Annotated in this window: 73 protein-coding genes, 1 pseudogene and 2 riboswitches; of the genes and pseudogenes, 41 read left to right on the top strand and 33 right to left on the bottom strand. The window is 38.6% G+C overall.

From position 1 onward, the window contains the following. Window positions 1-665 precede the first annotated feature (665 nt). Window positions 666-1,250, top strand: coding sequence for a hypothetical protein (locus C9J41_RS17270; RefSeq protein WP_107262328.1), 585 nt, complete (start codon window positions 666-668; stop codon window positions 1,248-1,250). 93 nt (window positions 1,251-1,343) lie between these two features. On the opposite strand, the gene C9J41_RS17265 is transcribed toward C9J41_RS17270, so the two are convergent. Beyond that, complete coding sequence (locus C9J41_RS17265) at window positions 1,344-1,772, bottom strand: hypothetical protein (RefSeq protein WP_107294838.1); 429 nt, start codon at window positions 1,770-1,772, stop codon at window positions 1,344-1,346. Window positions 1,773-1,935: 163 nt separating this feature from the next. Then, entirely contained in the window at window positions 1,936-2,388 is a 453-nt protein-coding gene (locus C9J41_RS17260) for a hypothetical protein (RefSeq protein WP_146151678.1), read from the bottom strand. A gap of 1,769 nt (window positions 2,389-4,157) precedes the next feature. On the opposite strand from C9J41_RS17260, the gene C9J41_RS17250 reads away from it, so the two are divergent. Further along, complete coding sequence (locus tag C9J41_RS17250) at window positions 4,158-4,688, top strand: hypothetical protein (RefSeq protein ID WP_107294836.1); 531 nt, start codon at window positions 4,158-4,160, stop codon at window positions 4,686-4,688. A gap of 548 nt (window positions 4,689-5,236) precedes the next feature. Here C9J41_RS17250 and C9J41_RS17245 read toward each other — a convergent pair. Next, window positions 5,237-5,815 (bottom strand): hypothetical protein, encoded by a 579-nt coding sequence (locus C9J41_RS17245; protein ID WP_107294835.1) that lies wholly within the window; start codon window positions 5,813-5,815, stop codon window positions 5,237-5,239. A 748-nt stretch (window positions 5,816-6,563) separates the two neighbouring features. Here C9J41_RS17245 and C9J41_RS17240 point away from each other — a divergent pair. Further along, window positions 6,564-6,746 (top strand): annotated as a pseudogene (locus tag C9J41_RS17240) (AraC family transcriptional regulator); the annotation flags it as partial. Between the two features lie 143 nt (window positions 6,747-6,889). Here the strand turns inward: C9J41_RS17240 and C9J41_RS17235 are convergent. The 8 genes from C9J41_RS17235 to C9J41_RS17190 all read right to left on the bottom strand — a co-directional run bounded on the left by C9J41_RS17235 (window position 6,890) and on the right by C9J41_RS17190 (window position 19,109). After that, window positions 6,890-7,462, bottom strand: coding sequence for a protocatechuate 3,4-dioxygenase (locus C9J41_RS17235; protein ID WP_107294834.1), 573 nt, complete (start codon window positions 7,460-7,462; stop codon window positions 6,890-6,892). 221 nt (window positions 7,463-7,683) lie between these two features. Beyond that, window positions 7,684-8,157, bottom strand: a complete 474-nt coding sequence (locus C9J41_RS17230) for an ASCH domain-containing protein (protein ID WP_107294833.1) — start codon at window positions 8,155-8,157, stop codon at window positions 7,684-7,686. Between the two features lie 35 nt (window positions 8,158-8,192). Further along, complete coding sequence (locus tag C9J41_RS17225; RefSeq protein ID WP_107294832.1) at window positions 8,193-8,570, bottom strand: MmcQ/YjbR family DNA-binding protein; 378 nt, start codon at window positions 8,568-8,570, stop codon at window positions 8,193-8,195. Window positions 8,571-8,685: 115 nt separating this feature from the next. Then, window positions 8,686-9,174, bottom strand: coding sequence for a hypothetical protein (locus C9J41_RS17220; RefSeq protein ID WP_107294831.1), 489 nt, complete (start codon window positions 9,172-9,174; stop codon window positions 8,686-8,688). A gap of 808 nt (window positions 9,175-9,982) precedes the next feature. Continuing rightward, a complete protein-coding gene (locus C9J41_RS17215) occupies window positions 9,983-11,401 on the bottom strand; it encodes a disulfide bond formation protein B (protein WP_199194447.1) in 1,419 nt (472 codons plus the stop codon). Window positions 11,402-12,246: 845 nt separating this feature from the next. Continuing rightward, the gene (locus C9J41_RS17205; protein WP_107294830.1) at window positions 12,247-15,387 is read right to left on the bottom strand and encodes an ExeM/NucH family extracellular endonuclease; all 3,141 of its coding nucleotides are present in this window, start codon (window positions 15,385-15,387) and stop codon (window positions 12,247-12,249) included. A gap of 16 nt (window positions 15,388-15,403) precedes the next feature. Next, window positions 15,404-16,483: a TonB-dependent receptor gene (locus tag C9J41_RS17200; RefSeq protein WP_107294829.1), complete on the bottom strand. Its 1,080-nt coding sequence runs from the start codon at window positions 16,481-16,483 to the stop codon at window positions 15,404-15,406. Window positions 16,484-17,069: 586 nt separating this feature from the next. Further along, complete coding sequence (locus C9J41_RS17190; RefSeq protein WP_107294828.1) at window positions 17,070-19,109, bottom strand: TonB-dependent hemoglobin/transferrin/lactoferrin family receptor; 2,040 nt, start codon at window positions 19,107-19,109, stop codon at window positions 17,070-17,072. 378 nt (window positions 19,110-19,487) lie between these two features. Here C9J41_RS17190 and rplY point away from each other — a divergent pair, with 378 nt between their 5' ends. Continuing rightward, window positions 19,488-19,766: a 50S ribosomal protein L25 gene (rplY, locus tag C9J41_RS17185; RefSeq protein WP_045150345.1), complete on the top strand. Its 279-nt coding sequence runs from the start codon at window positions 19,488-19,490 to the stop codon at window positions 19,764-19,766. A 78-nt stretch (window positions 19,767-19,844) separates the two neighbouring features. On the opposite strand, the gene C9J41_RS17180 is transcribed toward rplY, so the two are convergent. After that, on the bottom strand, window positions 19,845-20,108 hold the full coding sequence (locus C9J41_RS17180; protein ID WP_080902005.1) for a DUF1289 domain-containing protein: 264 nt from the start codon (window positions 20,106-20,108) through the stop codon (window positions 19,845-19,847). Between the two features lie 258 nt (window positions 20,109-20,366). Between C9J41_RS17180 and C9J41_RS17175 the strand changes: the two genes are divergently transcribed. After that, entirely contained in the window at window positions 20,367-20,684 is a 318-nt protein-coding gene (locus tag C9J41_RS17175) for a hypothetical protein (RefSeq protein ID WP_107206440.1), read from the top strand. A 65-nt stretch (window positions 20,685-20,749) separates the two neighbouring features. Here the strand turns inward: C9J41_RS17175 and C9J41_RS17170 are convergent, their stop codons facing one another. The 3 genes from C9J41_RS17170 to C9J41_RS17160 all read right to left on the bottom strand — a co-directional run bounded on the left by C9J41_RS17170 (window position 20,750) and on the right by C9J41_RS17160 (window position 24,560). Next, window positions 20,750-21,280, bottom strand: coding sequence for a YqhA family protein (locus C9J41_RS17170; protein ID WP_107206439.1), 531 nt, complete (start codon window positions 21,278-21,280; stop codon window positions 20,750-20,752). 100 nt (window positions 21,281-21,380) lie between these two features. After that, window positions 21,381-23,765 carry a DNA polymerase II gene (locus C9J41_RS17165; protein ID WP_107294827.1) on the bottom strand — a complete coding sequence of 795 codons (2,385 nt, stop codon included), beginning with the start codon at window positions 23,763-23,765 and terminating at the stop codon, window positions 21,381-21,383. Window positions 23,766-23,789: 24 nt separating this feature from the next. Beyond that, window positions 23,790-24,560: a hypothetical protein gene (locus tag C9J41_RS17160; protein WP_107206437.1), complete on the bottom strand. Its 771-nt coding sequence runs from the start codon at window positions 24,558-24,560 to the stop codon at window positions 23,790-23,792. A 241-nt stretch (window positions 24,561-24,801) separates the two neighbouring features. Here C9J41_RS17160 and C9J41_RS17155 point away from each other — a divergent pair, with 241 nt between their 5' ends. Continuing rightward, window positions 24,802-25,128, top strand: coding sequence for an HI1450 family dsDNA-mimic protein (locus C9J41_RS17155; protein ID WP_005368211.1), 327 nt, complete (start codon window positions 24,802-24,804; stop codon window positions 25,126-25,128). A gap of 96 nt (window positions 25,129-25,224) precedes the next feature. On the opposite strand, the gene emrD is transcribed toward C9J41_RS17155, so the two are convergent. From emrD to C9J41_RS17140, 3 genes are all read right to left on the bottom strand, one after another. Beyond that, entirely contained in the window at window positions 25,225-26,439 is a 1,215-nt protein-coding gene (emrD, locus tag C9J41_RS17150; RefSeq protein ID WP_107206436.1) for a multidrug efflux MFS transporter EmrD, read from the bottom strand. A 329-nt stretch (window positions 26,440-26,768) separates the two neighbouring features. After that, window positions 26,769-27,368, bottom strand: coding sequence for a GTP cyclohydrolase II (gene ribA / locus C9J41_RS17145; RefSeq protein ID WP_199188082.1), 600 nt, complete (start codon window positions 27,366-27,368; stop codon window positions 26,769-26,771). A gap of 267 nt (window positions 27,369-27,635) precedes the next feature. Further along, a complete protein-coding gene (locus C9J41_RS17140) occupies window positions 27,636-28,913 on the bottom strand; it encodes an alpha/beta fold hydrolase (protein ID WP_107294826.1) in 1,278 nt (425 codons plus the stop codon). A gap of 188 nt (window positions 28,914-29,101) precedes the next feature. Here C9J41_RS17140 and C9J41_RS17135 point away from each other — a divergent pair, with 188 nt between their 5' ends. The 6 genes from C9J41_RS17135 (at window position 29,102) to C9J41_RS17110 (ending at window position 38,176) form a co-directional block, all read left to right on the top strand. Further along, window positions 29,102-30,685, top strand: a complete 1,584-nt coding sequence (locus tag C9J41_RS17135; RefSeq protein WP_107294825.1) for an EAL domain-containing protein — start codon at window positions 29,102-29,104, stop codon at window positions 30,683-30,685. A gap of 156 nt (window positions 30,686-30,841) precedes the next feature. Then, a riboswitch (Fluoride riboswitch) is annotated at window positions 30,842-30,909 on the top strand. 221 nt (window positions 30,910-31,130) lie between these two features. Further along, window positions 31,131-31,823: an iron-sulfur cluster assembly scaffold protein gene (locus C9J41_RS17130; protein WP_005368217.1), complete on the top strand. Its 693-nt coding sequence runs from the start codon at window positions 31,131-31,133 to the stop codon at window positions 31,821-31,823. A gap of 65 nt (window positions 31,824-31,888) precedes the next feature. Beyond that, window positions 31,889-32,893: a GGGtGRT protein gene (locus C9J41_RS17125; protein ID WP_107206433.1), complete on the top strand. Its 1,005-nt coding sequence runs from the start codon at window positions 31,889-31,891 to the stop codon at window positions 32,891-32,893. A 256-nt stretch (window positions 32,894-33,149) separates the two neighbouring features. Continuing rightward, window positions 33,150-34,055, top strand: coding sequence for a manganese-dependent inorganic pyrophosphatase (locus tag C9J41_RS17120; RefSeq protein ID WP_107206432.1), 906 nt, complete (start codon window positions 33,150-33,152; stop codon window positions 34,053-34,055). A gap of 407 nt (window positions 34,056-34,462) precedes the next feature. Next, complete coding sequence (locus C9J41_RS17115) at window positions 34,463-35,707, top strand: outer membrane protein transport protein (RefSeq protein WP_107294824.1); 1,245 nt, start codon at window positions 34,463-34,465, stop codon at window positions 35,705-35,707. 36 nt (window positions 35,708-35,743) lie between these two features. Then, a complete protein-coding gene (locus C9J41_RS17110; protein WP_107294823.1) occupies window positions 35,744-38,176 on the top strand; it encodes a VolA/Pla-1 family phospholipase in 2,433 nt (810 codons plus the stop codon). A gap of 45 nt (window positions 38,177-38,221) precedes the next feature. On the opposite strand, the gene C9J41_RS17105 is transcribed toward C9J41_RS17110, so the two are convergent. Both C9J41_RS17105 and C9J41_RS17100 read right to left on the bottom strand, forming a co-directional pair. After that, window positions 38,222-39,472 (bottom strand): patatin family protein, encoded by a 1,251-nt coding sequence (locus tag C9J41_RS17105; protein WP_107294822.1) that lies wholly within the window; start codon window positions 39,470-39,472, stop codon window positions 38,222-38,224. A gap of 126 nt (window positions 39,473-39,598) precedes the next feature. Further along, window positions 39,599-39,688, bottom strand: coding sequence for a YnhF family membrane protein (locus tag C9J41_RS17100; RefSeq protein WP_107206428.1), 90 nt, complete (start codon window positions 39,686-39,688; stop codon window positions 39,599-39,601). A gap of 658 nt (window positions 39,689-40,346) precedes the next feature. On the opposite strand from C9J41_RS17100, the gene C9J41_RS17095 reads away from it, so the two are divergent. Then, complete coding sequence (locus tag C9J41_RS17095) at window positions 40,347-41,318, top strand: DUF2860 domain-containing protein (protein ID WP_107294821.1); 972 nt, start codon at window positions 40,347-40,349, stop codon at window positions 41,316-41,318. A gap of 149 nt (window positions 41,319-41,467) precedes the next feature. Then, window positions 41,468-43,135 (top strand): pyridoxal-dependent aspartate 1-decarboxylase PanP, encoded by a 1,668-nt coding sequence (gene panP, locus C9J41_RS17090; protein WP_107246972.1) that lies wholly within the window; start codon window positions 41,468-41,470, stop codon window positions 43,133-43,135. Between the two features lie 572 nt (window positions 43,136-43,707). On the opposite strand, the gene torR is transcribed toward panP, so the two are convergent. Then, window positions 43,708-44,421 carry a two-component system response regulator TorR gene (torR, locus tag C9J41_RS17080; protein ID WP_107206424.1) on the bottom strand — a complete coding sequence of 238 codons (714 nt, stop codon included), beginning with the start codon at window positions 44,419-44,421 and terminating at the stop codon, window positions 43,708-43,710. 201 nt (window positions 44,422-44,622) lie between these two features. Between torR and torC the strand changes: the two genes are divergently transcribed. The 8 genes from torC to C9J41_RS17040 all read left to right on the top strand — a co-directional run bounded on the left by torC (window position 44,623) and on the right by C9J41_RS17040 (window position 55,520). Then, a complete protein-coding gene (torC, locus tag C9J41_RS17075; protein WP_107246971.1) occupies window positions 44,623-45,789 on the top strand; it encodes a pentaheme c-type cytochrome TorC in 1,167 nt (388 codons plus the stop codon). 92 nt (window positions 45,790-45,881) lie between these two features. After that, window positions 45,882-48,410 (top strand): trimethylamine-N-oxide reductase TorA, encoded by a 2,529-nt coding sequence (gene torA, locus C9J41_RS17070; RefSeq protein WP_107206422.1) that lies wholly within the window; start codon window positions 45,882-45,884, stop codon window positions 48,408-48,410. Between the two features lie 131 nt (window positions 48,411-48,541). Beyond that, a complete protein-coding gene (torD, locus tag C9J41_RS17065; protein WP_107206421.1) occupies window positions 48,542-49,189 on the top strand; it encodes a molecular chaperone TorD in 648 nt (215 codons plus the stop codon). Window positions 49,190-49,631: 442 nt separating this feature from the next. Continuing rightward, window positions 49,632-50,768, top strand: a complete 1,137-nt coding sequence (locus C9J41_RS17060) for a hydrogenase small subunit (RefSeq protein ID WP_107206420.1) — start codon at window positions 49,632-49,634, stop codon at window positions 50,766-50,768. 3 nt (window positions 50,769-50,771) lie between these two features. Continuing rightward, window positions 50,772-52,475 carry a nickel-dependent hydrogenase large subunit gene (locus tag C9J41_RS17055; protein WP_107206419.1) on the top strand — a complete coding sequence of 568 codons (1,704 nt, stop codon included), beginning with the start codon at window positions 50,772-50,774 and terminating at the stop codon, window positions 52,473-52,475. An 11-nt stretch (window positions 52,476-52,486) separates the two neighbouring features. After that, on the top strand, window positions 52,487-53,230 hold the full coding sequence (gene cybH / locus C9J41_RS17050) for a Ni/Fe-hydrogenase, b-type cytochrome subunit (RefSeq protein WP_107206418.1): 744 nt from the start codon (window positions 52,487-52,489) through the stop codon (window positions 53,228-53,230). 5 nt (window positions 53,231-53,235) lie between these two features. Further along, the gene (locus C9J41_RS17045) at window positions 53,236-53,781 is read left to right on the top strand and encodes a HyaD/HybD family hydrogenase maturation endopeptidase (protein ID WP_107206417.1); all 546 of its coding nucleotides are present in this window, start codon (window positions 53,236-53,238) and stop codon (window positions 53,779-53,781) included. Beyond that, window positions 53,778-55,520, top strand: coding sequence for a hypothetical protein (locus C9J41_RS17040; protein WP_107246967.1), 1,743 nt, complete (start codon window positions 53,778-53,780; stop codon window positions 55,518-55,520). The genes C9J41_RS17045 and C9J41_RS17040 overlap by 4 nt, the downstream gene beginning before the upstream one ends. Window positions 55,521-55,937: 417 nt before the next feature. On the opposite strand, the gene C9J41_RS17035 is transcribed toward C9J41_RS17040, so the two are convergent. Then, complete coding sequence (locus tag C9J41_RS17035; protein ID WP_107206415.1) at window positions 55,938-56,402, bottom strand: GNAT family N-acetyltransferase; 465 nt, start codon at window positions 56,400-56,402, stop codon at window positions 55,938-55,940. A 380-nt stretch (window positions 56,403-56,782) separates the two neighbouring features. Between C9J41_RS17035 and C9J41_RS17030 the strand changes: the two genes are divergently transcribed. From C9J41_RS17030 to C9J41_RS17020, 3 genes are all read left to right on the top strand, one after another. Then, on the top strand, window positions 56,783-58,465 hold the full coding sequence (locus C9J41_RS17030; protein WP_107294820.1) for a phosphoethanolamine transferase: 1,683 nt from the start codon (window positions 56,783-56,785) through the stop codon (window positions 58,463-58,465). A gap of 104 nt (window positions 58,466-58,569) precedes the next feature. Then, on the top strand, window positions 58,570-59,262 hold the full coding sequence (locus C9J41_RS17025; RefSeq protein WP_107294819.1) for a response regulator transcription factor: 693 nt from the start codon (window positions 58,570-58,572) through the stop codon (window positions 59,260-59,262). Then, entirely contained in the window at window positions 59,259-60,527 is a 1,269-nt protein-coding gene (locus C9J41_RS17020; protein ID WP_107294818.1) for a histidine kinase dimerization/phospho-acceptor domain-containing protein, read from the top strand. Before C9J41_RS17025 ends, C9J41_RS17020 begins: the two co-directional genes overlap by 4 nt. Before the next feature lie 77 nt (window positions 60,528-60,604). Here C9J41_RS17020 and C9J41_RS17015 read toward each other — a convergent pair whose 3' ends face one another. From C9J41_RS17015 to hypB, 5 genes are read right to left on the bottom strand one after another with little or no spacing between them, the layout of a single operon-like run. Further along, complete coding sequence (locus C9J41_RS17015) at window positions 60,605-60,946, bottom strand: hydrogenase maturation nickel metallochaperone HypA (protein ID WP_107294817.1); 342 nt, start codon at window positions 60,944-60,946, stop codon at window positions 60,605-60,607. Then, window positions 60,946-61,977 carry a hydrogenase expression/formation protein HypE gene (hypE, locus tag C9J41_RS17010; RefSeq protein ID WP_107206410.1) on the bottom strand — a complete coding sequence of 344 codons (1,032 nt, stop codon included), beginning with the start codon at window positions 61,975-61,977 and terminating at the stop codon, window positions 60,946-60,948. The genes C9J41_RS17015 and hypE overlap by 1 nt, the downstream gene beginning before the upstream one ends. A 2-nt stretch (window positions 61,978-61,979) precedes the next feature. Continuing rightward, on the bottom strand, window positions 61,980-63,098 hold the full coding sequence (hypD, locus tag C9J41_RS17005) for a hydrogenase formation protein HypD (protein WP_105060057.1): 1,119 nt from the start codon (window positions 63,096-63,098) through the stop codon (window positions 61,980-61,982). After that, window positions 63,095-63,337, bottom strand: a complete 243-nt coding sequence (locus C9J41_RS17000; RefSeq protein WP_005368247.1) for a HypC/HybG/HupF family hydrogenase formation chaperone — start codon at window positions 63,335-63,337, stop codon at window positions 63,095-63,097. Before C9J41_RS17000 ends, hypD begins: the two co-directional genes overlap by 4 nt. Window positions 63,338-63,342: 5 nt before the next feature. Beyond that, window positions 63,343-64,074 (bottom strand): hydrogenase nickel incorporation protein HypB, encoded by a 732-nt coding sequence (gene hypB / locus C9J41_RS16995; RefSeq protein WP_107294816.1) that lies wholly within the window; start codon window positions 64,072-64,074, stop codon window positions 63,343-63,345. 319 nt (window positions 64,075-64,393) lie between these two features. On the opposite strand from hypB, the gene C9J41_RS16990 reads away from it, so the two are divergent. Further along, window positions 64,394-64,963, top strand: coding sequence for a hypothetical protein (locus C9J41_RS16990; protein WP_107206408.1), 570 nt, complete (start codon window positions 64,394-64,396; stop codon window positions 64,961-64,963). 162 nt (window positions 64,964-65,125) lie between these two features. On the opposite strand, the gene C9J41_RS16985 is transcribed toward C9J41_RS16990, so the two are convergent. The 3 genes from C9J41_RS16985 to hutX all read right to left on the bottom strand — a co-directional run bounded on the left by C9J41_RS16985 (window position 65,126) and on the right by hutX (window position 66,866). Continuing rightward, window positions 65,126-65,533 (bottom strand): hypothetical protein, encoded by a 408-nt coding sequence (locus C9J41_RS16985; protein ID WP_107206407.1) that lies wholly within the window; start codon window positions 65,531-65,533, stop codon window positions 65,126-65,128. 204 nt (window positions 65,534-65,737) lie between these two features. After that, window positions 65,738-66,295: a heme utilization protein HutZ gene (gene hutZ, locus C9J41_RS16980; RefSeq protein WP_045130810.1), complete on the bottom strand. Its 558-nt coding sequence runs from the start codon at window positions 66,293-66,295 to the stop codon at window positions 65,738-65,740. Between the two features lie 55 nt (window positions 66,296-66,350). Further along, window positions 66,351-66,866, bottom strand: a complete 516-nt coding sequence (hutX, locus tag C9J41_RS16975) for a heme utilization cystosolic carrier protein HutX (RefSeq protein WP_107206406.1) — start codon at window positions 66,864-66,866, stop codon at window positions 66,351-66,353. A 381-nt stretch (window positions 66,867-67,247) separates the two neighbouring features. Between hutX and C9J41_RS16970 the strand changes: the two genes are divergently transcribed. From C9J41_RS16970 to C9J41_RS16920, 11 genes are all read left to right on the top strand, one after another. Continuing rightward, complete coding sequence (locus C9J41_RS16970; RefSeq protein ID WP_107294815.1) at window positions 67,248-68,063, top strand: energy transducer TonB; 816 nt, start codon at window positions 67,248-67,250, stop codon at window positions 68,061-68,063. Between the two features lie 3 nt (window positions 68,064-68,066). Continuing rightward, a complete protein-coding gene (locus tag C9J41_RS16965) occupies window positions 68,067-68,768 on the top strand; it encodes a MotA/TolQ/ExbB proton channel family protein (protein ID WP_005368267.1) in 702 nt (233 codons plus the stop codon). Then, the gene (locus tag C9J41_RS16960; protein WP_107206404.1) at window positions 68,765-69,190 is read left to right on the top strand and encodes a biopolymer transporter ExbD; all 426 of its coding nucleotides are present in this window, start codon (window positions 68,765-68,767) and stop codon (window positions 69,188-69,190) included. Before C9J41_RS16965 ends, C9J41_RS16960 begins: the two co-directional genes overlap by 4 nt. Next, window positions 69,183-70,052, top strand: a complete 870-nt coding sequence (locus C9J41_RS16955; RefSeq protein WP_107294814.1) for a hemin ABC transporter substrate-binding protein — start codon at window positions 69,183-69,185, stop codon at window positions 70,050-70,052. The genes C9J41_RS16960 and C9J41_RS16955 overlap by 8 nt, the downstream gene beginning before the upstream one ends. A 48-nt stretch (window positions 70,053-70,100) precedes the next feature. After that, on the top strand, window positions 70,101-71,138 hold the full coding sequence (locus C9J41_RS16950) for an iron ABC transporter permease (RefSeq protein ID WP_107246960.1): 1,038 nt from the start codon (window positions 70,101-70,103) through the stop codon (window positions 71,136-71,138). After that, window positions 71,135-71,974: a heme ABC transporter ATP-binding protein gene (locus tag C9J41_RS16945; RefSeq protein ID WP_107206401.1), complete on the top strand. Its 840-nt coding sequence runs from the start codon at window positions 71,135-71,137 to the stop codon at window positions 71,972-71,974. Before C9J41_RS16950 ends, C9J41_RS16945 begins: the two co-directional genes overlap by 4 nt. Before the next feature lie 405 nt (window positions 71,975-72,379). Continuing rightward, on the top strand, window positions 72,380-73,384 hold the full coding sequence (gene purR / locus C9J41_RS16940; protein ID WP_107294813.1) for an HTH-type transcriptional repressor PurR: 1,005 nt from the start codon (window positions 72,380-72,382) through the stop codon (window positions 73,382-73,384). A 198-nt stretch (window positions 73,385-73,582) separates the two neighbouring features. Further along, window positions 73,583-73,673, top strand: a riboswitch (cyclic di-GMP riboswitch). A gap of 134 nt (window positions 73,674-73,807) precedes the next feature. Further along, the gene (locus C9J41_RS16935; RefSeq protein WP_105060044.1) at window positions 73,808-74,398 is read left to right on the top strand and encodes a TfoX/Sxy family DNA transformation protein; all 591 of its coding nucleotides are present in this window, start codon (window positions 73,808-73,810) and stop codon (window positions 74,396-74,398) included. Window positions 74,399-74,856: 458 nt separating this feature from the next. Continuing rightward, the gene (locus C9J41_RS16930) at window positions 74,857-75,471 is read left to right on the top strand and encodes a carboxymuconolactone decarboxylase family protein (protein ID WP_107294812.1); all 615 of its coding nucleotides are present in this window, start codon (window positions 74,857-74,859) and stop codon (window positions 75,469-75,471) included. After that, complete coding sequence (locus C9J41_RS16925; RefSeq protein ID WP_107294811.1) at window positions 75,464-77,611, top strand: FAD-dependent oxidoreductase; 2,148 nt, start codon at window positions 75,464-75,466, stop codon at window positions 77,609-77,611. Before C9J41_RS16930 ends, C9J41_RS16925 begins: the two co-directional genes overlap by 8 nt. A gap of 38 nt (window positions 77,612-77,649) precedes the next feature. Then, window positions 77,650-78,867 carry an ABC transporter substrate-binding protein gene (locus tag C9J41_RS16920; protein ID WP_107287631.1) on the top strand — a complete coding sequence of 406 codons (1,218 nt, stop codon included), beginning with the start codon at window positions 77,650-77,652 and terminating at the stop codon, window positions 78,865-78,867. A 95-nt stretch (window positions 78,868-78,962) separates the two neighbouring features. Here the strand turns inward: C9J41_RS16920 and C9J41_RS16915 are convergent, their stop codons facing one another. From C9J41_RS16915 to punR, 3 genes are all read right to left on the bottom strand, one after another. Continuing rightward, on the bottom strand, window positions 78,963-80,063 hold the full coding sequence (locus C9J41_RS16915; RefSeq protein ID WP_107294810.1) for a YibE/F family protein: 1,101 nt from the start codon (window positions 80,061-80,063) through the stop codon (window positions 78,963-78,965). 71 nt (window positions 80,064-80,134) lie between these two features. Next, a complete protein-coding gene (locus C9J41_RS16910; RefSeq protein WP_107294839.1) occupies window positions 80,135-81,556 on the bottom strand; it encodes an alkaline phosphatase in 1,422 nt (473 codons plus the stop codon). Window positions 81,557-81,671: 115 nt separating this feature from the next. Then, entirely contained in the window at window positions 81,672-82,574 is a 903-nt protein-coding gene (gene punR, locus C9J41_RS16905) for a DNA-binding transcriptional activator PunR (protein ID WP_105060039.1), read from the bottom strand. A gap of 105 nt (window positions 82,575-82,679) precedes the next feature. On the opposite strand from punR, the gene punC reads away from it, so the two are divergent. The 4 genes from punC to C9J41_RS16885 all read left to right on the top strand — a co-directional run bounded on the left by punC (window position 82,680) and on the right by C9J41_RS16885 (window position 85,940). Then, window positions 82,680-83,900, top strand: coding sequence for a purine nucleoside transporter PunC (punC, locus tag C9J41_RS16900; RefSeq protein ID WP_107287632.1), 1,221 nt, complete (start codon window positions 82,680-82,682; stop codon window positions 83,898-83,900). Window positions 83,901-84,176: 276 nt separating this feature from the next. Further along, a complete protein-coding gene (locus tag C9J41_RS16895; protein WP_107246936.1) occupies window positions 84,177-84,407 on the top strand; it encodes a hypothetical protein in 231 nt (76 codons plus the stop codon). 537 nt (window positions 84,408-84,944) lie between these two features. Next, complete coding sequence (locus tag C9J41_RS16890) at window positions 84,945-85,538, top strand: LysE family translocator (protein ID WP_107294809.1); 594 nt, start codon at window positions 84,945-84,947, stop codon at window positions 85,536-85,538. Window positions 85,539-85,688: 150 nt separating this feature from the next. After that, window positions 85,689-85,940 carry a TIGR03643 family protein gene (locus tag C9J41_RS16885; protein WP_107246933.1) on the top strand — a complete coding sequence of 84 codons (252 nt, stop codon included), beginning with the start codon at window positions 85,689-85,691 and terminating at the stop codon, window positions 85,938-85,940. Window positions 85,941-86,409: the final 469 nt, after the last annotated feature.

Raw genomic sequence — 86,409 nt, 5'->3', positions numbered from 1 at the left:
ATATATTATTGGTTATTACAGCCAATTACGACCACATCAATATAATGGCGGATTAACACCGAATGAATCAGAACGATTATATTGGTTAACCTCTAAAACCGTGGCTAGTATTTGTTGACCACTACAGTTAGACTGTTTACCCTATTCTGGTGAGTAGGGATTAGGAAAAGTACGGGAAGCATAATAAAGGCTCATATTTAAAACTAGCTTATATATGAAAGTTACGACTAAATTTAACTAAAGCGATTTCCTTGAGGTAATAAATACTTTTTGCAATCAATCTATTTTTTTACCAGTAATGATAGGTGTATCAAATTAATCTATAAATAACTAAATGATATAGTCTAACTTACTGTATGCTTTAATAATGAATTATACAACAATATAAATAATATAATTTTTTCCTCTGTGTATGCTCTTCGACTTATAATAAAAATATAAAATATATAACTAATATATTTATAAAGTAAATCTATATTCAGTTAATAATTTAGGAGTATCTAAGACGGATGCTTACATGATCCATACCTATAAGACATGCTTATCACCTTCGTTTTAATCAAAATTTTGGCTTTATATAAGCTAAATGTTAAAATATAATTGGTTCTCAGGTTATAAATCATGCAGTATTCATTGCTCCCTATCTTTAAGTTATAAGGAATAGAATGGGTAGAAAGAATAAGTTTCAATCAGTTATGATCAAAGTATGTCTAGCGTGTTTTGTTTGGATGATTATTAATATCACAGGCGCAAGATTACCTTATATTTATACTGAATTCTCAACTATATGTCGAGCACTGATAATTTTTCCAATATTATTTAGTACTTCTTTTTACATCATATTCATTCATCGTTTTAAGGGGTATAAAGTTAGTCCACATAGGTTAAGTTTGGAGCGCTACTCTTCAACTAAAGAAAAGGTCAAAGACACATTATTTACACTATTTTCACTTGGTTGTATTGCTGCATTTTTTGCGTATTTTAGTATTAATATCTCTGTCTGGATAACAAAGTTAACAGCAACTGATACTTACAGTGAAAGTTTTATTATTGATGGAGTAAAAGATCGTGGTAGTACTGGCGTAGATCTTTTCCTATCAAAAACTGATAAATCTGAGAAAGTCATATTACATCTAAGTAACTCTCGATATAGAGAAAATAATTGGAGAAGATATGAAAGAATTTGTGTTAAAGGTCGTACATCGATGTTTGGTACTATCATCGACCATGAGAATAGATGTTCAAAATAAAAGACTGATTAAAATAGCTATAATTTCTATGTATTATTCCTAGTATTTCTAGACCTTACATTATTCATAAAGAATAACTAAAATTATGATTAGTTACTCTAATTTATTCAGCAACTCGATATCACAATTAACAGCGACCGATCTAGTTTCATATTCAAACTCACCTCTATGGTTATACTTTCTTAGAAAAGAATTAACTACTTCACCTTTAACAATACCTAATAACAATACATTCCCTTCAACCTTTATATAAATAGACCCCGACGGACCTACTTTGCCTTTGGTGTATCTTTTAATACTTGTCAAACGATATTTCGTTAAGCAATCATACATGGCACCTAACTTTCCGTGTAAAGCCACGCCATATTTTTCGGCATAAGGTGGCGCACTGTAGTTTGAATTAGCACTTAGAGATTCTATCTGTGAAAATCTGTCGTCATTCCATTTACCCCAGAATATGTAAAAATTAACTAAAACTAAAATAATTAAAAAAGTATAAAATACTTTATCACCTTTTTTCACTTCTATTTGCCTCCCTGTCAACTCATTCGTATAACTCTTTATATGTGAACTTTATACTTAGCTTTTTTACCCGTTCTCATCATTAAGTTTGAGCTGAATGTCTAAGTATCATTTCTTTGGACAAACACGTGTTAGGCAATTTGCTTATTTAGTCTGATAGTATTCAATCCCCAACATTAGTATTTAAGTAACTAATTGGACAATTAATTGCCATCATAGTAGACCTCCCATCAGAAACATAAAACATTTTGTAAGCTTCTCCTTTGATAGTTTGGAATTTGAGCGCCAATCTTCCTCCAATCTCTAACTCAAAACTACCTCTGTCTTGAATCGTTACTTTTGAAGAAGTATCGACCGTCGTTACTGTATGGCGGAATGTATTTCTAAATAAATCAAAGACAGAAATACAGCGATAAAAGCGCCCAAGCTTTCCTTTTTTCTTTAACTCTATGTTTTCATTCGATATAACCACATACTCAGATTCCGCATTTACGTCACTTCGAAAAAGAGAACGTAGCTCTTGAGAACCTTTGTCATCGTTGGTGTTGTGATTAGAAATACCAACCACTGACATTAGTAGAATAGGCACAAAAAAGTACTCTTTACGAAACTTCATTTCTCTAATCATCCATTCTTATTCGAGTTCCTCAAAATACTAAGAGCTGACATCATTCAATAGAGCAAGTGAACAATTAACAGCTCTACTATCGCCCTTCACAAGAGCCATCATCCTGATATTTTTCAGCATAAAATCTGATTGCTTCATTGTTATCTACAAAAATATCGAGGAGATAATTATCAATATATAAGCCTAACGGCCCAGAAACTCCATCTCTATCCGATGACCTCTTCGTTATCATACTCGATATAATCGTTACATATTATGAAGTTAACAGCAATTTTTTACACCCAACACTTTATTAGAGAATGTGAAAAGTAAGAAATGTATTTAATAAGTCTTATTAAAAACGGAACTCAAGCGATAAAATCAATACGTTTCATTGTAACTGTTGATATACACAGTCAATATAACTAATCCAAAATCACGTTAATAATATATAAATGAGTAAAAGGTCTAACGCATAAAGGGGCAATTTCTGAGCTAGCCGTGGAAGCTAGCTCGAATGGACAATTCTGAGCTAACTCTTCTGAAGTTCGAGAGCCATGGTCGATTGATATAGTGGCGCGGAAAGCCTACTATTAATAGATAATTACAAAATAATATCCAAAATTGTAACTAAGAAAATTGGAATTAATGCAACAAAATAGTAGATAAAACTTATAAAGAACATTGTCTCTCTTCGCTTTTCCGGCTCGATAGATTCAATGAACTTTTGGGCTCTAACTTTCACTTCCTCATTTTCACATACTGATTTAGTGTACAAATACGACAAGAAGTAAAATATACATGTAACCACTGTTACATATTCGAAATGTTCAACATATCCCCATATCCCAGGGATCTTAAAGATCCCTGACAAAATGAACACTCCTGCTAAGGCGACTACGAAAATTGCAGATCTACTAATATGCACAGGCTCTTCATACTTAAATGAGTTCGTAGCATTATAAAAATACAATACGCAAATTAGAGTCTGTAATTCAGACTTTAATCTTAGTCTACCCATTTCTCCATCCCCTCTCTAACCTGTTCTAGTTCTCCAGATAAGTCTGCTGCAGCCCATGTATTCTTTAAGCAAAAATAAACGCATAAAATACCTTTATCATACTAGATATAATCTATATATATCATTAAGTTGATAACAATTTTCACGCCTGACGCTCAATAAGAGGATGTGATAAGTAAGACATGTATTTAATCAGTCTTATTAGCATAGGAATATGCAAATAAAACTAATCTAAAAATCACGTTAATAAGATATGAATGAGTATTTGATCTAACACGTTTTGGGGCAAAAATGAGCCAGCTATGAAAGCTAGCTCGAAGTTGGACATTTCTGAGTTACGAATGCCATCAGTGTCTGCCTTGTTCGCATAAATAAAAATACGGGAAGACTCTTTAGGCTTCGAAGGTTTTCAACTTGGCTGGAATTTCGACCTTCCAACCAAAGGTAAGTTTGGAAAAGGTAATATTCCTTGGGGTAAGACGGCTGATATTGGAATAAGCAGTAGTATTAACTACCAAACATCAGAGCTGATGGGAGCATGGGAAGGAAATTCTATAAATGAATTCATGTATGGATTTTCAAATGGCTCAGTTAAAGTTCCTTTATGGCTTAAAGATAAAGTAACGAGTGCTTTAGACTAGAATCAATAGGCCATCAGTAATATGATGGCCTCTTATTCTACTGTTAGTTAAATTTTATTATGAACCTAATCTATTCTCCCGAAAGTAACTACAGTCTTTTATATATTCTCTGGGATATGCTGAGCTGGAGAGCGCTTGTTATCATTGCCATGTTGGCCATTGTGAACTGGCTCTATGATAACCGTTTCAAAATGGCGATACCAAAATCTCTTGTTTTGATGTTGGTTTTTTTATGTGGCACGCTTGGATTGTTTTACTCTTTCGGTGATGGTCTTAATGATTATCGTGAGCGACATGTTAACTATAAATCCTACGATAATTACGATCGTATTGAGCATATATCTGGAAGGTTAAAGAAAGTTGTACGTGTCGAGGAGGAGTGGCCTGGTAACGTATTTGAAACGAGTAAGCCAAAACGATTATGGACTGTGTTTTATGTCCATATCGGCGGTGATGTCATCAAGCTGAGAGACTTGAACTGGAAGGTAAATCGAGAATTTGGTATGCCTCCATGCTATAGAGGTGATTTTGGTGAATTATTACAACCACATGTTGGTGAAAATATTGATATAGGGTATTACAAGACTATAACGACTAGCCACAAGAGTGATAATGCGATTTGTTTAGTCGATGCTTATAAAATCTAGATCCGGCTGAGATGTTTATTCCAATATGGATTTATTATTAATTCTTAAAAAAGAGAGTGCTCCATGAGTACTCTCTTTTTTGACTGGCTTTCTACTCCGTCGATAGCCCATTATCAAACAAAATCCACAAACATCTTTCCTGACTTAATGCCGTGAATATCAATGAACGATTTCCTTTTCGAACTGACCATTGAGAACATAGGAATACTCCTCCCACGAACGCTCTATGAGAAGATATGATAGGTAAGAAATGTATTTAATCAGTCTTATTAGACTAAGAGCATGTGAATAAAATAAAACCAAAATCACGTCAATAAAATATGAATGAGTATTTGATCTAACACGTTTTGGGGCAATTATAAGCTTGCTGAATAGCAAACTCATTCGTGGACAGAAAAGTGTTAGTAGGTTTGTTCTATTTGGGCTGATAGGTATTAGGAAAAGTAAGGGTAAAGGCAGATGGGCAGCATCACCGTTTATGATATTCGCAATATTTAGTGGCTTGATCTTATTCAACACTTCAGATAGGTATCGGCCACCCTTTCACATTAAAATCGACAGTAATAAAACTCCCTTAAGTCACTTCCTGTCAGTTTTGGGTATAGCGGTGAAAGTGATTCTAGAGAAAACATTTCTTCCCCTAGCGGTTGGTACATCGCTTCCATTAATTCATGATTCCCTGCAGTTAGAACATAAACAGCCGTTGACATACCATATCCTTCAATATCTTGAAAAAGAAACTTTTTGTTCACTCTATTCATATTGGTGAACACTTCTTCTGTGTCAACGTCTACCCCCTGGTAACTCCAATATCTCGATAGTTCATATATCGCCGTTGGCATAAATAAATCATCTGAATATAAAGCTGGTTCTAGCTTCAGCTTTTCAACAATAGCTGTCTTGATTTCTAGAGTTCGTGCAGAAGTACTGGAACCATCTTCATAATCAAAATGGATATCGAGATGTGTCTTTATCCATTCATCCCGTTTCTGTCCTAACTCATAGAAATCTACAGCCTTCTTTTTTTTATCAACAAAGCTATTGTACAAATCACCACAATCTTCCATCCCATTCGCATTGATTGAATAAGATAGCAAAAGAGCCAGACATATTTTAAATCTAAGCATCTACTCATTAACCTCTACTGCTGGCGGTAACCATAAAGAGTGTATAGTAACATTTGTGCCATTACTGAAATGGACCTCAATTTATCGAGATGTTTGTTCATATCCTTTGTGACCTAACATTATATTAGTGCGCATGCGCATTAAAACTCTGGGGAGTGACAAGACAATCACAGCTAACTATTTGTATTAAAATTACTTTATCCAGAAAACTTAATGAATCTTAGCAGCAAAGTTCGTATGCATATTTAATGGCACACTATCTTTTTTTATAAATTCATATTCCATTGAATTTACTCGACTAAATTTTTATGCGCAATACGAAGTGAGCATAATTAATAGCATTAAAAGGTGATTTTAGAGCTATTTCTCATTATGGCTGTATAAAATACCAGCTTATTGGATATTGGGATAAATGACACGAAGTGAATTGTGGGTGGTTATTTAGATAAGTTTTATTAGGAGAAAAATCAACAAGAGATAAAAACTCTAAATCTTGGCTATAACATAAAGGGACACTTTTGTGTTACGAAGTGCCAACTTTGAAAATTCGGGACAAGAAATGGATAGAAGTAAGCACTGAGTACCATGTAGTTAAGATGTGCGTTATTAATTAATGATATGGCAACTAAGCAGACCTATTCGTCCTACACAAACTATATTCTATCCGTCATCCAGCAATTTCAATCAGGCGTAATTAAATCTTCCTAGGTATCATTTCTACGATTTTTGAGTTGGAGTATCAAAAACAATGAACTTGATGAAACGTCATGAACGACAGATCAAGAAAGTGTGCGATTTGATAGATAGCAACCTAGACGGCGAATTATCACTTGAGCAACTAAGTACTGTCGCTGCCAGTTCAAAGTACCACTTTCACCGTATCTTTAAGGCATTCATGGGGATCAGTGCTATGCAATATGTGCAATTAGCATTACAGACGCTCTTAATAACTTAGACAATATGCCATAGCAGTCTTCTGTGGATATCGTTCTAGTCACGGAAGCCGAACCTCATCCAATATTGAAAAAAGAACGCCTGGATCAATTGGTTAAGCTAATGCCTTAAACGGATTCGTTAGCCAATGACAAAGGTAAATTCACCAGTTAAACGCCCGTCGATTCGCATAGTTTCAAACTGTAGATAATCACGGGCTTTTCCACCCCACCATTCATTACCAGTATTACCTTTTAAGTACAATTGGGTGGTAAGTAGCTCTTGATTACCACGCCACAACTTAACATGGATATGTGGCGGACGAGAAGCGTAAGGTACAGGATATAATGTCTGGAATAAGTAGCGTCCATCCGATTGAGTTTCAACCGCGCCAAACCCTGCAAAGTGATCATCAAACATATCGTTATTTGGCTGGTTTGGGTGAGAATAGATACCTTGCCCATCACACTGCCAGATTTCTAGTTTGATGCCTGAAACAGGTTTTCCCGTTGTATCCACTACTTTCCCTTGCAATATGATGGGCTCTCCAATTAATCCTTCAGTCTGAAGTAATAAATTTGATCGAAGAGGAATACGATCGACCGGATAAAATGGTCCTTCTGCTTGTTCAGGTGTTAACTGTATCGGCGTTTTGGCTTTTAAACTTGTCGTAAAAATCAGACTCCAAAGCGCTAAAAAGTGTCGTCGTTCCATGGTTTCACCAATCGCTAGTTTTAGTTAAGTTTGGTTAAAATTGAACGATTTGCCAAGACTAGTGCTGTGGATAATATAGTTTTATCAGCATCAGAAACATTTGGATTTAAAACCTTGTTAAGATGTGAAGCAAGCAATACCGAAGTCTCAGCAAACTAACTTAAACACTAAAACCAGCACACAGTAAAATGCCCGTATGGTGAGTAACTCTAAACAATTTGTTATTTTTTCACTGGGTACACAGTTTTAAAATGCTCTAAGACAAGCACCATATCTTCTGATGGACTGATATTGAGTTCTTCGCACTCTTTTGAGAAGAAATTCCAATGAGCTTTTTTCCACCAGCCTAGTGTTTTGTCACCTTCACCTTCTAACGCAGCAAACTCAGCCGTAATTTCATTGTATTTGCACTTTGATACGGAAGTTATTTCTATAATACAAACGGGTTCACCAGACCAATTAGTTACAACCTGCAGATGTCCCACTTCAGGCATAAGTTCACCTTGCTCGCTATACCAAATCTCTAAACTGCATGAGGCTCGTTTTTCACCACGTAATATAAGATCAGCGCATAGGTTTGCATTGTATTTATCGGCACAAAAATAATCGGAACTAAATGAGGTGTACTTTGATGCATTCTCACAGGGTAGAGAACTAAGATATTGTTCTAGGTATAATTTACTTCTTTCATCCATGATCTTTACTCAAATTTCGTCTTGAACGCTTATTATTAGCGTGGTTCAGCTAGGCTCTCGATGCCCAACTCTCGTTGTTTTCGCTTACTTAAACTACTGGCTACGATGCGGTAAGACTCAGATAAATAATACTTTAAATCGTCGTCTAATTTACCCGAGGTCTCAATTTGCTGTATCCACTTCATTCCACGATTGGCAAAATATGGCGCAGGTTTATAACCATCACAATTTCTCAAAAACTCGAAATTTAAGTTAGACGTTTTAAACGTGAATGCAGCTTGGGAACCATCGCTCCAGCCTCCTATGGCAAAGACTTTACCACCGACTTTCCATACATCGGAATTTCCCCATTGAACGACGTGACTTGTTCCAGCAAAAGAGCCGCAAAAATGATTAAATTCTTCGTAATTCATCGCTTATAAATACCACGTTAAGTATTTCCAAAATTTACTTCTAAAAGTCGCTTGAGCTTGCCCAACACTTCGGATAAGTATCGACTGCGCTGCACATGTCCTTATCTTTTAAGCATTATTTGAGCGTAGACTTCATACTCTCATATGCCGACAAGGCTTGTTTAGTTTCAGCTTGAAGTCCCTTACTTTCCATAAACCAAAATGAATATATTTGTCTAGTTGATACTTTTTGAAAAACAAACCAATGAACTATACCTAACGGTGAATTCCTAATATACTCAACAGAATTATATTTATCGGTATGTCGCTCAGAAATAGTAATTTCATCAGAGTAACCGCCATTACTCTGATTTTGCTTTTCATTCTCTATAAAGTCATCTAAGGCCTTATTTTTCGACTCAATTCTAAATTGTACACTAATAGAGAATGGTGGTTCACCAGCTTGAAACACTAATGACAATGGTTCTTTACGTGAGCTTTTATCATTATATTTAAGTGAACCTACATCAAAACTTATATCACCTGCTTTGTACTCAAAAACTTTAGCCTTTACTTGAACTGTAGCTAGAGAAAAAACAACTATTACAAACATCCAAATTTTCATTAAAACTCCATTAATGCCGAATCACTTCTTGAACAATTTATTGAAAGATGCCGCTATGCCGCTAAGTGAAAAGCCACAATCTCAACTACAGTAAATACGTATTTTAAAAAGGAGTATTTATTATGAATAAAGAGCAGCAACATCGTTCAGATTATCTTTTTGAACAACACCTTACCATCACTTATTGTAAGGTAAACGTCCAACTACTATAGATACTTATAGTTGTGTATTGCTTCGCATTACCCAATAATGAAATACATTACTAGTCATATTAACCATTAAATACCTCAAATAGAATTTAGCATAACCGTTGAAAAAGAATTGATTAAATCACGTTAAGATTAATCGGTATTTAATGGTTATTTTTTATATTGATAATGCAGAGTGCGATTTAATTAATAAAGACTTCTCTTCCAGAAGAAAAGCGTTAAATAATAAACATAATGGTATTAACACTTAAAAATATTATTGACATTTACTTATATAAGGTCGCTTGAGCTTGCCCAACACTTCGGATAAGTATCGACTGCGCGAAAAACATCCTTATCTTACTGATAATTTATCAATTTTCCTAAGTAATAGTACTCTGACCGGATAGAAAAATACTGCTAACATAGACCACAAGATACTTTAATTTCACGAAAAAACCAAACTTATGCTTTTTAAGTAGATATAGAAAGTAAGACATTTTATTATAAAAAAAGGATTAAAGCGATAAATCTCTCAACTTTATTATAACTAGTTATGTATAGAGACAAAAAAAGGCTAAGTAATAACTTAACCTTTTATTCACCCTATTTTTGACAAGTTAAATTGGTAATAAGTATGTTTTCACTATCTTGTTACCAGAGTCTTCATCTGTAATTAAGACTTTATTAGAAATGATTGTCACCCCTTGCGGGTTATTAAGATCATCAATATCATAAACCTTTATTGGTTTGTTTGATTCTTTATCTAAAACTATCAGTTGCTTGCCTGAGTTGTTTAATAAGATAATTGTGTTATCTGTAACTTCCATACCGGTTATTACAGGAACCTCTTTCGTTTTCATTGATATAATCTGCTCAGCGTTTAACATCATATCTTTACGGCTAAATCTTGATAAAATAATAAAATCATTGACTTTATTAGGCAAAGATAAGGTTAGATATTCATTATCTAATAAAGATAATGCACTGCTACCTATATAGCTTTTATTCGCTCGAACTGTCTTTAAGTTCCCTCTATCCACTTCTTTCATGCGATATAAGTCATCAACGGATAGTTTTACATAGCTTTTATAAACAGACGTTACAATAACCTTTCCGTTTTTATCAAAAAAAACGCCAGAGATATTATTTACATCTTTATCAAACTTCGGATCAACTTTATAACTGCTTAATATCTTTGATGCTGTCTTATCCAGTAAATAAATCCAGTTTTTATTTGTCGCAATAACAACGACACTTCTTTTATCATCATAACTTATCGCTGTTACTCGACCGGTAACATTAGCTGGAAGAGCAGTATTTTCTATCTTCAGCAATTCGTTCGCATGTTCAAGTTTAGTGTTTTCATTAGCCGTCAATGTAGTAAATTCAGGTTGTTCAATGTAATTATTAGCTCTAAATGAAAAATGACTCCACGTAGGCCAATGTTTTGTTGTCCAAACCGTTTTACTTAAGTCATAACTAAAGTTTTGCGGGCTTGCTTGACCAATATATGGCGGTGGACCAACTTGAGTGAATGCCTGAATTACATTTAAAAACATAACAATAATAAAACTATACCCTGAGACTTTATGGAACGTCCCCCAGCGAACCCGCGTTGTATTTTTTAATGAGTCTTCATTAGAAAACCCGATTAATAAAGACATAATTAGTAAGTTAGCTATAAATAAGAACACACCCCATGTATAAGCATGAGCACCGAGTATTAAACCGCCAAACCCCTGCCCAATATCTTGTCCAAGATGTACAGAGCTATGCAATATACTTAACCATAACCCGTAAATACATATAATATAATAGGTACTAATATATTTTAATCTCAAACCATATCGAGACATATATAAAGCACAAAGAGAAAGAAGTATAATTGCAATTCTTTCCTGCCAACATAATATACAAGGATTATCACCCAGAATATAACCAAGTATCACAGTTGCAATACCAATAGGGATCAGGGTTAATCCCAAAGATAAAGCCGATAACAACAAGGATGTTTGAGAACTATTTAAACGTTTCAATTAGTAGTTCCCCATCGGTAATACCATATTCCAACAAACGACAAGAGATAATAAAACACTTAAAATGACAGAAAACAATAAAGAAACATCACTCAAGTTTTTTCTTTTTGGATAAAAGACAACTAATAATGATGATATTAAAATTATAAATAATAATAAAAATTCCAATTTCACACCTTACTTATTTAATTAATAGATATCATCTATACCTGATGATTTAGACACTATTTCTACCGGCTAAATTTATGACCGATGTCTTTGTTTATTCGTAAACCAATATGATATTAAGTAGTCTTTTTTAAACACATGGCTTTTGGAGTGCAATATGAGCGACAATCGCAATATTACGAATACTTTGAGCATCTAACATTTTTTATCCTCATATTGATGTGACGAATTGATCATACAGACTGTCAAACAATATCAATAACAACATTCAGACGATAAACATCACTAATAGGACAATTGAAGAACGACTAACGAAAAATATTCCATAGAACGCCCAAATTATTGATGCATCGTTTCAATTCACATTTCTGAATTGCCAGCTTTTGATGAAAATTTTAGCTTGATGAAAACATCTACTAGCATCTATGGTGTTTACCTAAAATCGCCAATAACTATATTCAGGTTTGTACATTTACTATCGATGGGAACTATGGCGGTGTATGTGTGCGTTCAGATGATTCATTGGTCATTAAAAAAGACAGCGATATCGAGCCTTTGATTGTATTGGAAGACAGTGCGTTCTTGAAAAATTGCTAATGCTAATCTTCAGATAATAAAAAAGAGGATGCGATTTGCATCCTCTTCTATTTTAAATACAGCTCTGATTATAACTGCCGTTATTTAAAACGACGTCGTAAGAAGCCTAAACCAAGTAGTGATAGTAATCCAACAATCCCCATTGAACCACCAGAACCATCATTAGGTGGCGTTACAACTTCAGCTTCAAAACCATCACGCTTTTTCACATTTACATTGATAGAAACACTTGCACTATCTACAGTTGCTGATTTAGCTTGTGCGCCTTTAGTTAAAGACATCGTAAAAGTATATGCTCCTGCTTTTAGGCCATTAACATCAAACATTATCGTTTGTGCGCCGTCTTCTTTAAGTGTGATCTTTGGCAACGTTAATTGAGCACTATCTTCAGGCGTTGGTGAAATCACAATTGAAGCAATATCTCCCGCCTTTGCAGTTTCAGGTAAAGTATAAGGAACGGCTAAACGACTCCCATCAAGTAGCATTTGAATAGGTACTTCACCCACTTGGTTATAACGGTACCCTAACGCTAAAATTGCAGGATCATGGTCAGATGAACGATACGCATCTTCACTATAAAGTAGATCTGCATTAGCCCCTTTATATTCTTCGTTGTAATCAAATAATGTAGATTCTGCGGCATTAATATGCCAATCAGTGGCATCAAGAACGCGATCTTTTAATGACGGACTAACTAGAATATGGTCAAGTGAGCCAATTTCATCATTATAAGAGTAGCTGTAACCGCTATATTCTTTATCTTTTCTCATCATTTCGACAGCATTAATATAACCGTAACTCTTAGTGATAATTGCGCCATTTTCGCCAAACTGAGGTATTTCACCGATAAAGGTATCACGTGCTGCTTTTAACGTTTTCCCCGTCGGGTTATTGGTTAATACCAATAATGGATCTTCGTGTGCATAAGAGTTTAAATCACCAATAATCACACGGTCACCACCCCATTTCTCCATTTGCTTACCGATCTCATCGGCTGCTGCAACGCGAAAATTCTCACAGGAACCTTGGAAGTCATCATCCTTAACTTTACCTTTAATAGGATCAAAGTTTTCCCATGTTTCCCAACCTTGCCAGTCTTCCCAACATGTCGAACCTTTTGATTTAAGGTGGTTAACACCGACAGTTAAACGCTTACCGGTGTAGTTAACAATAAAGGAGGCTGCAAGCATATCTCGTTGATAATTTTTACCGCTTTCACGTACCAAGCCTTTACTATCAACTAATGCGGCACCGTTTTCATCAGCGATAACAGGTGCTTTTTGTGATGGCATAAGCACTTGTTTTACTTTTTCAAGAGATACACGAGCAGGACGATATAGCATTCCCGAAGTAATTGCGTCTCCACCTAACGTATCGAGTTCATCAACAACTGTGTCACCATTGGAATCTATACCAATAAAAGCATAACGATTATCTATATGATCTGGTTTACCTTTATCGCTTGGATTTTCTCTGTCGTAATTAAGGTTAACCGTATTAACTAATCGTGAAATTGCACTAACTCGGCCATAGCCATTATTTTCAATTTCCATCAAACCGATAATATCAGCATCAAGCCCATAAATAGCTTCTACAATTTTAGCTTCTTGGCGTTCAAACTCAGACTCACTATCAGCACCACGGTTACTAGATAACGGATTATCATCACCACCAAATGGTGAATTGAAGTAATTGAGCACGTTCAGTGTTGCTATACGTACATCGAAACTATGGTGTTCTGTTTCATCATTAACACTTGGTTTATCTTCTCGATCTTGATGATGAATAATATTGGCGTCAGTGATCTCATTCATCGCTATTAAGCGAAAGTTATTAAAAGAATAGGTTAATACCCCATCTAAACCTACAATACTGTCATTAACACGTAGATAGTTATCACTTGGATTTAGTGCAAAATCAGGATAGAAAGGTATTTCACCATCAGCTGATTTTTTATCGGTTTCAACATACAAGCGACGATCATTATTTTCCTTCGCGTGTTGCTTTGACTCTTCACTACCAGCAACATGATGTTGGTTTGGTTGGAAATTAGGACGCTCGTAAGCCAATACCATATTGTTACGGAAACTGCTGTAATCAAAACTAAAAGTACGTGATATACGCATCGTTTGATCATTTTCTTGCTCTGGTGCAATATCAGCAGGTAAGCGCACTAACATACCTTCATGGCGCTCTAATGTTGCTTGAAAATTATCACCATCTTGTGGAATCTTAACTAAATCAACCGCCGTAGGTGCACCCGCATTAGCATCCAGTAATTCCCACTCATCATTCGCTGCAACAAGTTTTGTTAAACCATAATCTTCTTCAACAAAACCGCGCACACACACTTTTTGTCCAACAAGATCAGTATTTGGAATTTTAGCTGTTTCAATAAATAAGCCATCTGATGTTGTAATATCACCATCATCTGAATAAAGGTAGAAGCCTTGTTTCTCACCTATGGTTACTGCACTAACAACACCTGTGATTAGGTATTCTTGATCACTTTTGTATTTACCCGCTGCAATCAATGGTGAGCTGAAACCATTACCTTGCGCTTGACCTATGGTTTTTTCCTCAAATTGTGATGCACCATCGGTACAAGGCATAGGTTGACCTGGTGTCGGTGCTAATGTTGCATCTCCCAAGCCAGAAAAGTCATCTTTTGCAGAGCTAACCCAATCATCACTATTAAACGTTGCCTTTGGTACTGTTGAAGTATTAATTCGGCGAAAGGTAACATCCTTACCCCATTCACTCCCCGCAACACCAACAATATCGTGAATATCGGTTTTATTTAAACCTAAATAAACTGAGTCATCACCATTGAAATTAAGTGAATTAAATCTTACTTCATCATAGGTTCCAGCAATTACATGAGAAGCATTATTTGCTGAAATCGCATTTATTAATTCTTGGCTCGCCTCTCCATGAATAACGACAATCGACTCTCCAGCAGGAATAGTAACGCCATCAATTACTGATGAGCCATCAGCTTTACGAATGTCGTTCTGGTACTTACCACCATCATAATAAAGCTTAACACTATCTGTGAACGTATAATCAGTTGGTCCAACGTTTGTTAATTCGATGGCTTTATTATTTGATGAACCTTCAACATACTCAGAGATAATAATTTTATTAATATCTGCATAAGCTACAGAACTGAATGCTGCGCTAACCGCGACAGCTAATAAAGAGAGTGATTTATTTTTCATTTTATTAATCCCTTAATTAGAAATATAAACGCGCATAAGCATAAGCATCTTGTGCTGCATCACCAGCATTAGCTTCGAATGCAATAACAGTTGAAGACGTTGGACGATAATTCACTCCTACAGTTCCCCAAGTGCGTTCTTTACCCCATGAATTAATTTTCCCATCCCAATATGGGCTTTCTTCATCCCAGTGCTCATACCCTTCAATATTTGCAGAGCCTGTTATATCCCACTGTTTATTTATTTTATATTTAGCGGAAACCAAAGCACCATAGTGTTCAACCGTTTGGTAGTCGTTATACATGGTAATAATATTGTCAGGATCTGTAATATCAATATTAGTTTTATCTTGAGCTAAATCTTCTTGCTCTATAAAGCCATTAAAACCAAGCGATAAACGATTAGTTACATCGAAACGCATTCCTAAACCAATTAATTTTTGTTCGCCGTATTTAGATGTTCCATTTGATCCGCCACGTCCTTCAAAACCTAAAACTGTAGAAAAACCATCACCAAAATAGCCAACATAAGCATTAACAACATCACCTAGTTCAGCACCCGATGATGACTCTGCACCATATGAATAGGAAGCACCTACCTTAATGTGATTAAAATGTCCCTCATATTTAATTGTTGCATCTTGATCGCCAGCTTCACCCGTTTCTACTGTAGTATCAAAGGTATAATCACCCCAGCGGTCATAGTCATCAAAAGCAGTGTCTGTTAAACCAGCTTCAACATACCCAAACTGACCTAATTCATAACCTAGAAATAGCTTATCTAAGGTCATAACCATATCGCCAGAAGCATATTTCCAATTCTCACGTTCATAATCGACTTCTAGTCGAAAGTGCATTTTGTCTTTTTGACCTTTGACACCTAAAGTTGCAAATGAATCATCAATATATGATTTGTCTTCATAAAACTCACCATACTCATAATCCGCTCCAATATGACCACCCACTCCAACTTCACCATACAGACTAACGGTATCACCATTATCATTTTGATAAACTGTGACAGCCTGAGAAGTTGTTGAAAATAAACCTGCTAGCGCATATGCAATAAGTGTTTTTTTGTTTTTTAAAATATCCATATTTTACTTCTTAATAAGACATAACGACGAAAAATAAGAATAAGTTAATAAATAAAAACATCAATAACTGGTATGACCTTTCTGTGATGTGTGTTTTTTTATCATCTAAAACGGTGAGTTAAATCCCAAACAATAAATTATTACATTTTTATTTATTTCCAATAAGGAATTAAATATCAAAATATAATACCAATTAAATCTATATAATTAGTTTATAAGCGATAAAGTAAAACAAAGTTGCGACATTAAATTATGCATCATTTATCATTTTAACGATTCAATATTAGATACAACCGATGAGAAATTTAATAATCAGAAAAACATCTACTAGCATCTATGGTGTTTACCTAAAGTCGCCAATAACTATATTCAGGTTTGTACATTTACTATCGATGGGAACTATGGCGGTGTATGTGTGCGTTCAGATGATTCATTGGTCATTAAAAAAGACAGCGATATCGAGCCTTTGATTGTATTGGAGGAAAGTGCGTTCTTAAAATAGTCGCCTGCTTCTATATAGAATAAAAAAACGCACAGCTTACTTTACGTAAAACTGTGCGTTTTTATTTATATAAGTATTAAACGATTAAAACTTATATTCAGCAGAAATTTTGTATGAACGACCTGGCTCATAAACTTGCGTCCACGGTGTACGGTAGTTTTCATCAAACGCATTGGCAACAGTGAAATCAACCGTTAAGCCTTCCATGTTTGAGGTTGGCTCCCATGAAGCATAGAAATCAACAAGTTCATAAGACTTATAAGGACCTTCGCTATCACCTTTTGGACGGCGATCTTGAGTGCTGGCAAAAATAGCTCGAGTACCTACCTTGGTGTCAATTTCCCAAATACCGTAGTCAACTTGCGCCACCCATTTATCGGCAGGGATATTACTTAACCACTCACCTGTTTTTTCATCTTTACCACGTGTTTGGCCATACGATAGCAATGTATTTAATCTGTCATAACGGTACTGGGCAACCACTTCAAAACCTTTTAACTTAGCATTGTCGATGTTATCTGAAGTACTTGTACCACCACAACCAACACCAGAGCCACGGTTTGCCATCATACACGCTATCATTTCGCTACGGCTTGGTACTGTTACATCGAGATTGATAAAATCTTTAACTTTATTTTGGAAAACGCTAGCGGTGATCAGTAATTCATCATCACCAATAAGGTTATCAAAATTAAATGTACCTTTTAACTCGATATTATGTGCCTGCTCTGGCTTCAAATTCGGGTTAGGTACAAATACATTGGTAATAGGCCCCATTGCAAAGTGAGTACCGTCCATAAATAATTCAGACGTACTTGCCGCTCTGAATGCTTCGTCATATCTTAATGACCATGCCATCCAATCTGTCGCCTGCCAGTTCGCACCTACAGATGGAGACCAAGCATCTTGCTTATTATTTTCGAACCCTTCTGCTTTTGACTCAAACGTGTCGTAACGTAAGCCAGCATCTAGTTCAAGTGACTCTAATAAGGCGTAATTAACATGAGCAAAGCCACCTAAGGTTGTTGCTTTAGCACCATCAGGCGGTGTTGGACGACCTGAGGTTGTTACTGGACGTTTAGTATCTAACTTATCTTCATAGCCATCAGCACCAATAAAGACTTGAAAACGATCTAAATCAGATTTATTGGTAACAGAAAAACCTGTTGTGGTGATAGAGCTGATATCTTTTTCAGTACTGCCATTACCCAACTCTTTAATATCTGTGTCGTTACGATAAACTCTAAATGCACTATCAATGAAGTTACTTTCAGGGTTATAAGCGTACTTTAATGTAATGTTTTGATCCGTGGACGTACGATCAATCAGTTTATCTTCTGTACTTAATGGCTCAGTCGAGCCGACAACTGGTGGGTGCCCGTCATAATCAGAAATGCGATAATCTAAACCAATGCTTTGGCTATCGGTAAAGTGCCAATTAAATTTCGCTAACCCCGTCTTATTAATCGCTTCAGTACCATAGAGCTTATAGCCATTGCCTTGCTCCATCACACCACTGTCTTGGTAACTACCGGCTAGTAACCAATCAACATTATCTTGTTTGTTAGCAATCGCACCAACGGTGGTAACAACATTTCCGTTACTCTGATAGCCCGTCTTAACTTTGCCACCAAAGCCTGTATCTTCTACCAAATCATCTGCTGTGATTGTATTTTGAATAACCACACCACCAATTGCACCTGAGCCATATAAAGAACTCACAGGGCCTTTTACTACCTCAATGTCACTGATCAAAGTTGGGTCTAAGAAAAAGGATGGTCGGTGATCAAATTGGGCATTTTGGCGGTTACCATCAATAACCTGTAGGACTTTATTCCCTTCTAAGCCACGAATATTAATAGATTGATTACTCGCAACATTACCACCAGCAACAGACACGTTTGGTATGAATTTTACCGCTTCAGCGACTGAATTAACCTGCATTTCATCAAGTTCTTCGCTGCTAACTTTTGCAACCGTCCTTGTTTTATCTTGGTTAGTTTCATCAACTCTCGAAGCCGAAACAACAATCTCATCAAATTGAGAAACATCGTTGCTGGCATAAACGGATGGAGAAAGGACCGCGACTAAAGAGCTGGCGATCAGAGTTAATTGCTTGTTCATATATCCCTACTTCACAATTTTTTATTTGTAACAAAATTCGAAAACATTATTACAAACAAAAACGATAATTACTATCATTTAGATTAAGAAATGATATTTATTTAATTATCATTACCATAAGGAATATTCATTGCGATATAGGCTACGTATTATTGATTACCTAAAATAAGGAAAAGTGGTCACGGTATAATTAACGTGTATTTTTCACACAAAAAGATAGCAATTCGCTCATCTATTTATTTGTTATTTAATAAGTATTATTTTTCACTTTAATACGCTTGCTTAACAGCAATATGATTGTTAGTATGCGCGCTCGTTTTACGACGCTAAGTAAGGTCGCATTACTTAGTGAATCATTTATATCAAAGAGTATTGATTATGAAATTTAATGCAGTAGTACGTACTGACCTAGGTAAAGGTGCGAGCCGCCGCCTACGTCTTCAAGAGCAATTCCCAGGTATCATTTACGGTGGTGAAGCAGCACCAGTTGCTATCGCTCTTAAGCACAGCGATGTTATCAACCAAATGGACAAGCCTGAGTTCTACGAAGGTTTCGTACTAGTAATCGACGGTCAAGAAGTTAAAGTTAAACCTCAAGACATTCAACGTCACCCGTTCAAGCCTAAAGTTGAACACATGGACTTCAAACGCATCTAATTGCGAGTTCATAAACGTTTTATTAAGCACTCTTCGGAGTGCTTTTTTTATATCTAAATAACTGTATCGATATATTTACTAAAACAACGACTGTTGCGGATCATCCTCTTGCTCAATATTCTTATCTAACTCTTGCTGCAATTTAGCTCGGTGACGCCTTAGTACTTGCTGTTTGCGGCGACGACATATATCAAGTACTAGATGTTTTTCATCATCGGTCATTTTAAGCCAATACAAACGCTCTTCCCTACTACGGAAGCATCCTTTGCAATACCCCTTATTATTCACTTCACATATGCGCTTACAGGGACTTGGAATATCAAAAAAGTCTTTCTGTTCCATGCCTATTAAATTTCATCATCATACCTTTAATGAGAATAATAGATTTTTATAACTCGTGCTGTTATTAAGTGAAAAACACTAACAAAATTTTGCTAATTCGTTAATTCTGTATTGATTTTATGAAAAAATAGTCAGTTATGTTAGTTGCTTTCATCACCTCAACTCTGATAAGGTTATTCGAGTTGTCATGGCTGATAACTAATTTTTACATTATATATCTAGTCATGTCCCCGAATAGATATATCAAAGGAGGGAACCATGGATTTTTTTGTACCATCGGCTAAAGACCTTGAACAAGCGGAATCTGTTTATTCCTCGATTGCTGCACATGTCTCAGCACCTATTCCGAGCGACAGTAAACGCGTAAGTAAGTTAGTTTGGTCACATGAAGGAACGGTATGTATTGGTGAAGTAGGTAAACTTCCGCCAGAAATATTCCGTGCACCTGAAGAAATTTTAGCTATTTTTGAATGTGGTGATGTGTACAAGATCTGTACTCAAAACCGTGGTGTGATCAATTTCGATCCTATTCTTGCCAATACTAAAGACGTATCTAAAGTTGAATTCTTTAAATAGTTTTTATTTATTAGCAACAAAAAAACGCGCTTATATAGCGCGTTTTTTTATATCATTTCCGAATATTAGTCATTTTCTTCAACGCGATCATCCGATTCTTCAGCTAAGTTTAAAAACTTCAATCCTAGGCTAAGTAATAAAATAGAAACGGGTAAAATAAGTATCTTCCAATCAAGATTATTGAAATTGACCAATACCGCCTCTAAGAACTTAACAAAAAGAATGATCACAATGACTTCTGCTAATACATTTTTTAAATGCCCAATATTAGGTGTTTTGATCCAACCTAAAACATTTGTTTTATCTGCGTCTGGCGATTTTTTATTTGATATAAATAGTGTGAATACACCGTGTGCAAAAATAAACAATACAAAAGCGATTAAAAAAATATCGAGTGACTTGATTAAATAATACGTCGCTATATCTGCAGTATCTAAATGCACTAGGCTGTTATGCGGTACTGCATTAAAAAACACCACAGTAAACGCGGTATACGTTTTCATTGAGCCAACAATAAACAGCAACAATGAGCCAAGAGTAGAGCAAATGATAGCTAACCAGCCTACATATCGAAAAGCATTAAATGTTTTTTTCATAATGGGATAATCTAAAAGTTTTTCACATTATAAAGAATAAACCATAAACTACTAGTAACAGTGAATGTGAAAAAAGAATAAATAACCATTATGATAATCGTTAAAACAACCCTAACTGCGGCGCAGTAATCTCATCAAAGTATTTACCTATAAACGGCAAGATACCATCAGCAACTGGCTTTAATTGCTTATCAATATAATGGTTATAGTCGATAGGGCTTTGACGATACTCGCTTGGCTCAGCACCTGATACTGTAAATACATATTCAATCGTCCCTTTATTTTGATATTGACGAGGACGACCTAATTTTAGGTTCATTTCATCAGCTAAACGGGCTGCACGCACCTGCGGTGGTATATTTTTCTGATAATCCGCTAAATTTCGTCTTAATCGCTTACGGTAAATAAGCAAATCATCAAACTCCCCTGCTAACGTTCGCTGCGTATAATCACGAACATAATCATCAACATCCTGATCATGGAAAACCATTTGATACAGTGACTGCTGAAAATGTTGAGCGAGTGGTGTCCAGTCTGTTCGTACCGTCTCTAACCCTTTAAATACGATTTCTTCTTTATCCCCTCGCCACACTAATCCGGCATACCGTTTTTTACTGCCTGTTTCTTGTCCCCGAATAGTGGGCATTAAAAACTTGTGGTAATGAGTTTCATATTCAATTTCAAGAGCCGATGTTAAGCCATATTCATCACGTAGATGTGTTGTCCACCACTGATTAATATAAGAGACTAAGTCATGACCAATCGCATTTGCATCATCTTGTGAATGGGCTTTTTTAAGTGATACAAAAGTTGAGTCGGTATCACCATAAATCACTTCATAGCCTTTAGCTTCAATTAACTCTCGAGTCAATTTCATGATTTCATGGCCACGCATGGTAATCGATGAAGCTAAACGGTGATCAAAGAAACGACAGCCTGACGATCCTAATACACCATAAAATGAGTTCATGATGATTTTAATTGCTTGGGAAAACGCTTTTTCGCCATCACGTTTGGCTTGATCACGTGCAGCCCATAAATCTTCAATCATCTTCGGCAAGAAATGCTTGGTCCGATGAAAGCGTCCGCCACGAAACCCATTAATAGCTTGGTGTTCCGCTTTACCTTCTTCTTGGTTTAACCCTTCGACTAGCCCCATAGGATCAATCCGAAAAGATCGGATAATCGAAGGATATAGTGATTTAAAATCGAGGACTAATACAGAATCATATAATCCGGGTTTAGAGTCCATAACATAACCACCCGGGCTTGCGATCCAATTATCACTGACAAGGTTTGGTGCGATATAGCCTGCTCTGTGTAATTGCGGCATATAAAGATTGGTAAAGGCGGCAACTGAGCCCCCTACACGATCCAATTCCACGCCCGTTAAACGGCACCGTTCAATAGCAAAATCGAGTAAATGAGTATGCTCAAAAATGCGAGTCACCAACTCACAATCTTGTAAGTTATATTTAGCAAGAGAGAGCTTATCATGGCGAAACATATGATTAATTTCCGCCATCCGATCGTGTACGTTATGAATCGCTTTACCTTCACCCAATAATTCTTGTGAAACCGACTCTAGCGACCATGAACGGAAGTTATAGGTCGCGGTTTTAAGCGTATCAATACCATCCATGACGACTCGTCCGGGAACAGTAATAAACCCTTGATTAGGATTTTGCGAAGATGGTCGATAATGCGGCGTTTGTCGTCCACGACCAATACGTAAATTAACTTTATTCCACTCCGCACGATGCAATAATAAACGAAAATCAAAGTCGATCACGTTCCATCCGATGATCACATCAGGATCAAAAGCCATAAACCACAACTCTAACGATTGCAATAACGCCTTTTCATTTTCAACCCACTCGATCAACAAGTCACTAGACTCGCTATAACCGTCAGGTGCTTGCCCTACCATGATCACTCGGCTATCAGCATCGCTGTGTAAACCAATAGAATACAATACGCCTTTTTCAGAACACTCAATATCTAACGACACGACACTCAGCGTTGGTACATAATCAATAGGTTTTACTTTAGTTTTTGTGACTTCAATGTAGCCAGAACGCTGACGTTGATCACCGGTAAAAACCAAGCCGCCACGAACAAAACGTTCCATTAAATAGCGATCTGCTAAACGAATATCCGATTCAAAAACATCAATTAGCTCCGCAGAAAGTGCTTTTACCGCAGAGAAGCCATCGCGAATAGTGTGGCAATAACAGGCAGAAACAACATGATGCTGAAACGTTTTAAGTGGCAGATCTTTCCACTCTGTTGTGATATTCGCACTCGTTAATACCTGTTGGGCTTGCGCTTTTTGCTCTGTACGAACAAAGAAAACAGGCTTATCGCCTATAATAGACAAACGATATGGACCATTTTCTGTTTTAACCCAGAGAATGATTTCTGTTTGTCCATTAATGTCACGACTTTGGCGAGTTAAAACAAAACCCGTTGTTAACGACTGCAAATAAAACCTCTGCTGTTGATATGATCACCCGATCTTTTTTTCTATTTTTTCAAACTCCGCCACAATCCAATTCCCGACATGTTCAACTAAAAACAAAGCGGCACGTTTGGGTACTTGTGGACCATTGATAAGAATTTGAATACGTTCAATATCGACTGTTTTGTCAGGATAAAAATGAAGAAAGAAGTCAGCACATTGCTGCTCACTATAAGCTAAACTCGATGTGCGATGTGCCACCAGCATAAAACAGCTTCGTAGCATCTTCTTACCCACCTTTCGGCACAATGCGTTATATTCTGTCACACTTTTCGTTGCCATAATTTTACTACGACAATCCGCAAGTACCGTTTTTATATCACTATTAAAGGCTTTTGCTATCTCCCAACTCGGTTCAAACAAACCAAATTGTGTTGCCAAACTATCGCCATAGAGGCATACGCTACAGTGCTTAAACCAAAAACCCCATTTAAAAATCGATGCCAGTGTCATCACTTCATCTCGCGTAACCACTGTCAGATCAACCTGAGTGATAACGTTATAACGATAGGCTATTTGTTGACATAGTGAATCTAATACGCGGTGTTCTGATGCCGATAATGATCTATTAACAACCAGTGTTATATTAAGATCTGAACGTTCTGTTATCGCGCAACGAGCGGCAACACTGCCATTAAGGTATATGCTGTGTATTTGCTCTGAAAACTCAGCCTGTAATTGTTTTACCAAAGCTAATAACACTGGCATATAAGGTGCTTGAAATGGGGTTAATTCATCAAGAACAGGTAGTGTTTTCATTACAAATACAACTCATAGACAGCTTCAATCCGTAAAAAACAGCAATAACAAATCGTAATAAAAATGTAGATTTATATGCTTTATTCTCTTTATATACTACCAAATTCAACCTATCGAAAGTAAATACTCAAAATCGTTGTTTTTCTGCTTAAATTTTCATTCAAACCATTATAGGCATCGCTTCTTAGCGAGGTTTTAGTATAATCACCACTCTTACACACAAAGAGACAGATCTTAATCTATGGAAACTCAAAACCTGATTTCTTACGATGACGTTATCGATGCGGCATACGATATTTTCTTAGAAATGGCACAAGATAACTTAGAGCCAGCAGACGTATTACTCTTCACTGCACAATTTGAAGATCGTGGTGCAGCTGAAATCGTTGAAACACGTGATGACTGGGCAGAGCACGCTGGTTTTGATGTGGATAAAGAGCTTTTTGCTGAGGTTATCATTGGTCTTGTTAATGAAGAAAACGATGAACTCGATGACGTATTTGCGCGTATGCTAATTAGCCGTGATCCTGAAAACAAAGGCTGCCATATTTTATGGAAACGCGATTAATCATCGTATTCCTAATAGAAAAAAGGCGATATCAACATCTTTTTAATGGATGTGATGTCGCCTTTTTTACTTTCACAACACAATAATCGAGCTTAATTAACTTGCCAGTATTGTGATGTCATGTTTCTCACTGCGTCGGATCCACACCAAACTCAACACGACAAGAATTGCCATTACTGCAAGTACTGCACCTAAATTAAATTGGCTTTGTGCACTCATTGCTGATGCTGCTAATGTAGCTAAACCTGCGCCTAAATTCTGAAGACCACCAAGTACGGCTCCAGCTGTACCTGCATGTTGCGGAAACGGCTGAATTGCTAATGTGGTAGCAGCAGGAAATAAAACCCCAGCGCCCATAAAATAAATAAACGCACCACCAATTAAACTCGTCACCGTTACCAGCCCCTCCATGCCTGGAATAATTATCGTAATAGCACCTGCAAGTAAGGCAAACATACCCAAGAATAAAACGCGGTTGGTACCCAATCGCTTCATCAATTTATTTGAGCCCCAAGAACCCAATAAATAACCCGGCAAAGGCAGAATGAATAACCAACTTACGGTACTTGGATCCAGTTTTAACACACTACCCAGTAATACCCCTGCTGATGCTTCAAACGTAGCGACACCTGCAAATGTGGCAATTAAACACACCACATAACCTTGGAAACGACGATTAGATAACACATAACGGTAACTTACCCATACTCGCTCCGCTCGGCGATTTTCAACGGGTAATGTTTCACCAAAAGAACGCATTAGGGCAAGTGTTACAAGTGAACCAAAACCTAAAAGGTAAATATAAATAGATTCCCAGCCTAGATGCTCTGATAAATAGCCACCTAATACAGGTGCGATCAATGGAGAAAATATCACCCCCATACTGACTAAACTATTTACTTTATGTAAGTCATCACCGTCATAACAATCGCGTGTAACTGTTCGGCTCATTGCACCACTGGTACCAGTACCCATACCTTGGATAAAACTAGCAAGGAGTAGTACTTCAAAACTTGGGGCTACTAACGCAATAACAGTACCGATCAAGAAAATGACCATACCGCTGATCATTACGGGACGTCGGCCAATACGATCAGATAACGGCCCATAAACAAACTGCGATAAACCATAAGGAATTAAATACGCGGCCATCACTGCCTGTAAAGAAGCAGCTCTAACACCAAAGAACGTCGCCATTTCTGGAATTGCTGGCACGTACATTGTTTGGGTCATTTGCCCTACAGCAATAAATATAATAAGCAAGAATAGGAACTTGCCCATATTCGAAGACGATTGCTTAACCACAACCATTACCCTCAGACAGAATAATATTTTGCAAAGAACCCGATAAAATAAAAACGAGCCCTTCAAACAGGATAAAACTCTAACCTAACAATAAATATTGAATTCAACATTCAATAAATATTCTTATATTAGAACCTATGACTAAATTTAAGACGAGATGTTAATCTTGATGCTGGATTATGACAAGAAGATATTGCTTGATTTAGCACGAATAAATTTTGAATTTGGATTACATTTTCTAATGTGTAAGTGTGGGGAATCTTGTTCAGAAAAATTGTACAGAAACAAAAAAGCCCTGCGAGCAATACAGGGCTTCTTTTTACAGATAATACAACTTAACTTTCGAAATATAAGCGATGATGACCATGACTTGCTTTGGTTTTAAGATAACTTTCATTACCATCTTTTACATGCGCTTTAGTACCAACAACTTCAACAATATTGATACCATTTTCGCTTAATTCACGAATCTTTTTAGGGTTATTAGTAACAAGTCGAATCTCAGTTAAACCCAGTGCTTTCAACATATATGCCGCTTCACTGAAATCACGTAAATCGTCACCAAAACCTAGATGATTGTTTGCTTCATATGTGTTCATACCTTCACTTTGAAGCTTATAAGCATCAATTTTATTGTACAAACCTATACCACGCCCTTCTTGACGAAGATAAAGAATAATACCGCCTAACTCCCCCATCTTTTCAATAGTTTCATCTAACTGTTCACCACAGTCACATCGAGATGAGTGGAAAACATCACCAGTTAAACATTCAGAATGCATACGCACCAAAGGTGCTGTCGTTTTATCTGCATCTTTAAAAATAACGGCAACGTGTTCTTTACCAGACTCAAGCCCGTTGAACGAAAGCAAATCTGCAGGAATATTGCTTTTTAAACCAACTTTAAAAGGCACTCTCGCCCTAACATTTACCATATTCTTCCTAAGCATTTTCTAATACTCGATCATAAGGAATGCTATTGCTTATGATGACTATCGACTTAATTTCAACTTGTGAATAATAGCGAAAATTACCACATGACAACAGTACTGCGCTTTAAACAAAGATAATACGTGATTAATCGTTTAAAAAGATCACCAACAGGTTAAATTTATCGTACTGTGCAGCAGGAACTCACGTGTACCATTATCAATATGTTATATTATAACACAAATAATACCTAAGCAATTTGCTCAACTATTTTATAGGTTATCGGCTAACGTCATTAATTTAGATAAAATAACTTCTCCAGCAACACCTAACCCATTATGTTCATATTCATTTGTTACCCACACTTTAGCCTGATTTAACCCTGCTAGTGTTTGGCAACTTAAATCATAATCAACATACATATCATCAACATAGACAGCAGCAGCAACGGGAACGGTATTGTTCGCTAATTGCTGAGCATCATATAAGCAAGACCAATCATCTTTCACTGCAAGTAATTCTGCCGCAATCTTTAGTGGTTGTAAGCAATGCAGTTGATCGAACATCCACGGATAGACCATCTCCCCTGTGAAGAAGAAATCCCCTCCCTTTACGTAATTAAATTGCGGGTATTCACTCCGTACACGTTGCGCTGACCAGCTCGACGCTTCATGTTGGCAATATATAGATTCATGCAAAATAGCGTAGATAGGATTTGTCTGATAGCTTTGCTCTAATAACATTTGGTTTAAAAAGCTGTAGCTCAACTCAGGTTGACCACCAACCTCAACAAAAGCTTCATCAAGCATGTAGTACATCGCTAAATCACCACCACCTCGACCTAAATTAATCCCCCACAGTTGGAATTGTTCAACAGTAAATCGTTGACCATTAGGTAACCGAACATCATTGTCCAATAAGAAATTAGCAATATCGACACATTGCTGTTGTGCATTAGGAAAGCGAGAAAAGAAACTATTATTTTTACCGAGTACACGTTTATAAGTTGCACGGTAAACGTTATCAGCATGCCCTGTTATCGGTGGAATACCACCCGTTAAATAAGCACGTGTTAATGACTCAGGGTAATAAGATAAATAATGCAATGCACAGAACCCACCAAAGCTTTGCCCCAAAATAGCCCATTGTTTAATATTTAATGCTTCACGAATAAATTCAGCATCTTTAACAATATTATTAGCGCGAAAATAACTTAAATAGTTTGTTTGCTGCTCTGGTGTTTTATCAGACAAAGTTTGATGAGAAACCGGAGTACTTTTCCCTGTACCTCGTTGATCAAGCAGTAATACGCGGTATTTTGTTAATGCCTGCTTAAGCCAACCTGAATTGCCCGTCGGGCGTGGCGATGGAAATCCAGGTCCTCCTTGTAAATAAACTAACCACGGTAAATCATCATTTTCGTGGCCTTGCTTCACCACTTCTCGAGCATAAACAGTAATTTTTTCTTGATGTGAATCTCTATAATTCAGCGGAACAGTAAACCAATGTGATTTAAATAGTAAACCATCACTTTTATATATTTTTTGCATTTACTGCAACTCCATTATTAGGTCAATTAATAATACAATATTTAACATAAGGTTATATAACCGTTAAAATATATAACCACAAGTGCTAATTTTCTAGTCATTTATTCAATAATTGTATTTATATTTGAAACAAACAGCTAAAGAATAATAGAATATACCTAGTTAGAATCGATGCTAATTTAAATATCATGAATAACAATTTATTACTTCGTTGGAAGCAACCTTTTATAATTCTTATTATAGGTTTAGGCTCTATCTTTTTAATGCAGTATTTTATAAAAGTTAGTTTATTCCAATATGGGCTGTATAATCGTGTCAATTTAAAAAATAAAACCAATGAGCCGGATACCATGGTATTTGACTCAGGCATAGACGCGTTAGTGCCTACATTGTACCTTTCTGATAATGAGGGGGTTGCTCTATCTACAGGTATAGAAAAGTTAATACCAAAGCTAACTTTTACATGTTCAAAACATGATATTAAAGAAATGCGATTAGCAAATGATTTGTCGAGTAACATTCATTATCTTGGACTGTTCACTCCTCACAGTAGTTGTTCAAATTACGGGATAAATTCACCTATAAGTGATAACTACAATAAAGAAAATGCAATCACGCTTGAAGACTATGTGGTTACTTCATATTTAGGCAGTCGCTTGAAAATAATTCGTAATTTGCCTAATGATACCCATTTAATCACAATTACCGACCCATTAAATCGTCAACTTTATTTTAATAACACAAATGATAATAATGTTGTTATTAATATTATTTATAAGGATAAAAAAATTCAAATCCAGTCGAAGATTAAAAAAAATATCTTTTATCATGAATTTAAAAAAAAGCTGACAAAAAACATTTATCTTGAAGTTTTTGTAACTAAAAAAGGATTAACGGATATTGTTCATTCAGAACTTTTAATGGTTAATGTTTTTTTATGCATTCTACTTGTTATTACATGTATATTTTTAGGCCTTCGCCCTCAACAACGAACAGTTAAAATGGCTATTGAACGGGGTATTAAACGCAAAGAGTTTATCCCTTTTTACCAGCCTATTATTAATTCAATGACAGGCTCAATTATCGGTTGTGAGAGCTTAATTAGATGGTGTAAAGCAAATGGTGAAATTATTTCTCCTGCTAACTTTATTGATATTGCCGAACAGAATAAACAAATTTACGAGATAACAGATCTTTTAATATCACAAGTAGCTGAGGATCTTTCAAAACTAAATAACATCCATGACGACTTTTATATCAGTATTAATGTCATACCGCGTCAACTTCAAAATCAAACGTTTGCAACAAAATTACTCAACACATTATCTTCAGCGCAAGTGTCTAATCACCGTGTTGCGATAGAAGTAACCGAGAGAACTCAGTTCACAAACGTAACCTCAGCCAAAGAAGTGATGCAGCGATTAATTGACCATGGTATTTCCATTAAGCTCGATGATGCAGGAACGGGGTTCGGTGGCTTTAGCTACTTTCAAGAGTTACCCATCAGCACCTTAAAAATTGACAAAATGTTTATTGATACAATCGGTACTTGTGACGTTAAAGCCAATATATTAAACGCTATTATCAGCTTTGGAAAAGAAGCAAAATTGACCATGATTGCTGAAGGTGTGGAAACACAAGAACAAGTCAATTATTTAAGAGACCAAGGCGTATTTTTAATTCAAGGTTTTTATTACGCAAAACCAATGCCCTTTTCTGATTTAGAGAAATATATTAATAACAATTTAAAAAAGATAATCATTAGAGACTAATGAGAATATAATGATATTTATTCTCATTCAGTTTTTTCATATTTGAAATCTTTATTCTTTTTTTTAAATTACACGGCATTAGAATAAAAGCGTATATTTATCTTATCAGAGAAAGAGATATTTATATCTCTATATCGTATGCCATAAATAATAGGTTTTATGGCGGGAGATGATGTTCCTCCTTTAACCGCCTTTCAATAAAGGATAATGACGTCTAACAACATTCGACTTTAAATCGTCGAGGACCGTGTATTTGTTTAAATGGATATTTATAATTTTAATTAATTATATTAATTTTTGCATTCGTCGCGTTGTTATTTCATTTTTGTCCTCTTCTATTTTCTGCTCGATAAAGAATTATCAATTCAACACGGCTGAGCGTTATACAACTCTTTCCTACTCTGAGTTTTATAATTAGTAACGCGGTGTCTAGTGAGGCAGAGCAATGCAATACTCAACTGAAGTACAAAATATGTGTCCTATCTCTCGTGGTCCACATCACGAGTCTGCACCCATTCCTGTTGAAGGTCGCTGGGTACAACCTAAAGATGTTATTGCAATTTCTGGTGTTAGCCACGGTTGTGGTACTTGTGCACCACAACAAGGTGCTGCAAAACTAACTTTAAACGTGAAAAACGGTATCATTGAAGAAGCATTAATCGAAACTATCGGTTGCTCAGGTATGACTCACTCTGCAGCAATGGCTTCAGAAATCATCACTGGTAAAACTATCCTTGAAGCACTAAATACTGACCTAGTATGTGATGCTATCAACGTTGCAATGCGTGAAATTTTCCTTCAATACGTTTACGGTCGTACACAAACGGCTTTCTCTTTAGACGGTCTACCAATTGGTGCTGGTCTAGAAGACCTTGGTAAAGGTTTACGTAGCCAAGTAGGTACGCATTACGGTACTCGTGAAAAAGGCCCTCGTTACATGGAGATGGCTGAAGGTTACGTTACTAAAATCGCACTTGATGACAACGACGAAATCATCGGCTACCGCTTCGTTAATATCGGTAAGATGATGGAATCTATCGGTAAAGGTGTTCCAGCAGATCAAGCAATGGAACAAGCAACAGGTCAATATGGTCGTTTTGACGAAGCGGTTCGCACAATCGATCCTCGTCACGAATAATCAGCCAAGCTGTTATCCATATATTCAATTACACCTAATTTGCTAAATTTATTGAGGATTTTATCATGGCTGCATTATTTGAAAGCTTTGATCGTCGTATTAACCAAATCACACCCGTTCTAGAACAATATGGTTTTTCTTCACTTGAAGAAGCGCGTCAATACATCGAAGATAAAGGTGTTAACGCTTACGATATCGTAAAAGAAACCCAACCAATTGCGTTTGAAAACGCATCATGGGCATATGTTCTAGGCGCTGCAATCGCACTAAAAGAAGGCGCAAAAACAGCGGCTGAAGCGGCTGAGTTTTTAGGCCAAGGTCTACAAGCATTCTGTATCCCAGGCTCTGTTGCTGACCAACGTAAAGTGGGTTTAGGTCATGGTCGTCTAGGTGCGCGTCTTCTAAGCAATGAAACTCAGTGTTTTGCATTCCTAGCAGGTCACGAATCCTATGCTGCGGCTGAAGGTGCAATCAAAATCGCGCTAAACGCAAACAAGGTACGTACTAACCCACTGCGCGTTATTCTTAACGGTTTGGGTAAAGATGCAGCTTACCTTATTGCGCGTATTAACGGCTTTAACTATGTACAAACTCAGTTCAACTACACGACTGGTGAACTTGAAATCGTTAATGAACGTCGCTTCTCTCAAACACAACGTGGCGAAATTAACTGTTACGGTGCTGATGATGTGCGTGAAGGTGTAGCGATTATGCACCGCGAGAATGTTGATATCTCTATTACAGGTAACTCGACTAACCCTACTCGCTTCCAACACCCAGTGGCTGGTACATACAAAAAAGAACGTCTAGAAGCAGGCCAAGATTACTTCTCAGTTGCATCAGGCGGCGGTACTGGTCGTACTCTTCACCCAGATAACGTAGCGGCAGGTCCTGCATCTTACGGCCTGACTGACACCATGGGTCGTATGCACTCTGACGCTCAATTTGCTGGTTCTTCATCTGTACCTGCTCACGTAGAAATGATGGGCTTAATTGGTATGGGTAATAATCCAATGGTTGGTGCAACAGTGGCTGTTGCAGTAGCAATTGAGCAAGCGCAAACCGCGTAAGCAGAAATTTAAAATCTTTATCTTCAAATAACGATAAAAGGCATGGTTTTAATTAACCATGCCTTTATTTTTTCAGCTAGTTGTTAATTTTGTTGAATATAAGAAAAAAATCTCTAAAATCCTCGGTACTCAATAAACTTGATAACACTTATACCTATAAAAAAGCAGGCTTATAGGTATAATCGGCTGTAATTAAGTTAAATCGTATTACGTCATTCAGTTAAATATTATTGCATGACTTAGTTAAGGAAACATCATGATCCAAGTAGTAGGTCACAAAAACCCTGATAGTGATAGCATTTGCTCAGCACTAGTTTGTACAGCGTTTCTTAAAGCACGTGGTCTTGAAGCGACAGCAATTCGTCAAGGCGAAATGAACCGTGAAACTCAACACATCCTTGAACTTGCTGGCGTTGCAGCTCCTGAGCTACGTACAAGTGTTGCTGGCGAGAAAGTATGGTTAGTTGACTACTCTGATCTTGCTCAAGCACCTGACGACCTAGCAGACGCTGAAGTTGTAGGTATTGTTGACCACCACCGTCTAGGTGATGTAATGACAATCAATCCAATGGAAGCATGGATCTGGCCTGTAGGTTGTACTTGTACTGTTCTATTTAACCTATTTAAGATTGAAGGCCACGAAATCACACGTGAACTTGCTGTTCTTATGATGTCTGCAATCCTATCTGACACTGTTGGCTTCGCATCGCCAACATGTACACAAAAAGATAAAGACGCAGTGCACGAGCTTGCTCAAATTGCTGATGTTCAAGATCTTGAAGCATTCATTAAAGCACTACTAATTGCAAAGACTGACATTGAAGGTCTTACTGCTGCGCAATTAGTTGATAAAGATCTTAAAGGCTACCCTTTCAACGACCGTGACGTTGTTGTTGGTCAAATTGAACTTGCAACACTAGAGCAAGTTGACAGCATGATTGAAGAGCTTCAGGCAGATCTACAACGTCGTTGTGACGAAGAAGGTTTAGCGATGGCTGCACTAATGCTAACAGACATTACAACAAGTACGACTCGCCTACTTTACACTGGTGATTGGAACAACATTTTAGACGCGCATGCAAAAGATGGCGTTCTAATGATGGAAAATACGCTAAGCCGTAAGAAACAAGGCTGGCCTTGGCTACAAACAGTACTTGCTTAATCATTAGGTTTTAGTACTAGCCACCAAATATGACGCGATAGGAGCTCTCTCTTATCGCGTTTTTTATTCCAACACATTCTATAGTTATCGATATAAACTATCGTTATTAGCTGTCATTTTTTTCTGAAGCCAATACAGTGACCTTCTTTATTTTTGTCCTTTTTTTAAACAATTTATAATTTACACGACTGATATTAGAGCAAATACTTTAATTTTAAGCTCATTTTATTTGTATAAAAAAACAACGTGAAGAATAAAACACAGCCAAACAAACGCTATTTATGTGACAATTGTCAAATTTACTTAGTATTCTTTTTAGGTATACATATACTTCTCTCTCTAAAAATAATGCCGCCATTTAGCACCCCAATGGAAGAGCAAGAAGCTAATAAAAAGAGAGACAGTTAATGTCCATTAAAAAACGTTATATTACATGTGTTATTGGTCTAGCCATTTCGAGTCAAAGCTATGCTGCTGGCTACCAAGTATCAGAACATTCAGCTGCGGGTTTAGGTCGTGCCTACGCAGGCGATGCTGCCTTTGCTGATTCTGCCGCCGTGTTAGCTCGCAACCCTGCCGCGATGACCTTATTTAAACACGCAGAAGTTTCTACCGTAGCAAGTGTTGTCATACCTTCTGTTGATATTTACGATCATAGCTTTGATCAAGGCGCAAAAAATATCGCCCCCGTTAGCTTTGTTCCTGCGGGCTATTATATTCAACCAATCAATAACAAAGTCGCGGTTGGTCTTGCACTTTTCAGTAATTACGGTGTAACAACAAAGTACCCTAACGATTTCAACGCAGGGTTATTGGCAGGCAAAACGTCCCTTGAAACATTCAACTTTAATCCAAATATTGCCTACCGTTTAAATCCACACTTCAGCATTGGCGGCGGTGTTAGCCTTGTTTATGCTAATGCCGAGTTTGATCGCCGTTTAGGTGCACTTTCATTGGCGGTTCCTAATAGTCAACCAAGTGACAATGCAATCAACTTAAAAGGCACAAGTTGGGGCTGGGGTTGGAATATTGGCGCACTTTATGAATTAGATCAGAATAACCGTTTTGGCCTAAGTTACCGCTCACAAGTTAATCTTAACTTTGATGGTGATTTTACCGATTATTTAGGCTCAATAACCGGTAAACCACATAACACTGTTTCTGCTAACCTTTCGTTACCGCTCCCCGCTATCGCAGAGTTTTCTGGTTTCCATCAACTAAATTCACAATGGGCGATCAGCTATAGCTTACAGTGGACACAATACAACAAGTTTAAAGAAATTCGTGCCACTAGCTCACAATGTAAGCCAGGCTTTAATGGTCAAGTTGGTACCTGTTTACTGAAAAAAGAAAATTACAAAGATACCTATCGTTGGGCTGTCGGTACGACTTACACAATGAATGATGAATGGACACTTCGTTACGGTTTTGCCCTTGACCAAAATGCAGGCCAAGCAACACTAAGTATTCCAGATACTGATCGTTACTGGTATTCAGCAGGTGCGACTTACCACTTCAACCCAGATCTTTCTGTCGATATGGGTCTTTCATACATTCACAGTAAGAAAGCCACCTTCGTTGAAGATAACAGTACGTTTACCTCTCGTGGTAAAGCGTATCTTGTCGCTGCACAGCTTAACTATCGCTTTTAATGCGTTGTAACTAATTAATTATTTGGAATAAATAAAATGAAATTTAATTCAATCGCATTAATCGTCGCGTCTGCATTAAGCATGGTTGGTTGTGGTGGCGGTAGTCAAACGACCGTTAAACCAACCATTGATCCTGATATTGCAGACAGCTTAAAAGCAGAAACAAAAATTGATTTTGATTTACTGTCAGCTAATAAAACCATTGTGATCCCTAGCTATCTAGGTATGGATGCACAAGATGGCACATTAGCGACACGTGAAGGCGCAACTGCACCTGAAATCGCAATGGGACAAACCGATGGTTGGAGTACAACTCAGCCTATTACGATTAATTTTAAAGGTAAGGCACTTGATCCTGCAACAGCAGCGAATAGCTTTTACTTAATTAAATCAGGCGATCCTACCAACCCTGACGATACCACACAGCCTACACAATTATCCCAGCAAAACGGGGACTTTATGGTGACGGTTTCTGGCAATAGCTTAATTGTAATGCTGCTTAAGCCTCTGGATCCATCAAGTAACTATATGTTTGCATTAACAAATGATCTTAAAGATGTAAATGGTAAAGCGGTAGGTATGAGTAACTCTTACGCTTTACTAAAAGCTGATAGCACGCCACCAGCCAAAGCATTAATTCCAGCTCAAAAGATCACCCATGCAACAGAGGAAGCATTCCATAATATCGTTAAAAAACGGGATATCATTTTCTCTTCATGGTTTACCACATTATCTGTTGGCGATGTATTGTATGCTGCAAAAATGGCGACTCTACAGACAATTTCAAAACAAATTGAAACAGATGAGCCTGTGATTGCTAGTGACGACATAGCAAACCAAGATAATCTCTATAAAATAACACGACCGCAACTTGGTGGAGCAGATGGAGCAACAACACCTGCTGGTAATGAGATTTATACTGGAACCGTTTTTCTTCCTTATTATTTATCTACAGACAGCCATAAAATATCCTCAGCCCCTAACGCACCAGAGAAATATTTAGTCAGCCCTTGGAAAAGTGATATGCCAAGCCTTGCGAAAATTAAATATATTCTGACTAACGGTAGTGAAGCTGATAAACGCGCGATTGCTTCTCAACTTTCAGATCTACATATCTCTGACATAGATCTTGCAAAAGTAGCAACAGATAAAGCGACACAAATTAAAGTACTAACAGCACTGAAAGGTCAAAAGTTAACGCTAGCTAATGGTAAGCAACTCGATCCAGAAAGATTGATCACTCGTTATAGTCCTGTTCCCCAACTACAATCAGTTGCGGCAGTACAATATAATTTAATCATGCCGAAGTTGGACAAAGAAAACCAAGAAAAATGTAAGCAGTCAGGTTACAGCGTGACGATTTTCCAACACGGTGTAACATCAAATAAAGAGCAATTTGTTTATTCGAATCCAAGCTTACCTGACAAAATTATTGGTAATCAATGTCGAGCTATTTTTGCTATTGATTTACCTCTTCATGGTACTCGAGGTGTCGGTGGTAAGAACGCTTCAGAAGATCCAAAGATGTTTCTAAACTTTATAGATCTTGCTGTAGCTAGAGATAATTTACGTCAAAGTGTTATTGATGTTGTTAACTTGCGTGCAATCATAGGCAAAGTAATAACAGACTCTGATCCTAGTGAATTAGGGGAACAACTGTCAGCATTATCTCTTAATAATGGTGTAAGTTTTGCTGGTCACTCTCTTGGCGCTATTACCGGTGTTGATGTCGCAGACATCGCGAACAGAACTGTATTTAATGACCAGTATAATAAAACGTTATTTAATATTGATACCGTTGCACTCGCAAACCCAGGTGCTGAAATACCATACTTACTACTAAACTCGCCAAGTTTTAGTGATCTCATTAAAGGTGGAATAGTTGACGCGACTAACCCATCATTCTCTAAACAATGTGGTAACACAAATCTTGCATTGTGTTTTAAGAGCTATATTGCACAGCTAAATACAAGTAAAGATTCAGGGAACTCACTGGCCCAAATAACACTCGATACTTTAAATGACAATTTTAATAAGTTTGCCTATGCCGCGCAAACCGTCATGGACCCAGCAGATCCAATAAATCACGCTTCATTTATTCCAAAAACAACCGCTGTTTTATTAGAAGAAATGAAAAATGATATGGTGATTCCAAATAAATCAACACAAGGCACGGATCCAATTTATTCACCATTTACAGGAACTACGCCACTTCTAAAGCCGTTACAATTGACTCAAACACTCAAGTCTGTAACAGGGTCACCTCTGAAAACAGCGGTGAGATTTGAGGGTGGATATCACAGTTCAGTGCTTACACCTCTGAATCCATCCGAGCTATCACAGCCCGCAACAGAACAAAGTATTGCTGCAACAAATGAAATGCAGAGTGTTATCGCCTCATTTATTAATAGTAAAGGAACATCGCTTACTATTAATAATGGCAGTGTTATTACTTCATTTTATGATTAATAGATAACAAAGAGACAATAGCCGAGTAAGCAATTCTTACTCGGTTTACTCATTTCGCATGTACTGCATTAAACTGCTTTTTTCATTTAAAATATTTGAAAAACAATCTACAAACTTACGTCCAATTATCTTTCCTTCTCGATAATCCATTTCTAAATCATCTTTACTACTCAATAGGGCTCGGCTCTTCAATGACTTTTCAGGCGCTATTTGGATAACTTGTAACCCATCGGGTGGATTCACTAAAAAATCATTCATATCTTGGTGAGTTTTGTAATATTGAAGTAACATTTCAATTACGTCGGAATTATTACTCTGCCTCGCTAATTTTAATAAACGTTCAATATTCATATGTGATAGCCAACTTTTATTACCAAAAATAGGCTGCTTCAATGCCTCTTTACTTTTACTATCCAAATATGAAAGTTCTTTCTGTATATCATCTTTATCTTTAATATCGATAGTGTCGTTACGGTATTGTTCTCGCCACTGTTCAAAACGGTGACTTAATTCATGATGAACCGTTTTAATTCTATCTACCGATTCATTAAGGCTAAGCTTATTAATATAATAGGGTAAGTAAGTTTCAACACTTTCACGCCAGTCATCAAAGATCCCCTTATCGGCATGATTGTCATGATCAAGAGGCTCAGTTCGAATCACAATAACCAGATCAGCCCCTCGACGCCATGCTTCTTTAGCCGGTATCGCAGCGCTCACACCACCATCAACCCATTCCAGCTCATTCATATTAACAGGTAAATTGTATAAAACAGGAATAGCACAACTCGCACGCAAAACTTCATACCAATCATCTTGGTACATCGGCATATAGATATCTTTAAGGGTATCTTTACGTGTTGCGCAGGCGAATGCCTGTCGATGTTGTAGGGTTCTTTTCGCGGTATGAAAGTCGAGGGCTAATTCGCCAGTGGGAGAAACGACTTGCAGCGCCCAATCAAGGTTCATTGGCTGTTGTTTGCTTAAGTACTTATATAAGCTAAAAAATTTATCTGTTGTCGTATAGTTTTGAATAAACTGATAGCCGAAACGTGGCTGACGGCTAATAAATGAAGATAAATTGAGAGCACCTGCAGATGTGCCTATATACAAAGCAAAAGGATCAAACTCGTGTGCTAAGAAACTGTCTAAAACACCAGCCGAAAAAATACCTCGCTGTCCCCCACCCTGAACAACTAATGCTATTTTCTTATTATGTGCATCAAAAAGCCGTGATGAAAAATGTGATATCGATTCTTCATCAAAAGCACTCAAACTAAACGGCAGATAATTCATTTCTCCCCCAAAGGTTAGAAAACACTCTGACGTAATATACGTATTTAATTTAAGAGTTGGAATCGCTTATAAAAAACAAGTTAAAGAAATTAAAGCTCTATCTTATCTTTTTAACTTGCCATTGTATTACGCTAATAAGGCTACTGCTGCGTAACTAAAGATTGTCGTTAGCGTCATTGTTGCTGTAACTACAGCAAGTTTCAAATTACTATCCATACTTCGCCCCTTAAAACCTTTCAAATGTAACATTTTGTTAACCACAGTATAGTTATGTTACAGCTTTGTTATCAATTAAATTGTACAGAATTTAAGATAATTATCACATTAATATCAATACTGTATATTGCATTAAATTTTCCACTGTCATCACGGACTATCGTTTGATGACATAGTAGAAGTGAGCGCATTATTTTCTTGGGTTGGAACGCCATTGAAATCATTACATTTTGCTTTCAACAAGTGTTAGCAGGGACATCAAATGAAACTTGCGACAGCACTGCTTATTATGGTTTTAGTGCTAACAGCGGAATTTGCAAAGTGATTAACGCCGCCTATCGATATCAAACAGTCGTTAGATAGCTATAATGAAAAAGCAGAAATTAGTTGCAGTAACATGCAAATAGCCCTTTAAAATATTGCTCTTATTTTCACACCTTCCTATAAAATAAGAGCAATTATCAACGTAGTGCGGTGGCATTTCATCCCAATTTCCATTGAATAAATAAATCTATTATCAAATAAACAACAAAATACTGTATTTCGATTTAATAACATCCATCGCTATTATAAAATTAATCTATATTTAAACTTTATTTTTATTCCTTACGTTAACCATTATCACAGTAATGAATAATTGAAGAAAAGGATGCTTAAAATGAAACCGATTTATATTGGTTTAGTTACCGTAGTTGCCAGTTTTAATACCGTTGCAAAACCGGTGGATTGGACACCAGGTATCAGTGGTGATATCTCGCTCTTGGCTGCATACACTAAAACAAATTCACAGTTTGATTCTGATAATGCCACCACCTCAAATTTGAATTCATCAGGTGATGATCAAGGTCACACACGTATCGCCCCACTTGGTACACTTTCATATACTTTCAGCAATGCTAAACAGCAATTATTATTTGGTACTGATCGTTCTGATGTCGCTTTAGGGCGTTTCCATACTGAGCTTGGCTTTCGCCAACAACTTCAAGGAAACGGCACTGTTTCGTTAAGTTACATTCCTGGATTATTAGAATTAAAAACATGGCAAAACCCCTATTTAACAGGGGAGCCACGTGTAAAAACAGGAAGTAATGTAAAAGCGGTACGTGCGCAGTGGGACAATATTGCTGGCTCTATGTACTCATTAGATACTGCATATGGTCGTTATGAAGTAGATCAAGAAAAAAGTGGAGAAGGCTTAGCTATCGATCAAAATCTACTAGATAGAAACGCAAAACTCTTTTTTGTAGAAGGAAGCCACCTACTTCCACTGAGTCGAACACAAATGCTTCGTACCGCATTAAACTACAGTGGTATTGATGCTGACGGTAAAGCAATGTCTGCCGATATTTTTGGGGGTTCAGCCACTTTTATTCAACTCTTCCAGCGTTCAAGCCTAGCTTTTACTTTAAGTTATAAGAAAGCTTTGTTTGATGCAGAAAACCCTATTTTTGATAAGAAACAAGAAGAAGACCGTTTAGGTGCCTTCCTAGCTTATGAATACAAACAACCATTTGGTTGGAAGAATTGGGGCGTTGTTTCATTAGTGGGCTACAACACCACACAATCAAATATCAACTTCTATGATGCAGATACTATGCTTGTTAGCTTAGGTATGAACTACACCTTCTAACAACAATAAATGCCATCCCTTCTTCATTGTAAGCGATGAAAATTATGGCTCTGTTATGATACAGAGCCATAAATTTTACGAGACATAACACTACTTTTCTATTAGATTAACAGCACTTTACCAAAGTTAAAGAAACGTTACTGAGTATTATGGCTGTTAATAATCGCACTGCCGATGCATCACAAGAATCTCTGCATCGAATTTTTACAGTACCGGAAGCCCCAGATTCAACACTGGGTATGATCGAAAAAGAGCTATCAGAAAACTTAAATGAATTTCTGCGTACTCACATTGCTGCAACAGAAAAACCACTACTCGAAATAGAGAAAGACTTCTCCGATCCAGCAATCCCTGAAATACCGAGCTTTGTCTCCGAGCATACCCAATTTCTATTAAATAAGCTGGTTTCGCAATCAGTCCACACCTCAGCGCCAAGCTTTATCGGTCACATGACTTCTGCCCTGCCTTACTTCATGATGCCGCTCTCTAAAATCATGATCGCGCTGAATCAAAATCTCGTAAAAATCGAAACCTCTAAAGCTTTCACTCCTCTTGAGCGACAAGTTTTAGGAATGCTTCATAAGCTCATCTTCAATGAAAATGAAAGCTTCTATCAGCAATGGATGCATAGTGCTGACCATTCCTTAGGTGCTTTTTGCTCTGGTGGCACAATTGCTAATATCACAGCATTATGGGTAGCAAGAAATACAGTCCTAAAACCTGACGGGGATTTTAAAGGTATTGCCCAAGAAGGATTATTTCGTGCGATGAAGCACTACGGTTATGATGATTTAGCGATCTTAGTGTCTGAACGTGGCCATTACTCGTTAAAGAAATCAGCAGATGTATTAGGCATTGGTAGAGATAGCCTCATTTCAATTAAAACTGATGATGATAACCGTATCAACATCGACCACCTACAGTCGACGTTAGCTGATCTGAAACAGCGTAACATTAAACCCTTCGCCATTATTGGTATTGCAGGCACAACAGAAACAGGCAATGTTGATCCTTTAGATCAATTAGCAGATATTGCCACTGAGCACGATTGTCATTTCCATGTTGATGCAGCTTGGGGTGGCGCGACATTAATGTCTAATAAGTACCGTCATTTATTGAAAGGGATTGAACGCGCCGACTCTATTACAATCGACGCTCATAAGCAGTTGTATATTCCTATGGGTGCGGGCATGGTGATCTTTAAAAACCCAGAGCTCATGACAGCAATTGAACATCATGCTGAATATATTTTGCGTAAAGGATCGAAAGATTTAGGTAGTCACACCTTAGAAGGGTCACGAAGCGGTATGGCTATGTTGCTATACGCTAGCATGAATATAATTAGTCGCCCTGGCTATGAATTGTTGATTAACAATAGTATTGAAAATGCACGTTATTTTGCTGATTTAATTAAACAACAAATAGATTTTGAGTTAGTTACTGAGCCTGAACTGTGCTTGCTGACTTACCGTTATGTTCCGGAAGCGACGCAAGAAGCATTGTTAATCGCTACAGATGAAGAGCGCGAAACATTACTGGAGTTACTTAATGACTTAACCAAGTTCATCCAAAAACGTCAGCGTGAATCCGGTAAATCATTTGTATCTCGTACCCGCATTACACCGGAAAAATGGCAGCATAAGATAACAACTGTGTTCCGTGTCGTATTAGCAAACCCACTCACAACAGAGACCATCTTACAAAACGTGCTAAGCGAACAACGTCAATTAGCAAAAGAAAGTACCATTAGTCTGCCAAAAATAGAAAACTTAACCGCAGAAATAATGAGAAAAAAGACCGCAAATCGATATAAATAAGCTGTTTATCTATATTATTTTTTTTATTATTTAGTGTTAACGCCCAGTTTTACTGGGCTTTTTGCATTTTATAACCATTAACAATCAAAAAATTCTATGTCTATCTTATGAATAATCTGCAAATCAACTATGAACAGCACATTATTGTAGTATGAATAGCTTCAATAATTGGCCAAATATCTACTTTCATCTCTCGCATACTGTTTCTTATTTCTAAGATAAGTATTCATTGCTCTATTTTGAGCACTGTTCAATAAATTGCCTTATTCACATTCTGTCATTATTTTTTTGTGTTGTTAACGATATGATCTCAATGTTGTTCTTTATTCTCATTACTAATGTTAATGAAAAGTTTAAATAAATGTATGCATTTGAGAATGGTTAACAATTACAGTTTTTGGTTAAAAAACAAGCAAAAAGACACCTCTTCATTGATTGATTTATATCAAGAAATTAGCTCATTTTTTTCTAGAAAAAAGGCCATATCACCGAATGATATGGCCTTTTTATTTCAAAATGTTTCACTGCAATATGCAATTTTTGATATCAGTTATATCTAGTATTGAAGGAAATTAATCCCCTGCAAACATATATCCTTCACCGTGAACGGTAACAAAAATCTGTGGGTTCTTTGGATCTAGCTCCATTTTAGAGCGCATACGACGAATTAAAACATCAATAGTTCTATCGTTTGGCGCTTCGACTCTATGGCTTAACATATTTAAAATACGTTCACGACTCAACACTACATTTGGGTGTGAAGAGAAGGCGACTAATAACTCATATTCCGCTTTAGTTAGCTTCACCGGAAGACCATTATGAGTCAGCGCTCGTTTGTTAATATCGAACTGCCATTCGCCAAAACGAATGATGTTATCTTCTTGCATTTCGACCAACGTTTCGTCACGTGCTTTTTCCACTAAGGTTATGCGCCACAACAAGTTTTTCACTCGAACAAGGAGTTCGCGAAGCTCAAAAGGCTTAGTGACATAGTCATCTGCACCCATCTCTAAACCCACAATTCGATCGATACTATCAGTACGTCCTGTGACCAAAATAATACCCACTTCAGAGCGACTACGAAGCTCACGTGTAAGCATCAAACCATCTTCGCCAGGAAGGTTAATATCAAGCATGACGAGGTCGATTTTTTCAGTCGCCATGATCTCTCGCATCTGTGCGCCACTATCCGCTTGGCTAACCTTATATCCTTCATTCTCAAAATACCCGACCAGCTTAGTACGGGTAACAATTTCATCTTCCACAACAAGTACGTGATGAGTCATGTTTGTCTCTTTTAGTTTTTTAGGTGTTCTTACGAAACGTTAGCACAAACCGTAGTTATTCACAATTTGTCATAAACATGAGTTTGCTATTCATTCGTACCGTTAACCTTATTCACATCGTGGACATAAGATTACCCCATAAAATTTATAACGTCACCGTAGCTTACGGTGGGCATTCATTCTTAAATGGAATCATTCAACATGAAAAAACTTTGGCAGATGTTGACAAAACCAAGTAGCAAGTATTCGATTCTTGCTCTTGTATTTGTTGGTATTGTTATCACCCTTGTTGGTATCTTTGCTGCACATAAAGGTTTTGAGCACGCATCAACCAATGAATTCTGTATCGGTTGTCATACCATGCAGCAAAACTTCGATGAGTATAAAGAATCTGTTCACTTTAAAAACGCTTCTGGTGTTCGTGCTGATTGTGTTGACTGTCATCAACCTAAAGATTTAGTTGGTATGGTTCAAACTAAGCTGATGGCATCAAAAGACGTATATAACCAATTTATTACTAAAAAGATTGATACGCCTGAAAAGTTTGAAGAGCACCGTTTAGAATTAGCTCAAATGGTATGGGATCGAATGAAAAAGCAAAATTCGAGTACCTGTAAGAGCTGTCACAATTACTCTGCAATGGATCACGCTAAACAATCACCTGAAGCTGCTGCTGCAATGACAGACGCTGCTGCAAAAGACATGAACTGTATCGAGTGTCACAAAGGTATTGCACACGAACTACCAAACATGGCTGGCGGCTTCCAGAAAGACTTCCAAGGCCTACAAGCAGAAGCAACTGCACAAGGTGCAACCGCTGACAAGCTTTACTCTCTTGGTGAGAAAGATATGTTCGCCACTGACGATGCTAACGCTAAATCAGAAGGTAAATTACTACCAGCGTCTGAAGTAACGGTACTTGAACGTAAAGGCGACATGCTAAAAGTTGAAGTAAACGGCTGGCTAGAGAAAGCGGGTAAAGGTCGCGTTATGACAGAATACATGGGTAAGCGCGTATTTAAAGCGACTATCCGTGGTGACATTAAAGCTAACGAGAAAATTATTAAGGAAGAAACTGATCCAGCAACTGACATCGTATGGCAGAACGTAACAGTACAAGCATGGATTACTAAAGCTGACATGATCGATAGCATCCAGCCTATCTGGAACTATGCAGAAGAAATGTACGGCTCTACTTGTAACGCTTGTCACGCGGCGCCAGCACCAGGCCATTTTACTGCAAATGGCTGGATCGCAAGTCTGAAAGCCATGAGCTCTTACTACCGTCTGTCTAAGACAGAAGAACGTACGCTACTGAAATATCTTCAGAACCACGGTAGCGATACAGGCGGTGCAGGTGCGCACTAATCCTGCAGCCTAATAACAAATAAATGATAGGCGGGTGATATCACTATCCCCGCCCCATCGATAAAAATTAAAGTTTAAGGATTCTCCAACATATGGCGACTCAAACTCATAAAACTGGCATCTCACGCCGCCGCTTCCTATCTGGCCTTGCAATGGCAAGTGCTGCATCGGTTGTAGGTCCTAGCCTTCTTGCTCCTCGTAAAGCAATGGCTGCAGAAGAAGCAAAAGCAGCGTTTTCTGGCGAAGTGTTATCTGGCTCTCACTGGGGTGCATTCCGCGCTAAAGTTGTTGACGGTGTTTGGACTGAAACAACGCCATTTGAAAAAGACAAGAACCCAACAGATATGATCCAGGCGGTACGTGAAGTGGTTTATAACCCTGCACGTGTTAAATACCCAATGGTACGTATTGATTGGCTAAAGCAAGGCTACAAGTCAGATACAACACAGCGTGGTAATAACCGTTTTGTACGTGTGCCATGGTCTCAAGCGTTAGACTTCTTCTACCATGAGATGGAGCGTGTTCAGAACAACTTCGGTCCAAGTGCACTGTACTCTGGTCACACAGGCTGGCAATCAGTGGGTAAACTGCATAACGCAGGTACCATGATGAAGCGTGGTGTTGGCCTTCACGGTACCAGCCTAGGTAAGATGGGTGACTACTCAACAGGTGCTGCTCAGGTAATTCTTCCTTACGTTGCTGGCGCAATGGAAGTTTACGAGCAACAAACATCATGGCCACTAGTACTTGAGCACACTGACACTATCGTTATTTGGGCATCTGACCCAATTAAAAACCTGCAAGTGGGTTGGTTAGTACCAGACCACAGCCCATACCAGTACTATGATCAACTTGCAGAGAAAGTGAAGAATAAAGAAATCAAAGTGATCTACGTCGATCCTGTGGTTTCTAGCACACAAAAAGTGGTTGGTGGTGAGCAGATCCGTGTTAACCCACAGACTGATGTTCCATTAATGCTTGCTATTGCACATACGCTATACACTGAAAACTTATACAACAAAGACTTCATTGCTGATTACACAACTGGCCTTGATAAGTTCATGCCTTACGTTCTTGGTAAGACTGACGGTGTTGTTAAGAACCCTGAGTGGGCTGAAAAGATCTGTGGTATCAAAGCTGATGATATCCGTGCTCTTGCGCGCACAATGGCAAGTGGCCGTACGCAAATCATCGGTGGCTGGTGTCTACAACGTATGCAGCACGGCGAACAGTACGCGTGGATGCTCGTTGTACTTGCAGCAATGCTAGGTCAAATCGGTTTACCTGGTGGTGGTTTCGGTTTCGGCTGGCACTACAATGATGCAGGTTCAATCACCTCGAATGGTCCACTAATGTCAGGCTTTAGTGGTGTTACAGGTGTTGCTCCAATTCATAACGGTTCATTTAACGGTTACTCTACTTTCATTCCAGTTGCTCGCTTTGTTGATTGTATCGACAACCCAGGCAAGACCATTAACTACAATGGTCAGAAGATTAAGTACCCTATTATGAAGATGGCGATCTTCAGTGGTAACAACCCATTTGGTCACCACCAAGATCGTAATAAGATGATCAAGGCTTGGACTAAGTTAGAAACTGTTGTATCGATTGAGCACCAGTGGACAGCAACTTGTCGTTTTGCAGATATCGTATTACCTGCAACAACAACTTACGAGCGTAACGATATCGAACAGTACGGTAACCACTCTAACGCAGGTATTATTGCCCTTCGTAAGATTGTTGAGCCAATGTACGAATCGAAAGATGACTTTGAGATTTTCCGTGAGCTATGTTCTCGCTTTAACCGCGAAGAAGCATTCACTGGCGGTAAGACGCAAATGGAAATCATTGAAGAGATCTACAACGGTGCGCGTCTGCAAGGCCGTGGTCTAGGCGTTCGTATGCCTAACTTCAAGAAGTTCTGGGAAGGTGAAGGTTTCATCGAGTTCCCTGCGGGTAAAGAGTGGGTTCGCCACGAATCATTCCGTAAAGAACCTGACCTTGAGCCACTAGGTACGTCTTCAGGTATGATCGAAATCTACTGTAAGACTATCGCAGATATGGGTTACAAAGACTGTCAAGGTCACCCAATGTGGTTTGAAAAGACTGAACGTAGCCACGGTGGTCCTCGCTCTGATCGCTTCCCGATCAACATGCAGAGTACGCACCCGAAAGATCGTCTACACTCACAGTTATGTTCGTCAACGGATTTCCGTGCGACTTACGCTGTTGCTGAGCGTGAGCCTATCTTTATGAACACTGAAGATGCTGCTGCTCGTGGTATCAAATCTGGCGATATCGTACGTGTATACAACGACCGTGGTCAGGTATTAGCAGGTGCTGTTGTAACAGATGATTACCTACCAGGTGTTTGTCGTCTACAAGAAGGCGCATGGTACAGCCCATTAGAAGGCGGTAAAGTAGGTACTATCTGTACTTACGGTGATCCAAACGTATTAACAGAAGACATCGGTACTTCTAGCCTAGCGCAAGCAACATCTGCAGCTGCTGCCCTAGTTCAGATCGAGAAGTACACAGGTGTTGTTCCTGCAGTAACAGGCTTTAACGGTCCTATCTATGAAGAAGGTATCGACCCACTGTTCCCTGCTATGGATAAGTAATTTTACTTAGCTAGTTGATTAAAATAAGGCGATGAACGAAAATTCATCGCCTTTATTTCACCTTTTTAAAATAGATTCCAATATAATGTCTTAAGTTATATTTGAATGTGTTTTATCTGTCTGGAGTGACAATGCAAGAATTTATTGCTTTCAACGAACAACGTGCAGAGATCTACTGGTGGATGTCATCACTTTTCGCTCGCGAACTCACTGATGCAGATCTACATGAATACCACGGTGGTGAAATGTACACATTCCTTTCAGGCTTAGGCATGACCGAGGAATTAAAAGCCCCCGTTGAAGCTTTTCGCGAAGTAATTAATCAATCAAACACACGTCCTGATGAACAACTTGAGCTAGCGGCAGATTTCTGTGGTTTATTCTTAAGTACACCAAAAACAGGCGCGCTACCTTACGCATCTATGTATGTAGGTACTTCTGGTTTACTTAACGATAAGCCAGCACAAGATATGAATGTACTAATGAATGATTACGCGATTGCACAGCGTAAAGAATTCAATGAGCCTGCCGATCACCTTGCGGTTGAATTGGATTTCATGGGTAACCTTATCATCATGGCAAACCAGCAAGAAACTGAAGAAAAGCGTGAAGAGCTAATGCAAGCACAGCTTTCTTTTATTAACACTATGCTGCTTAACTGGTTACCACTGTTTGTGAAAGAGTGTCAAAACCGAGATCAATTTGGCTTCTATGCTGCAGCGGCTAATTTATTATTGGCATTCTGTAAACTTGATGCGGCTTTCCTTGCCGGTGAATAATCAAGCAACATGTTAATAATTAAACCTCAGTATCGACTGAGGTTTTTTCTATCTGCATTTAAAATACACAAAAAAAACTAAATACTTCTAATTTTCTATTTTTTCCTCTCTCGGTTAAATATTATTTATTTTTTATCCGAAAATTAAATTGCATATTCAAGCATATTATTCGCATTTGAAATCAATACCACTTATTACGTTGATATTTTTAATCTTTAAATTTCAAAATCTTAAGCTCACCATTGACACCGCGAATTAATGAAAAGAATTCTCATTAAGAATATCAATGAGTTATTTATGCATCCCGCCATTTTTGATTTTTTATATTGTCATACAAAAATCAAAAATCTGATATAGATCAATCATCTCTCATCATTACAAGCATAAGATCTGCACGCTATTCCCTTAGCGTATAAGTATTCATAATAAACAAGGTTGATAGATGGACTCGCATGCAGCCCTTTTCGAACTAGGCAAGAAGCGTCTTGCAGAGTTACGAGCAATGAAACCTCTTCGTGAGGAATCATTCAAAGATAAATTAGAACAAAATGGCATTACCCGTCGTGACTTCATGATTTGGAGTGCCACTATTACATCCCTACTGGCTTTACCTTTACCGTTTAGCACCATGGTTGCAGAAGCTGCAGAGCTTTCCGATCGCGTGCCTCTTATCTGGTTAAGTCTTGCAGAATGTACTGGCTGTTCTGAATCACTAACACGTACAACCACGCCAGATATTAGTACCCTTTTATTTGAACATGTTTCTCTTGAATACCAAGAAGTATTAATGGCAGCGGCTGGTCAACAAGCTGAAGAAAACCTCGAAAACGCAATGAAAGCGTACAAAGGCAAATACCTATTAGCAGCAGAAGGCGCGGTTCCTACTGCTAATAACGGTATTTATCTTACGCTTGGCAGCAAAGCTGAAACCGGTATGTCACTGATAAAGCGTGTGGCTAACGATGCAGCAGCCGTTATTTGTGTGGGTACTTGTTCTTCTTTCGGTGGTGTACAGGCAGCTCGTCCTAACCCAACGGGTGCGAAAAGCGTAGGTGCCGTGATTGATCGTCCAGTGATTAATGTTGCAGGTTGCCCACCAAACCCAGCCAACATCACGGGTACATTGATGTACTACATTATGTTTGGTCGTCTTCCTGCTCTTGATATGTTTAACCGTCCTAAGTGGGCATATGGCGCACGTGTGCATGATAACTGTGAGCGTCGTGGTCACTTTGATGCCGGTGAATTTGTCACTGAATTTGGTGATGACAACGCAAAGCAAGGGTACTGCTTATTTAAAATGGGTTGTAAAGGTCCATACACGTACAACAACTGCCCTACTGAGCGTTTCAACGCGCACACAAGTTGGCCTGTTCTTGCCGGTCATGGCTGTATTGGATGTTCTGAACCAGATTTTTGGGATGAAATGGCGTATTTCGAAAAACCATTAAGCCGTCAACCTTTACATGGTTTAGATGCCACTGCCGATACCATTGGCGCTGTGACATTAGGCGTTACTGCTATAGGTATTGGTGCTCACGCAGTGAGTAGTATTTTTGCAAAGAAAGTCGAGGAATAATTCATGAGCAAGCGTGTCGTAATCGATCCCATTACTCGTATCGAAGGCCACTTACGCATCGAAGTTGAACTTGATGCTAACAATGTTATTGAAAAAGCTTATGCCTCTTCTACCCTGTTCCGTGGTTTAGAGATCATCATGAAAGGCCGTACACCTTATGATGTAGGCCTATTAATGCAGCGTATTTGTGGTGTATGTACATCATCACACTACCTATGTGGCACATTAGCGGTTGAAAATGCCATTAATGCCCAAGTGCCTATTAACGCGAAATACATTCGTAGCTTGATTTTAACGTCACTTGAAATGCACGACCACATTGTTCATTTCTACCTGCTACACGGCCTTGACTGGGTGGATGTGGTTTCTGCATTAAGTGCCGATCCTGCAAAAGCGGCACAAGAAGCAATGAAGTGGTCAAAAATACCAATGGCCGCGGGTGAAGGTGAACTACGCGCAGTACAAGAAAAAGTACAAGGCTTAGTAAACACAGGTAAGTTAGGCCCATTTGCTAACGCATACTGGGGCAACAAAACATATGCATTTACACCAGAGCAAAACCTAATTGGTTTATCTCACTACCTTAAAGCACTTGAAGTTCAACGTATTGGCGCTGAAATGATGGCAATTTGGGGTGGCAAAAACCCGCACCCACAATCTATTGTTGTTGGTGGTGTAACTTGTGTTCGTGACATGTTAGATCCTGCTCGCCTACAAGAGTTTAAACAAAAGTTTGTTCATGTCGCTGAATTTATTGAACGTGCCTACCAAGCGGACATTTTGATGGCGGCAGCGGCATTTGGCAAAGAGCCAAGTGTATTAGGCGGCTGTAACGTTAGCACTTTCATGTGTAGTGAATCTATTCAACTAAACGAAGAAGATCAGCTATTTACTGGCGGTGTTATTCGTAATAAAGATCTAACCAAAGCAGAAAATGTTGATCTTAGCCTGATTGCTGAAGACGTGACCCACTCATGGTACAACGCTGATAAACCACAGCACCCATTTGATGGTACAACGATTCCTGAGCACACTCCGTTTATTGAACGTGACACCTTAGAAGGTAAACGTCCAACAATTAACGAAGCCGGTAAATATTCTTGGGTTAAATCGCCACGCTATAACGGCGAACCTGTTGAAGTAGGCCCACTAGCGACTATTGCTGTGAACTACGCAAAAGGTAATCCATACGTTGTACCAGTTGTTAACGAGTTCTTAAAAACAACAGGACTTCCAGCAGGTGCCCTATTCACTACATTAGGTCGTACAGCAGCACGTATGCTTCATACCTTGATCATTGCACGTAATGGTTTAACTACCTTTGAATCTATGGTCGCCAACCTAAATTCAGATCAAACTACGTACATTGAACCAACCATTGATCCTAAAAAAGAATACAAAGGTGTAGGTGTGATTGAAGCGCCTCGTGGTTTATTAAGTCACTGGTTACGTATTAAAGACGGTTTAGTTGAAAACTATCAAGCGGTTGTTCCTACCACATGGAACGCAAGCCCAATTGATGGCAACGGCAAAATTGCACCTTATGAAGCTTCTTTAGTCGGCTTAAAGTTAGAAGATCCAACTAAGCCTCTTGAAGTTCTTCGTGTGATCCACTCATTTGACCCATGCATGGCGTGTTCAGTACACGTGATGGATTACAAAGGCCAATCTTTGAGTGAATTCCGTATTCCAGCACAAGCAGTGTAAGGAAGGAATTTATGTCAACAGATACAGTGTTGTACAAACGATCCTATGTTTTCTCTTTTATTATACGTCTATGTCACTGGCTCCGTGCTTTTGCCATATTTGGTTTGGTGATCACAGGCTTTTATATTGCTTGGCCATTTTTGGTTGCGCCAGATAACACCAACGTATTAGAGCAAGGCTGGGTACGTTTTGTCCATGAAGTACTGGGGTTTGTCCTTATCGCTGTCACGTTAATTCGTGCTTATTTGTTCTTCTTTAGCCGCAGTAATGTCGAAAGACGTTCAGTAAAAGATGCTGTAAGTCCGAATAGCTGGGTAAAACAAATCAAAGCCTATTTTTGGGTTGGACAACCACCCCATCATGGTGCTTACGGCCCGTTACAGTTAGTGGTTTATGCGGGTATTTCTATCGCCGCTATTTTCATGTGTGTAACAGGTTTAACCTTGTATGCCAACGTGTATCACCTCGGTATGGGAGGCCTATTCTGGCAGCCTGCTGAGTGGGTAACCTATGCGATGGGCGGATTAGCTAACGTTCGTGAATGGCACCACATTGTAACTTGGGCGTTCATCGTGTTTGTCTTAATTCACGTTTACATGGTGATTTGGACAGGTATTCGATTCCGCAATGGCTCCGCTGACGCCATTATGTCGGGTTTTGATTACCACCCAGTGCACATTAAAGATAAGAACAAGGGTAACGACCCTGTTCAGCATCAAACTCACCAAACAAACACTGACCATAAAGGCCACTAGCACTAATGAAGATATTGCTACTTGGTATTGGCAATGTCTTGTACGCCGACGAAGGAGTCGGCGTACATTTCGTCAATTACCTCACCGAAAACTACCGCTTTTCACACCCAGAACATCAGATTGATCTCGTGGATGGCGGTACCCTTGCGCATAGTTTGATCCCAACCTTAACCCAATACGATCACCTTATAGTGATTGATACCGTTAATGCTGCTGGTGTAGATGCTGGCGAAGTGTACTTTTTCGATTTTGATAAAGCACCACCTGAGATCGACTGGCAAGGCAGTGCCCATGAAGTAGAAATGCTGCAAACATTGATCATGATGGAATTGGTCGGCGATCGCCCTAAAACATTCGTATTAGGTGTTACCCCTACTGTACTCGAGCCGATGCATTTAGGACTAACACCTAAAATTTATGCTGCTATTCCTACCATGGAATCAGCCATTCTGAATCATTTAACGGATCTGGGCATTAGCTGCGAACGTGTGAACAATATTGAGATTAATAGCTTGATCCCAACCGCTTATAAACGAGGAGTAGAGGCATGAAATTAATTCAATTTTCTTTTAAATGCTCACGCCAAGTGCCGTTTTATGCGCAATTATGTAATGACTATCTAGCCAATGAGCCTTATGAAATTACCGTTGGTTTTGTTAAAAATCGTTATCTAATTGAAGCGGTCGGTGAACAAGCACAACTTGAAGCATTAGCTGAAAAAATTGCCAATGATTTCCTGCTTTCCATTTGGTTAGTTGAATCTAAAGTGGAAGAAATCATCCATCGTGAAGGCAGTGTTGTTCCTCTGGTTAATACTCAGCACCACTTACCTTTTTGCCAACATTGCGAACCATTGTTAGGCGATAACCAATCGCCACGATTTGGTGAGCTAGCATTACCTTGTGCATGTTGTCATGGTGAGCAGCGTTTACATCAAGCAATTAGCATCAACCAAGTAAAAGTTTGGGCTAATGATATTCTTACCACTGGCAATGTGTTATTTACCTTAACCACAGAGCAAGGTAAACATCAGGTATTCCAACTCAGTACAACACCGGTTTTAACCTCATCGCAGGAACGCCCACAAATTCTGATCTGTAATCCTAATAATGTACCTTCGCATTTCTTTACTCCATCAGAGCACGTACTCGCGTTATCAAGCCTTGAGAAACCGCGCGTGACTGTACAACCCAGAACACAGCATCGACAGTTACAAGCCCCCTTGTATGATTTGTGTTTTAGCTATAATCGCGTGCTCACTGTACTTACTGAAATTTTACGTCAACAAGGCGTTGATTTCGTATTTATTGATACCAACCATTGGCAACCCTTAATTACATGGATTGAAAAAGGTTGGAGCCAAGTCGATAGCGATCCTGAACTTGATCTTCCTGTGTCAATCAAAGCACTTGAACCCTTACACGATCAAGCCTGTATCAATGGCTTAAATGCCTATTGGCATAAACGTCGTATTCATTTCGATTATAAGCCGAATCATCCAAACGATGTCCCCTCTCATGCACTGCCTATTTGTGCGCTGCATGGCGGTAATATTGAATCAGGAAATGGACGAAATACCGCGGTTATTTATTTTGGTCGATACGCCGCAGGTGAGATTGTTTGCCAAGATAAATTTACCCGTACAGATAGCTTTTTAGTTTTACCTAGCTTGCCACAAACAGGTCATGAAATTATTCGCCTAATGGCAGCAGGAGAACAAGCAGCGATTCTTGCCAAATTTAAAGAATCGCTACCTTATAGCTATCAAGCCCTAAGCCAAATTAACCTTGCTGATAGTCATAATCAGCTATCAGGTTTATTTGCTGTTGCTGCCACCATTCTTGGCTTATCAACATCGAGTACTAATAGTATTCAATACTTAAACGATGCACTGATCGCTAAAGCATTACAAAATAGTGGTCAAAAAGGTCATCGTGTTGATTATTCATTAGATATGGTGAATGGCAAACGCACGATTGAATGGGCAAAAACACTGGGCAGCCTAATGAGTTTTTGCTTAGTTGTTGATGATTCAGAGCTTGATAAACTTGCTTTTGGTATCATGGATTCACTGGCTGACTATATTGCTAACTGGCTAGAGCGTATAGATGAAACCACGGGGTTAAATGCTGTTGTTTTAGCTGGCAGTGATTTTGCCAATGAAGTGTTGACTGAACGCCTATCACTCCGTGTGGGTAAAAACTTTGCAATTACTGTTAACCGTCAATTAGAACTCGATGGTAGCAACCTAAGTGCTGGCGCGTTATACCTAAAAATGCGTCGACGTTAATTCAATTAAAGCTCTATTTAGCTTTCGATAAATAGAGCTTTAATGGTCAATTCACATAACAACGTTCTCATTAATACATGAGTTATTAATTCGTGCTTATTCTTGCTATATGAGAACATAACATTGCAAATGATTATCATTAATGTTTGATAGCCAATTTTTTGACGCCCTGTAAAGAAAAATGAATATATGCAATAGATATAACATAATATATTAGGCATATGGGCACTAAGATCTCAATCTGAATATCGTGTTATTCAAATTATCTTCAGAATGTTCTAGATTAACTTCATACCTAGCCGGTAATTAGGCCCCTTGCCTAAAAATAATCTGAATTCATTGATTATTAAGCCTCATTCTCAAATGAGGCTTTTTTTATTCCCTTTCAAACTACACGGTTGTCTTTCATAAAAAATCTTATTCCGCTGCAAACGTGTAACACATAAACAAGCTGTGGGGATCCGGTAAATAATCAGCAAACGGTTCACAATATTCAAAACCAAACTTTTCATATAAACGACAGGCTGACTCAAAAAAATTATGTGAGCCTGTCTCTAAACTAATGGTCTTAAACCCCCTGTTATTGGCTTCAATTAAAACATGTTCTAAGAGCCTTGCTCCCACTCCTTGGTTTCGCGCATCAATCTTCGTCCGCATTGATTTCAGCTCAGCACTTTCAGCATTTAGACGTTTAATTGCAACACAACCAAGCAACATATCTTGCTTCCAACAGGTATAAAACGTCACATCCTCAGCCTGAAGTGCATCTAAATCTAACGCATGAACACTATCAGCAGGCGATGTTGCATACATATCTTCTAAATGCTCCATCAACAACTGAATGACTTGTGGGTGTGTTAAGTCACCAATTTTAATATCCATTTAAAATTCCTTTTACCATAATCTGAGCTGCTAACTACATACCTTGAAAACACGAGTTATAACATGTTCGTACTAGGTAAACATTGACTTACCTATTATTTATAAAATGGCACCATAACGAGTGGTAAAATCCTTCCTCAATTTCTCACTCAATTTATTTTCTAAGAAGGTAAGCACTCTCTAAATTTGTAACTATTCTCAATAAAGTATGTTCAAAACTGAAACAATCAACATTCTAAATAAATTGCACTAGAGATAAAACGTTTCAACATTTTTTTCACCTTTTAGCGTTTATAACTTACGGCGAATAACGACGTGGAGAAAGAAGGGTTATTCCGCTTATTTGCATCAATTTGGTTTGTAACCCTTCGAAATAAACAATGAATATGATTAAGCAAAAACTTTTTGGTGGCATGTCTTATGCTACCTTTACTTTCCTACTCGCACTGTATTTTACAGCCATAGTTAACTTACCTGTATATAAGGCACTGATTGGAATATTTAGTCAACTTGAAACCGTTAAACTTGGTTTTGTACTCACAATCCCACTTTTCTTTCTCGTCTGCTTAAACTTTCTTTTTTCATTATTTAGTTGGCCTAAGATAAGTAAGCCGTTCTTTATTATCTTACTGATTTTATCAAGTATGGTGAGTTATGCTGGGTTCAATTATGGCGTCATGTTTGACTACGGCATGATTGCCAACATCATAGAAACAGACAGCAGTGAAGCCAGCTCTTATCTCAGCTTATACTCTGCAATGTGGACACTTCTAATGGGTGTCATACCCGCGCTGCTCATCTATAAACTGCCAATCAAGCCAATAACAAGCCCTATGACTTTTATTACAGCCAAGCTTGTATCAATGCTAATTTCATTAGTGGTGGTTGGGTTAATTGCAGCAGTGTATTACCAAGACTATGCCTCGGTTGGACGTAATAATAGCTATCTGAAAAAAGTGATTATTCCCACTCAGTTTATCTACAGCACCATTAAATACGTAAAAAACACCTACTTCACCACCCCACAGCCTTATAAACAAATAGGTTTGGATGCAAAACAAAGCGACGCTGCCTTAACTCAAGCACATACAAAGCCAACACTGATGATCATGGTTGTAGGTGAAACGGCCCGTGCACAAAATTACGAATTGAATGGCTATCACCGTAACACCACACCCTATACTCGTGAGCTTGATATGATCTCTTTTCAAGACGTAACAGCATGTGGCACAGCAACGGCAGTATCGGTGCCTTGCATGTTTGCCAATATGAACCGAGACAACTTCGAACGCTCGCAAGCGGATAACCAAGATAATCTCCTTGATATCATGCAGCGTGCTAACATTTCTCAGCTATGGAAAGAGAACGATGGTGGTGATAAATCAGTGGCGAAAAATATTACTAAAATCGAGATAGATCGTTCCCGTAAAGATGAGATGTGTAACGGCTCTACCTGTTATGACATGGCATTGCTTGAAAACATTGATAAGGATATCGCAGATCTAAACGGTAATCGCATGATCACGCTTCATTTAATTGGTAGTCATGGCCCCACGTACTATCAACGTTACCCATCAAATAAAGCGATATTCCAGCCTGATTGCCCACGAGCTGATATTGAAAACTGCAGCCAAGAGCAAATCATCAACAGCTACGATAATACGATTTTATATACTGACTATGTGATCAGCCAAATGATCGAGAAACTACAACAACTGAATGAACAATATAATACTGCGCTAATTTATATCTCAGATCATGGCGAGTCTCTCGGTGAAAACGGCACTTATTTGCACGGTATTCCTTATCGTTTTGCCCCTGAATACCAAACCAAAGTACCGTTAATGGTGTGGATGTCGCCAAGTTTTCAACAAACGAAAAATATTGACTATACCTGTTTAAAACAAGCAGCTAGCAAAACGGGCACCTACTCTCACGATAATATCTTTCATTCCATGCTGGGCGTGATGGATATCAGTACCGAAGAGTATCAAGCAGAATTAGATATTTTCAGTCAATGCCGTGATAAATTTGCAACTGAAGTCGCGAAATATAACAATTAACCATCATCAATCTAACGAATAAAAGAAAAGAGAATAACTAACCTAACAATCTATTCTCTTTTCTCGTTACTTAGCGTGCTGATCAACCATCGAACTTAAATATAATGAAATTATTACTCATTGAAGATCACCAAGATATAGCCAATATCATCTTCGACTTTTTTGAAATTAAAAGTTATACCCTTGATTACGCTAACAATGGCATCCAAGGATACGAACTGGCAAAGCAACATCATTATGATTTGATCATACTTGATGTCATGCTGCCACGTATGGACGGCTACATGGTATGTCAACAATTACGTAAAGATGGCATTGATACTCCTATACTCATGCTTACCGCCCGAGATACTCGTGAAGATACATTAGAAGGTTTTGCAACGGGTGCTGATGAATACTTAATTAAGCCTTTTGATTTAGAGATCCTTGAAGCAAGGATTACCGCTTTAACCCGTCGCCGTAAAGGAAACACAGCGGCACAAATACTGCAATTTGGTGATTTATTCCTTGATCTCAAAACTCACATTGCCACCCGTGAAAACAGACAAATATCACTAAACCCTACTCTATTTACTATTTTGAAATTAATGCTGTTACGAGCACCAGATACCCTCACAAAACAAGAATTAATTAATACCTTATGGGGCGATGATGAACCTGAAAACAATGTACTACGTAGCCACATCTATCAATTAAGAGCTCAAATAGACAAAGGCTTTAATCATAGCTATATCAAAACCATCCCTAAAGTGGGCTACCAGCTCATCAAACAGATTAAAGAAGATAAGCAACAATGAAAAAACTACGCTCTGCACGCGAAGTAACGTTTTTCTATTTTGCTGTTGTCGCTATAGCCATGATCACCATCCACTTCGCTTTAGTTGAGTCAACAGTGGATGAGCTCGAATTATTAAATGCACAAAATGCCCTAGAACACAAAACTGAAGATATTATAAATAAGCTACAAAACTCACCTTCAGAATTACAGTACATAACTCGCACCAGCCAAAGTTATGTGGGTTTAGCCAATGTTCCTAAACACTTTGATATTGATAAAGATCTCCCCTATAACCAGGCGATCGAAGTATACCAACCCAATGGATACGCAACAGACTATTTTGTAATGAAACGTTTAATGACCAATAGTAACGGTCATCATACTGATCTCTACACTTTTTACTTTGATGAAATCTATGAGCTTAGTGAAGATCAGATCTTTAAAGAGAATATCGAGCAAGCCGTAATTTCAGTCATACTTTTAATTATCACCTTGACGATTATGCTGCTAATTTCACGCCGCCTAAACCATCCTTTATCGGTTCTCACCCATCAATTGCGACATCGCTCTGCCAATGATTTAAGCCCAATAGTCATCCCGCAAGGTGTTAAAACACAAGAGTTAACCATGCTTGTTGATAGTTTAAACCAGTACCAAGATCGTATTAAGCAATCCATCGAACGGGAGAGAGCATTTAATCGATATGCAAGTCATGAACTTCGCACACCACTCATGGTGATAAAGGGGTCAACCTCTTTATTAGCGCATTCTTTGGCCCCTGAGTTTATTGAAAAGCAACGGGATCGTTTATCTAGAGCCTGTGATGAAATGAATGACTTCGTTACAACGTTACTTTCTCTTACTCGTGAGGAAAATCTAGATGAGCTACAAAGCCGTGAGTTAACCAAAGACGAATTAGAAGAAATAGTACAAAGTCACTTACATTTGTTAAAGAATAAGCCCGTCGAATACCGTATTGAATTAAGCCACTCTATTGACATTAAAATTCCTAAAACCAGTTTAAAAATCCTAGTAGGAAATTTACTCAAAAACGCATTTTCTTGCACCGAGAAAGGTTCAGTCGTGATTAGTGTTACCCCATTACGTATATCGATTATTGATACTGGAATCGGATTAGAGAAAAAGCCAAGAGGTGTGGAAGGATATGGATTGGGATTACTCATATCCCGTGATATATGCCATAAATACGGTTATGAATTCGAGCTTCTGAACAACCCATACGGTGGTTGTACCGCTCAAATAAGCATTCAGCCTACTCAGTAGTTTCACAGTATCAACAATAAAAAGGCAGCCACTGTATTCGACAGCGCTGCCTTTATCTTATTCATAGGATTGTTGCTTTATTCCAACTCAAGTTGCATCAGTAACAAATCTTCGCCATCAATAACCTGTGTGCGATTACTCTGGCAATGGCTGCAAATAATACTGCGCTCGTTATGCGTGGTTTCTTGCCCACACTCAAAACACGATAATACTAAGGGTTGGATCTGCATTTCAAATATTGCTTCATGACAAACCCCTTCTAACTTAAAGGTTTGAAAGGCTGTTTCTAATAACGCTGGTTCAACACCGCTTAAAATACCGACTTTTATTGCAACACGAGTCACTTTGGTCGCGTCATTATCTTCGGCATGTTGTTCGCATTGTTCAATTAAAGCGCCAACAATGGAATATTCATGCATTAACAAATCCTCGGAAGTAACTCACCTTGTGGTAAATCAAGGTAACGACGGCTACCCCATCCGCTAGTTAGGATTACACGACCTGCATAATCATCACTGACTTCACCAATAATGGCAGCATCACCACACGCAGCAAATGCGCTTAATACTTCTAATGCTTTTTCTGCTTGTTCTTGTGGTAGTGCGATAATAAATGTTCCTTCGTTTGCAAGATCAAACGGTTCAAAACCGTATAACTCACAAAGCCCACGTACTTCTTCACTTACAGGCACATCATCTTCAACCACATTGATACCAATGTCAGACGCTTGAGCCCATTCGTTAAGTACTGCAGATAAACCACCACGTGTAGCATCACGCATTGCATGAATATCAAGATCTGCGGCAATTAACGCCTCAACCGCTGGCCATAAGGTATTACAATCACTAATAAGTTCAGATTCTAGCGTTAGCCCTTCACGTGCCATTAAAATAGCGGCGCCATGACGACCAATATCACGAGAAACAATGATTGCATCACCTTGTTTTAGATTACGTACCGAAATGCCCGATTTAGTAATAGTGCCAACACCTGTGGTATTGATGAACAAACCATCCGCACACCCTTTAGGCACAACTTTAGTATCGCCGCACACGATTTTAGCGCCAGAAATACTGAGCTCATTTGCCATGCTATCAACAATGGTCTTTAGATTAGCAACATCAAAGCCTTCTTCGATGATCACACTGCAACTCAAATACTGAGGTTTTGCGCCCATCATCGCAAGGTCGTTCACCGTACCTGCAATGGCTAATTTACCGATATTGCCACCAGCAAAAAACAATGGCGAAACCGTAAAGGAATCGGTAGTAAAAGCCGTGTTACCTTCCAGTGTTAAAACCGCAGCATCTTCTTCATTACGAAGGATATCGTTATCAAACGCTTTAAAGAATAAGCCTTTGATCAGCTTATTCATTTCCTGACCACCGCCACCATGACTTAATTGAATCGACTTGGTTGTAGATAAGGTTGTTAAATCAATATCAGTCATTATTAAACGCCTCGGTAACGGAAATAAGCATTACATGCACCTTCAGAGCTCACCATACAGCTACCTAATGGTGTTTGCGGTGTACAACCACGTCCAAAGACTTTGCAATCTTGAGGTTTCGCTAAGCCGCGAAGAATATCACCACATTGACATGCTTTATGATCATCAATCGGTGTCATGGGTAAGCAATCCGCAAAACGTATTTCAGCATCACGGTGTTGATAAGCAGCATTTAATTTCAACGCAGAATTAGCAATAGGTCCTAAACCACGCCAGCGAAAACTATCGCGCACATCAAAACAACGTTTTACGGCTTGTTGAGCAACCGTATTACCCTCTTCTGTTACTGCACGCGTATATTGCACGTCGAGTTCAGGTTCACCCGCGATTTTTTGTTTAGTGATACGTAGAATAGATTCCATCACATCAACAGGTTCAAAACCTGCAACGACTACGGGAGTATTGTATTTCTCAACCAACGGACGATAAATCTTCGCCCCTTCAATCACACTCACATGTGACGGGCCAATAAACGCATTCACTTTTACCGCTGGATCAGCCATTACCGCATCAACAGCAGGCGGCACTAAAACATGGTTAATGTGAAAGTAGAGATTATTGATTTGGCGTTGCTCTGCAAGCTCAACTAAAACGGCGGTCATAGGCGTTGAGGTTTCAAAACCAATGGCAAAGAAAACCACCTCTTTATCCGGGTTTTCTGTCGCAATGGTTAAGCAATCAAGCGGATCGTAAATAGGTCGAATATCACAACCCTTAGCACGATATTGCGCCAAACTACCTTTTGAGCCCGGAACGCGGATCATATCGCCAAGGGTAACTAAAATAACATTGGGTTGGCATGCCAGTGCAGCGGCATGATCAATACGTTCTTTGGGCATAACGCAAACAGGACAACCAGGGCCATGAATAAAATCAATATTCTCAGGTAGTAACTGCTTTAAACCATACTTCATGATGGTATGTGTATGGCCGCCGCACACTTCCATCACTTTTAAAGGCTCAGGTAATTGTGGCGCTATGGCTTTTATCTGCTCGGCTAAACTCAGTACAGTATCAGCATCACGAAAGCCTTGATATAACTGTTTTAAGTCAAAACTCATAATGCTAATGGCCCTGCTTCAGCTAACAGTAAACGGTACATTTCTAAACTTTCTTGGGCATCTTTATCATCAATTTTGCTCATCACAAAACCAATATGGATTAATACATAATCCCCTAACGCCAAGGGCTCAGTTAATAAATGACAGCTTACTGTTCGCTTAACTCCCATGGTATCAACCGTGACACTATTTTCTTCAGGATGTAACTCAACCACCTGTGAAGGAATAGATAAACACATGATAATTATCCTTCAATCAGATTGTTGTTAATCCATGATACAAGTGGTTGGAAGCTTTCAGGATCTTTGGTTGATAATGAAATAACTTCAACATTAGGATTAAGTTTTTTAAGTTGCGCTTTTGCTTCTTCAATACTGAAATCAAAATACGGCAATAAATCACACTTAGTAATAAGAACGACATCAGCGCGGCGGAACATCACTGGGTATTTTTCAATTTTATCATCGCCTTCTGGTACTGAGACCAATACGATATTTTTATGCGTGCCCACATCGTAACTCGCAGGGCAAACAAGATTACCGACGTTTTCAACGAAACAAATATCAAGATCATCTAATTCAATATGATGAAGCGCGGAATGCACCATGAACGCATCAAGATGGCAGGCCGAACCCGTTTGAATTTGGTAGGCATTAATCCCTTGCGCTTTTAATCGATCAGCATCGCGTGATGTTTCTAAGTCACCTTCAACAACGGCATATTTCAGCGGCGTATACTGATGTAGATGTTCTAATAAGGTCGTTTTACCGCTACCAGGGCTACTCATTAAATTAAATGCAGTCACATTCTTAGCATTAAAATGCGCACGATTGTGTGCCGCTTCTACATCATTTTTATCTAGTATTTTGTGAATTACCGATAAGGTTTTTTTATCATTAAGCTGAGGGTTTGCTTGTAATTGGTGATGATGGTGATGATCACCACCAGCGAGTGAACAACCGCAATCTTGACACATAGGAGCTCCAACCGACATCAGTTTACCGACTCAACGAGATAAAGAGGTAAACCTTAACAGACTAAAAGGTATAAAGTGGTCATTTAATATGCAATAACCAAAAATTTAGTCTCAATTATCTATGCTATAAAAGAATATTGCAATTGTATGACGATTTATTTGCGTAGAACTATGATTTACGATATTAGTAATAAAAGTTAATACGCAGGCAATGCGAACAATTGTCAGACTATATTCAGGCTTACTGACTATCATCTGACAATACAAATTGAAACGCATCGTATATTAGCGATATCAACATAATTAAAGAGAAAGTCATATGCATACTAAAGCATCAAGCTTAAAATCAAAGCTACTAAAAGCAGCTGTTCCTCTAGCACTTGCATGCGTATTTACCGCAGCTCCTGCTATGGCTAAAGAGGCTACCGTTGTTCCAGCTGCTGCTCCTCAGATTACAGCTCAACAGCAAAATATCGCTAACCGTATTGGTGTGATTCAACAAGAGCTTGCGGGTATCCGTCATCAGACTCTTCAATCTCACCCTGAATTGGTGAAAGAGCTAAAAGCTTACGAAACAGCTTTTAATAACAAAGTAAAAGAAAAAGGTTACAACCCAGAGAAGCTAATCAAACGCGCTCAAGAAATTCAACTTGAAGCACGTAAAGACGATTTATCTAATGCGAAGCGTACTGAGCTTATCAAAGAGTTTACTAACATTCGTATGGAATTAGCGAAACAGCAGCAATCTATCCTGTCTGATCCTGCAATTAGCAAGCAAGACAAACAAGTACAAAAAGATGTACTTACAGCTATGAAAAAGCAAGATCCTAAAGCAGAGAAACTGCTTACTGAACTAGATAGCTTAGTGAAACAATTCAAAAAAAGTTAATTCCTTTTATTAACTTTTAGAAAAAAGGATAGCACTATCGCTATCCTTTTTTATAAACAAAATTTGCTATCAGCACTACTCGGCGTCAATCACTTCAAAAAAAAGAGCAGCCATGTTAGCTACTCTTTCTTCTTAACTTAATGTTTCACCAAATGGCTAAGCTTATAAACACATTGGCTTATTTTCGCTTAGCATCCTCATGCCTTTAATAATTTTAAATAGCCAATAAAGTACAGCAACGATAGCAATGGCAGCGCCAACAAATGGTAGAACATTTAACACACTATTCATTACATCGTGAAGCATTGAACCTTGCACCCAATAATCAGCACCGGCAACCATACCCGTTGTTGTTGCCGCTGTTACACCCAATACCACAAAAAATGTAAAGAATAAAAAGAAGCTACGGATAATGGAGTAATAGTGGCTATATGTAAGCTCGTCAGTACCTTTGTTTAATTGGTACCCTGCATAAATGATTGCCACAATACCAGAGGTAAGCAGTGTAAACGGAGTAAGAAAGCTTGCTATATACGCAAACCAAACGCCTTTTTTATTATCCTGTGTCATAACGTTAATCCATATCTGCAATAAAGGTAATGATTTAGCTCTAATTATCACAGGTATTTCAGCGACTTCAAGTTTCGCTGCAAATTAGAATGATCAGGATCAAAACAGGCTGTTTACACTTCGCTAAAGTCTGCTATAACACCCTAAACAAACAAATGCCTGTACATTTCAGCACAGGCATTTATAAGAGAATAGTTTGAAATACTATAGCTTTTCTTCGGCTGACTCGATCTCACTCCCGTCTTTAACACGACGGTGACCTTCTTGTAGATGAACAAAATCTACTAAATCATCGCCACTGACTTGGAATGCCTGGCCAAACCCTTTAACAAATAAACCTTGAGTCGGTGCTAAGCGGAACAATGAAAAATCTTCTAACCCACTTAAGCCTTCTACAATTTCACCAAAACGCGTTTGCAGTGCAGCAATTCCTTGATGCCAACGATCTGATTTTCGTTCAATCACACTCACATCAGCTTCAAACGTTAGACGCTTGCGGGCGTAAAGCACTTTAGATGCAGATTCGTCTTCAATCATCATTAAAGAGACTTGCGGGTTTTCAAGTAGATTTCTGGCATGTTTAGCAATTTGGCTAATTAATACGTAATAACCATCATCAAGCAAAGCGAACGGTGCATAGCTCACATTGGGTTTACCGTTCGCATCTACCGTTGCTAATTGTAGCGTTTGGCATGCTTCGCGGAATTCTTTAATCTCAGGACCAAGGCGATTTTGCAAACGTTCCTGTTTTACTTCACTCATGATATTTCTTCCTCAATTTGACTAGCTTTTCTTTGGCCTAGTTCTTCGACTAGATTTATTTAATTTGTTTTAACAACTTAAATTTCTCAATTTGCTCTGGGAACAAGTTACGATGTTTATCTCTACCTAAATAGACTTTAAATACACACTCGCCTGTTACGGCAAAAAAACCGATGAAGTAACTTTCCTTCCCCATAAAAGGTTTACTGACGAGCGCAACGTCCGAGACATGATCTAAACGTAAGTGACCATGTAACTCGCCCTCTTTACCCATTAGATTATAATATCCACGCGCTTCTTTGCCTTTTGGGAACGCCGCTTTTACTTCAAAGATAGAGCCCATTGAATGCACAATCGTAGTAACAGGTCCCCATTCAGGTAACGACTCTACGATTGTTTTCGCTAAATGGCCGGGCAATAAACACACCATTTCATCAGGGTAAGACATGACAACCTCACCTTCTGTTACGGCTAATTGCTCTGCGATTGAAACAGCATGAAGTTTTGGGTTATCAGTTAATAAATCAGCGACTTTCAATTTCAATTCTTCACGAGTGTATTGCTCAAACACCTTGGTTTTCCTTCTCTTTAGATATTTTTCTATACAACCAGCTTCCATAGAAAAAAAACTATTTATTGCGTCCATAAATTCTATGCATTTTTACTTTAGCCTTTGTTACTTAAACGTTCTCAATTGAGCAAGTCTAAGTCTTACATCATCGGCTAACTGTGCTCATGATATTAACGATCAAATAATATTGCAAATGATAATTGATATTATTCGTATTTCATGGATAATGATGTTTATACTGGTTATAAACATTAGTGTTACATCTGAAAAACAACTCTAATCTATTGAATAAACGGAATTATATTAAGAAATACACCATGCAAAAAACCGCAATTAAACATTTAGTTCACATTCCTTCATCTGTTCAATAAGGCGTACATTGTGAATATAAAACGTTATCTCATTGCTGGCTGTGCCTCTATTCTCTTCCACAGTCTTATTGTGTCAGCAATGCCAGAGAAGAAGATCATTACAGTCCCTCTTGAAAAGTCGACGAGTGTGGCTGTCAATTTAGTATCACTACCTAATATAAAACCAGAAACCATCATTGCACCTGCTACGGCTCAGCCTTCAGCAATCGTGACTCCTCAACCGGTTGTTAAAAACACACCTGCACCAAAAACAACAATGAAAAAGTTGGTCAAAAAATCACAACCTGAAAAGAAAAAGAAAACAGTTAAAGCTCCGGTTCAACCCACGAAGAAAGCCCCAAAGAAAATAGAAAAGAAGCCAGTAGTAACGAAAAATATTCAGAAAAAAGTTGAGAAAAAAACAGCGACTAAAAACGTAACAAATGCCCAACGAAAAACTGAGAAATTTGAACTTAAACCAACAAATTCTAGCCAGCCTGTGTCATCACAACTGGCATTAAATAAGACAACTAAAGCTAAAAAAACAACCGTTGGAGCACATTCACCTCAATTGGTCTCAAAACCCACGTTTGCCACGAAACCTTCCGCTGTGAAGTATCCACAATTAGCAAAACGTCGTGGTATTGAAGGCACAGTCTTAGTTGAAGTACTGATTGCAAAAGATGGTCATCAAGTTAAACAAAAACTGGTTAAATCATCTGGTGCCAATGTACTTGATGATGCGGCACTTAAAGCGATTAAAAAGTGGCGCTTCTCACCCCATATTGTTGACGGCATTGCTATTGCACACCGTGTTCAAATTCCCGTTCGTTTCAAATTGGATTAAATCATGCCTTTTATTGATAACCTCAACCAGCAACTTGGCCTAATGGCGTGGCCTCTTATTATTTGTTCTGTGCTCACTGTTATGATTTTAACTGAGCGTCTTATTCAAGTTTTGTTATGTACCGGTGTAGGCAAAACAAAAGTTACAGCACTCCTTGCTCAACAAAACCGTCACGACGAACACGCACTAGATAATTTAACCGAGGAGCTAAAACAGCAACGCCCTTTGCTTTATAAAGGAATTGCGATGTTAATTGCGCATCGCCATTTCACTAAACCATTACGTGAAGATGCTGCCGCTATTTGGTTAATACAAAAACGCACTGAATTACGTTCAGGTTTACGCTTATTAAGTCTGATTGGTGTTATTAGTCCGTTACTTGGTTTACTCGGTACAGTGCTTGGCTTAATTGATATGTTTACCGGTATTTCCCATTCAACAGGCTCTGTGACTCCCAGCGATCTTGCTGACGGTCTTGGTCTTGCTATGCGAACAACAGCTGCTGGTTTGATCATCGCACTTCCTGCCATTACTGGTGCACAACTACTTGGGCTATGGGCTGATAATGTTACGGCTAAACTAGAACACAGTTTAAACCGTTGTAATCTTTGGCTTGAAGGAATGAATGTTGACGCTGAAAACGGGAAAACATCAGCCTGTGATACCTGCGAACAAAACCCTGCCGTTAATGGGACTGCATCATGATCAAAGCCAACAGTAGCGTTTTCCAAACTGAGGAAATGAATCCAGACCTGACTCCATTACTGGATATTATTTTTATTGTCATGGTGTTTTTACTGTTAACAGCCACAGTGAAAATTAAAGCCCTCGATGTCGATTTACCACAAACAGCAACCAAAACATTACAGACAACCCAAGCCGATCCTATTGCTATTAATTTAGTATCAGAAGCACCTTATTGGGCACTGCAAGGTAAAAAAATCAATCAATGGGATGACTTCAAAACAGCCTTGTTACAAGAAGTGAAAACTAACCCAACGAAACCTGTTGTGATTGGTGCAGATAAAGCAGCCTCTGTTGAACAAATGCTCAAATTACTCGCCTTCTTGCAAGAAAATAATATCAAAGCGACTCAGCTACTTATGGAAGAATCAAACAATGCATAAACTCTCTCTATTAAAAACCTCTTTATTGACGCTGGTGTTAGGACTTAGTAGCTACGCGCAAGCAAGTACGGACTCAGCAACTGAGAAAAATAAAATCATCAGTGCTGGTGCTTCAGTTACTCAAATCATTAACGCCTTAGATGCTACTGATCAAGTCGTCGCCGTTGATCTAACAAGTAAAGGATTAGTGGATAAATCAACTCCTAAAGTGGGTTATCACCGCCAGCTTTCAGCTGAGAACTTAATGTCTTTATCCCCGACTCACCTTGTTGGTTCTAATGAAATGGGGCCACAAAGTACACTTAACCTACTTGAGCAATCAGGTGTTGAAGTTGATATTGTTAACTCAGGGGAAACCGTCAAAGATTTGCTTACACGTATTGATCAGATTGCTAAACTCACTGATCATCAAGATCGTGCTGAAAAGCTAAAACAAAAGCTTAATGTTCAGCTAGATAAAATTAATACTGCAACTGCCAATATTAAGACTCCTAAAAAAGTCTTGTTCTTAATGATCCATGATGGTCGCCCAATTAACATTGCAGGAAGTAATACTACTGCAGATAGCATCATTACACTTGCTGGTGCTAAAAACCCTGCTGCAACATCAATCAGTAACTACAAGCCTATATCTGGTGAAGCAATTGTTACCATGCAACCAGATATTATTTTGTTGAGCACACGTACAGCTAGCAAGATCAAAAACATGCAAGATCTAATTGCCCAAATGCCATTAATTGCCGCAACACCGGCTGCAACAAATAATGCATTACTCACAATAAAAAGTACTGCGCTCATTGGTGGTTTAGGACTCGAGAGTGTTAATGAAGCTTTAAAGCTTAATCAGGCTATTTATCCTTAAATTACGCCTCTATCTTCCCTATTTATTCGTGCGTAAGGTTGTTGTTACATGTATGCAAAACGCTTCTCAGCCCATCATATTTATATAATAAGTATCGCCTTACTTATTTTTACAGGGCTTTCTTCTATTGTTATAGGTCCTATGGCGATCAGTTATAAACAAAGTTTGTTAGCACTATTACCCGGTGATCATGAACTTGCTAAACATGTCAGCCTAGTGATCCATCAAATTCGTTTACCACGTACGCTTCTCTGTTTTGCTATCGGTGCAATTTTAGCTGTATGTGGCGCTGTACTACAGGGACTGTTTCGCAACCCGCTTGCAGATCCTGGGATCATCGGAATCACGGGCGGTGCAGGCTTAGGTGCTGCATTGGCCATTGTCTTATTTGCCCCTCTCACCGCATCATTCCCTCAGCTTTTAAACTTCGCTATTGTGCCTATTTTTGCCTTTATTGGCGGCGCAATCAGCACCGTTTTAGTTTATCGCTTAGGCACAGATAAAAACGGCACATCGGTGATGATCATGCTACTCGCTGGTGTCGCGATAACCGCAATTTCAGGCGCAGGGCTTGGGTTACTCAATTATGTTGCCGACGATCAAGCCTTACGTGATTTATCATTGTGGTCAATGGGTTCACTGGCTGGTGCAACATGGACAGGCATTATTCTCGCCTATTGCACATTCGGGTTACTCTTTACCTATTTTTATCGTCATACCAGTAATTTAAACGCGTTGTTATTAGGCGAAGCTGAAGCTCGACATATGGGGGTTAACACCCAAAAACTAAAACGTAATTTAATTATTACATGTGCTGCGGGAGTGGGTATGACTGTTGCCGTTTGTGGCCCGATTGGCTTTATTGGCTTGGTTATTCCTCATGTGGGGAGAATGCTAACAGGTCCAAATCATAAAACCTTATTGCCAATTTCGGCTTTACTTGGCGGATTAATCCTCTTGGTTGCCGATATGATTGCTCGAAGCGCATTCTCGCCTCAAGAACTGCCGGTTGGGATCATCACCGCCATGTTAGGCGCGCCTTTCTTTATCTATTTATTAGTTAATCAAAAGAGTCAGATGTCATGACGTTAAATCATTCAGCAAAGGTCGATTTTACAGCAAGTAGCGACAAAGTCTGTGTTATTCAGGCTCGCGACTTATCATTACAATTCGGTGATAAAGTCCTGCTAAATCATCTTGATATTGATATTCACGCAGGAGAAGTCACCGCATTACTTGGGCCAAACGGTGCAGGTAAAAGTACCCTGTTAAAAGTATTATGTGGTGAGATTACGCCAAAATCAGGCACGGTTTCTTTCTTTGATCAACCGCTTAATAATTGGGCTCGGGAAGAATTGGCATGTCACTTAGGTGTCCTTCCACAACATAGCGCATTATCGTTTGCCTTTACCGCGAAAGAAGTTGTCGAGCTAGGCGCAATTCCATTGCAGCTCACTTCGCCTGAACTGAAAGATGCAACAGCATCAAGCATGCAATACGTTGATATTAACAATTTAGCTAAACGTCTCTACCCCACCTTATCGGGGGGTGAAAAACAGCGTGTACACCTTGCCCGGGTTTTAACACAACTCAGTAAAGCCGGTGATAAATGTATCTTGATGTTAGATGAACCCACCTCAGCACTCGATCTCGCCCACCAGCACCACACCTTACAAATTGCCCAAAATATGGCTATACAAGGCGCCGCTGTAATTGTGGTATTGCACGATTTAAACCTTGCAGCCCAATACACTGATCGGATGATTTTCCTTAATGAAGGAGAAATAAAAGCCGACGGCACGCCAACACAAGTTCTTACTCCTGAAGTAATAGATACCTTATATGGTTGGCCTGTCAGTGTTCATACTCATCCAAGTGGTGATTTTCCTTATCTTTTATCAGCCAATCATTCTGTTTTTTAACGTTTTATCTATTAATGACTAGATATACACAATAAATTGAAGCTATTAGCATGACAAACATCGAGTTTTTACGGTTAATGATCAATTAATTCAATCAAGTTGAATAGAAAGATTGCACAACGCAAAACACACAGTAAAATGTGATCGCAAGCGATTACATGTGTAATTAGTGTAAAAATAGTTTCTATCTTCTAATGCCGCATTTTACTGCGGCTTTAGTTGTTTATGATCCATGATAATTGCAACACCCTATAATTCGGTATCAAATTGAATAATTAAGTAGCTAATAACTAAAGGATCTTCATCTCTGCGAGTGAACTCGTAAGCCATAGACTACGTAATTAATCAATTTGGTATCAAAAACCTTTGTCAGATCCTAATCTGACCATGATAAGAAGAATAAATATGGCAACCATTAAAGACGTTGCACGTATGGCAGGTGTATCAACTACTACAGTGTCGCACGTGATTAATAAAACACGCTTTGTTGCAGAAGCAACGCAACAAAAAGTTTTGGCTGCAGTAGATGAACTTAACTACGCCCCAAGTGCAGTAGCGCGAAGCTTAAAATGTAATACAACACGTACTATCGGCATGTTAGTCACTAAATCGACTAACCCATTTTTTGCCGAAGTTGTGCATGGTGTTGAAGAATATTGTTATGGTGCAGGCTACACACTGATCTTATGTAACACCGAAGGTAACTTAGAAAAACAACGTGATTACTTGCGTATGCTTTCTGAAAAGCGTGTTGATGGCCTATTGGTTATGTGCAGCGATCTGGATCAAATGCTGCTCGATTTACTTGAGCGTAAAAATGATCTTCCTATGGTTATCATGGACTGGGGCCCAGAAAGCCCACATACTGATAATATTCTAGATAACGCTGAAAACGGCGGTTATATTGCGACTAAGCACCTTATTGAAAATGGTCATAAGAAAATTGGCTGTTTATCTGGACAAGTTGATAAGTCTACTTGTCAAGAGCGCCTAAAGGGCTTCCGTAAAGCGATGAAAGAAGCAGATCTCACTGTTAATGCTAATTGGCTACTTGACGGTGACTTTGAGTGTGAGTCAGCCGTTGAAGCTGCTCATAAGTTTATCGCAATGGAAGATCGCCCTACTGCTATCTTCTGCTTTAACGACATTATGGCTATGGCTCTGATCAGTACCTTTGAACAGGCAGGTCTGCGTGTTCCTGGTGATATCTCAATCATTGGCTACGATAACATTGACCTTGCGCCCTACTTTGCGCCACCGCTAACAACTATCCACCAGCCTAAACGTCGTTTAGGTAAAAAGGCCATCGAAATCTTGCTAGAGCGTGTGAAAGACAAGAATCATGAGCGTCAAACCTTTGAAATGACGCCTAAACTTGTTGAGAGAAAATCGGTTAAAGATCTCAACTAATAAAATTTATCTTTCTATGTTAAGGAAAAGCCGATAAGTTAACCTTGTTGGCTTTTTTTTTACTTATAAAAAACAATCATGAGTATTTATAATTATAAAGCTTATTAAAATAAGCTAAGAACAAATACCTGAACCAATATCACATTTTTGAGAGCTTAGATTTAATATTAAAAGTATTATTTAATATAACTTTATATAGTCACGAACTGGCAAATTAATTGAAAGATTAAGACGCAAAACCACCGGCCTAAAAATTATGTTAATAATTCAAGGTAGCGGGGTTACCGAAGGATTATTATTGAACCGACAATATTATGACACAAACTTAACAATATATTGACAGTATCAATGTGTAGATTAATTAATCTATTTCCTCGCTCTTAATGTTTAGGTGACACTCATATTTTTTCACCGAGTAGAAGCATGGATAAACCAATATTAAAAGATTCATTAAAATTATTTGACCATTTTGGTTCAATAAAATCACGGTCGATGTTTGGCGGTTTTGGCATTTTTTCTGGTGATACAATGTTTGCATTAGTTGTGAACGATAAACTTCACTTACGTGCAAATGCTGAAACTGAAAAGGAATTCAAACAAGCTGGCTTGGAACCCTATGTTTATAAAAAACGTGGCTTCCCTGTTGTAACCAAGCACTATGCAATACCCGACCAATGGTGGGATGAACCCACAAAGATTGTAGCTCAAGGTAGGTATTCACTGGATGCAGCAGAAAAAGACAAGCAAGAAAAGGAGAGTTGCGTACCTGACCGAATTAAAGATTTACCTAATCTACGATTATCAAATGAAAGAATGCTTAAAAAAGCAGGCATAAACACTATTGAACAACTTCTAGCAGTGGGCTCTCTTGGCGCATATAAAGCACTTCAAGAATCACAAACAAGTCCATTGAGTATTGAATTGCTTTGGGCATTGGAAGGCGCAATTAGCGGTCAACATTGGTCAGTTATTCCTGAGCAACGTCGAAATGAACTATTATCTGCCTTATCTTAAAAATATAAGTTGTCTTAAATATAAAATACTTAGGAATAAAAGAGCCCCCATTCTTTTATTTCTAAGTATACCTTTCAAAAATAATTTCCGTATTATCCTTATCTTCCTTTATAAAATTCAATATTTATTTGGTTTAATTGCATAATAACAAACTTTTGCCATTAAATTAATTCCCTCCGTTTTGCACTCCTTGATTTATATAAATGATAATTATCTTTATTTATATTCCATGCCTAATTATTTGCTAATACGACCAATAACCCATCTTCTCACTAATAAATAACGTGGCGCTTTAAACTGTCTTATCTCCTGCTGATTTTTTCACCAACCAATTGAAGAAAAAGAAATATTTATCATTAAATGAAATACAATGTCTGTTGTTAAGGTCTACATGTTTACTACTGCTACTGACTAAGATCGTATAAGCCCTATGTTTAGGGTGTTTTTTAAGGAATAACATGCGCATTTCGATCAAAAAAATTGACTCTTTATGGGTAAAGCCTTTGCTATGGCTTCAAGCTCGCCACTATGGTCAAGTATTAAACCCTGCAAAGCTATGGGGACGTAAACCTGTTTTATTTTGGTTAGTCGCAGTTTTTTTTGGTTTTCTCGACCGTAAGAAGTCACCGATTCAAGATGTCATGCGATCTTTGGTCTGTGTGCGTGTTTCACAATTAAACGATTGTGCCTTTTGTGTTGATGCCAATGGTATGAAGCTCGCCGAACGTTGTGATTCAGAAGATAAAATTAAAGCACTCGCCAACTGGCAACACTCTACGCTGTTTACAGATCAAGAACGCGCTGTGTTGGCCTACACTGAAGCGATGACAATAACAGGCAAACGAGTGACAGATGAAATGCTTGTCGCGCTACAAGAATGGTATAGCAGTGATGATATTATTGAACTCACTGCTTTAGTTAGCTTTCAGAACTTGTCGGCGAAATTTAACACTGCGCTCGATGTGCCAGCACAAGGCTTTTGTTCTCTTCCTATTACGCCTAACGATATTGCTCAAGATAACGTGCAAGCATCAGATAAAAACATAACGAAAAAGGATCAGGCAAATGAATAAGAAAAAAACGCTATTACTGCTGGTCATTGTCAGCCTTATTGCGTTATGGCTACATTTTGATCTAGGCCAATACCTTACCCTTGAGTTCATCAAACAAGAACAATTAGCCCTACAAGCAAAGATTGAAAGTCAACTTTTCACTGCTTACTTGTTTTTCTTTGTACTCTATATTGCCGTGACAGCCCTTTCCTTACCCGGCGCTGCCATTTTAACGTTGCTCGGAGCGGCATTATTTGGTTTTTGGCCTAGCCTTATTATTATTTCTTTTGCCAGCACAATAGGTGCAACATTGGCTTTTCTATCAAGCCGCTATATTTTGCAAGACTGGATACAACAGCGGTTTGGACAACGCCTCGCGACCATTAATCAAGGGATTGAAAACGAAGGCGCATTTTATCTATTAACGCTGCGTTTAATCCCTGTAGTGCCGTTTTTTCTGATCAACTTACTAATGGGTTTAACCCCGATTAAAACTCGTACCTTCTTCTTTGTCAGTCAGCTTGGGATGCTGGCTGGAACTGCTATTTATGTGAATGCTGGTACTCAACTGAGTAACATTAATAGTTTGAGCGAAATCATCTCATTTCCTGTATTGATATCTCTTGTATTACTCGGGATCTTCCCACTGCTCGCAAAAACAATTATTTATTACATCAAAAGCCAAAAGGTTTATAGCGGTTGGCAAAAACCTACAGTATTTGATCAAAACCTAGTGGTAATTGGTGCTGGTGCTGGCGGTTTAGTCAGCTCCTATATCGCGGCAGCCGTAAAAGCGGAAGTCACATTAATTGAGCGTCATAAAATGGGCGGCGATTGCTTAAACACAGGTTGTGTGCCATCTAAAGCCTTAATCCGTGTCGCTCATAGCGCTTATGAGCTGCAACAAGCAAAACAATTTGGTATTGAAGCTAAAATTGAAAAAATCGACTTTAAAGCCGTTATGACTCGTGTTCACAACGTTATCAAAGATATCGAACCGCATGATTCTATTGAACGTTACAGCAAGCTTGGTGTGAATTGTATCCAAGGTGACGCGACGATTTTGTCGCCTTGGGAAGTAGAAGTTAACGGCAAAGTGATCACCACACGTAATATCATTATCGCAACAGGGGCTTCCCCATTGTTGCCCAATATTTCAGGCTTAAACACAGTCAATCCATTAACGTCCGATAACCTATGGCAACTAGATACTTTACCTAAAAAGTTATTGATTTTGGGTGGTGGTCCTATTGGTTGTGAATTAGCTCAAGCGTTTAATCGTCTTGGCGCATCTGTCATCTTAGTTGAAATGGCAGATCAGCTACTTAATCGTGAAGATAAAGATGCAGCCGATTTAATCTATCAAAAGCTAACTCATGAAGGTGTTAGAGTACTTCTTAAACACAAAGCCGTTAGTTTTGTAGAGAAAGGATCTGCGCAATATCACCACGTTAAGCTTGATGATCTTACGACAGAGCAAACGGTCGACGTTGAATTTGATCAGGTTATTGTGGCGCTAGGTCGTGTTGCTAATACCAAAGGTTTTGGTTTGGAGCAGCTAAAATTAGCAACAAATCCACAAGGGACTATCAAAGTTAACCACTACCTACAAACACAATATCCTAATATATACGCTGTGGGTGATGTGGCAGGCCCTTTCCAATTAACTCATGCTGCAGCGCATCAAGCATGGTATGCCTCAGTAAATAGTTTGTTTGGTACATTCAAAAAGTTTAAAGCTGATTACTCGGTATTACCTGCCGTTACCTATACTGCGCCAGAGTTAGCTCGAGTTGGTCTCAATGAAAAAGAGGCTATTTCACAAAATATCGATTATCGAACATATACTTACCCTATATCCGATTTAGATCGAGCGATTGCCGACAATGCTGCCGAAGGTTTCGTTAAAGTTCTAACCCCGCCCAATAGCGATAAGATTTTAGGGGTCACAATTGTCGGCCATCATGGCGGTGAACTACTGGCGGAATTTACCTTAGCAATGCGCTATAAACTGGGATTGAATAAGATTTTATCGACGATTCACCCTTATCCCACCATGAGTGAAGCCACTAAATATACGGCTGGTGTATGGAAACAGGCCAATGCCCCACAAAAGTTATTGGCAATGGTTAAACGTTATCATCAATGGATGCGTAAATAGGTCATTCGATACAAGGAATTAAAAAGGACGAAACTCTGATGATGAAAAAAAATGTACTAAAAGCCTTGTCGAAAGGCATCGCGTTATCGTTAACAATTTCTAGCTTCGCTTACGCTGAAGAAACGAAAGCACCTGCAAATGAAAGTCAAAGCTGGCAACAAATTGAACAAAAAGCCAAAGGTCAAACGGTCTACTTCAATGCGTGGGGTGGCAGTCAAGAAATCAACGACTATTTAAAATGGGCCGATAAACAATTACAAAAAAGTTACGGTGTAACTCTAAAGCAAGTCAAAGTCACCGATATCGCTGAAACGACCCAGCGCCTACTGGCAGAAAAAACAGCGGGGAAAAACACCAACGGTGGGGTTGATTTAGTTTGGATCAATGGTGAAAACTTTCGTTCAATGAAGCAACATCACCTCTTGTACGGCCCTTTTACTCAACAGTTACCCAATTGGAAGTATGTTGATACTAAGCTACCTATTGATCAAGATTTCAGCGAACCAACAGAAGGCTATGAAGCGCCTTGGGGCGTTGGTCAACTCGTCTTTATTTACGATACCAGTGTGCTTAAACAACCACCTCAAAGCTTTAAAGAGCTATTAGCATTAGCGCAAAAGAATCCTGGTAAGATCAGCTACCCTCGCCCACCAGAGTTTCATGGTAGCAGCTTTTTAAAAGCAGCATTGCTAGAGCTCACTGACGATAAAAAAGCACTCTATCAGCCGTTATCATTACCCGCAGAAAAAACGCTATTTGATAACGTGACAGCACCGCTTTGGCACTATTTAGATCAGCTCCATAAAGTGGCATGGCGTGGTGGTAAACAGTTCCCAGCGGGCACTGCAGAAACCGTACAACTGCTTGACGATCAGCAATTATTATTAGCTATCACTTTTAATCCTAACGCTGCCTCAGCTGCAATTGAGAACGGTAATTTAACTGAAAATGCGAAAACCTATGCCTTTAAGCAAGGGGCATTAACCAATATTCACTTTTTAGCGATACCATGGAATGCATCAGCAAAAGAAGGGGCACTGGTTGCGATAAACTTTTTAATGAGCCCAGAAGCACAAGCGCGTAAATCAGACACCAAGATTTGGGGCGATCCAACAGTGCTAAAAGCCCAAGCCTTTAGCCAATTAGCTGAACCTTATAAGAGCCAATCTTTTGAGCTTTATCCATCTATTGCCGAACCCAACCCTACATGGCTAATGGCTATTGAGCATGAATGGCAAAAGCGTTACGGACACTAAACTTTGTTATGTTGCTCTAACTGTTATTAAAACAGCCAGCCCATCACTGTGCTCTGCTCTTTCATCAGCAAGTTCAGACATGCTGGCTGTTTTTATTAAGCTTTTTCTAATTCGATTTGCGCGTTAGGCTCAAACTCTTTACTGATCATCCAACATGCTATCCATGCCGTAATAGGTGCAACAATAATCAACGATAAGCTACCAATTAATGTTCGTGCAATTTCGGCTGCCACGACTTTCATGTTGATAATTTGCATCACATCGTTACCACGACTCGCAAACAACATAATCATTGTTAAAAAACTGCCTGAATAGGCTAACAATAAAGTGGTTGTCATCGTCCCGATCACCGCATTGCCAACTCGAAAACCTGATCTCAACAAATCCATTTGATTCATGTCTGGCGCATTGATTTTTAGCTCTTCCATCGTTGCTGCCATTTCCATCGCAACATCCATTGCCGCCCCACTCGCCCCAATTAAAATCGCTGCATACAGAATATCTAGCATGTTTAAATACATGCCTGTTTCAAACAATAAGGGCTGAGCTAAAGGTTGTGTCATACCGTCTAAATGAAGTAACTTGCCGACCAACACACACAGAATCATGGTGACAATTAATCCAATAATCGTGCCTGCCAATGCCGCCTTTCCTTTTGCTGTCCAACCGGCAACGGACAAAATGATCAAACTACACAGCATTAATAAACACACGGCGGTGACTAACAAAGGAGAATAACCCGCCATAAGCCCAGGGATCAGAAGCTCTACAATGATCACAATAGATCCAATGAACGACAGTAACGCTTTAGCACCGACTTTTCGTGCATACAGTAACAAGCCTAAACTAAAGGCAATTGCTAAACCAATTAATGCAGGAAGACGATAACGAGATATCACCCTTGTACGTGTGTGATCATTCTTCGCTATCGCCACTAAAACGCGATCGCCAACCTGATAATATTCATCATATTCCATCGCACCATTCATCAAATTGTAGGCAACGACTTTTTTATTATTACTCAGCGTTAAATCTAACGCCTGCTCTCCCAGACGATTACTACCAATAATTGTGACCTTGCTGTTATTAACCGCAGTTACTTCACCGACTTTATAGTCAGATCCTGTCACACCTTGACTAAACATTTCACAACACGTCACTAGAAGAACGATAAAGGCTAAAATCACACCGCGCATGTTTGTTTCCAACTGCTTTAAAAACCACGAAAAAAGGCTGTCCAAGACAGCCTTTACCTAAAAATTAATCCCTAACTACCAATTTTTACGTTCATTAATGTCGCTAATGTTTTCGCCACTTGGGTGTTATCTTCAAAATTGCCAAATTTCTCAGCACCGACACCAACTGCAGAAAGCGGTAATTGTGTCGCGGTATGCGCATAGCTTGTCCAGTAAACACCTGCTCGTTGTGAAGTGATGTGCGCTACAGCAATGGCTACTGGATCATACCCACCATAAGTCGCATCATTATGCGTGCTGTAACCGTCAAAATCAGTGATATTTTTAGCACGAAGTTCGTCATCGATATCCATCGCATGATTTAGCGTTTGCTGCTCTTCCTTCGTCAGCAACTTCAAACCAAAATGCTCATCGATATGCTTCATGAAGGCTTTACGATCGCCGTTATATACACCTTGAAGCTTGTCTTCGATAGACTCATCAACATCTTTTAGCTTATCTAACTGTACAAAATAGTTCTCACCTAAGCCTAAGCCCATACCACCAGTTTCATGATCGCCCGCTACAATAATTAGTGTTTCATCTTTATGGTGCTCATAAAAATCAACAGCCGCTTTTACTGCTTGATCGAATGCGATCGTATCTTGAATCACCGTTGATACATCATTAGCATGTGCCGCGTGATCAATTCGACCACCTTCTACCAACATGAAGAAACCGTCAGGATCGTACTTCAATGTTTCGATGGCTTTTGACGTCATTTGCGCTAGAGATGGCGTACTAAGATCTTTCTTACGATCAATTTCATAAGGAAGGTGTGATGATGCAAAAGATGCAAACACCTTTTGCGAGTTCGTTGGATGGAATGCTAAGAAATCAGCCGAAGAATCAGCACCAACAAAAGTGTGGTAGCCTTTTTGTTTGAACCCATCAACAAGGTTCTTACCGTCTTTACGTTTACTGCCTTCGCCATTAATAAAGTGACGAGAGCCACCACCGGCAAAGAAATCGACATTCGATGCTAGGTAATCATTGGCAATTTCATTTTCGTTATCGCGACTAATGTTTTTAGCAACAAAAGTTGCTGGTGTCGCATGGGTCAAACGTGTAGTGGTAACAATACCTGTTGCCATCCCCTTATCTTTCGCAGCATCCAATGTTGAGCGTAACTTATGCCCTTTTGGATCCATTGCAATAACGCCATTATCCGTTTTTACTCCGGTCGCTAATGCTGTACCTGCTGCTGCAGAATCGGTTACTAAAGTATTGGCTGAATGGGTGGTAATAATGCCTGCTACAGGCATTGCATTAATGGCTAAACGTTGTGTCTCATCCCCATTTTGTTGCTGCAAGTAGTATTCACTGATCTGACGTTGGGCTGTCCCCATACCGTCACCAATCATAAAGAATACATATTTCGGCGCATCTGCTGCATGAGCACTTAAAGAAAGAAGTAAAGATGATGCAATTAAAGTGGGTTTTAAAATAGACATTGCTAACTCGCTGTTTTTATTGAATGCGAGCAAGCTACATTGCATTTATTAAACAATTCTTACAAAACACACTATATACTTAATAGGCATCATCAATGGAATCAATGTCACCTTATTAACGCATCCATTCATGATGAAGCTGCTCACTGTCGCCTAAATAATCGAGTAACCAACTGACAGCTGGGCTCAACGTTTCTGTATTCCATGCTAAACAACAGGGACTCATTGAAGGCTTCACCGCGAGCTCTTTTTCCACCAGCTCTCCTGATTCAATTTTACTGATCGCCATATGGCTAGGAACAACAGAAATGCCTAATCCAGCCTGTAAACATTGAAATGCACTGTGCCAACTTGGCACCATGATCCGACGTTGGTTATCCATTAGCCAAGTTGTTCGTTTAGGTAACGTTCGAGAGGTATCTTCTAAACAAATCGCAGGATATTGCGCTAATTCAGAAGGCTCTAACGGATGCGATGCCATTGCTAAAGGATGATCTGGCGATACCACAAACTTCCACGTTAAAACGCCCATATCACGATAATCAAAGCTGCCACCAATTGGCACTGCAGCAGTTGCGCCAATGGCAATATCAGCCCGCCCATCAGCTAAGGCATCCCATACCCCATTAAACACTTCCATTGTTAGGTGCAACTCTACATCTGGAAAATGTAAATAGAAATCTCGAACAAGGGTATTTACTCGACTTTGGCGTACCACGGTATCGAGCGCAACAGAGACATTTTCTGACCAACCATTCGCTACCCGTTGGGTTTGATATTTAATGGTATCCATCTGTTTAATAAGTTTGCGCGCTTCTTCGACGAAATACTCACCAGCGGGTGTCAATTTCACCTGCCTGTGCAATCGAACAAATAATTCGACAGCTAATCGCTCTTCTATTAATCGAACAGTATAACTAATCGCACTAGGGACCTTATGTAATTCTTCAGCCGCAGCAGAGAAGCTGCCACGACGGGCAACTACGTCAATAACTTGGAGATCGTTGTATGAAAACATATCAAATCAAATTTTTTGAAAGCAATGTTGAAATATTAGCGTTTCACAGCGATTTAAACCAGTATTACACTACACATATGTCATATAGATATAGTTATAATAAAAATGAATAAACAACACGCTAAACCATCAAAAATCACCCTATTTTGGTTCGCTTGCTTAAGCATGCTGGGCTTTTTAGCCACAGATATGTATTTACCTGCGTTTGAAACGATTCGTGCCGACTTTGCTACAACCCAATCTCTAATCGGCCTTTCGCTTAGTATCTTCTTACTTGGTATGGCATTAGGCCAACTGGTTTACGGCCCACTGTCTGATCGTATTGGACGTATTAAAGTACTACTTGGCGGTATTGCGCTATTTAGCCTTGGCTCTTTAGCCTCTGCTTTTGCGTCAAACATTGAAGTGTTCTTATTAGCACGTTTCGCTCAAGCATTGGGTGCATGTAGCGCAACGGTTATTTGGCAGGCAGTGGTTGTTGACCGTTACGAGGGTAAAACTTCTGAGCGTGTATTCGCAACCATTATGCCGCTTGTCGCGTTATCTCCAGCATTAGCACCATTATTAGGCGCACTGCTTGAACATCACGTAGGCTGGCGCAGCATCTTTATTGCATTAGTCGGTTTTGGTGCTGTTTTAGCAATGCTAACGCTTAAAGAAAAAGAAAGTGCTGCATTAGATAAAGAGCAAGAAAGCGTAACGGTTCAACTACGTAAAGACTATAGCCAAATCCTACGCTCTAAAAAGTTCTGGGGTAACATGGTTATTTTCGCAGCATGTTCTGCGGCATTCTTTGCTTACTTAACAGGTTCGCCATTTGTTATGTCTGCAATGGGTTACTCAGGTGCAGATATTGGCCTAAGCTACGCACCACAAACGGTGGCATTTATTGTCGGTGGTTACGGTTGTCGTACTTTATTAAACCGTTACTCAGGTAAGCAACTTCTACCGTGGATTTTAGCGCTATTCTTTGCAAGCGTAGCAGTAATGTTCGTTATCTCTACGACAACAACAGTAACAACAATCTGGCCTATCTTAATCCCATTCTGCTTCCTAGCTGTTGCGAATGGTGCGATTTACCCGATTGTTATTAGCTCTGCACTGTCTGACTTTAAAAACTGTAGCGCAACCGCTGCTGGCCTGCTTAACTTTATGCAGACTATGGTATGTTTTGCAGCAAGTGGTTTAGTTTCTGCATTCGCTGCACACGGTCTGTTAACAGTAACAACTGGCATGTTCATTACTGGCTTTATTGCAATCGTTGGTTTTGTCCTAGTCGTTCAAGCTCGTAAAGATGAGCAAGATGTTGAACTACAAACTGCGTAATATGCTTTAACCCATCTACATACTGGTTTAACACAAGGGGGAGCTGATAATTCAGCTCCCCCTTTTTTGTTTCCAGTCTATTCAACGTGCTCGTCCACCTCAGCTAGACATGAAGCCACTCGCAAAATACAGAGCTTGAAATGAAATATCAGAATAAAAGCGTCTACAAAGGCAGATTTTAACTAGCCAATAATTGCTTGGTATTAGATTTAACATTAGTAAAGTGATGTGACATTCATTCAAGCGTCAATCTATTGAGCAACTAAGGTATTTCCAATGCTAGATACGTACCTCTCTTACATCAAAATATTAACGAAAGACTTTGCGAAATATTTTCTCGCTACGGTGTTAGTGCTCAGCATAAAAGGTGAATTGTTCAATATCGGCTTGCGAGTTTGGTCAGACAACGAGATGTCATTTTATGAAGATGGTTTGTGGCAAATCACTTTGATCTTATCATTCTTGATTACTTGTTGTGTGATGATAAATAAATATGCACCTGAGTAGTTGCTCTATAATGCGATTTCTTAATCAAATACAGCATTAGATAAAGAGCAAAAAAGCGTAACGCTCACTACGTAAAGAATGGAGCCAAATCCTACGCTATAAAAGTTCTGGGTAACATGGTAATTTTTCAGCGTGTTCTGAAGCATTCCTTGGTAGCTTATTTAACAGGCATGTTCATTACCAGCTTTACTACAATCGCTAATTTTGTCCTAGTGGTTCAAAACCGTAAAGACGAACAAAGTGGCGAACGACAAACTGCATAATATGCTTTAACCAATCTACATACTGGTTTAACAAAAAGGGGGAGCTGAATTATCAGCCCCCCCTTTTTGTTTTTTGTCTATTCTACTGCCCTGCCATCCTCTTTAGATATGTTTACACTTCTATGACAAGATAGTTAGCGTATTAATAGAGTATCATTAGTACGCTTTACTCGTTTTTCAGACAAAAACAACCTGTAACATATCTACCAACATTAAAAGTCACCTCGTATGGCTTGTCTCAACAATCACGATTTATGACTAATAAAGGAAAATAATGTCACTATTTATAGCAATGTTTTCATTCGCACTCGCAATGTCTATTTCACCCGGCCCTGTTAATATGATCATTGTATCTTCAGGGGCTTCTTACGGTGTCCGTAAAACAACACCTTTCGTTTCAGGTGCAACTATTGGTTTAGTTTCATTATTGTTATTTATTGGCTTAGGGTTCAGTAAAGTTATTGATTTATATCCAAAATTTTTAAGTTATCTAGAAGTCGCAGGTTCACTATTTATTATTTATATGGGCTATCTTATTGCGTCATCAAAGCCTGAGTTAGATATAAAAAAGCAAAAACAACCCACTTTCATCCAAGGGTGCTTATTACAATGGTTAAACCCTAAAGCTTGGATTGCATGTGTTGCTGGTGTGTCAATGTTTTCAGAAGCCAATAACAATCACATCTTTTTAAGTTTTGTATTTATTTACTTTATCGTTTGTTATCTATCATTATTTTCTTGGTCTCTCTTAGGCAGCAAGGTCACTCTCTTCCTTAATAACGAACTGAGACTAAAAGTATTCAATCTTTTTATGGGCTGTTTATTAATTCTCACCGCTTGTTATTTACTCTATACACAATTTAGTTAATGAATAAATCCACTTAATAGGGAGCTAATCATTAGCCCATATTTTCATACCTCACATCTCGCTTTCAAATCACCTTAATTAATACCAAAAAATTAAACTTTATATTAATCAATTACGTATTAGCTTTAATGTGTAAATGGAGAGTAATTGATGACAAGCAGACAAGAGTCACTATCACGTATCATCGAGATGGCTTGGGAAGATAGAACCCCGTTTGAAGCGATTGCAATACAATATGGTCTGGATGAACAAGGTGTGATCAAGCTAATGCGCCAACACCTTAAGCCAAGTAGCTTTAAACTATGGCGACAGCGCGTATCAGGAAGAAAAACCAAACACTTAAAATTGCGCTCACCATATGTCAGTCGTGGTTACTGTCCGACACAATACAAACAGCGTTAAACACGTTTTATAGGGTTATTAATGCGCCCTATTCTTACAGCACTTACCATTAATTTAATATACAGTTAAACGTGAATCTCTTCCTTTCAGCTCTTTAAACTTACCAACTTGACTAACCTTCATACTAAAAAGGCTTATTTCCTAACGTTCTAATTTTACCTCGATACTTTCCTTTTACTGTGTAGCAAAATTTTTCTTCACCAGCAACCTACTTTAACGTAGCAAATAATATCTATGTCGCATTATTAATTGTGATAATAAATATCAACTATTTTTATATCCTTACTAAGAAATACTTTTACTAAAGCTAAAATTAGAGAATTAGAGAATTAGAGAATTAGAGAATTAGAGAATTAGAGAATTAGAGAATTAGCAAGATAAGTTTAATTATTTCAATATTCATCTACATAATTCAATATTTAAGTAAAAACTCTATTATTTAAATTCAAAAGTAAAATAGTGCTAACAT

This window comes from Photobacterium sp. GB-50, assembly GCF_003026755.1.
In the GTDB taxonomy this organism is placed as follows: Bacteria; Pseudomonadota; Gammaproteobacteria; order Enterobacterales; family Vibrionaceae; genus Photobacterium.
The sequence above is the reverse complement of the archived record's forward strand: the minus strand, read 5'-3'. Positions and strand labels throughout refer to the sequence as shown.

Excerpts from the sequence above, each read along its gene's own strand:
- C9J41_RS17135 (WP_107294825.1), top strand. The coding sequence starts at position 29,102 with ATGAATAACAATTTATTACTTCGTTGGAAGCAACCTTTTATAATTCTT.
- punC (WP_107287632.1), top strand. The coding sequence starts at position 82,680 with ATGAATAAACAACACGCTAAACCATCAAAAATCACCCTATTTTGGTTC.
- C9J41_RS16910 (WP_107294839.1), bottom strand. The coding sequence starts at position 81,556 with ATGTCTATTTTAAAACCCACTTTAATTGCATCATCTTTACTTCTTTCT.
- C9J41_RS17055 (WP_107206419.1), top strand. The coding sequence starts at position 50,772 with ATGAGCAAGCGTGTCGTAATCGATCCCATTACTCGTATCGAAGGCCAC.
- C9J41_RS17130 (WP_005368217.1), top strand. The coding sequence starts at position 31,131 with ATGCAATACTCAACTGAAGTACAAAATATGTGTCCTATCTCTCGTGGT.
- C9J41_RS16965 (WP_005368267.1), top strand. The coding sequence starts at position 68,067 with ATGCCTTTTATTGATAACCTCAACCAGCAACTTGGCCTAATGGCGTGG.
- C9J41_RS17245 (WP_107294835.1), bottom strand. The coding sequence starts at position 5,815 with ATGCTTAGATTTAAAATATGTCTGGCTCTTTTGCTATCTTATTCAATC.
- torD (WP_107206421.1), top strand. The coding sequence starts at position 48,542 with ATGCAAGAATTTATTGCTTTCAACGAACAACGTGCAGAGATCTACTGG.
- C9J41_RS17025 (WP_107294819.1), top strand. The coding sequence starts at position 58,570 with ATGAAATTATTACTCATTGAAGATCACCAAGATATAGCCAATATCATC.
- hypE (WP_107206410.1), bottom strand. The coding sequence starts at position 61,977 with ATGACTGATATTGATTTAACAACCTTATCTACAACCAAGTCGATTCAA.
- C9J41_RS17000 (WP_005368247.1), bottom strand. The coding sequence starts at position 63,337 with ATGTGTTTATCTATTCCTTCACAGGTGGTTGAGTTACATCCTGAAGAA.
- ribA (WP_199188082.1), bottom strand. The coding sequence starts at position 27,368 with ATGGTAAATGTTAGGGCGAGAGTGCCTTTTAAAGTTGGTTTAAAAAGC.
- cybH (WP_107206418.1), top strand. The coding sequence starts at position 52,487 with ATGTCAACAGATACAGTGTTGTACAAACGATCCTATGTTTTCTCTTTT.
- purR (WP_107294813.1), top strand. The coding sequence starts at position 72,380 with ATGGCAACCATTAAAGACGTTGCACGTATGGCAGGTGTATCAACTACT.
- C9J41_RS17250 (WP_107294836.1), top strand. The coding sequence starts at position 4,158 with ATGCTGAGCTGGAGAGCGCTTGTTATCATTGCCATGTTGGCCATTGTG.
- C9J41_RS17140 (WP_107294826.1), bottom strand. The coding sequence starts at position 28,913 with ATGCAAAAAATATATAAAAGTGATGGTTTACTATTTAAATCACATTGG.
- punR (WP_105060039.1), bottom strand. The coding sequence starts at position 82,574 with ATGTTTTCATACAACGATCTCCAAGTTATTGACGTAGTTGCCCGTCGT.
- C9J41_RS17155 (WP_005368211.1), top strand. The coding sequence starts at position 24,802 with ATGGAAACTCAAAACCTGATTTCTTACGATGACGTTATCGATGCGGCA.
- C9J41_RS17125 (WP_107206433.1), top strand. The coding sequence starts at position 31,889 with ATGGCTGCATTATTTGAAAGCTTTGATCGTCGTATTAACCAAATCACA.
- C9J41_RS17120 (WP_107206432.1), top strand. The coding sequence starts at position 33,150 with ATGATCCAAGTAGTAGGTCACAAAAACCCTGATAGTGATAGCATTTGC.
- C9J41_RS17225 (WP_107294832.1), bottom strand. The coding sequence starts at position 8,570 with ATGAATTACGAAGAATTTAATCATTTTTGCGGCTCTTTTGCTGGAACA.
- C9J41_RS17175 (WP_107206440.1), top strand. The coding sequence starts at position 20,367 with ATGGATTTTTTTGTACCATCGGCTAAAGACCTTGAACAAGCGGAATCT.
- C9J41_RS17100 (WP_107206428.1), bottom strand. The coding sequence starts at position 39,688 with ATGGATAGTAATTTGAAACTTGCTGTAGTTACAGCAACAATGACGCTA.
- C9J41_RS16930 (WP_107294812.1), top strand. The coding sequence starts at position 74,857 with ATGCGCATTTCGATCAAAAAAATTGACTCTTTATGGGTAAAGCCTTTG.
- hypD (WP_105060057.1), bottom strand. The coding sequence starts at position 63,098 with ATGAGTTTTGACTTAAAACAGTTATATCAAGGCTTTCGTGATGCTGAT.
- torA (WP_107206422.1), top strand. The coding sequence starts at position 45,882 with ATGGCGACTCAAACTCATAAAACTGGCATCTCACGCCGCCGCTTCCTA.
- C9J41_RS17260 (WP_146151678.1), bottom strand. The coding sequence starts at position 2,388 with ATGAAGTTTCGTAAAGAGTACTTTTTTGTGCCTATTCTACTAATGTCA.
- C9J41_RS17105 (WP_107294822.1), bottom strand. The coding sequence starts at position 39,472 with ATGAATTATCTGCCGTTTAGTTTGAGTGCTTTTGATGAAGAATCGATA.
- C9J41_RS17020 (WP_107294818.1), top strand. The coding sequence starts at position 59,259 with ATGAAAAAACTACGCTCTGCACGCGAAGTAACGTTTTTCTATTTTGCT.
- C9J41_RS17220 (WP_107294831.1), bottom strand. The coding sequence starts at position 9,174 with ATGAAAATTTGGATGTTTGTAATAGTTGTTTTTTCTCTAGCTACAGTT.
- hypB (WP_107294816.1), bottom strand. The coding sequence starts at position 64,074 with ATGTGTCAAGATTGCGGTTGTTCACTCGCTGGTGGTGATCATCACCAT.
- C9J41_RS16935 (WP_105060044.1), top strand. The coding sequence starts at position 73,808 with ATGGATAAACCAATATTAAAAGATTCATTAAAATTATTTGACCATTTT.
- C9J41_RS17095 (WP_107294821.1), top strand. The coding sequence starts at position 40,347 with ATGAAACCGATTTATATTGGTTTAGTTACCGTAGTTGCCAGTTTTAAT.
- C9J41_RS17060 (WP_107206420.1), top strand. The coding sequence starts at position 49,632 with ATGGACTCGCATGCAGCCCTTTTCGAACTAGGCAAGAAGCGTCTTGCA.
- hutZ (WP_045130810.1), bottom strand. The coding sequence starts at position 66,295 with ATGAGTGAAGTAAAACAGGAACGTTTGCAAAATCGCCTTGGTCCTGAG.
- C9J41_RS16985 (WP_107206407.1), bottom strand. The coding sequence starts at position 65,533 with ATGACACAGGATAATAAAAAAGGCGTTTGGTTTGCGTATATAGCAAGC.
- panP (WP_107246972.1), top strand. The coding sequence starts at position 41,468 with ATGGCTGTTAATAATCGCACTGCCGATGCATCACAAGAATCTCTGCAT.
- C9J41_RS17170 (WP_107206439.1), bottom strand. The coding sequence starts at position 21,280 with ATGAAAAAAACATTTAATGCTTTTCGATATGTAGGCTGGTTAGCTATC.
- C9J41_RS17110 (WP_107294823.1), top strand. The coding sequence starts at position 35,744 with ATGAAATTTAATTCAATCGCATTAATCGTCGCGTCTGCATTAAGCATG.
- C9J41_RS17180 (WP_080902005.1), bottom strand. The coding sequence starts at position 20,108 with ATGGAACAGAAAGACTTTTTTGATATTCCAAGTCCCTGTAAGCGCATA.
- C9J41_RS16990 (WP_107206408.1), top strand. The coding sequence starts at position 64,394 with ATGCATACTAAAGCATCAAGCTTAAAATCAAAGCTACTAAAAGCAGCT.
- C9J41_RS16945 (WP_107206401.1), top strand. The coding sequence starts at position 71,135 with ATGACGTTAAATCATTCAGCAAAGGTCGATTTTACAGCAAGTAGCGAC.
- C9J41_RS17035 (WP_107206415.1), bottom strand. The coding sequence starts at position 56,402 with ATGGATATTAAAATTGGTGACTTAACACACCCACAAGTCATTCAGTTG.
- C9J41_RS17200 (WP_107294829.1), bottom strand. The coding sequence starts at position 16,483 with ATGGATATTTTAAAAAACAAAAAAACACTTATTGCATATGCGCTAGCA.
- C9J41_RS17230 (WP_107294833.1), bottom strand. The coding sequence starts at position 8,157 with ATGGATGAAAGAAGTAAATTATACCTAGAACAATATCTTAGTTCTCTA.
- C9J41_RS16885 (WP_107246933.1), top strand. The coding sequence starts at position 85,689 with ATGACAAGCAGACAAGAGTCACTATCACGTATCATCGAGATGGCTTGG.
- C9J41_RS16950 (WP_107246960.1), top strand. The coding sequence starts at position 70,101 with ATGTATGCAAAACGCTTCTCAGCCCATCATATTTATATAATAAGTATC.
- C9J41_RS16920 (WP_107287631.1), top strand. The coding sequence starts at position 77,650 with ATGATGAAAAAAAATGTACTAAAAGCCTTGTCGAAAGGCATCGCGTTA.
- C9J41_RS17190 (WP_107294828.1), bottom strand. The coding sequence starts at position 19,109 with ATGAACAAGCAATTAACTCTGATCGCCAGCTCTTTAGTCGCGGTCCTT.
- C9J41_RS16915 (WP_107294810.1), bottom strand. The coding sequence starts at position 80,063 with ATGCGCGGTGTGATTTTAGCCTTTATCGTTCTTCTAGTGACGTGTTGT.
- C9J41_RS17205 (WP_107294830.1), bottom strand. The coding sequence starts at position 15,387 with ATGAAAAATAAATCACTCTCTTTATTAGCTGTCGCGGTTAGCGCAGCA.
- rplY (WP_045150345.1), top strand. The coding sequence starts at position 19,488 with ATGAAATTTAATGCAGTAGTACGTACTGACCTAGGTAAAGGTGCGAGC.
- emrD (WP_107206436.1), bottom strand. The coding sequence starts at position 26,439 with ATGGTTGTGGTTAAGCAATCGTCTTCGAATATGGGCAAGTTCCTATTC.
- C9J41_RS17270 (WP_107262328.1), top strand. The coding sequence starts at position 666 with ATGGGTAGAAAGAATAAGTTTCAATCAGTTATGATCAAAGTATGTCTA.
- C9J41_RS17030 (WP_107294820.1), top strand. The coding sequence starts at position 56,783 with ATGAATATGATTAAGCAAAAACTTTTTGGTGGCATGTCTTATGCTACC.
- torC (WP_107246971.1), top strand. The coding sequence starts at position 44,623 with ATGAAAAAACTTTGGCAGATGTTGACAAAACCAAGTAGCAAGTATTCG.
- C9J41_RS17160 (WP_107206437.1), bottom strand. The coding sequence starts at position 24,560 with ATGAAAACACTACCTGTTCTTGATGAATTAACCCCATTTCAAGCACCT.
- C9J41_RS16955 (WP_107294814.1), top strand. The coding sequence starts at position 69,183 with ATGCATAAACTCTCTCTATTAAAAACCTCTTTATTGACGCTGGTGTTA.
- C9J41_RS16925 (WP_107294811.1), top strand. The coding sequence starts at position 75,464 with ATGAATAAGAAAAAAACGCTATTACTGCTGGTCATTGTCAGCCTTATT.
- C9J41_RS16960 (WP_107206404.1), top strand. The coding sequence starts at position 68,765 with ATGATCAAAGCCAACAGTAGCGTTTTCCAAACTGAGGAAATGAATCCA.
- C9J41_RS16890 (WP_107294809.1), top strand. The coding sequence starts at position 84,945 with ATGTCACTATTTATAGCAATGTTTTCATTCGCACTCGCAATGTCTATT.
- C9J41_RS17235 (WP_107294834.1), bottom strand. The coding sequence starts at position 7,462 with ATGGAACGACGACACTTTTTAGCGCTTTGGAGTCTGATTTTTACGACA.
- C9J41_RS17040 (WP_107246967.1), top strand. The coding sequence starts at position 53,778 with ATGAAATTAATTCAATTTTCTTTTAAATGCTCACGCCAAGTGCCGTTT.
- C9J41_RS17015 (WP_107294817.1), bottom strand. The coding sequence starts at position 60,946 with ATGCATGAATATTCCATTGTTGGCGCTTTAATTGAACAATGCGAACAA.
- C9J41_RS16895 (WP_107246936.1), top strand. The coding sequence starts at position 84,177 with ATGCTAGATACGTACCTCTCTTACATCAAAATATTAACGAAAGACTTT.
- torR (WP_107206424.1), bottom strand. The coding sequence starts at position 44,421 with ATGACTCATCACGTACTTGTTGTGGAAGATGAAATTGTTACCCGTACT.
- C9J41_RS17115 (WP_107294824.1), top strand. The coding sequence starts at position 34,463 with ATGTCCATTAAAAAACGTTATATTACATGTGTTATTGGTCTAGCCATT.
- C9J41_RS17045 (WP_107206417.1), top strand. The coding sequence starts at position 53,236 with ATGAAGATATTGCTACTTGGTATTGGCAATGTCTTGTACGCCGACGAA.